Source organism: Cypionkella psychrotolerans, assembly GCF_001294535.1.
Classification (GTDB): Bacteria; Pseudomonadota; Alphaproteobacteria; order Rhodobacterales; family Rhodobacteraceae; genus Cypionkella; species Cypionkella psychrotolerans.
Window position 1 is genome coordinate 1 of the sequence record NZ_LGIC01000077.1, and the last position, 82,007, is coordinate 82,007.

At 59.1% G+C, this 82,007-nt stretch carries 70 protein-coding genes and 14 pseudogenes; 30 read left to right on the forward strand and 54 right to left on the reverse strand.

Annotated features, from left to right (window positions below; translation table 11 throughout):
• A pseudogene (locus tag AKV04_RS17735) lies at positions 1–491 on the forward strand (copper oxidase); the annotation flags it as partial.
• On the opposite strand, the pseudogene AKV04_RS17740 reads toward AKV04_RS17735, so the two are convergent.
• Positions 490–753, reverse strand: a pseudogene (locus AKV04_RS17740) (MFS transporter); the annotation flags it as partial. The pseudogenes AKV04_RS17735 and AKV04_RS17740 overlap by 2 nt on opposite strands.
• Position 754: 1 nt before the next feature.
• Positions 755–1,012: a metal-sensing transcriptional repressor gene (locus AKV04_RS17745; RefSeq protein WP_054007759.1), complete on the reverse strand. Its 258-nt coding sequence runs from the start codon at positions 1,010–1,012 to the stop codon at positions 755–757.
• A 26-nt stretch (positions 1,013–1,038) separates the two neighbouring features.
• Between AKV04_RS17745 and AKV04_RS27915 the strand changes: the two genes are divergently transcribed.
• Entirely contained in the window at positions 1,039–2,076 is a 1,038-nt protein-coding gene (locus tag AKV04_RS27915; protein ID WP_407638466.1) for a sterol desaturase family protein, read from the forward strand.
• 349 nt (positions 2,077–2,425) lie between these two features.
• On the opposite strand, the pseudogene AKV04_RS27920 reads toward AKV04_RS27915, so the two are convergent.
• The 3 genes and pseudogenes from AKV04_RS27920 to AKV04_RS17765 all read right to left on the reverse strand — a co-directional run.
• A pseudogene (locus tag AKV04_RS27920) lies at positions 2,426–2,764 on the reverse strand (TniQ family protein); the annotation flags it as partial.
• A complete protein-coding gene (locus AKV04_RS17760) occupies positions 2,761–3,639 on the reverse strand; it encodes a TniB family NTP-binding protein (RefSeq protein WP_054007761.1) in 879 nt (292 codons plus the stop codon). The pseudogene AKV04_RS27920 and the gene AKV04_RS17760, both read right to left, overlap by 4 nt.
• A 4-nt stretch (positions 3,640–3,643) precedes the next feature.
• On the reverse strand, positions 3,644–5,035 hold the full coding sequence (locus AKV04_RS17765) for a Mu transposase C-terminal domain-containing protein (protein WP_235815695.1): 1,392 nt from the start codon (positions 5,033–5,035) through the stop codon (positions 3,644–3,646).
• A 553-nt stretch (positions 5,036–5,588) separates the two neighbouring features.
• Here AKV04_RS17765 and AKV04_RS26280 point away from each other — a divergent pair.
• Positions 5,589–5,828 (forward strand): annotated as a pseudogene (locus AKV04_RS26280) (Tn3 family transposase); the annotation flags it as partial.
• Positions 5,829–5,931: 103 nt separating this feature from the next.
• Here AKV04_RS26280 and AKV04_RS17770 read toward each other — a convergent pair.
• The 9 genes from AKV04_RS17770 to AKV04_RS17810 form a co-directional block, all read right to left on the reverse strand.
• A complete protein-coding gene (locus AKV04_RS17770) occupies positions 5,932–6,291 on the reverse strand; it encodes a RidA family protein (RefSeq protein WP_054007762.1) in 360 nt (119 codons plus the stop codon).
• 16 nt (positions 6,292–6,307) lie between these two features.
• Positions 6,308–7,018 carry a DUF3726 domain-containing protein gene (locus AKV04_RS17775; protein WP_162232901.1) on the reverse strand — a complete coding sequence of 237 codons (711 nt, stop codon included), beginning with the start codon at positions 7,016–7,018 and terminating at the stop codon, positions 6,308–6,310.
• Positions 7,015–8,697 (reverse strand): hypothetical protein, encoded by a 1,683-nt coding sequence (locus AKV04_RS17780; protein ID WP_054007764.1) that lies wholly within the window; start codon positions 8,695–8,697, stop codon positions 7,015–7,017. The genes AKV04_RS17775 and AKV04_RS17780 overlap by 4 nt, the downstream gene beginning before the upstream one ends.
• Positions 8,694–9,704 carry a membrane dipeptidase gene (locus AKV04_RS17785; RefSeq protein WP_054007765.1) on the reverse strand — a complete coding sequence of 337 codons (1,011 nt, stop codon included), beginning with the start codon at positions 9,702–9,704 and terminating at the stop codon, positions 8,694–8,696. The genes AKV04_RS17780 and AKV04_RS17785 overlap by 4 nt, the downstream gene beginning before the upstream one ends.
• On the reverse strand, positions 9,701–11,149 hold the full coding sequence (locus AKV04_RS17790; protein ID WP_054007766.1) for an aldehyde dehydrogenase family protein: 1,449 nt from the start codon (positions 11,147–11,149) through the stop codon (positions 9,701–9,703). The genes AKV04_RS17785 and AKV04_RS17790 overlap by 4 nt, the downstream gene beginning before the upstream one ends.
• 22 nt (positions 11,150–11,171) lie before the next feature.
• Entirely contained in the window at positions 11,172–12,185 is a 1,014-nt protein-coding gene (locus AKV04_RS17795; RefSeq protein ID WP_082351728.1) for a quaternary amine ABC transporter ATP-binding protein, read from the reverse strand.
• Between the two features lie 2 nt (positions 12,186–12,187).
• Positions 12,188–13,060, reverse strand: a complete 873-nt coding sequence (locus AKV04_RS17800) for an ABC transporter permease (protein ID WP_054007768.1) — start codon at positions 13,058–13,060, stop codon at positions 12,188–12,190.
• Positions 13,061–13,126: 66 nt separating this feature from the next.
• A complete protein-coding gene (locus AKV04_RS17805) occupies positions 13,127–14,134 on the reverse strand; it encodes a glycine betaine ABC transporter substrate-binding protein (protein WP_162232902.1) in 1,008 nt (335 codons plus the stop codon).
• Positions 14,135–14,248: 114 nt separating this feature from the next.
• Positions 14,249–15,241, reverse strand: coding sequence for an Ldh family oxidoreductase (locus AKV04_RS17810; protein ID WP_054007770.1), 993 nt, complete (start codon positions 15,239–15,241; stop codon positions 14,249–14,251).
• A 104-nt stretch (positions 15,242–15,345) separates the two neighbouring features.
• Here AKV04_RS17810 and AKV04_RS17815 point away from each other — a divergent pair, with 104 nt between their 5' ends.
• On the forward strand, positions 15,346–16,245 hold the full coding sequence (locus AKV04_RS17815; protein WP_054007771.1) for a LysR family transcriptional regulator: 900 nt from the start codon (positions 15,346–15,348) through the stop codon (positions 16,243–16,245).
• Positions 16,246–16,250: 5 nt separating this feature from the next.
• On the opposite strand, the gene AKV04_RS17820 is transcribed toward AKV04_RS17815, so the two are convergent.
• Positions 16,251–17,144, reverse strand: a complete 894-nt coding sequence (locus AKV04_RS17820; RefSeq protein WP_082351722.1) for a DMT family transporter — start codon at positions 17,142–17,144, stop codon at positions 16,251–16,253.
• A gap of 179 nt (positions 17,145–17,323) precedes the next feature.
• Positions 17,324–17,681: pseudogene (locus AKV04_RS17825) on the reverse strand (GSU2403 family nucleotidyltransferase fold protein); the annotation flags it as partial.
• Between the two features lie 201 nt (positions 17,682–17,882).
• Here AKV04_RS17825 and AKV04_RS27600 point away from each other — a divergent pair.
• From AKV04_RS27600 to AKV04_RS17840, 4 genes are all read left to right on the forward strand, one after another.
• Positions 17,883–18,014: a hypothetical protein gene (locus AKV04_RS27600; protein WP_268871806.1), complete on the forward strand. Its 132-nt coding sequence runs from the start codon at positions 17,883–17,885 to the stop codon at positions 18,012–18,014.
• Between the two features lie 766 nt (positions 18,015–18,780).
• Positions 18,781–19,989: an MFS transporter gene (locus AKV04_RS17830; RefSeq protein WP_054007824.1), complete on the forward strand. Its 1,209-nt coding sequence runs from the start codon at positions 18,781–18,783 to the stop codon at positions 19,987–19,989.
• Complete coding sequence (locus AKV04_RS17835) at positions 19,986–21,014, forward strand: NAD(P)H-dependent flavin oxidoreductase (protein WP_054007773.1); 1,029 nt, start codon at positions 19,986–19,988, stop codon at positions 21,012–21,014. The genes AKV04_RS17830 and AKV04_RS17835 overlap by 4 nt, the downstream gene beginning before the upstream one ends.
• On the forward strand, positions 21,011–21,718 hold the full coding sequence (locus AKV04_RS17840; RefSeq protein WP_054007774.1) for a 5-formyltetrahydrofolate cyclo-ligase: 708 nt from the start codon (positions 21,011–21,013) through the stop codon (positions 21,716–21,718). Before AKV04_RS17835 ends, AKV04_RS17840 begins: the two co-directional genes overlap by 4 nt.
• On the opposite strand, the gene AKV04_RS17845 is transcribed toward AKV04_RS17840, so the two are convergent.
• Both AKV04_RS17845 and AKV04_RS17850 read right to left on the reverse strand, forming a co-directional pair.
• The gene (locus AKV04_RS17845) at positions 21,705–22,457 is read right to left on the reverse strand and encodes a sulfite exporter TauE/SafE family protein (RefSeq protein ID WP_054007775.1); all 753 of its coding nucleotides are present in this window, start codon (positions 22,455–22,457) and stop codon (positions 21,705–21,707) included. The genes AKV04_RS17840 and AKV04_RS17845 overlap by 14 nt on opposite strands.
• Before the next feature lie 52 nt (positions 22,458–22,509).
• The gene (locus tag AKV04_RS17850) at positions 22,510–22,962 is read right to left on the reverse strand and encodes a hypothetical protein (protein WP_156317638.1); all 453 of its coding nucleotides are present in this window, start codon (positions 22,960–22,962) and stop codon (positions 22,510–22,512) included.
• A gap of 560 nt (positions 22,963–23,522) precedes the next feature.
• On the opposite strand from AKV04_RS17850, the gene AKV04_RS17855 reads away from it, so the two are divergent.
• Positions 23,523–23,822, forward strand: coding sequence for a DUF1127 domain-containing protein (locus tag AKV04_RS17855; RefSeq protein ID WP_054007777.1), 300 nt, complete (start codon positions 23,523–23,525; stop codon positions 23,820–23,822).
• Positions 23,823–23,915: 93 nt separating this feature from the next.
• Positions 23,916–24,185, forward strand: a complete 270-nt coding sequence (locus tag AKV04_RS17860; RefSeq protein WP_054007778.1) for a hypothetical protein — start codon at positions 23,916–23,918, stop codon at positions 24,183–24,185.
• A 394-nt stretch (positions 24,186–24,579) separates the two neighbouring features.
• On the opposite strand, the pseudogene AKV04_RS25705 reads toward AKV04_RS17860, so the two are convergent.
• The 6 genes and pseudogenes from AKV04_RS25705 to AKV04_RS17890 form a co-directional block, all read right to left on the reverse strand.
• Positions 24,580–25,178, reverse strand: a pseudogene (locus AKV04_RS25705) (adenylyltransferase); the annotation flags it as partial.
• Positions 25,179–25,191: 13 nt separating this feature from the next.
• Entirely contained in the window at positions 25,192–26,748 is a 1,557-nt protein-coding gene (locus AKV04_RS17870; RefSeq protein ID WP_054007780.1) for a D-aminopeptidase, read from the reverse strand.
• A 62-nt stretch (positions 26,749–26,810) separates the two neighbouring features.
• Positions 26,811–28,325, reverse strand: a complete 1,515-nt coding sequence (locus AKV04_RS17875; protein ID WP_054007781.1) for an ABC transporter substrate-binding protein — start codon at positions 28,323–28,325, stop codon at positions 26,811–26,813.
• On the reverse strand, positions 28,322–29,977 hold the full coding sequence (locus tag AKV04_RS17880) for a dipeptide ABC transporter ATP-binding protein (protein ID WP_054007782.1): 1,656 nt from the start codon (positions 29,975–29,977) through the stop codon (positions 28,322–28,324). The genes AKV04_RS17875 and AKV04_RS17880 overlap by 4 nt, the downstream gene beginning before the upstream one ends.
• Entirely contained in the window at positions 29,974–30,819 is an 846-nt protein-coding gene (locus AKV04_RS17885) for an ABC transporter permease (RefSeq protein WP_235815701.1), read from the reverse strand. Before AKV04_RS17885 ends, AKV04_RS17880 begins: the two co-directional genes overlap by 4 nt.
• Before the next feature lie 2 nt (positions 30,820–30,821).
• Positions 30,822–31,760 carry an ABC transporter permease gene (locus tag AKV04_RS17890; protein WP_054007784.1) on the reverse strand — a complete coding sequence of 313 codons (939 nt, stop codon included), beginning with the start codon at positions 31,758–31,760 and terminating at the stop codon, positions 30,822–30,824.
• A 288-nt stretch (positions 31,761–32,048) separates the two neighbouring features.
• On the opposite strand from AKV04_RS17890, the pseudogene AKV04_RS25710 reads away from it, so the two are divergent.
• Positions 32,049–33,040, forward strand: a pseudogene (locus AKV04_RS25710) (IS481 family transposase).
• On the opposite strand, the pseudogene AKV04_RS27260 reads toward AKV04_RS25710, so the two are convergent.
• Positions 33,013–33,627 (reverse strand): annotated as a pseudogene (locus AKV04_RS27260) (DUF1611 domain-containing protein). The pseudogenes AKV04_RS25710 and AKV04_RS27260 overlap by 28 nt on opposite strands.
• 12 nt (positions 33,628–33,639) lie before the next feature.
• The gene (locus tag AKV04_RS17910) at positions 33,640–33,879 is read right to left on the reverse strand and encodes a DUF1611 domain-containing protein (RefSeq protein ID WP_268871807.1); all 240 of its coding nucleotides are present in this window, start codon (positions 33,877–33,879) and stop codon (positions 33,640–33,642) included.
• 96 nt (positions 33,880–33,975) lie between these two features.
• Here AKV04_RS17910 and AKV04_RS17915 point away from each other — a divergent pair.
• A pseudogene (locus AKV04_RS17915) lies at positions 33,976–34,154 on the forward strand (IS5/IS1182 family transposase); the annotation flags it as partial.
• A 321-nt stretch (positions 34,155–34,475) separates the two neighbouring features.
• On the opposite strand, the pseudogene AKV04_RS17920 reads toward AKV04_RS17915, so the two are convergent.
• Positions 34,476–35,246 (reverse strand): annotated as a pseudogene (locus AKV04_RS17920) (IS110 family RNA-guided transposase); the annotation flags it as partial.
• 273 nt (positions 35,247–35,519) lie between these two features.
• On the reverse strand, positions 35,520–36,548 hold the full coding sequence (locus AKV04_RS17925) for an IS110 family RNA-guided transposase (RefSeq protein ID WP_054007789.1): 1,029 nt from the start codon (positions 36,546–36,548) through the stop codon (positions 35,520–35,522).
• Positions 36,549–36,881: 333 nt separating this feature from the next.
• On the opposite strand from AKV04_RS17925, the gene AKV04_RS17930 reads away from it, so the two are divergent.
• Positions 36,882–37,961: a saccharopine dehydrogenase C-terminal domain-containing protein gene (locus AKV04_RS17930; RefSeq protein ID WP_054007790.1), complete on the forward strand. Its 1,080-nt coding sequence runs from the start codon at positions 36,882–36,884 to the stop codon at positions 37,959–37,961.
• A 618-nt stretch (positions 37,962–38,579) separates the two neighbouring features.
• On the opposite strand, the pseudogene AKV04_RS27995 reads toward AKV04_RS17930, so the two are convergent.
• The 4 genes and pseudogenes from AKV04_RS27995 to AKV04_RS26720 all read right to left on the reverse strand — a co-directional run.
• Positions 38,580–38,906, reverse strand: a pseudogene (locus AKV04_RS27995) (transposase); the annotation flags it as partial.
• Positions 38,907–39,201: 295 nt separating this feature from the next.
• Complete coding sequence (locus tag AKV04_RS26710) at positions 39,202–39,720, reverse strand: amidohydrolase family protein (protein WP_202905650.1); 519 nt, start codon at positions 39,718–39,720, stop codon at positions 39,202–39,204.
• On the reverse strand, positions 39,717–39,929 hold the full coding sequence (locus AKV04_RS26715; RefSeq protein ID WP_202905651.1) for a hypothetical protein: 213 nt from the start codon (positions 39,927–39,929) through the stop codon (positions 39,717–39,719). Before AKV04_RS26715 ends, AKV04_RS26710 begins: the two co-directional genes overlap by 4 nt.
• A gap of 130 nt (positions 39,930–40,059) precedes the next feature.
• Positions 40,060–40,266 carry a hypothetical protein gene (locus AKV04_RS26720; RefSeq protein ID WP_202905652.1) on the reverse strand — a complete coding sequence of 69 codons (207 nt, stop codon included), beginning with the start codon at positions 40,264–40,266 and terminating at the stop codon, positions 40,060–40,062.
• Between the two features lie 126 nt (positions 40,267–40,392).
• Here AKV04_RS26720 and AKV04_RS17940 point away from each other — a divergent pair, with 126 nt between their 5' ends.
• The 3 genes from AKV04_RS17940 to AKV04_RS17950 are packed head-to-tail and all read left to right on the forward strand — an operon-like array spanning position 40,393 to position 43,543.
• On the forward strand, positions 40,393–41,136 hold the full coding sequence (locus AKV04_RS17940) for a gamma-glutamyl-gamma-aminobutyrate hydrolase family protein (protein WP_054007791.1): 744 nt from the start codon (positions 40,393–40,395) through the stop codon (positions 41,134–41,136).
• Positions 41,133–42,086: a prolyl aminopeptidase gene (pip, locus tag AKV04_RS17945; RefSeq protein WP_054007792.1), complete on the forward strand. Its 954-nt coding sequence runs from the start codon at positions 41,133–41,135 to the stop codon at positions 42,084–42,086. The genes AKV04_RS17940 and pip overlap by 4 nt, the downstream gene beginning before the upstream one ends.
• A complete protein-coding gene (locus AKV04_RS17950; RefSeq protein ID WP_054007793.1) occupies positions 42,083–43,543 on the forward strand; it encodes an N-acyl-D-amino-acid deacylase family protein in 1,461 nt (486 codons plus the stop codon). Before pip ends, AKV04_RS17950 begins: the two co-directional genes overlap by 4 nt.
• Here the strand turns inward: AKV04_RS17950 and AKV04_RS17955 are convergent.
• Positions 43,536–44,168, reverse strand: a complete 633-nt coding sequence (locus AKV04_RS17955) for a DUF6963 family protein (protein ID WP_054007794.1) — start codon at positions 44,166–44,168, stop codon at positions 43,536–43,538. The two genes, AKV04_RS17950 and AKV04_RS17955, sit on opposite strands and share 8 nt — an antisense overlap.
• Positions 44,169–44,315: 147 nt before the next feature.
• Here AKV04_RS17955 and AKV04_RS17960 point away from each other — a divergent pair, with 147 nt between their 5' ends.
• The 6 genes from AKV04_RS17960 (at position 44,316) to AKV04_RS17985 (ending at position 51,279) form a co-directional block, all read left to right on the forward strand.
• The gene (locus tag AKV04_RS17960) at positions 44,316–45,935 is read left to right on the forward strand and encodes an amidohydrolase (RefSeq protein ID WP_054007795.1); all 1,620 of its coding nucleotides are present in this window, start codon (positions 44,316–44,318) and stop codon (positions 45,933–45,935) included.
• Positions 45,936–45,979: 44 nt separating this feature from the next.
• The gene (locus AKV04_RS17965) at positions 45,980–47,578 is read left to right on the forward strand and encodes an ABC transporter substrate-binding protein (protein ID WP_054007796.1); all 1,599 of its coding nucleotides are present in this window, start codon (positions 45,980–45,982) and stop codon (positions 47,576–47,578) included.
• Positions 47,579–47,643: 65 nt separating this feature from the next.
• Positions 47,644–48,579, forward strand: coding sequence for an ABC transporter permease (locus tag AKV04_RS17970; RefSeq protein ID WP_054007797.1), 936 nt, complete (start codon positions 47,644–47,646; stop codon positions 48,577–48,579).
• 95 nt (positions 48,580–48,674) lie between these two features.
• Positions 48,675–49,397 carry an ABC transporter permease gene (locus AKV04_RS17975; RefSeq protein WP_202905653.1) on the forward strand — a complete coding sequence of 241 codons (723 nt, stop codon included), beginning with the start codon at positions 48,675–48,677 and terminating at the stop codon, positions 49,395–49,397.
• Positions 49,394–50,329 (forward strand): ABC transporter ATP-binding protein, encoded by a 936-nt coding sequence (locus tag AKV04_RS17980; protein WP_082351726.1) that lies wholly within the window; start codon positions 49,394–49,396, stop codon positions 50,327–50,329. The genes AKV04_RS17975 and AKV04_RS17980 overlap by 4 nt, the downstream gene beginning before the upstream one ends.
• Positions 50,326–51,279 (forward strand): ATP-binding cassette domain-containing protein, encoded by a 954-nt coding sequence (locus tag AKV04_RS17985; protein ID WP_054007799.1) that lies wholly within the window; start codon positions 50,326–50,328, stop codon positions 51,277–51,279. The genes AKV04_RS17980 and AKV04_RS17985 overlap by 4 nt, the downstream gene beginning before the upstream one ends.
• Before the next feature lie 53 nt (positions 51,280–51,332).
• On the opposite strand, the gene AKV04_RS17990 is transcribed toward AKV04_RS17985, so the two are convergent.
• The 3 genes from AKV04_RS17990 to AKV04_RS18000 all read right to left on the reverse strand — a co-directional run bounded on the left by AKV04_RS17990 (position 51,333) and on the right by AKV04_RS18000 (position 56,321).
• Positions 51,333–52,157, reverse strand: coding sequence for a M55 family metallopeptidase (locus tag AKV04_RS17990; protein WP_054007800.1), 825 nt, complete (start codon positions 52,155–52,157; stop codon positions 51,333–51,335).
• A complete protein-coding gene (locus tag AKV04_RS17995; RefSeq protein ID WP_215905434.1) occupies positions 52,129–53,184 on the reverse strand; it encodes a DmpA family aminopeptidase in 1,056 nt (351 codons plus the stop codon). Before AKV04_RS17995 ends, AKV04_RS17990 begins: the two co-directional genes overlap by 29 nt.
• A gap of 98 nt (positions 53,185–53,282) precedes the next feature.
• Positions 53,283–56,321 (reverse strand): aminotransferase class III-fold pyridoxal phosphate-dependent enzyme, encoded by a 3,039-nt coding sequence (locus tag AKV04_RS18000; protein WP_054007802.1) that lies wholly within the window; start codon positions 56,319–56,321, stop codon positions 53,283–53,285.
• A gap of 513 nt (positions 56,322–56,834) precedes the next feature.
• Here AKV04_RS18000 and AKV04_RS25720 point away from each other — a divergent pair.
• Together AKV04_RS25720 and AKV04_RS18015 are read left to right on the forward strand one after the other, a co-directional pair.
• Positions 56,835–57,441, forward strand: a pseudogene (locus AKV04_RS25720) (IS5/IS1182 family transposase); the annotation flags it as partial.
• Positions 57,442–57,562: 121 nt separating this feature from the next.
• On the forward strand, positions 57,563–58,408 hold the full coding sequence (locus tag AKV04_RS18015) for a PhzF family phenazine biosynthesis protein (protein ID WP_054007804.1): 846 nt from the start codon (positions 57,563–57,565) through the stop codon (positions 58,406–58,408).
• 12 nt (positions 58,409–58,420) lie between these two features.
• Here AKV04_RS18015 and AKV04_RS18020 read toward each other — a convergent pair whose 3' ends face one another.
• The 12 genes from AKV04_RS18020 to AKV04_RS18075 all read right to left on the reverse strand — a co-directional run bounded on the left by AKV04_RS18020 (position 58,421) and on the right by AKV04_RS18075 (position 70,362).
• Positions 58,421–59,191, reverse strand: coding sequence for an SDR family oxidoreductase (locus tag AKV04_RS18020; protein WP_054007805.1), 771 nt, complete (start codon positions 59,189–59,191; stop codon positions 58,421–58,423).
• Positions 59,191–60,114 (reverse strand): dihydrodipicolinate synthase family protein, encoded by a 924-nt coding sequence (locus AKV04_RS18025; RefSeq protein WP_054007806.1) that lies wholly within the window; start codon positions 60,112–60,114, stop codon positions 59,191–59,193. Before AKV04_RS18025 ends, AKV04_RS18020 begins: the two co-directional genes overlap by 1 nt.
• Before the next feature lie 5 nt (positions 60,115–60,119).
• Positions 60,120–60,794, reverse strand: coding sequence for an aspartate/glutamate racemase family protein (locus AKV04_RS18030; RefSeq protein ID WP_054007807.1), 675 nt, complete (start codon positions 60,792–60,794; stop codon positions 60,120–60,122).
• 16 nt (positions 60,795–60,810) lie between these two features.
• Positions 60,811–62,250, reverse strand: a complete 1,440-nt coding sequence (locus tag AKV04_RS18035) for an amidohydrolase family protein (RefSeq protein WP_054007808.1) — start codon at positions 62,248–62,250, stop codon at positions 60,811–60,813.
• Positions 62,243–63,667 (reverse strand): ABC transporter substrate-binding protein, encoded by a 1,425-nt coding sequence (locus tag AKV04_RS18040; protein ID WP_054007809.1) that lies wholly within the window; start codon positions 63,665–63,667, stop codon positions 62,243–62,245. Before AKV04_RS18040 ends, AKV04_RS18035 begins: the two co-directional genes overlap by 8 nt.
• Complete coding sequence (locus tag AKV04_RS18045; protein WP_054007810.1) at positions 63,664–64,680, reverse strand: ABC transporter ATP-binding protein; 1,017 nt, start codon at positions 64,678–64,680, stop codon at positions 63,664–63,666. The genes AKV04_RS18040 and AKV04_RS18045 overlap by 4 nt, the downstream gene beginning before the upstream one ends.
• The gene (locus tag AKV04_RS18050; protein ID WP_054007811.1) at positions 64,677–65,669 is read right to left on the reverse strand and encodes an ABC transporter ATP-binding protein; all 993 of its coding nucleotides are present in this window, start codon (positions 65,667–65,669) and stop codon (positions 64,677–64,679) included. The genes AKV04_RS18045 and AKV04_RS18050 overlap by 4 nt, the downstream gene beginning before the upstream one ends.
• A 7-nt stretch (positions 65,670–65,676) precedes the next feature.
• Complete coding sequence (locus AKV04_RS18055; RefSeq protein ID WP_235815697.1) at positions 65,677–66,552, reverse strand: ABC transporter permease; 876 nt, start codon at positions 66,550–66,552, stop codon at positions 65,677–65,679.
• 1 nt (position 66,553) lies between these two features.
• A complete protein-coding gene (locus tag AKV04_RS18060) occupies positions 66,554–67,519 on the reverse strand; it encodes an ABC transporter permease (protein ID WP_054007812.1) in 966 nt (321 codons plus the stop codon).
• A gap of 60 nt (positions 67,520–67,579) precedes the next feature.
• Complete coding sequence (locus AKV04_RS18065) at positions 67,580–69,139, reverse strand: ABC transporter substrate-binding protein (RefSeq protein WP_156317640.1); 1,560 nt, start codon at positions 69,137–69,139, stop codon at positions 67,580–67,582.
• Positions 69,140–69,213: 74 nt separating this feature from the next.
• Positions 69,214–69,606 carry a VOC family protein gene (locus AKV04_RS18070; protein ID WP_054007813.1) on the reverse strand — a complete coding sequence of 131 codons (393 nt, stop codon included), beginning with the start codon at positions 69,604–69,606 and terminating at the stop codon, positions 69,214–69,216.
• Between the two features lie 99 nt (positions 69,607–69,705).
• Complete coding sequence (locus AKV04_RS18075) at positions 69,706–70,362, reverse strand: GntR family transcriptional regulator (protein WP_054007814.1); 657 nt, start codon at positions 70,360–70,362, stop codon at positions 69,706–69,708.
• A 143-nt stretch (positions 70,363–70,505) separates the two neighbouring features.
• On the opposite strand from AKV04_RS18075, the gene hydA reads away from it, so the two are divergent.
• Entirely contained in the window at positions 70,506–71,942 is a 1,437-nt protein-coding gene (gene hydA, locus AKV04_RS18080; RefSeq protein ID WP_054007815.1) for a dihydropyrimidinase, read from the forward strand.
• Positions 71,943–72,356: 414 nt separating this feature from the next.
• Here the strand turns inward: hydA and AKV04_RS18085 are convergent, their stop codons facing one another.
• Positions 72,357–73,493, reverse strand: a complete 1,137-nt coding sequence (locus AKV04_RS18085) for a pyridoxal phosphate-dependent aminotransferase (protein ID WP_235815698.1) — start codon at positions 73,491–73,493, stop codon at positions 72,357–72,359.
• Positions 73,494–73,551: 58 nt separating this feature from the next.
• Here AKV04_RS18085 and AKV04_RS18090 point away from each other — a divergent pair, with 58 nt between their 5' ends.
• Positions 73,552–74,310 (forward strand): MBL fold metallo-hydrolase, encoded by a 759-nt coding sequence (locus tag AKV04_RS18090; protein WP_054007816.1) that lies wholly within the window; start codon positions 73,552–73,554, stop codon positions 74,308–74,310.
• Here the strand turns inward: AKV04_RS18090 and AKV04_RS18095 are convergent.
• On the reverse strand, positions 74,303–75,025 hold the full coding sequence (locus AKV04_RS18095; protein ID WP_054007817.1) for an SDR family NAD(P)-dependent oxidoreductase: 723 nt from the start codon (positions 75,023–75,025) through the stop codon (positions 74,303–74,305). The genes AKV04_RS18090 and AKV04_RS18095 overlap by 8 nt on opposite strands.
• A gap of 251 nt (positions 75,026–75,276) precedes the next feature.
• Positions 75,277–75,816: an efflux RND transporter permease subunit gene (locus AKV04_RS25725; protein ID WP_235815700.1), complete on the reverse strand. Its 540-nt coding sequence runs from the start codon at positions 75,814–75,816 to the stop codon at positions 75,277–75,279.
• Between AKV04_RS25725 and AKV04_RS18105 the strand changes: the two are divergent.
• Together AKV04_RS18105 and AKV04_RS18110 are read left to right on the forward strand one after the other, a co-directional pair.
• Positions 75,722–76,954 (forward strand): annotated as a pseudogene (locus tag AKV04_RS18105) (ISNCY family transposase); the annotation flags it as partial. The gene AKV04_RS25725 and the pseudogene AKV04_RS18105 overlap by 95 nt on opposite strands.
• Before the next feature lie 451 nt (positions 76,955–77,405).
• Positions 77,406–78,377, forward strand: a complete 972-nt coding sequence (locus tag AKV04_RS18110; protein ID WP_054007819.1) for an IS481 family transposase — start codon at positions 77,406–77,408, stop codon at positions 78,375–78,377.
• Here the strand turns inward: AKV04_RS18110 and AKV04_RS25730 are convergent.
• Positions 78,345–78,776, reverse strand: a complete 432-nt coding sequence (locus AKV04_RS25730) for a transposase (RefSeq protein WP_156317642.1) — start codon at positions 78,774–78,776, stop codon at positions 78,345–78,347. The two genes, AKV04_RS18110 and AKV04_RS25730, sit on opposite strands and share 33 nt — an antisense overlap.
• Before the next feature lie 395 nt (positions 78,777–79,171).
• Positions 79,172–79,636: an Lrp/AsnC family transcriptional regulator gene (locus tag AKV04_RS18125; protein WP_407638467.1), complete on the reverse strand. Its 465-nt coding sequence runs from the start codon at positions 79,634–79,636 to the stop codon at positions 79,172–79,174.
• 110 nt (positions 79,637–79,746) lie between these two features.
• On the opposite strand from AKV04_RS18125, the gene AKV04_RS18130 reads away from it, so the two are divergent.
• A complete protein-coding gene (locus AKV04_RS18130) occupies positions 79,747–81,291 on the forward strand; it encodes an aminotransferase class V-fold PLP-dependent enzyme (protein ID WP_054007822.1) in 1,545 nt (514 codons plus the stop codon).
• A gap of 155 nt (positions 81,292–81,446) precedes the next feature.
• On the opposite strand, the pseudogene scpB reads toward AKV04_RS18130, so the two are convergent.
• A pseudogene (gene scpB, locus AKV04_RS18135) lies at positions 81,447–81,776 on the reverse strand (SMC-Scp complex subunit ScpB); the annotation flags it as partial.
• A 53-nt stretch (positions 81,777–81,829) separates the two neighbouring features.
• On the opposite strand from scpB, the gene AKV04_RS26285 reads away from it, so the two are divergent.
• A partial coding sequence (locus AKV04_RS26285) for a transposase (protein ID WP_156317645.1) occupies positions 81,830–82,007 on the forward strand: 178 nt, incomplete at its 3' end.

Consider the following 82,007-nt stretch of genomic DNA (forward strand, 5'->3'; position numbering starts at 1 on the left):
GTATGGCCATGGATCTGAACGACTTCAATTTCGATGCCTATCTTGCGAATGACCGCACCCTGTCGGACCCCGAGGTGATTCCTGTCGAGGCGGGCGGGCGCATCCGGCTGCGGGTGGTCAATGCAGCGGCGGCAACGGCGTTCTGGATCGACACTGGCGCAGCCCCGGCGCGGCTGGTCGCGGTGGATGGTCACGCGATCGTGCCGCTGCCCGGTACCAGGTTTGGCATGGCCATGGCGCAGCGGCTGGATATCGAGATTGATCTGCCGGGGGCGGGCGCTTTCCCGGTGTTGGCCCTGCGCGAAGGCGCTCGCGAACAGACCGGCATCATTCTTGCCAGCAGTGGTGCCGAAGTGAAGCGGATCGCGGGCATGGCCGAGGCAGAGGCGCCCGCCTTTGATACCGACATGGCGCAAGAGCTGCGGCTGCAAGCGGCCAACCCGTTGGCCGCGCGTAAAGTGGATCGGACGCAGATGATCAAAAGGCGATGACTCCCGCCCGGATCAGGTCGAGGGTCACCAGAAACGCGCGCCGCGGCAAGCGTTCCGCGAAGGCCGCCGCCACGGGGGCCAGCGTCACATAGGCCACCATCTTGATCGCAAGTGCCGTTCCCAAGACTGCGCCCGCGTTGTCACCTGCGAGTTGCCAAGCGAGAAGGCCAAGCGCCACTGTGGCAAGCCCAGTCCCGATCAGCGCCACGAGTTGGGCTGCGAACAGGTGGCGAAAGGTCGGGTTGCGCAGGGTGTTCAGCATCCTATAGCAGCTTCGTCAGCGATTTGATCTCGGCCAGGTCATGTGCTCCACTGGCCGTGACGCAGTGGTCAATATGGTCATGTATCAGCGCCCGCTTTGCCTCCGCCACCGCGCGTTCGACGGCGTGGAGTTGCGTGGCCAGATCGACGCAGAGACGCCCTTCCTCGATCATGCAGATGACGCGGCGCAGGTGCCCCTCGGCACGCTTCAGCCGGGTGACGATGGCGGGGTGGCTTGCATGAAGATGTGAGTCTGACATATTGCGAAGATATCCCCCCAGGGGGGATGAGGCAAGTCAGGAGCAGAAACGCCGTGTTACAAAGCATCCTTAGTGCCGAGCCGACGATCCGTCTTGTAGTCTTTCTAGGTGTGCTTGCGGCTATGGCACTATGGGAAGTGGCGGCGCCTAGGCGGCGACGGGAGATTCCGCGTGTGATCCGGTGGGCCAACAATCTTGCGCTTGTTATTGTCGATACCGTCATCCTGCGACTAACATTTCCGATCCTTGCGGTAGGACTTGCCATCATGGCCGAAGCGCGTGGCTGGGGACTACTCAACAATATCGACGCTCCGCTTTGGTTCGCTGTGGTCGTGTCAATGCTTCTCCTCGATTTTGCGATCTATCTACAGCACATCATGTTCCATGCGGTCCCCGGGCTTTGGCGCCTGCACCGGATGCATCATGCGGACCTCGATTTTGACGCGACCACGGGCCTTCGGTTTCACCCAGCTGAAATTCTGATCTCGATGGGCATCAAGCTTGTCGTTGTCGCCGGCCTTGGCCCGCCTGCCATTGCTGTGTTGTTGTTCGAAGTGATCTTGAACGCGACTGCACTTTTCAATCATGCGAACATCGACTTACCACGTCGCGTCGACCGAGTGTTGCGTTGGATATTGGTCACGCCCGACATGCACCGCGTCCACCATTCCGTCGACCCGCGCGAAACGAATTCGAACTACGGCTTCAATCTGCCTTGGTGGGACCGGTTGCTTGGTACCTATATCGCGCAACCCGCCAAAGGCCATGAGGGGATGGAAATCGGGATAGAGCAGTTCCGCACGACCCGAGACCTTTGGCTGGACCGATTGCTTATTCAGCCAGTCATTGGTCCAGCGTCAGGACACGCATGTCGCGTTGTCATTAATTACGGGAGTCCTCGCGTTGAAAGGCTTTTTGCCGTTATTGTTGACTTAAATTGTGGGAGTCAGCCTCGTCCTGCCCTATCCGACCTGCCCTGTTCTTGGTTAGAATCCGTTGCGCCTTGCGATCGGCGATGCGGCGCACAGCTGCCAACAAGTGCGGTTCTTTGCTATAGGCCTTGAGCAGGGAGGCCTTGGCGTAGCCGTCTGCTTCGGCCATGATCCGGGCTGCTTTGAGGAGCGGCTTCTTCTGGACCGCGCAGATTGCCACGAGGCACGCGATCCGGATTTCCGGGTTGAAGTCCTGAACGGCCGCAAGGGGCTGGCCGCGAAATCTTGTGACCGCCACGGCAAAAGCGACACCGCGCATGGCGCGATGAATTTTGCGCGCAATATTGTCCTTTATTGCCCCTTCGAGCAGTCGGGCGCCGATGCGAGCGCGGCGAAGAATCTTCGTTGACGGTTTGACCATGTCCGGCCTTGGTATGGTCGGTACGAGCTGGGCGCCGCACATCAAACAATCGAAGACCCAAGCGCGCCGCCAATGTTTGAGAGCAAGACCGTGTACGGAACAGACGGGACACGTCTGGAAGGGGAATTGCGCGGTCAATGCGGCCTCTAGCGGCGTTGCCGGGGTTATTGTCAGCGACTGCACAAGTTCGAAATCGGTCCGCGCTACGGTGGCAATTCTGAGGGCCGCAGAATCCTCGATCCCGAAGTCAAGCACGTCAATATAGCGGCCGTCGATACCGACATGTGCCAAAAGGTCAACCAAATCACAGTGGTTGAAGTTTGCAAGCCTCGACAGCCAGCCTGACAGGAGTTCATCCGCGACAGGGATAACAACTTTTGGCAAAGGCCGTCGCGTCAAACCCCGGCCTGTTCAAGTCGCCGTTGCACAGGTGCGTAGCGCGACCAGAGGGGTGACCAATTCGCAACTGCATCATCGGTAATGCATTCCTCGCCGGAGCGGATCGCATCGATGGCAAGGTCCTTGACCAAGGAGAAAACCCGCGACGTGATCCCGCCCGTCAAAGCGAGAATTTGCCGGAGGGATTTGACCTTTAGATTGGACTTCTTCTCAAGCGGCATGGCGGCGATAAGGGTCTGAATCATATTCGAAAACTCGGAATCGTCGCGCCAATTTGGCAAGTGGTGTTCGTCGAGCCGTCGCGCGAGTTGCACATCACCGCGAATGGCATCTACCGCCTCACTGACCCCGAAGCAGACCAACGAAACCTCCAGTTCATTGCTGAGATATCGCAAGACATTGAGGAAGCGCCGCTGTTCGCGATGTGTGCCAGCAAGAAGGTTGTGGACTTCATCAATCATGATCATGCGCAGGCCAAGGTCGCGCAGCAGGGCAATGACACGAACTTCTAGGGAAGCGACATTCTGAGACCTGACAGCAATCGCTGTGGCCGGTGCACCAACCGCTGCAAGGATATGAAGATAAAACCGGCGCTCGTCCGGGGCCGGTGGCGCCTGCAAAAGCAAAAGCGGCGTATGGGTTACACCTGCCATGGGGTCATATTCTGGCGCATACCTGCGCGAAAGATTGCGTGCGATCATCGTCTTGCCGATGCCTGAAGCGCCATGGACCAAAAGGCCGGGCATCCTGGTTTGTCGCGGCGCCTCAATCAGGCTCTGCAGCCTGTCCAGAACTTGCTCAGCACGTGGAAATCCAATCCAGATGTCCGATTGGATCAGAGATATGCGATCATCTTGGCCAACCCCGTCCGCCATCACTTCACCACCTCTCGACCTTGTATAGTGGGCGCGATGTATCACCGGTGTCGACAGCGCGCAGCCCCTCTGACCGGCTTTCGGCCTGATCAACTGTCTTCAATACTTCACGGCGTTCGCGCGATCGCCTTTCGGTCTTGGTCAGCGCCTGACTCTCATCGGCGATCTTTCTTTGCAGGTGGATAAGCTCGGCAAGGATAGCCTCGTCGAAATCTTCCTTTCCTTGTGCCAGCCGATATTGACGCGCTTCGCGGTATTCCCACAGCGACATTGGCGGCATCTCAAGGTTGCGGTAGCGCGCCTCAACGCTGCGTCCGGCTTCAAGTTCTACCCAGACCGAGGAGAGGTCGCGGGGATCGTAGCGTACGACAACTGTGCTATCCTTACGGCCAATGTGCCCGACCAAGGTATCCGACCAGTAGCGGATCTTGAAAAGATGGATCCCATCGCGCCGGATTTGACGGCGTTCGCTAGGCAAAAAGCTGACGCGAAACGCGTCCATGTCGAACGGGATGTCACTGGCCATCTCGCCCGAGAGGGCTTCCCATTTTGACACTGGTGTACACCCGAGGCTCGAATGGATGCTGTTGTTGTATCGGCAGATTTCCAGCGCGAACCAAACGTCGAACTCCGCCAGAGTCATGGCGGCTTTGCCTTCTGAGTCATAGTTGCCCTTGGCTGCCACGGTCGATTGGGTCGTTCCGGGCAGCAGATGAACTGCCCCCATCATCGTGCCGATCAAGCGCTCAATATGGCCGCCAGAATGAGGGCTGCCCGGCGGACGGAAAGTAAGCTCAATCCCCCATTCAGCGCAGGCCGCTTGAAAGACGCCGGATCGAAAGTCGCTTCCATTGTCCACATGGATACGGTGGGGTTTGCCCTGCGCAGGCCACGGCGCCTTCGTCCCAAGTTCTGCCAATAGACCTGCCTTAGGCGCCACCGCCCTTGTGAGGCAGAGCGCAATTGAAAGGCGCGATGGCGCATCGAGGCTGACGTGATATCCTGTGATCATCCGCGTCGCGATGTCGATCGCCAGCGTTACCCAAGGCCTGCCGATTGCTTTGCGCTCGAAACTATCCACGAGGATGACATCGGCAGGTGTGTGGTCGATCTGCACGACCTGGAGCGGAAGTTCCGCACTATTGGCCCCCGTTACAGCAGCGAACTTTTGCCTCGCGGCTTTGGCCCCGGATCGCGCCCGCAGGACTTCGCGCGCATCCATCGCATCAAGCCGTCGCTGGATAGTTCGACGGGCGGGTGGCGACAGTCCTCCGACCTTACAAGCAATTCGAATTTCCGCGACCACGCGTGCCAAGCTTGCCCGTTCGCACTTCAAATAATACAGCCGAAGATGTTCTTCGATAAGTGTTTCGACCGTTGCATTTACCTGCGACATTCCTTTCGGTCGACCGCGCTGTCCGGGCGCAAGGGAACTCGCACGACCCTCGCCATCCAAAAATTTCCGAAGCAATCGCCAGACAGTGGTCGAACTAACACCCAACTCCCAAGCAGCATCTTTAACAGCAGCCGACTTCGAGCATTTTCCTTGCGTGACCGAGGCCTGCAAACTGCGCAAGACTGCGGCGCGGCGAGACCGTTCCGCGCTTTCGACCTGACCGAGGTCCGGCTCTGGGTCTGCGAGGGCCTTCACCAAGAAAACACACATCCACCTTATGCCAGAATTAACGACAAAACTCTCATGTTAAGGGTCAAGCTGGCACAATAAGGGTCAAAGGCCAAGGATTGATTTTGCTGGATTGTTGACTCTCACCGTTAATGTCAACGCGACACTGGCGCACATCTAGGAGCAGTGGCGCCTCAGTCTTGGCCGCTATCGCGGCCCCGGAATGGCCGAAGAGTTAAAAGAAGTTGGCGTCGACGTTTGCCACCGGAGAGTCGTGCAATTGAGGCACGACTTTGGGATCGTCGTTGAACGAACACGCAAATTGCTCGCGCATACCTTGCGTGAAATCGGCCGCATCGAGCGCACACTCTTCATCATCGAATGGCTACTTGATGCCGACATGCAGCGCCGGGCCCAGATTGGCCTAATCAAGGGCGAGGCCCATCACGCCGTGAAAAACGCTCTATGCATCGGACGTCAGAGTGAAATCCGTGGCCAGACCGTCAAAGGCCACCACTACCGAATGGCCGGGTTGAACCTGCTCGCCGCCATCATCATTTACTGGGTTTCATTTTTCAGCTCTCTGCTTCGTTTGGCAGGAGCCCGTTTGCCCCGGCCAGACCATACTGAAGCGAGAAGCACTGGCTGCCAGCGTGTGCCCAATCCTGTCAATTCGTTCGGGCTGACCGTGCTACCACGATCATCTCGACCCGCATCCCTTTGCGGGCAAGGGCAACACCGCCGGTCGCACGGGCGGGCGGGTTGTCGCGGTCAACCCAGGCATCCCACACTGCGTTCATGCCGACAAAATCGGCCATGTCGGCCAGCCAGACCTGAACCGAGGCAATGTCGGCCTTCGTGCCACCAAGTTGCGCAAGCACCGCGTCGATATTGGCGAGGACTTGCTGGGTCTGTACCGTGATATCGGCGGTCAGATCATCGGGGACTTGGCCCGCCAGAAAGACAATATCCCCGAGGGTGACCGCCTCACTCATGCGTGGGCCGGGGCTGAGGCGGGTCATGGTCATAACAGGTCCTTGGCTATCAGTCGTTGTCACTGGTTGCGGCCCCTGCGCCGCGCCGCGAAGCGTCGGAAGCGGGAACCGTCGTGCGCAGGGCGAGGGTGTTCAGTTTCTCAAGCGTCGCGGCTGAGAGTGGCGCAGTTGTTCGGCCCGTAGCTTCACACTGTGGTCCATCGGAAGCAGGCGAAAGGGTCAGCGTTGTCACCTCGACGCGCGACAGCGCTGTCATGCCGGTGGCGTCCATATCACCGCCGGTCGGGATCACCAACGAACCGCCGGGCCATGTCAGCGCCAGAGGCTTGGCGCAGACCTTCGCGGCACGGGCCAGAAAGGGCACCAGCAGAATGGGCTGGTGGGCAGCCACGATAGTGATGGGCGCAGACCACGGGCCGGCCGCCAGCGCCGCGTGATCATCGAGTGTCGCACCCAGCAGGATAGGCGACAGCGTCGCGTCTGCGGTCGCCGTCCAATGTCGGTCACGCACCAGAATGGCACCTGACGCCCAATGTTGCAGATGGTCCAGCAAGGCCCCGGCTCCATCTATGCCCGATGCGGCCAGCCAGCCAGCGGCGAAACCAGCTTCTTCGGCTAGTCCCCAAGACATCCCTGCCCCGCGTGCGGCCTTCAGACATAGCGTCTCGATTTCATTGCGCGACAGCAATGTGGGGGTTGCGGCATGCGGCAGATAGGAGGTGGCTGAAGATGTTGGATCATGGGCTTCGGCCATTGTCATGGCGCGGCCCTGGGATTGAAGTCTTCGGGGTAGGGCATGTCCTGAAACAAGCTGATGCGCACCCATTTGTCCGAACGCGGGTCAAAGCGGCTGGCACCAAAGAACGCCAGTTTGCAGCGCATCAGGTCAATCGGCAGCATATCGGCCGCGATCAGATTGTCGCGCACCTCGGCAAAGGGTCTGCGCGCCATGATCTGCACCCGGCGCAGCGCAAAGCGGTGTTCGGGGTGCTGCATCAGGAATGCGGCGACAGATCCGGCACCGTCCAGCCCGTCAATCCTGGTGTTCAAGGCTTGCACCAACCGTGCGATGCACAGCGGCTGTTCCAGATCGGCGCCGGGTTCCTCGTGGCGTTCCCCTAGCCGGGGCTCCAGCTTTTCTTCCGACACATACCAGAACCGCGCCGTATTTGCCGGATCAGTAAAGTCGATGGCCAAGGCCCAGCCGTAATCTTGCTGTAAGCTGCGGCGCAGGGCGGCAATGGTCATGGCGCCGTCAATCCGCTGGCTTTGAACCTCATCGGCGGACATGCATTCGCCAAGACCGTCGATCAGATCGCCATGCGGTTCCAGCAGCAGCGCCAGCAGCGCCTCTTGTCCTTCAAGGCTCAGCGTAGCCTCGCCCCACAGCCACAGGGTGTTCCAAGGGTGGGTACCAGCCTCGGGCCAGCCCTTCAGACGTGCCGCGATGCGGTCCAGATCGGCGTGCAGATCGGCTAGTTTGGCAATCTGGATCGGGTGGGAGGAATGCCAAAGTTCTGCATTCGCGGTGAAACTCTGGAGCGCCATATGCAGCGCCGTCACATCCCGCGCGGGGGCAAAAGGCTGCGCGCGCACACGCGCAAGGGCCTCTTCACGGGCCATCATCCAGTTGTTCAACAAAACCGGGTGGCGCACCAGAAACGGTGCCATGCCAAGCCCGGTTGAATTCCCCACGCCAAGCGCGCGTCGCGTTGCAGGGTCCAGCCGCGCCGCCCGCGCGCCACCTTTGACGGCAGCCAGATGTTCGACCAGATCGGCGCAAAAGGCGCGGATGTGCCAGACGGTCAGCATTTCAACCTGGAACGGCGCGCTGACCTCGTCGCGGTCGGCAATCACATCGCGGTCGGCGGCACCGAACTTGCCCGCACCGTAAACGGCCGTGGTGCGCATCAGGTAGCCGACCGAGGCAATCTCTGCCGGATCGGGCTGTTTGCCTTGTGACAACTGGTCGACCACATGTCCAAACAAGCGCACCGACCGATTGGCGCGCGAAAGCGCCAACTCGTGCGGCGTGATCCGTCCGGCCTCTTGCAGCGGCACATTGGCAGCCAGGCGGTCCAGATCGGCCTCGGACGGGTCGCCGTCAAACATCGCAAAGGTGGCGTCCCAGGCGGTGGCGATCACGCGGTCAGATCGCATGTCGTCGGGCAAATCATGAGCAAAGGCCACGAGGCTGTAAGTGCGCACCGGGCCAATCGCGCGGTAGACAGCACGCCCCACGCCCTTGGCGTCGATCTGCCAGACCGGGCGGTCAAAGCGCCAGTTTTCCGCCTGCATCCGCCGCAGCATCTGACGCAAGAATGACAGGCGGGTCGGATGCGCCGATCCCATCCGCGCCAAACGCATCACCTGATCGGGCGTCCGGCGAAAGGCGGCGACATCGGACGCTGCCCCACATTCTACAGCTGAACCCGTCATTGCGCTGCCCTTTGCGATTGCAGAACTTCGGTTTGGCCCGTGAAACTGGCATCAAAGAACCGCAGCCAGTTGCCGCCCATAACAGCAGTCACATCCTCGGCGCTGAAGCCCACGCGCCGCAACCCCTCTGATATATTGCCAAAATCGCGATTGTCACGAAACCAGTCTGGCATCGCGGGGAAACCTGCGGCATCAGCACTGCCTTCACCGAAATCGACAGATTTCGTCCAACGCCCGCTGCGCATCCATTCGACGACGGAATCTGGCTGATCCTGACACAGATCGCTGCCAATGCCGATGTGTGTGACGCCCATCACATCAGCAGTCCGCGCGACGGCGCTGCAGAAATCATCCAGCGCACAGGCGCTGCCACCGTGCAGGTGGTGCGGATACAGCGAAAACCCCAGCATCCCGCCACTTTCCGCCAAAGCCTGCAACACGCGCGGCGATTTGTTGCGCCGCGCCGGGTGCCAGGTTGCGGGATTGGCGTGGGTGATCGCAATCGGTCGGGTGGAGTGGGCAATGGCGTCAAGGGTCGATCGTTCGGCAGAATGGCTCATGTCCACCACCAGGCCGACGCGGTTCATCTCGGCCACAACTTCGCGTCCCATGCGGGTCAGGCCGGTATCGGTCGCCTCATAGCACCCGGTCGCCAGCAAGGATTGGTTGTTGTAGGTCAGTTGCATGAACCGCAGGCCAAGACGGTGCAGCACCTCAACCAGCCCGATGTCATCCTCGATGCAACTGGGGTTTTGCGCGCCCAAGAATATCGCGGTGCGCCCAGTGTCGCGGGCGGTTTGCACATCAGCGGCAGTGAACCCTTGGAAGATCAGATCGGGGAATTGTTCAAACCAGCGGTTCCAGCGGCTGATGTTCAACACGGTTTCGCGAAACGTCTCGTGATAAGTGATGGTCACATGCACCGCATCGACACCGCCTGCGCGCAACTGGCGAAAGATGCGTTCAGACCAGTTGGCGTATTGCAGCCCGTCGATCAGAAATGTCACTCTGGCACCCCCACGGCGGTGTAAGCAGTTTTCACGGTTGTATAGAATTCTGCCGCATAGCGCCCCTGCTCGCGCGGTCCATGAGAAGAGGCGCCGCGTCCGCCGAACGGCACGTGATAATCGGTGCCCGCGGTTGGCAGGTTCACCATCACGCAGCCAGCCTTGGCATTGGCGCGGAAATGGTTGGCGCGTGCGAGGGAGCGGGTCATGATGCCAGCAGTCAAACCAAAGGGCGTGTCATTGGCCAGCGCCAGCGCTTCGGCATAGCTGCCAGCGATCTGGATGCAGGTGATCGGGCCGAACATCTCTTCGCGGTTGATCGCCATGTCATTGCGGGTGTTGGCGAAAATCGCCGGGGCCATGAAGTATCCGTCGGTCGCCCGGTCCAGCCGCGTCCCGCCGCACAGCAGCTCGGCACCCTCGGCGCGTCCGGTTTCGATATAGCGCAGGTTAGAGGTTAACTGGCTTTCGCTGACAACCGGGCCAATCTGGGTCCCATCCTCCAAGGCGTGCCCGACCTTCAGCGCCTTTGTTGCTGCCGTCAGTTTTGCGGTAAAGGCGTCCATGATTTTTTCATGCACGATCAGCCTGGACGCCGCCGTGCATTTCTGCCCGGTGCCGCCAAAGGCCGCGTTGCAGGCATGGGTCGCCGCCAGATCCAGATCGGCGTCATCCATGATCAGCATCGGGTTCTTTGACCCCATCTCCATCTGCAATTTCGGCATATGGCCGATAGACGCGGTGGCAATCTGGCGACCCACCGGAACCGAGCCGGTAAAGCTGATCGCATCGACGGCATCCGCCGCGACCAAGCGGTTGCCGACTGCGGCCCCCGGTCCCATCACCAGATTGAACGTCCCGGGCGGCATGTCGGCACGCGCGATGATCTCGGCCAAAGCCACGGCCGAGGCGGGCGTCAGGTTGGCAGGCTTCCAGACCACGGCATTGCCATAGGCGAGCGCGGGGGCGATCTTCCACGCCGGAGTCGCGATGGGAAAGTTCCACGGCGAGATGACAGCCACAACCCCAACGGGTTCGCGGCGCACTTCGATATCAATGCCAGGCCTTGTCGATTGCGCCTGATCACCTTGCAGGCGCAGGGCCTCGGCAGCAAACCATGTGAAGAACTGCCCGGCGCGGTACACCTCGCCCTTGCCCTCGGCGGCGGGCTTGCCCTCTTCGCGCGCCAAAAGTGAGCCTATTTCGTCCGCGCGCGCCATCAATTCCGTGCCGATCGACATCAGCACGTCGTGGCGCTTCTGGATGCCTGCAGCCCACCAAAGAGGCTGTGCCGTCCTGGCAGCCTCCAGTGCCAGATCCAACTGCCCCGCATCGGCCTGGGCATAGCGCCCGATCAGATCAGAGGTATCCGACGGATTGCGGCTTTCCACGGTGGCCTCGCCCGCCAGCCAGTCGCCTGCAATGTAGTTTCTAGTTTCTGACATAGTCCATGTTCCGCTTCTTGATTTACCGCTGCGCCAGCGCAGAGAATACCGATTTCATCGTCAACCCACCCGCGATGCTGCCATCGGCGCGCGTCACGTTGATCGCACCTTCCGCTAAGGCCAGCGCACTATAGGCAGCTTCCAGCGGCGCGTCGGCGCTGACGCTGCCCACACCCGCCACCGCCGGATCGGCCAGTGACCCACAGTTAACAATCCGCGCGCGGTTCACGTCGCGTACGAACCGTTCCACATAGTCATCGGCGGGGTTCAGCAGAATCTCTGGCCCAGTACCGATCTGGCGCAATTCGCCGTCTTTCAGGATGGCGATATGATCGCCCAGCAACAGGGCCTCGTCCAGATCATGGGTGATAAAGACGATGGTCTTGTGCAGGCGGGCCTGAATTTCCTTAAGCTGCATCTGCATGTCGTGCCGGATCAGCGGATCCAGCGCCGAAAACGCCTCGTCCATCAGCAGAATATCTGCATCGGTGGCAAGTGCGCGGGCAAGGCCGACCCGCTGCTGCATGCCGCCCGACAACTGACCGGGATAGCGGGACTCGAACCCCGCCAGCCCAACCAGCGTAATCTGTTCTTCCGCGCGGCGGCTGGCCTCGGGTTTTGCCACACCATCTACAAGCAAGCCGTACATCACGTTTTCCAGCACAGTCTTGTGCGGCAAAAGTGCAAAGCGCTGAAACACCATCGAGATTTTGCGGCGGCGGAATTGGCGCAGATCGGCGGCGTTCAGCGCCAGGATATCTTGCCCATCCACCAGAATGCGGCCATCCGTCGGCTCGATCAGGCGGTTGAAATGCCGGATCAGGGTAGATTTGCCTGATCCAGACAGACCCATGATCACAAACGTCTCGCCGCGCCGGATGGACAGGCTGATGTTGTTCAGCCCCAGAATATGCCCGGTTTGGGCCAGAAGGTCGGCCTTGCCCATCCCTGCGCGCACCTTGGCGAGCGCGGCCTTGGGGTCTTTGCCAAAGATTTTGCAGACGCCGTCAACCTTGATCTTGATATCGTCGCTCATAATCATTCCCCCAGTTTCAGGGATTTCTGCATGCGTTTTCCGAAGGACTGCATAATCCGGTCAAAAATGATCGCGAGGAACACGATGCCAAGTCCCGCCAGCAGACCCCGGCTGACCTCCAGCCGCTGGATGCCTTGCAGCACCTGATAGCCCAATCCCCCCGCGCCAATCATCGAGGCGATCACCACCATCGATAGCGCCATCATCGTGGTCTGGTTGATGCCCGCCATGATGGTCGGCAAGGCGAGCGGGATTTGCACTGAGAACAGCACCTGCATCGGTGCGGCGCCAAAAGATTCCACCGCTTCGACGGTTTCGGCATCAACCTGACGGATGCCAAGGTTGGTCAGGCGGATCACCGGCGGCACTGCGAAAACGATTGTGGCCAGCAGGGCCGGAATTTTGCCAGGACCGAACAGCATCACGAAAGGGATCAGATAAACGAAGATCGGCAGCGTCTGCATAATGTCCAGAACCGGCAAGGTCACCGATTGCATTGTTTTGGACCGCGACATCGCAATGCCGATCGGCAGGCCAATCAGAATGGCCAAGAGCGTGGAGATCAGCATTAACGCGATGGTCGCCATAGCCGCCTCCCACACGCCGAGAACGCCAAGACCAAAGGTAAGCACCGCCACCAGCACCACGGTTTTCCAGCTGCGTGAGGACATCCAAGCCAGCCCCGCCAACGCCACCAGGATCACCCACCACGGCAGAGCCAGCAGCCCTTTTTCCAGACCGTTCAGCAGCTTGAGCACCGGAAGGAAAATCGCTTCCAGGGTACGGCCATAGGTGCCGACAATCTGGTTGAACGCATCGTCAATGACCCGGCTGATGGATTTCAGGTCAAACAGGTCGGGAAAGTTTTGGTCCATGGCTGGCCTTTGAAGTGAAGGGTCAAGGGGCGGGCGGCGTCGAGGCCGCCCGCATTCAGCAGAGGATCAAAGTGAGGCGCGGACTTTGGCGGCCACCTCGGCGGGGACCCAAGTGGTCCAGATCGGCTCGTAGTTCTTGAGGAAATAGACCGCGACATCTTCGGGGGTGGCTTTGTTGTCGTCGCCCCAGGCCAGAACTTCGCTGATCTTGTCGTTGGGAACCTGCATCTTGGACAGGAACGTCGCCACATCGGGGGCCGTCGTCTTGATATCGGGGGTCACTGCCACCGCGATCTGGCCTTTGGCCCAGCCGGTCACCTGTGGATCGGCGCAATTGGAATCAACAAGACAGGCGTATTTCACAGGGTCAGATTCGGGCATCCCCAGACGCACCATGTGATATTTGCCGATCACATCCGACGGCCCCCAGTAATAGCCGACGAAAGCCTCATGCTGGCTGACCGCACGGGCGATCGCGGCTTTGAGGTTTTCGCCCGAGCCTGACGAGAACAGATCGAACGTCTCAGCGAGACCCAATGCCTTGAACAGATTGGCCCCGGTGATCTCGCTGCTCCAACCCGGAGGGCTGGCATAAAGACGGCCCTTGTCTGGGGTGTCTGCGGTGGCAAAAATCTTCCAGTTGGCCTTCAGGTCTTCGATGGTTTTCAGCTCTGGATGTTCGGTCAGAACATAATCGGGAACCCACCAGCCTTCTTCGCCGCCGCTGGCAAAAATATCCCCCGCTTTGTAAAATGCGCCTTTGGTCTGCGCTTCGTCCCAGATCGTCTGGACGGATGACACCCACAGTTCGGGCGCGATGTTCGGCTGACCACGGTTCAGCATCGACGTCGCGGTCGGCACGGTATCACCCGGCACCAGTTGTGCATCGCAGCCATATCCGGCCTGCAAGACATGTTGGGCGATATGAGCCAGCGAGGCGGCCGACAGCCAGGTCATTTCGGCAATCGTCACGGTTTCAGCAGTGCCGCAATCGGCCGCCTGTGCTGTCGTGGTACCCCCAAAGGCAAAGGTAGCCAATGCGGCCACCCCAAAGATCTTGTGCAGTCCGTTCATCGAAAACCTCCGGTTGGAAAACTGGCCCATGTCGGGCCTTATCCCAGCAAAATGTGCGCCTAAATGAATTCAGTCAAACGAGTTATTTTTGATTTGAGTTCAGAAGTATTGAAGTTACGCGATAAGCTTCGCCATCAACGCGTCATCAACCGAAACGCCCTGATCAGCGGTCATTGCCCGAGCGGCCCTACGGCGCGATCCGGGCAGTCGAGTGCCGTCTTGTGCCAGGACGGCAGCGATCAGTTCCGCGATCCTTTCGCTGAAACCGTCGGCATAGGCAACGGGATCAAAGGCTATAAAACACTGGCCGGTGCCGGGTGGTCCCCCCGCAGGCCCGGAGAAGGGGCTGGCCGTGCGGCTGGAATTGGCCCCGGCCATGGCCGAGGCAAGCACCTCGACCATCAGCCCGATTCCAAAGCCCTTGTAACCGCCGGATGGCATCATCGATCCTTTCAGCGCATCCTCGGCAGATGTCGTAGGCTGCCCCTGCGCATCCAACGCCCAGCCTTCGGGCAACGCCTCGCCCCGCCGGGCGCGCATCATGACCTCGGACTTCGCAACCACACTGGCCGATTGGTCAATCGACAGCGCAACACCGCCCTGCCCATCTGGCACCGCCAAGGAAAAGGGGTTGGTGCCTATCACCGGAACAGACCCACCGATTGGCGCAATCGACGCGGGCGCATGTGTCATGCACAGCCCGATCAACCCCGCCTCGGCCAGCCGTTCGGCATGATGGCCCAGCACCCCGCAGTTATAGGATCGAGAGATGGTCATGGTCGCCACCCCCTCGCTTTGCGCCGCCAATGTCAGTGCCTGCCAACCTGCATCAATGGCGGGATGGGCAAACCCGTTGGCCGCATCAACCACAACAGCAGCCCGGCGCGGCTGCGTCACCAGCGGAACCGCAGCCCCCAGAACCTTGCCGCAGCGCAGGTGTTCCATGTAGATCGGTAGATACATCAGCCCGTGGCTGCGAATGCCGTCCCGCTCCGCCGCCCGAATCGACCGCGCCACCGACTGGGCTGCAAGGTCCGATGCCCCTGCCGCGACCAGACGGCGAAAAGACAGGTCCTCGACTTCGGCAAGGCTGAGCTGTTGCGGCATGGGTGCTGTCTCCTTATGTCACCCCGCAGACTGAACCCTGTTGCCACCTGTCAGGCAAATGACTAATTCTGATATCTGGTTCAATTTTTCTGAAATGGATATCGATGATCCGCCTTGATGCATTGCGCGCGCTGGTGGCCGTGGCCGAACACGGCAATATCAAAGATGCAGCCGAGCAATTACACCGCACGACATCCGCCCTGTCGATGACCCTGAAACAGATCGAGGATCGTCTGGGCGGCCCCTTGTTTGAGGCCGACCGCAAACAGACGCTTACCGAGCTTGGCCTGTTGGTGCGCGACACGGGGGGTATCCTGCTGCGGGACTATGACCGCGCGATGGAGGCAATTGCCGCCCATGCCGGGGCATTTTCCGGGCGGCTTCGGCTGGCCTCTGTGCCATCGGTTGCGGTGACGTTGCTGCCGCAAGCTCTGAGAGAGTTTCTGCAAACGCGGCCCGATGTCGATGTGGAATTGGTGGATACCGACAGCACGGATGTCTGGCACATGGTAGAAAGTGGGCAGGTCGATATGGGTTTTGCCAGCGCCCCCAGCGAAAGCCTGCACCTGCGCTTTGATGCGCTGTTCCGCGAGCCATTCCGGCTGATCTGCCATTCGGCCTCTGTCATGGCGACCAAACCGGAACCGATTGAATGGCGTGATCTGGAAGATACCAACCTGATCATGAACGAGGCGCTGCGTGCCGTGCCCCAGCAAAACTTCAAGCACTTGACCGAGCGGTCACATCTGTCCGTGCGCAACGTCAGTTCGCTTGTAGCGATGGTCGTGGCGGATATGGGCGTCACTTTGCTCCCCAATCTTGCGACGCTCAACCTGCCAGCAGACGTCGCCTGCCGCGCGCTCGCCGATGCAAGCTGCTGCAGAACCGTTGGCATCATCCAGCGGCCGGACAAAGTAGTCAGCCCTTTGGCAAAAGCCTTTCAAGCCACCTTCGCTCTTTCTGTCCGCAAACAGGGCAAAGTGGCGATGCTTGATGTGACCTGACCGCTTTACCCTGCAGGCGTCCCGACCCTTGGCGTTGGCGCTCCAACGCGCCGGGCGTCACGCGCCATGATCGTGATCACCAGCCCTGAAAGAACAAGTGCTGCACCGAACAGGAACGATGGCGTCAAAGTCTCATCGAAGAACACTACACCGTTGAACATCCCGACCAAGGGCATGAGCAAGGCAAAAGGGGCGACCTGATCCATTCGGTTTCGTTCGAGCAGGCCATACCATATCAGATAGGCCACCACAAAAGAGCCGACACCAAGGAATACTACTCCAAACCACTCATAGGCTGACCCGGTCATCAACCGGCCAAGATGATCATCCTCGACCAGCAGCGACGCGGCTAAAAGCTGTGGCACAGCCAGCAACGACATTGCGCCGATCAACTGACGGATGGAGTCGCGAGATCGGAGGCGGATCAGCGCTTGCCCCAGTCCCCAGCTTGCTGTCCCCGCTAAAATGCAGATTAGCCCCAGATAGGCTTCACCCGGTTTAGGCATGCCCACAACCACAGCAATGCCCAGGATCGCCAGCGCCACCCCAGCCATGCGCAGCGGGTTCAGCCGCTCCAGTCCCAAAAGCCACGCAGCCAGAATGGCGGATGGCACCTGCGCCTGCACCACAAGATTGGCCAGCGAGGTATCGACCAAAGATACCCCGTAAAAGATCAGCGCACTTTGCAGGCCAAAGCCAAAGACCGAAATGATGATCAGCCACCGCAGCGGTGTCTTGATGCCGCTGCTGGGTCGAAACAGGATCACACCGGCTATCGCATACATCATTGCAGTGGTGAAAAGCGGCTGAAAATGCTGCAATCCGCCCTTTCGAAGGGAGTAGCCCGTGGCCCAAAGGATCGGTGGCAGCAAGGCAAGAAACAGGTCACGTCTTCGCATTTTCGAATGTCATTCCCGTTGGGGTTCGACCCTCGATATCGCAGATTTACTAGTCAGCCTGATCGAATAGCGACAGGCAGAAGATCGCAGGTCGTATATTTCGCGATGCTATTCATCTCCGATAATCTTTAGAGATCATGAAGGATGCTCGCGGTTTCCGGCAGCCGTGTCAGGCTTGCCTAAATCCGGTCTCGCCAGCGTGGCCCCCGCGCAAGTGCGGCCCGATAGGCGTCACGCAGGTCATCGGGCCTGTCTTGGGAGAAGACGTTGATCAAGAACGCTGCTTGACCACGATCCTTGCGCGGCTTGCCTTTTTCAGACCCACCGCGGCGGCGATCCGCAACGATCAACCTGTGTATCGCGAACTTCTCGGGGCGCGGTATTTGGACCTGTACCCCTGACCGATACAAGGGCTAGCGCCGGGATCGGCTCGGCAATAAGGAAATTCAGGTAGTTGAGCCCACGCGCGCTGACGCCGAGCGCGGGCAGAGGTTTGACCGTTTTTTCACCAAAGGCTGGCGTCAGAAATTCGACCACTTACCGCCACAAACAGAAATCGCCCCGCGTGACCATCATGTTCTGTCCGCTCCCGAGCAGTGCTAGCATGGAGAATTTTGCGGTGAATTGCAAATGCCCAGCGGAACGATGACGGGTAAACAATCGCTGTGGCCTTTCAGAGGCAACAGGCTATGCTGGGTGCGCTGTCGATTTGAGGCAGTGCTGAAAAGGATGAAGATCATGGCCAAAGGCATGACCAAACGACGACGTGACGACAAAAAACCCAAGAAGGAAGTAGTGAAAGTGATCGCAGCTGCGCCAAGCCTGAAGAACGCAGTGGCGGTAAGCACCCCTAAAACCAAGACCAAGTAAGACCACAGGTCGGCGGCCCCTCCGGGCCGACCTGATATGGTTCAACGTCGACCGGAGATGCTGCCGACCATGCCCGATCAGGTTGGTGCAAAGGCTAACAACGAGCAACGTTGGTTGCTCGAACTTATGATTTCCGCAGAAAATCTGTGAACTTTTTTGTGTACTTAGTTGGGGTTTTGCCAACTTCATTGGCACATAGAATTTGGGATCCATCCAACTATGTGGTTTTCGGCGCAGATACGGAATTATGCTTAAACGTTTTAAGGGCAGGCAACTCAACTGCGTTCGCGGTTCGACTCTAGTCCGCTTTCGGCGCGAAGGCATCGAGACATCCGGCGCAGAGTTGAACCAACATTCGTGATTTTGTCGACGTTTCAGCTCTAGTGAGCAAAGCACGGGGTTTCAATCATTCAACAAACGATAATTCAAGGTAGAGCACTCTTTATGACTTATGCACCCGCGAGGGAAATGGAAACCATCCCCATTTTTGCCTAATCCAATGAATGTGAAGGGCTGTCCTTCGAACGTATCAGGTCGGATCATGTGACGCTCGACTGAGATATTGTCAGATTTCAAGCTCTGCTAAACCAACAGACTCTGTATCAGCATGGACAGGTCTGCAGCAGCGAGTCGCTCGCAGGCTGCGCTTGAAACCACTAAAGCAAACTGATTTAACCTAAACTTGGCGAGTAAACAGCTTTCCCTAGCAAGCCAGGTTGGTCGGCGCAAATCAAACAATCAGAGATCAGACGCGAAGATGACTGGCATGACAACCGCGAAGGCGCCCCGTCCCAGAACCTATGTTTCCTTGCTCGTGGTCCTAGGCCTGACCCATCTTCTGAACGACATGATGCAATCCCTGATCCCCGCTTCTTACCCCGTGCTGAAACAGTCATACGCGCTGGACTTCGTGCAGATCGGTCTTATCACAATGACCTTCCAGATCGCCGGAGCCTTGCTGCAACCGGTGATTGGTATGGTGACGGACCGGCACCCTGCGCCGTATTCCCCTGTCGTAGGCATGATGTTCACGCTTTCCGGGTTAGTTAGCCTCGGCTTTGCGACCAACTATCCAATGATCCTTGTCTCGGTTGCCCTAATCGGCATCGGCTCGTCGATCTTCCACCCTGAAGCGACGCGGATGGCGCGCTATGCGGCGGGTCGCAGGCAAGGATTTGCACAAGGAATATTTCAGGTCGGCGGACAAGCCGGAGGATCGCTTGGACCCGTTTTCGCTGCACTGATCATTGTCCCTTGGGGGCAGCCAAGCCTGGCTTGGTTCGCCGTCGCAGCCTTACTGGCCATGGCGCTGCTGATCTGGATCGGCAGCAAGCAGCGTCTAATCAGCGCTGAATTCGTAGCGGCGCGCGAGGGGCACCGCAAGGCTACCGCCGGGGTTCCAGGTCATGCCCCTCGAACCATCGGCATTGGCCTTGTCGTCCTGACGTTGCTTATGTTCACCAAGAATGCCTATGGCGAAAGTTTCCGGTCCTTCTACACCTTCTATCTGATCGAGCGGTTCGGTCTTTCCATTTCCGCGTCGCAGCTGATGTTGTTCATCTTTCTCTTGGCCGCAGCAATCGGTGTGCTGATCGGCGGTATTGTCGGCGACAGGATCGGGCGCTACCGGATCATCTGGATTTCTGTCCTGGGCCCGCTGCCATTGACGCTTATTCTTCCTTATGCGGACCTCTTCTGGACAGGCGTGCTGACGGTCATGATCAACCTGGTGATGGCAAGCGCCTTCGCTTCGATCCTGATCTATGCGATGGAATTGCTACCCAACAGGATCGGCCTGATTGGAGGCCTGTTCTACGGCCTCAACTTCGGGCTTGGTGGCATTGCGGCAGCACTTCTTGGCCTGCTGGCTGACAGCTTCGGCGTGGAAACGGTGTATCGGATTTGCTCTTTCCTGCCTCTTGCGGGGTTGCTTGCCTGGTTCCTGCCGCGACTCGACGAGGAACGACAGCAATGAATGGCCGCGGCCTACACACTCCTGTCTGCGATCTTCTGGGCTGCAACCTGCCAATCCTGCTTGCGGGCATGGGCGGCGTGGCTCGGTCCGAACTAGTGGCGGCGGTTGCGCAGGCGGGGGGCTACGGCATCCTTGGCATGGTGCGGGAAACACCTGCGTTCATCGCACAGGAAATTGACACAGTGCGGGCCCGCACTGACCGACCCTTCGCGGTGAACCTGATCCCTGCCGCCACCGATCCTGGCCTGCTGGACGCCGAACTTGGCACCTGCCTTGACCGCGCCGTGCCCGCGATGTGCTTTTTCTGGGACGTGGTGCCGTCGGCCGTGAAGCGGGCCAAGGCTGCGGGCTGTCTGGTGCTGCATCAGGTTGGATCGCTGACCGCAGCGCTGGCCGCCGAGGCGGCAGGCGCGGATGTGCTGATCGTGCAGGGGGTCGAAGCGGGGGGCCATGTACATGGTAAGGCATCAGCCCTGGTCCTTGTTGAACAGGTGGTGCGCCATACCGGACTGCCGGTGATCGCATCGGGCGGATTTGCCACCGGGGCCAGCCTGATTGCGGCGCTGGCGCTCGGGGCCCAAGGTATCCACTGCGGCACCGCCTTTCTGGCTACGGTCGAATCCTTTGCCCATGACGATCACAAGGCCCGCGTCTTAGCAGCCATGGCCGAAGATACCGTTCATACCGACATCTATGCGCTGAACTGGCCACCCAACACGCCGGTCCGGGTGATCCGCAATTCGGTGATTGACGGCCTTGGTCCCAACCTGATGGGAAATCGACCCGATCTCTTGCCGCGCGAGGTGATTGCCGATGAAGAGGGTCGTCCGCTACTCAAATACAGCACCGACTCCCCGTTGCGCACGACAACTGGAGATCTTGAGGCAATGGCGATCTATGCCGGGCAAAGCGCCGCGCTGATCAACACGCTGCCAACGGCGGCCGGGCGGATTGACGCGATCATGGGCGAGGCGCAGATAGCGCTTGCCCGCCTTGCGACCCTGACAGCCGGAGGGCGCGCATGACCGCAGATGAAGACGAACCGAAGGGCTACGCCTCGCCCCCGTGCCTCGCGCCTGAGATTGACCCGACATATTTCGACCCTCTCGCCGTTAACTCCACGCAGGCCCTCGATGTCGCGCGCTGGCGAAAGGCCGCGCGCGCGCGGCTGCTGGCCGATCGTGCCGCACTTTCGGTCTCTGTGCGTCAGGACGCCGTCGAACGGATTGCCCCGCATCTGGAGGCAGTGATTGCTGCCCGGTTTGGGCAAATGCGAGGGCTGACGGTATCGGCTTGGTGGCCGATCAAGGCCGAGCTGAACCTGCGGCACTGGCTGACCGATCTTGTCGCACGGGGTGTGACCGTAGCGCTGCCGGTCGTGCTGATCCCCGGCACGCCGCTGGTGTTCCGGCCCTGGACGCCAGATTGCAAGATGGTGCAGGGGTTCTGGAAGATCCCGGTTCCGGCCGATGGTCCAGAGGTGGTGCCCGACGTAGCCCTTGCTCCGGTCGTAGGCTGGGATGCGGCGGGCTTCCGGCTGGGCTACGGTGGCGGCTATTTCGACCGCACGCTTGCCGCCCTTGACCCCCCCGCCTTTGCCATAGGTGTGGGACTGTATGCAGCGCAGGTTCCCACGATTTTTCCCCAGCCGCATGACATCGTCATGGACATGATCGTGACCGAAACCGGCCCGCAGGTCGGCCCGAAAGGGGCCATCAGCCCCCGCTGACCAGCCGCCAGAAGAACACCGCGCTCATGGTGAACCCGACGGTTGCGATTACGCCCTGGACCACGATTTTCGGCAAAGCCCGTGCCAGTGGGGCCCCGGCATAGCCCCCCACCGTGGCCGCGATCATCATCACCACGGCCTGCGGCCAGGCAACCAGACCCGCCGCAGCAAAGACCGCCACCGAAATCGCCGACAACAGAAAGCTGAGGCCCGATTTCAGGGCGTTCATGCCGTTAAGATCGGTCATCCCCCACAGCGCGAACAGCGCCAGCAGCACGATCCCCAACCCGCCGTTGAAATAGCCGCCGTAAACCGCAACCAAGAACAGACCCAACGCCCCCTCAGGAGCCATTGTGCGGGACTTTCCAGCTGCCCATCGGCGGAGCCTGTCGCCGAATAGAAAGGCGAAGGTGGCGCCCAACAGCAAGAACGGGACCACTACCGCAAAAGCCTCATTCGACGATACCAGCAGCAGACCAGATCCAACCAGTCCACCGGTCAAGGTGATCGCTGCGAGGCGGTAAAGCCGCTTGCGATCAAAAGCCTGCAATTCCGCGCGAAAACCCATCACGCCACCAAAGTAGCCCGGAAAGACCGCGACAGTGCTGGTCGCATTTGCCATCACCGGAGGAAGGCCGATGAACACCAGTGCGGGGAACGTCAGAAAGGTGCCCCCGCCCGCAACTGTATTCAGAATACCAGCCCCAAAGGCAGCAGCAGTCAATATCAACGTTTCCATTGTGTTCTTCTTTCTCCAATTTCGCCGCTCAGTTTGCAACCTGTCCGCCTTGTCAGGCCGCAGGCTCGACATCAACGACCACAATGGACAGGATTGCGCCGCCTTCGCACAAAAGCGGCGCGCGTTGTCCGATCCGCATGCCAATTAGCGTCGCACCCAAAAGCGAAGGCACCGCAATAACGCGTTGGAGCTGATCACCATGCTTTTCTTTATGAACAAGCAATCCGCTCTGGACCGAACCCCCGTTAACCGAATAGGAAACGCGACACCCACTCGTGACAATGTCTTGCTCAACTGGCGTTGTAATCGTTTCGATGTTCGCAATCTTGTTGTGCAGAACATAAGCCAGCAACGTCCAAAATGGTGCCTTTTCTCGCTCGCAGGCCTCCAGATGGCGTTGAAGCTGCTCATGGTCGGTATCCGGTAGCACAGACCGAGATCGGCGCCGAAGCACACTCTTGAGCGCAGGGAAGACTTCGGTTCGAGTATGAAGCTTGATAGCCATTATGTCTCTCCTGACGGCGCGCCGTCTCATGCGTTTTAAAAAATGCAATGAGGCCCCGAGAGGTTCAACAGGCGCACAAGCGCCTAGACCGCTCGGGGAACAGGGCGGTGCAGCAATAGAAACCGGAAATGGTTTTCGTAGCTTACCATGCAGGGAAGCTAGGAACACAGGGCGGACAAGTCAATTGGCGCCCGGCACGCGAAGGTGCGACGCGTCAGACTTGTGACACAAAGCTGATGCTCTCGGCGCTTTCGTGCCGATTGCGGCCAGCCGCGTGTCATGGCCGGGTTGCAAGCGAGTACATGCTGGGCCATCTTAAGCGCATGACGATGTTCAGCTTCCATATGAGAGCCCTGCGTTTCGTAGGTATCCTTCTGAACCGCCGGTAGCCCCGGGCGGGTCAGGCTATAATGCCTGACTGCGCCACGGGGTTTTTCAGACCAAACATTTCTCAATGCGCCCAAACAGATAGCAGCATTCGTACTGCGCCGAATCGCAGAAATGCGACGTGCAGCGTCTTGAGATGTCTGGATTCATCGGTTTCAAGATAGGAAAAAAACATGTCTATCAGTATCAAACACCAGATGCCTAGCGCGACCGTAGTGCGCAGTGCCGGGATGAAAAAAGGCGCCGGCTTTCGGCTGTGGTGGCAGAGCGTTATCAGAAGTTGGCAACGGCGAAAGATGATCGCCGTACTTTCCGCGCTGGATGATCGTATCCTTCAGGATATCGGGATGCACCGGGGTGAGATTGAGCGCGTCGTTGACGGGTTCGATGACCGTGAACTGCGGATGACCCCTGTCGCACCGGAGTCGAAGCCCATTGATCTTGTCTATGCAGAGTTCAGACGGGCGGCGTGACCGACCTGTCTTGCTGCTGGCTTGGCGCCATTCGGAAAGATTGGCGCGAAGCAACCGGGCAATTACATTTTTGCGATTAGATGGAGACGTCACATGCTGCGCAGCACCGATTTGGAAAATCTGTTCCCACATTTTTTCGGCCCGGCCCAGACCGAGATCGCGCGATGGGAGGATGACGGAGGCAGTCGCATTGGCGGCGGCTCTTTCCGGTCTACTTCGCATTTCAACCTGATCGATATCGGACGGGCCTCTTGCACTTGCGCAGATGCAGACGGGATCTATATGGCTCTGACTGTCGCAGTGGTCTGTACTGCGGCCTCGGACTCGGAGATGCTTGCGCCATTCGGGGACGGCTCAAAATAGCTTCAGCCCGAAACGCATATTGGCGCTTGATTTGCGTTGATCGCTTCTAAGATGCGATCAACTCGCTTTGTTTTGCTCAACCGCTTTGAGTGGCCTTCGGCAGAGCAGCTACCACAGACATGGTCATTGGCTCTGATGGCTTCTGTATACAGGCTTTAGGAATTTTCATCGTGTCGATCATGTTTCGGATTTTTCTGCAAAAATTGCCGCTTTCCCGGGGTGGTATAGGCTTACGAATGCCGCGCTACCGCTCCGGGTCCTCCATCTCAATCCAACCCTTTAGAACAGATGACAATTTCGTCTGAGGAGGAATTATGAACATTTCCGAACCCCGAACGCCCATCTTTGAAACATCGGATCAGAGAAAGCACGGATATGCCGCCCTATGCCACTTCAGGGTTTGCGCATCATAGGGGCCGTTGAAATCCTGCCCTCTGGAGCTCTTGCCGGGGCCGGCATGGTCACGACCGACGATGAAATGGGTGACGCCATGGTTTGCTCGGATCAGACCGTGCCAGACTGCCTCTCGCGGACCGGCCATGCGCATCGCAACGTTCAGAAGGCTCATCGTGGTGGTCGACTCAGGGTATTTGTCCAGCACCGCCTCATAGCATCGCACGCGGGTAAAGTGGTCGACGTCACGGGGTTTGGTCATGCCCACAACTGGGTAAATCAACAGGTTTGCTTGCGTCTCCTTGGCCGCCCGGAAGGTCAGTTCCTAATGCGCGCGGTGCAGGGGATTGCGGGTCTGGAAGGGCACGACCTTTTCCCAGCCGAGTTTCTTGAAATAGGCGCGCAATTCGTTTGGCGCGTCGCGTCGCGACCTGAAGTCGTAGTGGACGGGCGCCTGAATGCCCTGAACCTGCCACCCAGATAGACCGCGCCTGCCACGCTGTGCAGGTAGTTGACTGAGGGATGGGCGAGGTCGTCGGCGCCGAAGGCCTTGGCCGCCTCGCGGACCTTTTCGGGTATCCATTTGTCCGACACAGTCAACCGCCACAGATCGCTAAATAAGCTGATACTTCACGCTTCGCGCCAGCCAACAGCCCAGTATCACTCCACTTATGTCCTTATTGCCATCCCGCTGGATTGTCAGAGTCCAATCACCAGGCGCAGGCGCATCCATCGAACGGCGCGTAGCAACGGTCCACACATCGGGGCCAGCGGGTGCCATGCGCTCCATCCGTCCTCTGCCCAACATGCCGCTAAACTGCGCGTAAACGCCGCCACCACGCGCCACAATCTCCATTGAGGCATCCAATTCGGCCGAGTGGTATTTACCGGCAATCTCTGCGGCGTTGGCGCAGTCCAACAAAGCCAGAGGCACAAGCATGGCGTAGCTGTTGTCCTTTACTCGCGTGAGGGTCACACCGTCTTTTCCGCGTGACAGCACCACACCGGGTGCTCTCAAGGTGTCGTCCGCTGCCAAAGTTAGCCGTTCAGCGCCCCCGGCATGATAAAGATCGGCATAATCGCGGCCGCTTTGCAGACGGGTCAAAAGCCCGTTTGGGCCGATCCACTGTCCATCCCAACCATCCGGCAACGCGGTGGCCTCTGGAATCTTATGTCCCATGGCGGCCCGCACTAAAGATTCCGCCGCACCATGCGCGTCTGCTTCGTGATTGAACATCACCACCACCGACAATCGCGCCGCCCGCGCATTCGTGCGGTGAGCACGAAAGCCCCGCAGCGCCCCGCCATGTCCGACGCAGTCCAATCCGGCGATCCTATCATGCGCGAGTCCATAACCATAAGAAGCTGGTTTGCCATCAGAAAACTGGGGTGGTTCTGACGCGCGCCGGTAAAGGCTGGCGGCGTCATCGCGTGTCGCATCAATCCATGCTTCATAGGCCAGCATATCCGACAGCGAGGATGAAATGCCCGCATCGCCGACCCAATAAATCGCATTCTCGGCCGGAAAAAACCCGGTCGCATCGCTGCCCTCATAGCCGACCACACCGTCTTCTGGGATACTGGTATCGGCCGTCAGCACGGTGGTCTTCATGTGCGCCGGACCCCAAACATGCAACTTGTAAAGCTGCTCAAGCTCTTGGCCTGTTTGCGCTTCAATGATCTCTGACACGATACGAAAGTTACAATTACAGTAGGAATACTGCGTGCCTGGCGGAAAATGCCCCGTCTTCATCCGCGCGATCAATGGCAAGGCATCTTCGCGGCGAAACGGCTGTTCGGCAAAGGCGCCTTGCAAGACCGTGAGCGCCCAGTAATCGCGCAGACCTGATTGATTGTCGCAAAGTTGTTGCACCGTCGGCAGTTGCCCCATGAATTGCGGCAAAAACGCCGCTACCTGACTGTCGAAATCTGACGGCTTTTCCAGCGCGGCCAACAGCACCTGACAGGTGAACTGCTTTGTGATTGAGCAAATCGGCAACCTTGTGTCCGCGGTCATAGGTTGCGCAGTATCGACATTGGCATAGCCCCAGGCACGGGTGGCAATCACCTTGCCATCCAGCATAACGCCAGCCACGCCCCCAGGTCCAGGATACCGCTTAGGCAACGCATCAAGGGTCGCAGTTACCGCATCGAGGTCGATCTTTGTCATGTCGGATTACCTATTTGGAAATTGAAAATGCGGCGACCCCAACACAGGTCGCCGCCACAGGCTCAGTAGTTTTTTGTGGTTTGTTCCAGCCAGAACCGGCCCAACGGATTCTGGCCGAAATTTTCAACCCCCTTACGGGTGACGCTGATGAACGGGCTGTAATAAAGGTCAATCCAATGCACATCGGATTTGGCCTGTTTCTGGATCTCGGCATATAGTACTGCACGTTTGGTTGGGTCCATTTCCAACCGTGCGGCCGCCACCATGTCCTTAACTACATCGTTTTTGTAGTTGGTCATGTAGTTGTTGTTGACGTCGTGACCCAAAACGAAGGTGGTCTTTTGGTCAGGGTCCAAAATGTCATTGGTCCAGTAATTGACGCCCATATCATAATCACCGCTGATCAACATGTCCCAAGTCTGGCTCGGATCGACCTTTTGCAGCGTCACAGTGATGCCCACAGCCGCGAGTTGCTGCTGCACCAAAATCGCAATCTGCTCGGCGGTTTGGTCACCAGCATCGACCAGATATGTAAGCGACAAAGGCCCGACATTCGCCTCTGCCAGCAGCGCCTTGGCCTTCTCGGGATCGAACCCACGCGCGCCATTGTCGTCACTGTGATACAGCGCGCCTTTAGGGATATAGGAATTTGCAATCTCACCGAGATTAAAGGTCACGGCCTCAACGATGGCCTTCTTGTCAATCGCATAATCAATCGCCTCGCGAACCTTTGCGTTATCGAGGCCGGGGTGACTGTGATTCAAAAGCAAATGGTCCTCGCGGGTGGAGGGATCCGCCACGACACTGAGGTTTGCATCCATCTTCAACTCGTCAACCCGCGAGAACGGAACATAGATAGCGGCGTCCAACTCGCCCGCCTGCACGGCCAGCATTCGGGTGTTATCATCGGGGATTGAGCGCCATTCCACCCCATCAAGACTAACCTTGTCAGCATCCCAATAGTTTGGATTTTTCTTTAGGATCACTCGGTCACCGCGCCGCCATTCGTCAACCATAAAGGCGCCCGAACCAACCGGCATTTCTGCAAATGCCTCTTCGCCCATTGCCTCCATTGCGGCCTTCGACACAATCGACGCCCCTGGCATCGCCAGTGTTGACAAGAATGGCGCCGAAGGCCCGCTGAGTGTGATCACCAGCGTGTTGGCGTCAGGCGTCTGCATGTCCTTGATGATTTTGTAGCTGTCCGACCACAGCGAAAGTTCGTTGTCGCGGATGCGGGTCAGGGAATAGGCAACATCGGCTGCCGTCAAATCTGTCCCGTCCGAGAATTTGGCAGGCCGCAGGAGAAACGTGTAGGTCAAGCCATCAGGCGAAATATCCCAGCTTTTGGCAATGCCAGGCACAAGTGCCTCGCCCTTATTATCAACCCGCACCAAAACATCAAAGACATTGGAAAGCACCCAGAAATCAATGTTCTGCGCTGTGGCGATGGGATCAAAGGTGGTGCCATCCTCGCGGCGGCCAATCGTCAGCACGCCCTGCGCTTCGGCGTAAGCAACCGCCGTTGTTGATAACGCAAGGCCCAAAAGCGCGGCCTTTGTCCAGTTTCTAATCATAGTGTAAGCTCCGGTTGGTTAAGGGCAGGGGTGCCGCCGTTGATGGGGCGATCTGGGTCTATATCGGGGATCGCCGCAATCAAGGCGGCGGTATAGGCAGTTTTCGGATGATCAAAGACCTGTTGCGACGTGCCATCTTCGACAACCTCACCGTAGTGCATCACCACCACCCGTTCGCAAAGATTGCGCACAATCGCCAAATCATGCGCGATAAAGATCAGCGTTAGCCCACTGTGGGCCGTCAGTTGGCGAAACAGATCTACGATTTGGGCCTGAATCGTCACGTCCAGTGCCGCCACACATTCATCTGCGATGATGACGCGCGGATTGACTGCCAGCGCGCGCGCAATCCCTGCACGTTGACATTGCCCACCTGACAGGCTGCGCGGCCGACGGGTGGCGAAGCTTCGATCCAGCCCAACCATCTCCAACAGTTCGGCAACGCGCGGTTGAATTTTGGCTTCCGGAGTCTCGCCTTGGCTGCGCAGCACCTCTGCCAGCGTCTCACCCACGGTCATGCGCGGGTTGAGCGAGTTGAAAGGATCTTGAAACACCATCGCGGCGTCAGAGCGTAAACGCCGCAAAGTTGCAGTCCGATCTTGCGTCAAATCCAGGCCATCAAAGACAACTTTCCCTGATGAAATCGGCGTTAACCCCAACATTGCGCGGGCCAGTGTGCTTTTGCCAGAGCCGGATTCGCCCACTATCCCCACTGTTTCTCCCGGCCAGATGCGCAAGGAAACCGCCTTAACCGCCCTCAATTCTTTTCCCTTGCGCAACAAACCGCCGCCTTGGGCAAAGCGCACCTCCAGATCGCGCAGCTCAAACACAGGTTGATGCGCGCGGTCCGGCGGCAGGTGTTCACCCGCAGTTGTCACCGACGGGTGCGCGGCAATCAGCGCTTGGGTATAGGGATGCTGAGGTGCGGCCAGCAATGCGCGTTTTTCGCCCTGCTCTACCACGTGGCCATCGCGCATCACCGCGATACGGTCACAGGTCTGGGCCACCACGCCCAGGTCATGGGTGATCAATACGATCGACAAGCCGCGGCTGTCACGCAGATCCATGAGCAGTCGCAGAATTTGGGCCTGAATGGTCACGTCTAACGCCGTGGTCGGCTCATCCGCGATCAGAATTTCTGGGTCACAAGCTAGCGCCACCGCGATCATCGCCCGTTGTCTCATCCCGCCCGAGAACTGATGCGCATGACTGTCATAGGCTCGTTCTGGATCGGGAAACCCCACCTGCGTCAGCAGACCAATTGCCTCGGCCTTGGCTGCCGCAACGCCTAGACCCTTGTGGTGGATCAGCCCCTCACTGATTTGCCCACCAATCCGCATGACTGGATCCAGATGACTGGTCGGGTTCTGAAAAATCATCCCAATCCGCCGACCGCGCACCGTTTGCATCTGCGCCAGATCTAAAACCTGTCCCTCGATCATCACTGAGCCATGCGTGACTTGCAATTGGCGTGACGGCAGCAACCCCATCACCGCGCGGCAGAGCAAACTCTTGCCCGAACCACTTTCGCCCACCAGCCCCAAAATCTCGCCCTTGTTCAGCGAAACTGAAATATCATCCAGCAAAATCCGCGCCTCATCGTCCCCCCGGAAGACCACCGACAGGCCATCAATCTGCAGATGCGGGATCATTCACGCACCCCCATGAGGTCGGCAAGTGCATCCCCCGTCAATGAAAAGCCAAAGGCCAAAACTACAATGGCAAGGCCCGGAAACAACGTGATCCACCACGCTTGCGTCATAAATCCCTGCGCCTCCGCGACCATCACCCCCCACTCGGCCAGCGGCGGTTGCACGCCCAAGCCAAGATAGCTGATGGACGCACCGCTCAGCAGAACCAGCACGGCATCCGACATGACAAAGACCAGCGACCCAGCCAGCGCATTCGGCAAAAGATGGCGAAACATGATCCTTGTGCGCGAAAACCCAAGGCTTGCTGCCGCCACGGCAAAATCCTGTGTCTTTAGAACCAAAATTTGCGCGCGTATCAGCCGTGCATAGCTGACCCATCCCACCAGTGCCATCGCGATGTAGAAACTGCTGAGGCCCGGTCCCAGAATAGAGATGATCGACAACATCAACACCAGAAATGGAAAGGCCAAAACCACATCAATGATCCGCATAAACATCACATCGACCCAGCCACCAAAAAAACCCGCCAAGGTGCCGACGACCGTGCCGATCAGGAACGGAAATACGACACCGATCACCGCCATCTGCAAGTCGATCCGCGCGCCCCAGACCACCCGCGACAGCACATCACGGCCAAAGTTGTCAGTGCCAAACGGATGCGCCGGCGACGGCGCCATCAAGCGGGCAGTGCCATCTTGAAAGATCGGATCATAGGGTGCGGCATAGGGTGCCATAAACGCAAGGATCACAAAAGCCGCAAGGATGCCCACGCCCGCCACGAGCATTCTGCGCCGCCCAAACCGCGCGCCCCACCGCCGCACGAAGACAGTATTTGCTGGCACACTCAAAGCTCAATCCTTGGGTCCAGCGCCACTGTGATGATATCAGCGACAAAATTGATCAACACTGTGGCGACGGCGAATGTAAGCGCCACGCCTTGCACCACCATATAATCGCGACTGAAAATCCCACGCACCATAAGCTGGCCCAAACCTGGAAGCGCGAAGACGCTTTCCACCACCACGGTGCCGCCAATCAACCAGCCGATGTTAATCGCCAAAAGGTTAATCGTGGGCACCAACGCATTGGGCACCACATGCCGCCAAAACACAATGTTTTCGGACATGCCTCGCGCCCGCGCGGCTGTGGCGATATCAGATTGCAGCCCTGCTACCATTCCCGCACGTAACGAGCGCGTCAGAACTGCCGACAGCGACAGCGCAATAGTCAACCCCGGCAACACCAGATGCGTCAGCTTATCGAACAACGTCTCGCCGTAACCCGACACTGGCAACCAATCCAGCTTGACGGAAAACAGGATGATCAGCATCGCCCCCAACCAAAACGACGGAAACCCTATGCCTGCCGTGGACAGCACACGCACAGTATGATCGGCGACTGTGCCCTGCCGCCGCGCCGAAATCGCTGCAAAAGGCACCGCGATCAGCAGCGCCAGCACAACACCCGCCAGCACCAATGCGAGGGTCGGCTCCACCCGCGTTGCGATCAACCGCAGCACGTCAATCTTATAGAGCGTTGATTTGCCCATCTCGCCCGCGCCAAGATTCTTTAAAAAGTACAAATATTGCGTCCACATCGGTTCGTCCAAGCCATACTGGGCACGGATATTGGCGATCGCAGTGGGCGTCGCCCGTGTGCCCAGCAATATTCGCGCAGGATCGCCTGGGATTAGTCGAACCAGCACAAAAGTCACCACTGAGATTCCAAACAAAACCGGCAGAAACTGCAGCGGCCGGAACAAGACAAAGCGATAGCGGTGCATGGTCCTCGACCCTTCTGGCCATAAATGTTTGCAAAAAAGCAAACTCTCTCTGCGCTACACTATTCAAGCCAGTGAGTTTCCAGCAAGTGTGACGTGCAGCATTTTAGCAACGTATCGGCATTCCCCCTTGCAGGACCGGCTCAGTTGACAAAAAGCCGATCAACGATCTACCTGTTCCATCCCGGCACATTGCATCGACCCTCGCCGTCTGCCACTGTTCATCGCAAGGTCTGCGCTTCGTGATCTGATCGCCGGGTTGCATTCTGATGCCAACGGGGTGCAGGCGGCATGATGATCTCACTGCACAAGAACGCGACCACGACGCCGGGCATCCGTCAGCGGCTGTCTGGGAGCGATGAACCTGCATCGGTCCTGGCGCTGCGCTATGGGGTTAGCGAGGAGACTGCGCGCAAGTGGAAGCGGCGCGACAGCGTTCAGGACCTGTCCGCCACTCCGCACACTCTCCAAACGACCCTGACGCCCGCCCAGGAGGCCGTGGTTGTCGAATTGCGCCGCCTGCTGCTGCTGCCGCTCGACGATCTTCTGGCGGTAACACGGGAGTTTCTGAACCCTGATGTGTCGCGGTCTGGCCTGGATCGCTGCTTGCGGCGGCACGGCGTGAGCAATCTCAAGGAGTTGTTGCCCAAGACCAGCCCCGAGCCGCGCAAAAGCTTCAAGACCTATGAGCCCGGCTTTCTGCATGTCGATGTGAAATATCTGCCGCAGATGGCGGACGAAACCACCCGGCGCTATCTGTTCGTGGCCATCGACAGGGCGACACGCTGGGTGTTCGTGCGCATCCTGCCCGCCAAGACCGCAGCCAATGCCCGCCGGTTCCTACGCGATTTGCACCGGTCCTGCCCGAATAAGATCGCCAAGATATTGACGATAACGGAAAAGAGTTCACCGATCGGCTCTTTGCTTCCCGGGCACGCGCCGCCTCGGGGGAGCATGAGTTCGACCAGCTCTGCGCCGAGCTTGGTATCGAACCTCGGCTGACCCCGCCGAAATCGCCCCAGACCAACGGCATGGTCGAACGCTTCAACGGACGCATCGCCGATGCGCTAAAAACCAACCGCTTCGACAGTGCCCTCGACCTGAGCAGACCTCATGCGATACGTCGCACTCTACAACACCCAGTTGCCGCAGTCAGTCCTTGGGATCCGAACGCCGATGCAGGCCATGAAGGACTGGCACAAGTCCTACCCCCACGACTTCGTAAATCACCGGGTAACCTTCCGGGACGCGACAGCTACCCGCCGTCGAAACGCACTGGATAGCAAGCAGGCAGATCCTGGGCACCTGCGGCTTCGGCCAATATAGTACGCGCCTGATCTTCGGATTGGCGGGCCGTATTGATGCAGATCCCCATGCAACGAATCGTAGGCGAGACCTTGCGGCCAAGGAGCGTCGCCGGCTCGATAATTTCGGCGATGCTGCTGGCTTGGGGGCCCGGAAAACCCAACAGATCCGTTCTGCCCGCTTCATGCCAGACCACAAAGGTACCAGGCTGAACACCGTGCAACAATCCCCGTGAGACACCGGCATAGGCTGGATGGACCAGCGATCATTGGTCTCCAACGATGTCCCAATGGTCGTCGCTGGCGGATGGGGTCAGCGCTTTAACTGCGCCGGCAAGGAAGTGTGATACAATGACATCAACGACGATCCCGTGGCCGTCAATCAGCACACCGGTTTGACCTGTGGCGCGGAAGGTCGCAGGAATGCCGCGCCTGACCAGCTCGCGATGAATAGGGAGGGCTGAATACTTCTTGCCCACTGCACAATCCGTGCCCACCAACAACACCCGATGACCAGATCTTGGAAGACCTGTTGCCACGGGGAACGAGCCATCGAAAAATCGCACGTCATGCAGATTTTATCCGGTGCCGTTGGCCACATCGGCCAATTCGGAAAGGCTGCGCAGCGGCACATGCAATCCCGACGCGACGTCCAGCCCTTCCTCCATCGCCTCTGCAGTTCGCGCCACCCAATGTGCGGGAATTTGCCCGCCCTGAGGCGATGTGCCGATCCCCAACGTCTTTGCCCCTGATGCTGCAGCCTTTTTGAGGTCCATATCCGGCAGGCCCAGATCTGCGGTAAAGCCCGGCTTTCGCAACTGTGCAAGGCAGCGTTCAGGCCCCAGAAAGCTAGGCCTGCTAGGGTTTGGTCATTTCTGCCATGGCTGTGTCGCCCAAATAGAGCAGATAGGCGGCGCGAATGGGGCTACCACCGCGGAGTCGCGTCGAAACCAAAATGCACTGCGTGAAACTGCTGGGCCAGCACCTCATGGCGCGGGACTTCGACCGTCAGGTGGCGGAGTTCCAGGTTCGTGTTGCCGTGCTGAACGGCTACACCACGCTCGGCATCCCAGTCACAAAGGTCGTGGGATAAGTCTGTCTGGAGATAGGGGAAGTCCGGCCGTCAACCGATTTGTGCATGTATGGATGCCCCCGTTCGTGCAAGTGGTTTTTTGAACGGCGTGAGCGCGTGATCGGGTGCGGTCATGTATCAGGCCTCATGTTGCGGCGATTGACACAGCCGCGGGCCGGTATGACGATGCGCGGATCAGAAGCAGATCAACAGACCGAGCTCGTTAGCTCCAGCACAAATACTGCTTTCTCTGACCCGGACCTTGTCGATCCTTTGCCCTTACTGTTCAGTGACCTACTCACACTCCCGACGTGCCGGGGCGGAATGGAAAGCGCAGTGCGCCTATACCATTGTCGCCGCCGGGTTCCGGTAATCTTCTTGTTTCGTCATCATAGCCCAAAGGCCACAGGCCATTTTGTTGGCAAGTGCAATCGCTACGACCATGCGAGGCTTTCGAGCCCGCATGCGCGTCAGCCAGCCATTGTTCGGGGTGCCAAACCGCTCGACTGCCTGCAGAACGGCCATGGCGCCCGAGACCAAGAGCGTGCGGATGTCACGCTGCCCCATCTTCGACGTCTTGCCCATCCGGGCTTTACCGCCCGTCGAGTGCTGTTTTGGCACAAGCCCAAGCCAGGCCGCAAAGTCGCGCCGGCGCCGGAAGGTCGCCAGATCAGGTGCGAATGTCTCGATCGCAAGCGCCGTGATCGGTCTCACGCCCGGCATGGTTTGGAACCGCCTCGCCACATCGGCCTCTTTGGCAGCAGCCCTCATCTTCTGGTCAAGCTCCGCAGCCCTGGCATTCAGCCCTTCAATCTGTGCCAGATACATCTGACCCAGGTCCCGGACACCCCCAGGAAAAGCGGTGTTGCTGTCTTCAATCGCATCAGCCAAGCGCTTGAGCTGAGCTGTCCCCGTCGCCGCTACCAATCCGTGCTCAGCCAAGTGCCCGCGCAGAGCATTGATCAACTGTGTGCGCTGGCCGACGAACATCTGCCGCGTGCGAAATAGCATGGCGCGCGCCTGTTGGTCTTCCGTCTTCACCGCGACAAACCGCATGGTCGGGCGCAACGCCGCTTCGACAATGGCCTCAGCGTCCGCGGCGTCATTCTTCTCTGGTTGCCGCCCTTGGTGCAAGTCGCTTTTGACCTGTCGTGGTTGGTGATCGAATGCGTTCTTCTCTCAGGCCTTTTGGATTGCGGCCGTTCAAGAAGCCGCTGGCCAGGATGGTGATCTGCGGATCAGGTCCATATCTTCTGCAAGAGCTTTTCGGCTCAAGAATGACGTCTGGTTTTCCCGATCCAGATCTTTTCGATCATTGCGCCCATTCAGGTCATCGACTTCTCACACCTCCTTCACCGACACTAGCTCACATGGGGTTTGTAACCCTCATGCAGAAACCGCTCGCGCCGGATCTCGATAGTCTTCGTGCTTTGTCATCATTGCCCAGATTGCCCGTGCCATCTTGTTGGCCAGCGCGATGGCGACCAGCATGAGGGGCGTTCGATGGAGTAGGCGTGCCAGCCATGAGTCCTGATGGATCGACTTTCGGGCCAACACTGTCAGACGCGACATGGCACCGATGATCAGCAGATATCTGATGTCAGTCTGGCCGGCTTTCGAGATGCGTCCCAAGCGTTCCTTCCCGCCAGAGGAGTATTGGCGCGGCACGAGGCCGAGCCAGGCCGCAAAGTCTCGCCCGCGCTTGAAGCTGTCCATAGGTGGAGCAAAGCTGCTGATGGCCAACGCGGTCTGTGGCCCCACGCCAGGCATCGTCTGCAGTCGACGCGCTGTATCATTTGCCCCGGCAAAAGACCGGGCTTTTGTCGTTTTCGCTTCGATCCGCGCTGTCTGCTCAGATATCTGTTCAAGCAAATCATGGCACTCCTCGCGCATCAGCGCCGGCAGATCGCTGGCAGGATCTGCGAGGACAGCTTCGATCCGCCTGAGGTGCGCGATACCTTTCGGAAAGACATGACCAAATTCATATAGCACCGAACGCAGAGCGTTCACGAGTTCGGTGCGCTGATGAAGAAGCCGTTCGCGTGCGCGGAAAAGCACCGCACAGGCTTGCTGATCTTCCGACTTCGGCTCGACAAAACGCATCTCGGGACGCTGTGCAGCCACGACGATCGCCTCGGCGTCAGCAGCATCGTTTTTCTGCCGCTTCACGAAAGGTCGGACATATTGCGGCGCGATCAACCGGACCTCGTGGCCAAGCTTGACCATCTCGCGCGCCCAGTAGCTCGCGCTGCCACAGGCCTCCAGCACCACGACGGCAGGTTCGTGCTTCGCCATGAAATCCCGAAATTGGACCCGCGTCACCTTCTTGCGAAACTTCAAGTGCCCGGCCATGCTGGCCACATGAAGCTGGAAGACGCTCTTTGCCAGATCCACACCGATCATTGTATCCTTCATTTGCCGTCCTCTCCTTTGCGTGGCGTTGAACACCACAACCTTGGCACATTGCGATGCCGTCTGGGGAGGGCGGCAACCATCCCATCTTCTGACGCTTGACGAATGGCTTCACGTAGACCGGCGGGATCAAGCGCACGGAATGGCCAAGCTTCTCGAGTTCGCGCCATCAACAGAGCCCTTCGCATCTCTACTCAGACTTGACACACATTATGCCCAAAATGTCGTCACTATTCACCAATAATTATGCATTTTCACAAAAATGCCAAACACTTTCGTCTGCGCCGTCCGTCAGACTACTGACAACACTCCCTTGAAAAGAAGAAGGAAACTTTCATGTCTTTCAGCAAAGTCGCGGTCCTAGGTCTTGGCAAGGTCGGTCATCTAGCTGCCGAACTTTTGGCGAATGCCGGCTTTCAGGTGACGGGTATCGACGCCCGCCCGATCACAGCCCCCTTTACCACCAAAACGGTTGATTTGGCCAATAAAGCCGACCTTGCCGCTATTTTGAAAGGGCAAGACGCCGTGCTATCCTGCCTGCCGTTTCATTTGAACATCGGGGTTTCAAGTATCGCACATGGGCTTGGGCTGCATTACTTCGATTTGACCGAAGACGTGCCTACCACACGGCATATCCAAGAATTAAGCAAAACCTCCAAGGGTTTGATGGCGCCACAATGCGGCCTTGCGCCGGGGTTTGTCGGCATTGTTGCGGCAGATCTTGCCAACCAGTTTGAAAAACTCCGCTCGATCCGACTGCGCGTTGGCGCTCTGCCGCAAAACCCCACAGGGCATTTGGGCTATGCGTTCAACTGGTCGCCTGAAGGTGTGGTCAACGAGTATCTCAACGATTGCGAGGTCATTGAAGAAGGTGTTCTAAAATCTGTTTCCGCAATGGAATGGCTGGAGACAATCTACGTCGATGGCATGGGGCTTGAGGCTTTTACCACATCGGGCGGCCTTGGCACGATGTGCGAAACCTACGCCGACCGGATTGAAAACCTTGATTATAAAACCATGCGGTATCCGGGCCATATGAAGTTGATGAATTTCTTCTTTCACGAACTTCTGATGCGCGAAAACCGCGCTGAGGCTGGGCGGATTCTGACCAATGCTAAGCCGCCGGTTGACGATGATGTAGTCTATGTCCACGTTGCCGCCGAAGGCTGGACTGATGGGTCGCTTCGCCGCAAGGAATTTGTGCGTGCCTATTATCCGTTGGAAATTGCGGGAAAAAGCCGCACCGCGATTGCTTGGACAACATCGGCGTCGGTGGTGGCGGTGATCGAGATGGTCAGGGCTGGCGCCTTGCCGCAGCAGGGCTTTCTTAAACAGGAAGAAATCCCGTTTGCGCCGTATCTGGCCACCGAAACCGGCAATTACTACAACATAGGGCACAAAAGACGCCACGCATAGGCGGTTCAAGGGTTTTGCGGTCGATCGGAAAGTTAAGCAGGACGGCAAGCGTGAAGGAGCCGATGATCCGCTGCTACGAGTAAATCCGCCTGTAGCCAGAACCCGATCACAGCATTGAAACCCGCGGCTTTAGGGCAGCGAGGAGATGAGCCGCTTCTTCTTCATCCGCAACGCCATCGATCTAGGGTTTGCGCTGGAACCCATCCGCGACATGACGCTTTTGTCGCGTTCGCCCGCTCAATCGTGAGCAGCAGCAGACTAGATCGCCAAGGTACCAGAACTAGGGTCAGGTTTCGGTAGCGGGGACGTCTCAGGCAAGCGATTTTTGACATAGACATCCGACTGCCTGATTGCGGATTTGATCACAGTTTCTTTCTGAGCCGTACTACTTATTGCTGCTGTCTTCGCCTAAGATCACCCTGGGTGCATGCTTCGGTCCGTGGTCAGCGCGATGGCTGCGAACATGATGCTGGTTCAAATGCTGTTCCGATGTGCCCATCTCATAGGCGTGCTCAATGTTGGTCCGAAACAGTCCGGGGCACGACATCATTGGAACCACGTCCCTAGAGGACCTCGAAGGCCTGGAGTCAGGCTGGCGACGGCAGGGAACGCAATTGTTTAGACCGCATGAGCCACGGCAGTGGCTGATCGGAAGTCTGTGTAATCAACCAACATCCGGTGCAGGATCACCCCGATACGCCGGGCTAGCGCGATCATGGCGCGCTTACCACCACGACGATGGGCTACCTACGCTGCCCATGTTCTCAGCCACGTCGAACGCCCGCGCTGCAACATCACGGCCGCAGCCCGACACAGCGCGCGACGGAGGTTGACATCACCTACTTTGGTAGTGCCGCCGGAGACATCGCGTTCGCCCGACTGGTTGCGCGAGGACATCATGCCGACCCACGGGCCAACATTCTTGGAAGATGTAACGAGACGAGGCTGAAACCGACTTGATGTGCATTTCTCAAGCCCTGACGCCTTTTGAAATTAACCGTTTCAGGTTGGACTAAAAGCTTGATAGGCTGTTAGGAAGATCTGGTTCTCGGCAGGGTTGCCCAATGTCATATGTGGGTATTTTGCACGCAATCCCTCAAATTGCCGTTGCGCCTGTTGCAGAGCCGCAGTCATGTCCATCCCAGCGACTTGGCCTAAATACATTGACAATCTGCCATCGACAAAAGCCACGCGCGTGACCCGACCGCTGGCGTCCAGAACAAGCATTCGGATCGGTACATCAGGGCATCGGCAATATCAAAAACGGCGATATCGGCCATTGCTCCAACCGCGATCCGCCCCAGATCGGGCCTGCGCAGCGCCGCTGCAGATGCTCGGGTGCAGTTTCGGTCTGGGTATCGTCTGCAATTCGGGCCATCGTTACGCCATGATCGACGTAACGCTGCAGGTCAGTATCGGTCGCGACTGTGGCATGAGGGGCGATCAGTTGATCGGACAATGCGCCAAATCCGGCCAGCCATTTTGGCGCAGTGGTGTCGTGAAGGGCGGCCACCGTATCGCGCTCCATTTCGCCTTGCGCAATACGCAGGCGGACCGGAACATCCAGACCACGCGCGGTATCCATGATGACGACAAGCAGAGCCATGGCGCAGGTTTTCACGAGGTCAGGGGCCAGCATGCCTTGGATCAGCCCGTCATGTCGGCCTGCTTGATCCTGCACAAATTTGGTGGCCTCCTCCAACCCGGTAAAACCGCGCGCCTCGTCAAAGCGGGGCTCTATCTTGCCCGGTGCGGTCAAACCATGCCCCCTGACCGATAGGTCGGACCAAGCCAGGCGCGCAAGCCAAGCTGCCCCGCCGCATCCGCCGCCGCCACGAACTCGGCCGGTGTTTCTCCCCAAGCGCGGTAAAACAACGAAGCGACAAGCATAGCCGAGGTGGCGCCGTTGCAGAGGAGCTGGGCAAAGCTATAGCGTTTTTGAAAGGCCAGTTCTTCGGGTAAATACATCTCATAGGGGCCGCTCGCTATCGACGTAGGATTGCGGCCAAACCCTGCCCTTTGCCCAACCCGGACCGCAGAAAACACCCAATGTCGTGGTATCAAGGTCTGACAACGCATCCAGATCAATGAAGCTCGGTTATATCAACACATCCCTCAGATCGAGCCGCCGTGCCACTTCGCCTTCAAACCGCGGGCCAACATAGAGGATACGGTCATGCTCGATCACCACTTCGCCGTTTTCCAAAAACCGGTGAACGCCACTTTGATTGGTCACAATCCAACAAGCGGATAGCGCGGTGCGGCCGGATGGGCGCAGGCCAAGCGTCAAATTGGCAAGCGTCATTATGTCCCTCTTAATCTGCGTTCCCGAAAATTTGACAGCCCCGCCTTGTGGCGTCAATCCAGCAGCCATGTTGACCCAGAAAATCGCCTCAGCTAGCACTTAGGAACATGGCTTTGGAGGGGAGAAATGGTTCCGTTGATTGGCGTCACAAGTTATGGTCGGTTGGAAAAAACAGTCATAAACCCGCCGGATACTGCGCATTATCTAGTTGCCGCAACCTATGTAGATGCCGTGCGTTACGCAGGCGGTGCGCCAATTGTTCTACCGGGGGAAGAGCCACATTTGGCACGTTGGCTAGATGTGTTGGACGGGATTGTGTTTTCGGGTGGCTGCGATTTGGACCCCACGCTTTTTGGCGGCAACGCGCAGCACCCCGCCCTGGACGGTGCCCACGCCGATCGTGATCGTGCCGACCTTGCACTTGCCCATGCCGTGATCGCGCGGGGCCTGCCTGCCCTGTTCATTTGTCGCGGGATTCAGGTCTTGAACGTAGCCTTGGGCGGCACTTTGCATGAACACATCGACGATCCGAACGCCCTGCACCAAACTCCAAAGGGCGCTGCTGCTTTTTGGGCGCGCGAACGGGTAGAAATTGCCAAAGGCACCGCCCTGTCAACGCTGCTGGGGCGAAAGGACATGACGGTTTCCTCTTCGCATCACCAAGCTATCGCGACATTGGCGCCCGCCTTGCGCATTGCCGCCACGGCGAGCGATGGGGTGATTGAGGCTGTCGAGTTGGACGGCCATCCTTTCCTTTTGGGCGTCCAGTGGCACCCCGAGGTAGACATGGCGAAGGATCCGATCCAACGATCCCTGTTTGACGGGTTTATCGCCGCTGCATCCGCCCACGCTGACAGGAAAAGCCAATGACCCTCCACCCTCTTTACCCGCCGATTGAAACCTATGCGACGGGGATAATCGATGTCGGCGATGGCGACATGGTTCGGTATGAGGCTTGCGGTACCAAAAGCGCGACCCCAGCCGTGGTGCTGCATGGCGGGCCGAGCGGCAGTATGACCGCAACCCAACGACGGTTCTTTGACCCTGCCCGCTACGGCGTTTTTTTGTTTGATCAACGCGGTTGCGGCGGCTCCACTCGCCACGCGGGCCTCACGGCGAATATAACTTGGCATCTGGTGGCCGATATTGAACGCCTGCGCAACTTGTGCGGGGGCGAAAAATGGGTGGTGTTTGGCGGCTCGTGGGGGTCCACGCTTGCGCTGGCCTATGTGCAGAGCTATCCCGACCGGATGTCAGCGCTCATCTTGCGCGGCATCTACACCTTGACCAAAGCCGAACTTGCGTGGATTTACCAGCACGGAGTGTTGCAGATGTTTCCCGACAAATGGGCCGCGTATCAGGCCACCATTCCTGCCGAGGAACACGACGACATGATCGCGGCCTATCACCACCGTTTGACGCGCGGCGACTTGGCAGCACAGCAAACGGCAGCGCTGGCATGGACCCGGTGGGAGGCTGGCACCGTCACCCTGCTGTCTGACCCCGCGCTGAGCAGTGAACTTGCTGGCCCTGCCCTTGCATTGGCTTTTGCGCGGCTGGAAAATCACTATTTCACCTATGATTGCTGGCTTAAAGAAGGGCAGATGATCGCCAATGCCCATTTGATGCAGGGCATTCCCGGCGTCATTGTGCATGGGCGATATGACATGCCCTGCCTGGCGCACTATGCCTATGATTTGCACCGCGCATGCCTCGAGGCGAATTTGCCCCTGATCGAAGGGGCGAGCCATTCGGCAACCGAACCCTTCATTCTTGACGCGTTGATAGCGGCAAGTGACCAATTTGTGGGAATAAAATGACCCAAAGCTATGACCTGATTTTGCACGATGTCACCTTATATGACGGCACTGGCGGGCCCGCGCGCGTGGCAAGCGTAGCGGTTGCAAAAGGGCGGATCGCACTTATCGCCGACAGCCTCTCAGCCCCCGCGCTTTCTGAGGTGGACGGCACCGGACTTTCCCTGTCGCCGGGGTTTATCGACGTTCACACCCACGACGATCGCGCGGTATTGGCGACCGATATGGCGGCGAAACTAACCCAAGGTGTGACGACCGTGGTAGTCGGCAATTGCGGTATCTCGCTTGGCCCTTTGCCGGGGCAACGCGCCGTTGTGCCACCGTTGGACCTGATCGCCCGCGGGCCGGGCGATTTGTTCGCCCGCTTTGGCGATTATCTGCAAGCTGTCACCGATGCCGGCCCTGCAGTTAATATGGTGGCCCTGGTCGGCCATTCCACCCTTCGCTTAGCCTGCATGGACAGACTTGACCGCGCCGCCACTACAAATGAAGCGCATGCCATGCGTGGACTGCTAGACCAAGCGCTGAACGACGGCGCCATTGGTCTGTCAACCGGGCTATATTATCAACCCGCCCACGCCGCATCACTGGCGGAACTGCTGACCGTGGCCGAGCCCCTTGCTCGATATAACGGCCTGTACACCACTCACCTGCGGGATGAGGCGGACGGTGTTCTGGACGCGATGGAAGAAGCGTTTGAAATTGGGAGGGGGGTGGATGTGCCCGTGGTGTTGTCACATCACAAAGTTACCGACGAACGCAATCGGGGCCGAACAGCGATCACACTGCCAGTCATTGCGGCGCGCGCGGCAGAGCAACCTGTGACGCTGGACGTCTATCCCTATAACGCGTCCTCCACCGTGCTGGAGGCGAAACGCGCCACCGAAGTTGAGCGGATCATCATCACCTGGTCCAAGGCGCGGCCCGATTTGGCCGGACGCGAATTGGCCGACATCGCCGCGGAAATGGGCTGTAGCCGCCCCGAGGCGGTGGCCCGTTTGCAACCCGCTGGTGCCGTCTATTTTTCGATGGCCGAAGAAGACGTGCGCCGCGTGTTGCAGTTCCCGTTGACGATGGTCGGGTCAGACGGTCTGCCACATGATGTGCGCCCGCACCCCCGCCTTTGGGGCACCTTCCCACGCGTCTTGGGCCACTATGTCCGTGAGGTCGGCTTGTTCGGTTTGGCAGAGGCATTGCGCCGCATGACCACCCTGCCCGCTGCCCGGTTTGGTCTGAACGGTCGTGGCGTGCTGCGAGAAGGGGCCTGTGCCGATCTGGTGTTGTTTGATCCAAAAACCATCGCGGACGTCGCTGATTTCGCGGCGCCGACCCAACCTTCGGCGGGCATTCGTTCCGTCTGGGTCAATGGTCAAGAGGCCTGCCGCGACGGCGTCGTCACGGGCGCGCGCGCGGGCCGTGTGTTGCGGAATAGTGATCTTGCGCCAAAGGATTTTAGCTAAACACCGCCATGCCTGCGCGTGCCACCTTTTCGGCAAGCCCCTGCTGCGGTTGGATGGAATTGTGCAGCACCGCTAGCCCCCAGCTCGGCCCCTGCAACATTGCTTGCCCGCGGTCCATGCGTCGCATAACCCGCACGGTTTCACGTAGTGCAAGCGCATCATGTGACACCGCAATCAATCCCGCGTCCACCTCTGGGCTGGGGTCGATCACCTGTGCCAATGCCAGATCCGGGGCTTTCCCCGCCTCCAGCAAACGTAGCGCCGCGATGTTAAGTGGCACACCGTCCTCGCCTGCATGATCTGGCCGACGATGCCCCGTGACCAGCCCGCTCTGACCAACCGCCAAGTACTGCGATAGGGGCACCGCACGGTCTGGCCCGGAGGTGATGACGCCCGCAACCTGCGCCTGTGCCATAAGGCCCAACACCCCGTTTTCAACCCATTCGGAGCGAATGCATTGCAAACCGCCGCGCTGGCATTCAAGCGTAAGCGGCCCCCCTGACAGAATTGCAGCAAAAACCGCAAAGCCCCCCACTTCACCGGCAGACTGTCGTTCTACCTCTGCCCAAGCTGCCAAAACGGCGGCCCCTGCACTGGGGCCGTAGGCGCCAATCCCAATCGTCATTGCGGCACCCTACTGCGGTAAAAGTGCACATTCGGCTGAAAACGGAACCGCGATGAGAAACAACACTCCATCAGAATTTTCTCTTTGATTTTTAGGAATTAGCAACGCAGTATCATAAAAATTCTCCCCGTCCAAGGAAGCTTAGGAATGTCCAACCCGCCAGTTTGTGCTGATACAATTTTGTATAATGGATCTATATGGCGCGGCTTTGATGATGGGGTTTGCACCGCTTTGGCCATCTGGCAAGGCCGTATTCTCGCGAACGGAACCGATGCCGAAATGTTGGCGCTGCGCGGGCCTCTGACCAAGGTAATCGACCTTCAGGGTCGCTTTGCCACGCCTGGGCTGAATGACAACCACCTGCATCTGATGCCGCTTGGCATCTCCATGGGCTGGGTAGATGCCAGCCCTGGTGCCGCCCCAACCTTGGCCGCATTGCAAGTCGCGTTGCGCGAGCGGGCGGCGACCCAACCAAAAGGCAGCTGGGTGATTGCGCGCGGCTATGACCAAGTGAAGCTGGACATCGGACGCCACCCTGACCGCAATGAATTAGACGCCGCATGCCCCGACCATCCGGTTGTGCTGATCCGGGCGTGTGGCCATGTGACGCTGGGCAATTCGCTTGCACTGGATATGGCCGGGGTCACATTTGACACGCCAGTACCGTCGGGCGGGGTGATTGAAAAGATCAATGGCCGCCTCACAGGGCTTTTTGCTGAAAACGCCCAAGGTTTGCTACGCAGTGCAGCGCCGCCGCCGTCTGTCGAAGATTTGATCGCTGCGGCAGAGCGCGCGGGGAACTACCTGCTAAGCCAAGGCATCACATCTTGCATGGATGCGGCCGTGGGCATGATCACCGGGTTTTCAGAAATTCATGCATATCATCTGGCCTTGCGTGATGGCCGCTTGCCCGTTCGCGTCTGGCAGGTGCTGCTGGGTGACCCCGGAAAATCCATCGTGCAAGAGTGTTTTGACGCAGGGCTTGTGTCGGGCGTTGGCTGCGACATGCTGCGGGTTGGCGCGGTCAAAATCTTCCTCGATGGCTCGGCTGGTGGGCGGACTGCCTGGATGAAAGTGCCCTATCCGGGTGAGGATGCAACGATTGGCGTTCAGATCCTTGAAACCGAGGTGCTTGAAAAACTGGTGACCGATTATCACGCCATGGGCTACCGTTTGGCCTGCCATGCCATTGGAGATGCCGCGATTGAACAACTGATCACCGCCTATGAAACGGTTCAGTTGCCGCAGCGCAACCACAGGATTGAACACTGCGGCTTTTCCGATGCCACCCAGCACAAGCGCATGAAGGCGGCGGGTATTTTGCCCGTGCCGCAGCAAGTGTTTGTCCATGATTTCGGCAACAGCTATATCGTAGTGCTGGGTGAGGAGCGCGCGCGGTCTAGCTATCCGATGCGCACATGGACGGATATGGGGTTTAAGCCATCTACAGGCAGTGATGCGCCGGTGTGCAAGCCTGATCCATGGCCAAACCTGCACAATATGGTGACGCGCGAAACCTGGAACGGCACGGTGATGGACGCAGGCCAACGCCTGACCATGTCCGAGGCCTTGCGCGCCTATACCGAATACAGCGCCCATTCGCAGGAGGCGGACGGGGTGAAGGGGCGGCTCGTGCCAGGCCAATTGGCGGATATCGCAGTATTTTCGCGCGACCTGCTGACAGCCTCCCCAAACGAGGTTTTGCAGGACACGCATTGTACAATGACCCTGCTTGGCGGCAAGATTGTCTATCAAGCCGCAAGCTGACCAAGCGACCGAAAAATCGGATATAACTGGGAGGTATACAACCGATGCTGAAAACCCTGAGACTTAGCGCATTGCTGCTGGCGGCGACGTCCGTCATGGCGCTGGCGCAAGACGTGACCCCGCAATCCGGTGGCACGCTGAACTTTGTGGCGCCCTACGGTTCGAGCTTTGGGACGATGGACATCCACTCTTCACCATCCACCCAAGACGAATTCCCGGCAAAGGCCATTCATCGCAGCCTTTATCAGTGGAATTCCACCGATGGTAAGCCAGAGCTGGAGCTGGCAACCGAGGTGAAGGCATCCGAAGATCGCATGACATACACCTTCTCCTTGCGCCAAGGCGTCACATTCCACGATGGCAGACCCTTCACCGCCGATGACTTGATCTATTCCTATGAACGCATCGCCAAACCGTCAAACGCCTTTCCGGGTGCGCGGTATTTCCAAGATGTCGCAGGCATTGAAGAGTATAAAAGCGGCGCCGCTGAGCATATTTCTGGCCTGAAAAAGATTGACGATAACACGCTGGAAATAACATATACGGTGCCAACCAACCCGGGCTACTCCCTGATGAACACCAACGCCGCAATTTACCCGGCAGGCGCAGGTGAAGACCCAACCTTCATCCAGCACCCAATCGGCCTTGGTCCGTTCAAGTTTGTTGAGAACATCCCCGGTTCCAAGGTCGTTGTCGAGAAATTCGACAAGTTCTACAAAGAAGGCCAGCCTTACCTTGACAAGATCAACGTGGTTTTGCTGGGGGATGCCTCTGCCCGTGATGTAGCGTTCCGCAACAAGGAAATTGACACATCAATCCTTGGGCCAACCCAATATGTTGCCTACCAAGCCGATCCTGAACTGTCGAAAGGCATCTTGGAAGTGGCTGAGGTTTACACACGCCACGTTGGCTTTGACACCAAGAAACCACCCTTCGACAAAAAGGAAGTCCGCGAAGCTTTTGCTCATGCCATCAACACCGATCTCATCATCGATAAGTTGGTCAAGAACAAGGCTTACCGCGCGACGGGCTGGCTGCCGATCTCTTCTCCGTCATATGATCCTGCTGCTGTTCCCGTGACTTACGATGTAGAACTGGCCAAAAAGTTGCTGGCAGATGCGGGCTATCCTGATGGGATCGACGTAGCGATTACAGCCACGCAAAACGAAAGCTGGGGCCTGACCATCGTCGAGGCGATTATCCCCATGTTGAAAGACGCGGGCATTCGGGCGACGGCCGTTCCTGTTGAGGCCTCGGTGCTGGCGGAAGTGGTCCCAAAGGGAGACTTCCAAGCGTTCATGTGGTCCAACCTGTCAGGGCCGGATGATTACGAAGTGCTGAAATGCTTCTATTCCAAAACCCCGCAAAGCGTCTGCAACTATGAAAATTTCAGCAACTCCGAATTCGACAAACTGTTTGAAGCGGCTGGCAAAGAAGCAGACCAAACCAAAAAGAACGACCTGATGCGTCAGGCCAATAACATCCTTCAAGCTGAAGCACCAAGCTGGTTCTTCAACTATAACAAGGCGGTCATGGCCTATCAGCCTTGGGTCCACGGTCTGCAAGCCAATGCGACCGAACTCGCTATCCAGAACTATGAAGATATCTGGATCGACGACACCGCACCTGACTCGCGCAAGTGAGCCTTGCAGTAACCAAAACTCTGCGGCCCTCTCTCAGGGCCGCAGAGCCCAAGAAGGGTTAAGCGATGCTCCGTTTCACCATGCGGCGTTTGTTGCAAATGATCCCGACGATCATCGCAGTGGCGCTGCTCATCTTTGTGATCTTCAGTGTCGTTCCAGGCAGCTTTGCGTCCAGCCTGATGGCCGACGGCAAAACCGCATCCGACCCAGAGCTGTTGGCGCGTCTGAACGAACAGTTCGGGCTGGATAAGCCGGTCTACATCCGGGCTTGGGAATACCTGTCAGGACTTGCACATTTCGACCTTGGGACTTCATTCCGCACCCGCGAACCTGTCCTGGACGTGATTAACGACCGGATCTGGGCCTCGTTGAAACTGTCGATTGCGGCAATGGTCTTCGCCATCGTGATCGGTGTTCCGCTTGGCTTCATCGCGGCACTTCGCCCCGGAAGCGTGCTGGATTCCATCACCATGATTGGCGCGGTGTCTGGCCTGTCGATGCCACAATTCTGGCTAGGCCTTTTGCTGATGTATTTCTTTGCTTTGGTCTTAGGGTGGCTTCCAAGCTTTGGCTACGGGGGCGGCGATCTGAAATATCTGATCCTGCCAGCGATTACCCTTGGTGTCACGCCGCTGGCCCTATTAGCCCGCACAACCCGCGCGGGTGTTCTGGAAATCACGAATGAGGATTTTATCCGCACCGCCCATTCTAAGGGAATGAGCAATTCGCGCGTGATCCGTTGGCATCTGATGCGCAATGTAATGGTTTTAGTTGTCACTACCATCGGCCTTCAATTCGGCTCGATGATGGGACAAGCGGTGGTGATTGAGAAACTCTTTTCATGGCCCGGCATTGGGTCACTGCTGATAGATTCCGTCTCCATCCGCGATATTCCTGTAGTGCAAGGGACCATTTTGGTGATCGTGCTGTGGTTCCTGCTTATCAACACCTTTGTCGATATCATCTATGCCGCAATTGACCCACGGATCAAACAAACATGAGACGATTTAACCTGAACCTTTGGCTGGGTGGTGTCTTGACCCTTTTGGTCATCACAGGTGCGGTGTTTGCTGGATATTTGACCTCGCTAGATCCGGTGTTTGATGCCAATCTTATGCATGCCGAAGAGGCGCCAAATGGACAGTTTTGGTTTGGCACCGATGAACAGGGCCGCGATGTTTACACCCGCGTGTTATACGGCGCCCAGATCTCTCTAACAGTAGGGATCGTCAGCCAGATTATCAATTCCATCATCGGCCTATCGCTGGGCATTTCCGCCGCCTATTGGGGGGGGTGGTGGGATGATTTTGTCAATGGTCTGACCAACGTTATGCTGGCAATCCCCTCGCTCATCTTCGCGCTTGCCATCATGGCGGTCCTTGGGCCGGGCCTTCCCAGCTTGCTGATTGCTCTGGGACTCACAAACTGGTCTTGGACCTGCCGCATAGCACGATCCTCGACCCTATCGCTTAAGGGGCAAGGCTATGTGCAGGCCGCCCAGACGCTAGGATACAGCGACATCCGCATCATGGCCACACAGCTTTTGCCCAATATGGTGGGTCCAATCCTTGTCATTTCCACACTTGGGATCGGGTCAGCAGTGCTGGCTGAGGCGGCGCTGTCCTTCCTTGGCCTTGGCATCCGCCCGCCCTTCCCCAGCTGGGGCAGCATGTTGACCGGCGCACGAGAATTGATCGTAGTAGCTCCCTGGGCCGCAGTTTTTCCGGGCCTTGCGATCTTTATAACCGTGTTGGGCTTTAACCTCTTGGGTGATGGATTGCGTGACTATCTCGACCCCCACATGCGGACCCGCCAATGACCGACACCCCCCTGCTAGAGCTGAAGAACCTGCACGTCGGCATCCCGAAACGCGACGGGTATCTGGACATCGTCAAAGACGTCAGCTTTTCCATCATGCCCGGTGAGGCGTTCGGGTTGGTCGGAGAAAGTGGTTCGGGCAAAAGCCTGACCGCGCTCTCACTGATCCGGCTGTTAAAAAAGCCGCTTAAGGTGTCCAAAGGGCAGATCCTATTCAAAGGCCGCGACCTGCAAACCCTGTCTGACCGCGAGATGCGGGGCCTGCGCGGTGAGCGGATTGCGATGATTTTCCAAGAACCGATGACCGCGCTGAACCCGTTGAAAACCGTGGGCCGTCAGATTGCCGAAATGTTCGTTCTGCACCGGGGCATGGGCTGGGCAGAGGCGGGGCGCAAGGCCGTCGATGCGCTGGCCTCGGTCAAGGTGCCAGCCCCCGAAGAGCGCGTGCTTGCTTACCCGCATCAGATGTCGGGCGGGATGCGTCAGCGGGTGATGATTGCGATTGCGCTGGCCTGTGACCCTGACCTTTTGATCGCGGATGAACCGACAACTGCACTGGATGTGACCGTGCAAGATGAGGTGTTAAAGCTGATCGGCGAACTTTGCGCCGCGCGCGGGACCGCCGTTTTAATGATTTCACATGATTTAGGGGTGATAGCCAATATGTGCCAACGCGTCGGCGTGATGTATTCGGGGCGGCTGGTTGAAGAACGCGATACCTATGATCTGTTTGCCGCACCGCGACACCCCTACACCAAGGGTTTGCTCGGCGCCCTGCCCAGGCTTGGCACTCGCCATGGCGCGGCAGGACGGCAGCGTTTGGTTGATATTGACGGGCTGATAAAAGACCGCGAAGCCTTGCTGCAAGAGTTTTGCTTTCAACCCCGCAATACCATACGCGACCCGCGCTTGCGGGCGGACGGTGCCGCATGACCGTGCCCTTGTTGGAAATCCGCGACTTGCATGTCCAGTTTCCGGTGGGAGGCTCTCTGCTGGGCCACAACAAACGCCTATTGCGGGCAGTGAACGGGGTAAACCTGTCACTGGCGCAGGGTGAATGCTTGTCGATCGTGGGCGAATCCGGTTGCGGCAAGTCGACGACGGCATTGGCGGTGATGGGTCTGCAAGCGCCAACCTCGGGCGATATTCTGGTCGATGGAAAAACCATCATCGGCGATGCGACCCTTAGCCGGATGGACCGCGCCCGCATTGCACAGATGGTATTCCAAGACCCCTATGCCTCTCTCAATCCACGTCAAACCGTCCATCAATCCCTGTCAGCGCCCTTGCGCCTGCACGGTGCGTCAAAATCCGAAGCAAATGACCGGATCGCAGATATCTTGAAGAAGGTTGGGCTTTTGCCCGAACACGCAGCCCGTTATGCGCATGAATTTTCTGGCGGTCAACGCCAACGCATCGGTATCGCCCGTGCATTGATCCTTGATCCGCGTATTTTGATGTTGGACGAACCCGTGTCGGCGCTAGATGTGTCGGTTCGGGCACAAATCATCAACTTACTTTTGGATTTACAAGAGGATCTGTCGCTGTCCTTTGTGATGATCAGCCATGATCTGGGTGTGGTTGAACATATGAGCGACCGAGTCGCCGTGATGTATTTCGGCCAAATTGTAGAGGTAGGGCGTTGGGATGCGATCTTTGCCAATCCAACCCATCCTTATACCCGCAAGCTGATTGCCACGATCCCGGATCCTGACACCATTTTGCATCCGCACCGAAATCGCGCGACGGCGGCGGCCCCGCCGCCCCCTGCAGGGTTTTACTTCCATCCCGAAACCACAGATCGCCCTGATGTTTATGCCGCCGCGACCCCCTCCGACTTGATAGAGGTGGCGCCGGACCATTTTGTCCGCTGTGCGACATAAGACGTTTCGCGCTTGACCTGAGCCATCAGATCAAGCGCGCTGTTTTCGATCCTTCATTGTGTCAAGAACCGCAAAGCCCGCTGGATTTCAAAGATCGTGTCTCCCTTGAACCCAACTGCCCTTGGGCTGTTAAGGTAGGCACCCGGGTAAAACGAAGAGCGCCAAGCATCGCTGGGGGTCACAAATTCCAAGGAGATCTCGAATGGCCCGCCTGCCGCAGGGGTTCGGTGCGAGGAAGCCGTCTTCAAGGCTTTCTCAACGCCGTCGCGGATCGCCTGACGCGCCCGCGCTGGTGAAATCGAAAGCGAAGCGCGCCCGAAGCCTTCCAGTGTCGCCACAGTGTGAATACCGGGCACGAGTGCCACGGCATGCCTGCACATTTCTGCGTCGCCGGATAGGAAGACAGAAGACACGGTATGACGCGCGGCAGTCAGTGAGTTCATAGTGAATTCTGACGCAACCTCGCCGTTCAGGATCAGGCGCGAAATCCTCAGGTTTGTGCTATGGGCCAAAGGATTAGCCTGGAACACCGCCTTAGAATGATAGTCCGTGTAGATCGCAGCGGCAAAACTGGGATCAATGCCAAACATCATGGCATCCGGGTGGCCCGACCATCCGCGCATGATCTTAACATTTTCGGGCAGCCGATTAAGGGCGAGGTTTTGACCGCTATCATGCGCATCTTTGATCACCACTTCGGTGGCACCTGCGGCAAGCGCTCCCTCGCAGGCGGCCAGAACCTCGCCCGTCATCAGATCGCGAAATTCTTCGTAATCGGCATGGCTGCGTTCGGCTTCATCCCAATGGGCGATGCCGGCGGTGCCTTCGATGTCAGTTGATATAAAGATTTCAACGCGTCGTTGCCATTGCCCAGTCAATCAGTGATGGAAATTTTAGATCCGCGCGCCCCTGGCCTGCACGGCCTTGGGTCGTTCGGGCCGCGCAAAGCGCGTTCAGAACCGCCTCTTGGGTTGCCTCGGCCGCCGCCCGAAAAGGCAGATCGATCAGATCATCATTGAGGCGCTGGACGCTGTCAAATGCGCCGCTTGGCGAATGCGCAATCGGGTCTGCCGTGGTAAAGGCCAATGCGATATCACCTGAACCATGCCCCCAAAAAGCCCCAAGCCGCGCAAGTCCCGCCCCACCTCGCCGCGCAACACGTTGCAACTGGAGATCAGCAAGCGGCAGATTGGTGGCCAGAATGACGATGACCGATCCCCTTTCTTGCAGATTTGTGCTCTTTGGGTTCGGTCTGCGCCCGTCGGGCAGTATCAGGTCGCCAGATCGGCCAAAGTTCGCCAAAACCAATGCGCCAAGCGTAAACTCTTGCCCTGCAATCTCAAGACGCCGAGAGGCGCTGCCAATGCCCGCCTTGAACCCGAAAGCGGTCATTCCAGTGCCGGCACCGACCGAGCCTTGCGGCATAGGCCCCTCGTTTGCCCCATTCAATGCCACCCAAGCATCAGATGGCTGCACCGCCAAGGCCTGTATGTCGTTGATAGCGCCGTCATTACACTCAAACACTAACGGATTGACGGTTGATGCCTGCCGCCCGATATCCGGGTTAGCCATGATCGCGCGACGGATCAGCGCGTCGCTGCAAGCCGCGACGCCAAAGGTATTGGTCAGCAAAATCGGCGTTTCTATCGTGCCGAGTTCTTCGACCTGCATAAGCCCAACAGATTTTCCAAAACCGTTGATAACACTGACGCCCGCGCGCACCTTCTGCCGGAACATATCACCACGATGCGGAATGATTGCGGTCACCCCCGTGGCAATCCCGCCGCCTGTCAGCGTCTGATGTCCGACCCTCAGGCCTGCCACGTCGGTGATGGAATTCAGCGGACCGGGCGAAAGAGCGTTCATGCCGTCTGCCCAAAGGCCCAAGGATCTCGCATCTGTCAAATTGGCATCCTGTTATCTATCTTCCTACCCAAGTTCGGGCAGACACGCTCAAACTTGGAGTTCTTGGCTGGGAGGTGCAACTTGAATGTTAGTGGTGCTTAAGCAAATAGAGCCTGTTTAACGCCAGCGTCTCTGAAACCGTCCACTTCGCGCAGTATCTGCTCAAGCACTGTCAGGATCATCTCGACACCCGCGCCATCAATCGTCAGTGGTGGACGGATTTTGAGGATGTTGTCAAATGGCCCTTCGCATCCAATCAAAATACGATGCTCGCGCATGCGGTTTTTGACGTAGTCGGCAATCTGGGATCCGGGAGCGCGGGTCTTCGGATCCTCGACCAAATCAACACCGATGAAAAGGCCATACCCTCGGACATCGCCAATCACCTCATGCCGGCGTTGCAGGTCTCTTAGGCCGTTCAGCAGGTTGGCACCCATAAGGCGGGCATTTTCCATTAGCCCTTCATCATCCACGATATCCAGCACCTCTTTGCCCATCCGGCAAGACAGGGTGGAGCCGCCAAACGTAGAAAAGTATTCCGGCCCGTGTGCAAAGGCATCGGCAATAGCATGGGTGGTGACAACAACGCCCAGTGGATGCCCGTTGCCGATGGGTTTGCCCAATACTACGATGTCGGGCAGCACCTCTTGTTGTTCGAAACCAAAGTAGTAGTCACCCAACCGGCCCAAACCAGTTTGCACCTCGTCCGCAATGCAAACGCCGCCGGCGGCACGAATGCGCCGGTAAACACCTGCAAGGTAGCCCTTTGGCGGAATGATCTGCCCACCAACACTGGGAAATGTCTCGGCGATGAACCCGGCAAGCTTTCCGCCCCGCTTGACAATCGCGTCCAGTGCCGGATCAACCATTGTCGCAAACTTTTCCGCTCGATCAGGGTCATCCCGCCGAAAGCTACCGCGATAGTCGTCGGCCACTTCGACCAGTTGCACCCAGTCGGGTTGACCAACGCCGCCTTTGGCATTGAATTTGTAGGCCGATATGTCAATCGCGCCGGTCGTATTTCCGTGATAGCCGTGATCGGGCGTGATAATGTCTTTACCGCCCGATTTGGCGCGCGCGAGCCGAAGGGCAAGCTCGTTCGCCTCGGAACCAGAATTGACAAAGAAACAAACCGAAAGCCCGTCCGGCATTTTCGAGATGATTTTCTCGGCAAAGGCCGATTGTGCCGGATGCAGGTATCGGGTGTTAGAGTTCATTCGCCTCAGCTGATCTGCCGCCACCGCCTGAATGCGCGGGTGGGCATGGCCGACATGGGGGACGTTGTTATAGGCGTCCAGATACGGGCGGCCCCATTCATCGAACAAATGGTGCTGCCAGCCGCGCAAAAGCATGACGGGGTCAGCATAGCTGAGCTTGAGGTTGCGCCCGAAAAGCTCTTGCCGCTTGGCCAGAATTTGCTTTTTGTCGATCGGTTGATAGGCCACCTTGTCGTCGGACAGGTTCATCAAAGCCGCAGGATTGGGGCAGATCGCCCCCCACAGACCCATCTCGTCTGGGTCCGCGACCCCCGGCCAGTCCTGACCCATGCCATCCGTGGTAAGGGCAAGCTGGAAATGGACATGCGGCGCCCAACCGCCCGACTGGGTCACATCGCCAAGACGGGCAAATGCCTCGCCCTTGGCAAGCGGTTGGCCGATCCGCAGCTTTTGACAGACCTCGGGGTTCAGATGGCCATAGAGCGAGAAGAACGCGTCACCGCTCGGCGTTTCGTGCCGCAAGATGACAACGCCGCCGTAATCAAGATGGTCCGGCCGGTTTTCCACAACATGCACGGTGGCATCCATTGGGGCGTAAAGCACGGTTTGTGCGGGACCAAAGGCGTCGATGGCCAGATGCACGGTCCGCCGGTTTGATGCTTTCCACGGCCCGCGCCGGAAGGCGGACGCGGTATAGATCAGGCGCGGCTCGTTATAGTAGCCTAGCCAGATACGGCCGTTGTCTTCAAACTCTTGCCCGATCAAGGCGGCCTCGGCCAATGGCAAATCAAACGGGTTCCGCGGGCTAGTCGAGTTTTCAACCGAAAGCGACCCCATCGGAGCAGCGGTCAAATCCGCACCCATGATGGGCGCAAAACGGCCGCGGTTTTTGTCGAGCCAGTCCAGGATCCTCGGAGCAGCGTCGGTGACAGGAAGCCCGCAGACTGCGCGTAGGCGCTTGGCAACCAAACCCGGATTGACCAGACCAGATTCAAGAAACGCCCATGCCGGTGCTTGTGAGATGGTTACATAGGGATCATCCGGCTTGGCCAAAGCCATTTCGGTCGAATTCACCACGCTGACAGCAAGGCGCATGCGCAACAGAGGCCAGATCATATCGACCTCTGCAGCCGTCAGGGGATAGGCGGCATGATAGCCCGCAACAACATTCTCCAACGCTTGTTCCGGCGAAGAATGCCCAAGCACAATATAGGCACACGTGATTGCAAGATCGCAGATCCGCGGGCTGGCGCACATATCCCCCAGATCTAAGATGCCCGAGACATGCGGGGCCGTCGTCAAAGAGCCGTCAACAAGGAGATTGTAATCATTTACGTCATTGTGGATCGCGATTTGAGGCAGGCTTTGCAGATCCGACAAGATGGCACGAAAATCCGCAAGAATACCCCTCAGCAGATCATGACGTTTTGCATCAGCGACAAGGTGAAGTTTGTGCGCGATCCAATCGGCTTGGGTGAGGTTCCACTTGAAATCTCGTGACAGGGCCGGATGCTTGAAATTCGTCAATGCCAGTCCCATCGCGCCGACAGAATGGCCAATATTTGCCAACAATGCTGGGCTATGGGGCAGAAACTTCGCGTATGTGCGCCCTTTGACTCTCTCTAAAAGCCAGACATGACGGGCAATGCCACTTTCATCAGGCACGGCCGTAAAAAGTGCGCCAGCGCGGGTTCTTACGACACGCGGAACGGTGACATTGGGCGCATTCATCGCGATGTGATCAAACGCTCGGCATTGTAGGTCGATGAAGTCGGCTTCGCAGCCTTGGCGCATGACTTTAAGCACAAAATCGTGCGTGCCGGTTGCAAGGAAGTTGAGATCAAACTCACCATCAAGTGGGCTGAGTTGGGCCGTTATTCCCCAAACTTCTTGCAAAACGCTCTGCCAATTTGCCGTCATTTCAACCCTCAATTATTGTCCCCACCTGTCTATAAATTTCCATTATCCAAGAAAATTTGTTAATTTGCAGGCAAAACTGACCCGTGGATTTCCATCGAGAACTGACCCACCTGAGGGTTATGGTCCGGGCTTCAGGCCTCGGTCAAGACTTGTATATTTCGATTGCGGGCGTGTTGCCCTTTATCAGCCCGCTTTGGCTCTGTCGCAAACTTTTGAGTATCCCGACGGTCAGCTGATGTTACTGAATACGTCGAGAGAAAAAAGCGCGCGGTTTGAGCACAATGGTAATTGATTTCAGAGGCGTACACCATCCGAAACCGGTGATCTTGTTTGCTGTGTTTTGCAGAGTACCCCAAAACGTGGGGCAGTCACGCTGCCACCTTGATTTCTCTGTCTGATTTCATGCCGGGGTACCATTGCTGGAATTTTGTGCGCAGCGTACCGTCGAGTGTGCGCGTACGGGTTTGCAGCATGAGGTGGGCACCCACCTTTGACCATAGCATTAAGGTTACACTGCTTCACCAACAGCCCAAAGGCAGCGACAAGATCTACGCCCTTCATGAGCTGCAGGCTGACTGCATATCAAAGGGCGAAGCGCGGGTGCGGTATGAATTCTGCTGCAAGGTCAGCATTGCCGCCACGCCGGACGAGGGCTTCGTGGTCGGCATGCGCAGCTTTTCTGGCAATCCCTATGACGGCATACGTTGGCCCCGGCGCTGGGACAGGTGGAAATCCTGACTAACCACAGGCCCGACCTTGCCTTGGTTGACCGTGGTTATCGTGGTCATGGCGTGGACAAAACTCGCGTGCTCATCAGCGGAACCAGACGCGGACTGACGCCCAAGCTTGTCGCTGATCTCCGCCGCCGCAGCGCCATCAAGCCTGAGAAAGGGCACATGAAATCCGATGGCCGCCTTGCACGTTGCCCCCTGAAAGGCACCATCGGCCCCTCTCGGGCATGCCAAGCATGCCCTGCCGGGAAAAGGACGCCCTCTTTGCGGTGCTGTGCGGTTGCGGCCAGAACATCCGAAAGATCCTCGCCCACTTCACGGCACTTTTGTCCCTCATCATTGCGGGCATATTGCCCGCCTACAGACCACACCAGACCAATCGCTATTAGACGTTGGCAGCATGACGCGTCGTTCAGGATCGACCATGGTAGTGTAGAAGCCGCTTGAAGATCGGTGGCGCCTGGTGGTAGATTCCAGCGGCGAAGCAAGGCTCTTAAGGAAACGAAAATCATGCGGGAACGGCGCTTGGTCCAATGCGATGTGTTTAGCGAAATTCCATTGAAGGGCAACGGCTTGGCGGTGGTTGTTGAGGGCACTGGCCTTGATGATCAGGTCATGCAAGATTTTGCCGCCTGGACCAATCTTTCGGAAACCACGTATCTGTTGCCGCCCACCCACCCTGACGCCGATTACAAGTTACGCATCTTCACCCCAATGCGGGAGCTGGCCTTTGCCGGGCATCCAACGCTGGGCAGTTGTGCGGCCTGGCTTCATGCGGGCGGTGTGCCAAAACGTGGCGGGCTGGTGGTTCAGGAATGTAACATCGGCAATGTCACCATCGACAACCGTGGTCCCTTGCCCGGATTTGTCGCCCCGCCCACACGGATCAACCCAATGCCCGCCGACCTGCAGGCACAGGTGCTAGCCGCGCTTGGGATCGCGCCGGAAATGCTGAAAAGCGCCGTCATTCTGGACAATGGCTCGCTCTGGCATCTGTTGGAACTGGACGAGGCGGCAGCAGTTCTGGCGGTTTCTGCGGCAAAGGTGGCGACGCTGCCGGGGCTTGGCATCGGTCTGCTGGCCGCCAGCCCAGCCAATGCCGCCAGTCAGTTTGACATCCGCATGTTATCCGAACGCACCCCGGGCTTTGAAGACCCGATCACCGGATCGCTGAATGCGGCCGTGGGAATGTGGCTGCTGTCGCATGGGCGGCTCGCTCAACCCACCATCATCGCGCAGGGCGTCAAGGTGGCCCGGATCGGGCAGGTACATCTGCTGCCCGGCGCGCAAGGCTCCGGGCAGGTTCTGGTGGCGGGCCGCACCCATATCCTGATTGACGGCAAGGTGCGGCTGTAACGCCCCCCGCGATCAGATGGACCGGATCGCACCGCCATCCACCCGCAAACGGCTGCCGGTGACATAGGACGCCTGATCGGACGTCAGAAATACCACCATCGCGGCGAATTCCTCGGGACTGCCATAGCGCCCGGCGGGGATCACTGCAGCGGAGGCCTTTTGCACTGCCTCAACCGTGCTGTCTGTGCGCTTGGCCGCGGCGGCGTCCAGTTCCGCCACGCGGGTTGTCTGGATGCGCCCGGGCATCACGATGTTCACGGTGACCCCTTCGGCGGCGACCTCGGCGGCCAGCGTCTTGGACCAGCCGACCACCGCCGCCCGAATGCCGTTGGACAGGGCAAGATTAGGGATCGGCTGTTCCACACCCGACGAGGCGATGGTGATGACGCGCCCCCATTTGCGGCTGCGCATTCCGGGCAACACTTGCGCCGTCAGATGGAACAGATTGGCGGCCATCGCCTCGAACTGCGCCAACCATTCGCCGCGCCGCGCCGTGGCGGCCGCCCCCGGCGCTGGCCCGCCGGAGTTGTTGACAAGGATATCCACCCCGCCCCGGTCAAGAACCGCAGCGATCAGCGCCTCAACCGAGGCGAGGTCAGACAAATCGGCGGAGAGCGCCGTCAGCCCCGGTGCCTCCCCGGCCCACTCCTGAATGGTCTTGGCATTGCGGGAAACGGCGATCACTTCGACGCCTTCGGCCAGCAACCCTTCAGCCACCGCGCGGCCAAGGCCACGGCTTGCCCCCATCACTAACGCGCGCTTGCCGGCAATCTTCAAATCCATCAGTTCAGTTCCTTCAGACGATGTTCCTGCCGCCGGATCAAACGTTCGATCTCGGCGATGGTGGCGGCGTTCAGCGCGCCTCCGGGGCGACGCAGCGCGCCGCTTGCGATGACGCCGCGCCGTGCCATGGTGTATTTACGCACTGCAAGCCCGATGCCCGGCTGCTGTTCATAGCGGGCAAGCGGCAGATAGGCGTCAAACAGATCCTGCGCGCGGTCTGCCTCCCCGGCCTGCATGTGGCGCACCACATCGACCATCATTTCGGGATAAGCAAAGCCGGTCATCGCCCCATCGGCCCCCCGGCTCATTTCTTCGGGCAGGAACATGCCGCCGTTGCCGCACAAGATTGAGATGCGGCGGTTCAGGGATCCCTCGGCCCGCAGCGCTGTTATCTTGTCCAGCCCCGGCCAGTCCTCATGCTTTAGACAAACGCAGCTTGGCAATTCGTTCACAATGCGCCGGATCACCGGAACCGACATCTGCACATTCGTCACCAAAGGGAAATCCTGCAACACGAACGGCGCATCGCCGATGAAGCCTGCCGCCTGCATGTAATAGGTGACGATCTGGTCATCGGTGCGCAAGGCCGAGGGTGGTGCGATCATCACCCCCGCCGCGCCATCGGCCATGACCGTGTCTGTCAAGGCGGCCATCTGCGCAAAGCCGGGGGCCGACACGCCGACCACCACCGGAACCCGGCCCGCCACCCGCGCCAGAATGCGGCGGACGATGGTTTGCGACTCCTCGATGGTCAGCTTTTGCGCCTCACCCATCATGCCCAGCACAGTCAACCCCGTTGCCCCTGCTGACAGGTAGAAATCCACCATCCGGTCGGTGCTTTCAAGATCAATCGCGCCATCGGCATGGAATGGGGTCACAGCAATGACATAGACGCCCTGCGCGGTTTCGTTAATTAAGGTCACAGGGATTATCCTTTTGTCGTGTGATAGGCGCGGGCAAGGGCGACGCGCCCAATGGCCATGGCGGCGGCAGCCTCGCAGGGTTCGACCACGGGGCGACTAAGGGCTTCGGATAGATCGGCGCGGTAGCTGGTCATGCCCGCACAACCAAGGATCAGAACCTCGGCCCCATGGGCATCGCGCAACTGCGTGCCAATGCTGCGCAACCGGTCAAACGTGCGGTTGCGGTCTGTCAAGTCGGCGACACCGAGTTCTAGCGGCAAATCGGCGGCGAGGCGGTCCATCACTCCCATCGCGCCCAGCATCCGCATGTGACGCGGCACGGACCGCGACAGGATCGACAGGATGCCGAACCGTTGGCCGATCGTCATCGCTGTCAGAATGGCGCTTTCAGCAATGCCCAGCACCGGATGGCTGCTTTGTTCGCGCAAGGCGGCAAGGCCGGGGTCGGAAAAGCACGCGGTGACAAAGGCCGAAGCCCCCGACTCCAATGCCGCCGCACGCGCCAGAAGCGGCGTCACCACGCCATCGACATGGGCCTGCGTCTCGATCCCCCTTGGGCCTTCGTCAAGCTGGATCGCCGCAATCGGCACCGGGCTTGCGGCGCGCAACGGCTCCATCGCGCGGTCGATGCCGTCGGTGACAACTCGGCTGGAGTTCGGGTTGATGATGTAGATGGTCATGTGCGCCCTTTCCTTTTCACGTCGCGCCTGCCGGATAGCGGGTCCGGCCCCAGAATCCCGCTGGTATCCCCAGCATGTCTTGCGCGCCGATCCGGTCAATCATCCGTTCGGCCTCCCGTTGGGCATCGGCCAGCACGGCCGCCTCATCCGTGTGAACTGCTCTGCCCTTCTGGAGCAACACTTTGCCGCCAATCAGCACGGTGTCCACATCATTGCCATTGGCAAAGTAGATCACCCGGAAGGGCTCCATGTTGACCGGGTGCAGATGCGGGCGCTGCATGTCGATCAGGATAAGATCCGCCGCCTTGCCCGGCTCAAGCGAGCCGATGCGGTCCTCCATCCCCAAGGCCTTGGCTGCATCAATCGTCACCATTTCCAGCGCCTTGCCAGGCGGCAGCACGAGCGGATCGCGGAAGTGGCGGCGGTGATAGTGCATGGCCTGCTGCATATGGCGGAACATATCGCCCGAACGATCCGGCGCCGTGGCGTCAGAGCCGATCGCCACAACGGCCCCCGCCTCCATCAATTCGATTGCCGGACAACGCCCCAGAATGGAGGCGATGGCCGAAGGGTTGTGCGCAATGCGCGTTTGGGTTTCAGCACAGAGCAGGATTTCGTCGTCATGCAGCCCAATGCAATGCGACAACAGCGCATCCGGGCCAAGCAGCCCAAGGCCCTGCGCCCGCCGCACCGATCCGCGGGCGTGGCCGTCTTGCGTAAACACCACACCCCGCTCACGCGAGAGGGCGCGTACCGCCTGCGCCTGACGGCAGGCATCCTCATAGTCGGTGGCGGGCATGGAGGCTTCATGCTCATCCCGCAGAACCGGATAGAGCATGGCGATTTCAAGCGTCTGCACGCCATGCCAGCGATCCAGAAGCACCATGCAGGTTTGCATCTGACGCTCAAAGCTGACGGGATAGGGCGCGGTGCCGTCGGCGGCGGCATACAGGCGCGGATGCGGTGCGCGGGTCGGGCCGATGGCCACCACCGACCGCGTGCCGACCTGGGCCACCCCTTCGCAATGGGCAGAGCCATACGCGGGGTCGTCGGTGCGCATGATCGTGTCACCGCCGCCCAACAGTGACACCCCGCAGGTCACACCAAAGCGCAAACGTTCCAGCGCAGCCAGCCGTGCCTCGGCATACCAGAATTCGGGCGGTGAGGCGGTGGTGTAAACCGCGCCGCACATCTCTTCCCAATGGTTCGCTTGCTCCATCCCCATGGTTTTGATCAACCCATGCCCTGCATGGGCATGCACGTCAATCAGACCCGGCAACATCACTTTGCCAGACGCATTGATCACTTCCGCGGCTGAGTGGTCGCGCTCCACCTCATGCTTCGGACCGATGGCAATGATTTTTCCCCCCGCTATGGCCACAGAGCCGTCGCGGATCACCCGGCGGGCCGGGTCCATCGTGATTAGGGTTGCCCCCGAGATCAGAAGATCAGCCATGTGTCACCTGCGGCAGTTGGGTTACGTCCAACACGGCATCCGTGCCCAGCACAAAATTGGGATGTTGCCCGGCAAGCCCAGTCACACGCACCGGATTGTAAAGGGTCAGCCATGCCGGATCGACCTGCATGACGGCATAGGCCTGCGCATAGATCGCCGCCCGCACCGCAGGGTCAACGCAAGCGCGGCCCTGATCTATCAACGCCTCCAGTTGCGGGTTGTGATAGCCCTCCCACCACGACCCTTTCACCCGCGCATCCAGCTTTTCAACCAGAACCCGGTAGGTGGAAAGTGGGCTGGAATCGAACACCGCCAGATCCCGGATTTCCTTGCGGCGGACCATATGCGCGTAGGCTTCGCGGTCCTCATGATAGGTTACGTCCAACGTGACCCCGATCAACGCCAACTGCGCGGCCAGCGCCGCCGTCAGCCGCACCGCCTCATCCGGCAGACGGGTCGGGCAAGACACACCCAACATCAGCCCCTCCGCAAACCCGGCCTCGGCCATCAGGGCTTTGGCCAAATCCAGATTGGGCAGCGGGGCAGGATCGCGGCCAGCGCCGAAATGCACCGGGCTGATAAAGCCATAAAGCGGGGTCGCTCCCCCCCCCATCACATCTTGGACAAGCGCGTCACGGTCCAGCGCCAGATCCAACGCGCGGCGCAGGCGGCTGTCGGTCAACGGGCCTCTCGCCGCATTCATCAGGAAGATGATAGCCACCGGGTTCAGCGTTTCAACGCGCGTCACACGAGGCCCGAGATCCACCCCATAGGGCAGATTGGTGGCCACCTGCGCCACGCCCACCCGCACCGCATCGGCCCGTGCCCCGGCATCGGGCATAGCTTGAAATATCAGATCCGGTGCCGCTGATCCGCTCGCCGCTGCAGTCAGGTGAACCCGGCCGGGACTAGCCCCTGCCACTCGATAAACCCCGGTTCCCGCCATCGCAGCCAGATCGCCCGCATCCATGCGCGCCAGAGTGTCCGGCGACAGGATGAAGCCTTGCACCAGCACATCCAGCAAATCCGCCATCGGTTCGGCAAGCCGGATGCAAAGCTGCCGCCCCTGCATCTGAATATCCGCAGCGCCCAGATACTGACGCCATACCGCAGGTGCCCCCAGGGTATAGCCTTTGTCCTCCCGCGCCATGCGCTGCAACGATTGCGCCACCGCTGCCGCATCGCAGGGCGTGCCATCCTGAAACACCGCGCCTTCGCGCAAGGTGAATTCCCAGACGCAGGCATCCGCACTCAGCGTCCAGCTTTCGGCAAGCTGCGGGGCAAAGTACTGACCGACACGCCGCACCAGCGTTTCGGCCACCGCCGATAGGATCGCCAGATCATCCGCAGCATCAGTGCAATCATGCGGGTCGACCAAATCGGCCCGGCGCTGCAGAATCGTGATAGGGGCGGTCATGGCATGTCCCTTTGCGGCTCGTCAGTCAGATGGCAGGCGACGGATTGGCCGTCGCCCATGTCGCGCAGCGCCGGGCGCTCCTGCGCGCACCGGTCCCAGGCATAGGGGCAGCGTGTGCGGAAACAGCAGCCGCTGGGCAGGGCCAATGCGCTCGGAACCTCGCCCTGCAATTCGATCTCGGGCCGGGAGCGGGTGGGGTTGATGCTGGGCGCCGCCGACAAAAGCGCACGGGTATAGGGATGGCGCGGCATGGCAAACAGCCGGTCACGCGGTGCGGTTTCCACCAGAAAGCCCAGATACATCACCCCGATCCGGTCGGCGATGTGATGCACCACCGAAAGGTCATGGCTGATGAACAGATAGGCCAGCCCGAATTCGTCGCGCAGATCCATCATCAGATTCAGGATTTGCGCCTGCACCGAAACATCCAGCGCCGACACCGGCTCATCCGCGATGATCAGGCCGGGATTGACCGAAAGCGCCCGCGCGATGCCGATGCGTTGCCGCTGCCCGCCGGAAAACTGGTGCGGATAGCGCCCCGCGTGTTCGGTGTTCAGTCCGACCTTTGCCAGCAGCGCCGCCACCCGCTCCGCGACCTCGCCCGATGCTAACCCGGATTGGGCACGCAGGGGTTCCGCCACGATGTCGCGCACCTTCTGGCGGGGATCAAGCGAGGCGAACGGGTCTTGAAAGATCATCTGCATCTTAGATCGATAAGGGAGCAATTCTGCCTGCGACAGGCTGGCAATGTCCTGTCCATCCAGCCGGATATTGCCAGCGGTCGGGCGGTAGATCCGGGCAATCGCCTTGGCTACGGTCGATTTCCCACAACCGGATTCCCCCACCAGCGCCAAAACTTCCCTCTTGGCGATAGAGAAACTGACACCGCTCACCGCGCTGACGATCCGGTCCTGCAGATGCAGCCGCCCGCCCTTCATGCTGATCCGGTCCAGCAGGCCGGGGTTCAGGCGGAACTCTTGCCGCAGATCTTGCACCTCAAGCATCGCGGTCATGCGGTTTCTCCTGAGACAAGCGGAAAGTGACAGGCGGCACTCTGACCCTCTGCCCGGGCCACAAGCGAAGGCTCCACCTCGGAACAGATCGCCGCCGCACCCGAACAGCGGGCGCGGAAGGCACATCCTTTTGGCAGGGCGCGGATATCCGGCACCGTGCCGGGGATCTGGCGCAGCCGGGGCAAGCGATGCGCCGGGTCGGGGATGGAATCAATCAACCCGCGTGTGTAGGGATGCGCGGGCGCTTCCAGCACCTGCCGCACGGGCCCGGTTTCCACCACGCGCCCGCAATACAGAACGGTGATCTTGTCCACCATCTCGGCCACCACGGCCAGATCATGCGTCACAAGGATCAGCGACGCGCCCTGCTGACGGATTTCCCGCCGCATCAGCCGCAGGATCTGCGCCTGAATGGTGACATCCAGCGCGGTTGTTGGCTCATCCGCGATGATCAGCCGGGGCTTTGCCAACAGGGCAATGGCGATGACCACACGCTGCCGCATCCCGCCGGAAAACTGGTGCGGGTAGCTTTCCAGTCGCTCCTCCGCGCGGGCAATCCCCACGCTTTCCAGCATTTCGACACAGCGCTGCCGCCGCGCCTTCTTGTCCAGTTCGGTGTGCAGGCGCAGCATCTCGTCCATCTGGCGGCCGACGGTGTGCACCGGGTTCAGCGAAGTCATCGGGTCTTGAAAGATCATCGCGATCTCGCGACCCCGGATCTCGCGCAGTCGCCGCTCCGGCGCGTTGGCCAGTTCTTCCCCATCAAACAGGATGGACCCGCTCTCAATCTTGCCCGGCGGATCAATCAGGCCCAGCAGGGAATATCCCACCACCGACTTGCCGCCGCCGGATTCCCCCACCAGCCCCATCACCTCGCCCGCAGCAAGATCAAAGCTGACGCCGTTCACCGCCTTCACGATGCCCGAAAAGGTGTGGAACCATGTGCGCAGTTCGCGCACGCGCAACAAGGGCTGCATCTCAGTTGTCATGGCGCACCTATTTCAGCCGCGGATTAAGTTCGTCGCGCAGGAAATCGCCCAACAGATTGATGCCGAACACCATGGCCATGATCATCAATCCGGGAAAAAGCGAGGTCCACCACAGGCCAGAGAACAGCACATCAAAGCCGTTCTTGATCAGCAAGCCCAGCGAAGGCTGCGTCACCGGCACGCCGACGCCTAGAAAGCTGAGCGAGGCTTCGATCAAAATGAACGTGCCGACCTGCACGGTTGCAACCACGATCAGCGGCGTCATCACATTTGGCAGAATATGCCGCCAGATGATCGCCGCGTCGCGCAGACCCGCCACTCGCGCCGCCTGCACATATTCGCGTTGCCGCTCGCCCAGTGTCGAGCCGCGCACCGTCCGCGCATAGACAACCCAGCCCACCGCCGTCAGCGAAATCAGGATCTTGTCGATCCCGGTGCCAAAGGCCGACATCAGGAATAGCGCGATCAGCATGGACGGAAACGAAAGCTGGATATCGGCAACCCGCATGATCAGCGCATCAATCCAGCCGCCAAAATACCCGGCCATCAGGCCCAGAAACGTGCCGATTACGCAGGAAAGTAACGTGGCCGACAGCCCGATCAGCGCCGAAATCCGCGTGCCATAGATCACCGCCGCCAGAACATCGCGGCCCTGACCATCGGTGCCCAGCAGATAGTTGGGGTTTCCCCCTTCCAGCCAGACGGGCGGTAGATAGCTGTCCAGCAGGTTCAACTGCATCACGTCATAGGGGTTTTGCGCCACCAGCGACGGCCCCACCGCGACCATGAACAGGCAGGCCAGCAGGATCACTGTACCACTGATCGCCGACAGATTGCGCCGCCAGTTAAACGCGATTTGAGTGGCCAAAATACGGGTCATCATGTCATTTCACCGTGATCCGGGGATCAATGAAGGTATAAAGAACGTCGATCATGAAATTGATCACCACAAAGATCAGCGCCACCAGCATCAGGTAGACGACAATCACCGGACGGTCGGCGCGGTAGATGCTGTCAATCAGCAGCTTGCCCATGCCGGGCCATGCAAAGATCGTCTCGGTGATCGTGGCAAAGGCGATCAGATCGCCCAGTTGCAGGCCGAAGATCGTGACAACCGGGATCAGCGCATTGCGCAGGCCATGTCCATACAGCACCCCCCGACGCGAAACTCCCTTGGCGCGGGCAAATTTCATGTAATCCTGTCGAGTCACCTCCATCATTCCGGCGCGGGTCATGCGCAGCAGAATGGCGAGCGTGCCGACCGACAGCGTGAAGGCGGGCAGGATGATATGGTGCCACCCCGACGCGGTGGCGAGCGAGGTTTCCACACCCAACACCGTGCCGATGTCGCCGCGGCCCGAGGAGGGAAAGATGCGGAATTCCACTGCCAGAACCCAAATCAACATCATGCCGACCCAGAACCCCGGAAGCGACACGCCCAGCAATGACCCCGACATGATCAGGCGGGACAGCGGCTTTCCGGGGTTTGCCCCTGCATAAACGCCCAAGGGAATTGCCAGAACCGTGGCAATCACCATGGCAACCACCACCATTTCCATGGTCGCGGGCAGCCGCTCCAGGATCAGATCAAAAGCGGGTTGCCGAAACACATAGGACAGCCCGAAATCGCCCTGCAGCAGACCAGACAGGAAGATGCCGTATTGCACGATCATCGGGCGATCCAGCCCAAGGATCCGCCGCGCCTGATCAATCTCGCCTTGGGTCGCGTCGATGGGAACGACCATGAACACCGGATCGCCGGTAAAGGTCATCATCAGAAAGACGATGACCGACACCGCCCAAAGAACGACGACCATCTGGATCAGTCGCCGGATCGTGAAAGCAAACATCGGTGGTCCTTTGCCAAAAAATGCGCGGCGCCCAGTCTGGACGCCGCGCAGGCGGGGAAGTTACTCGGACACGTCCATTTCATAAGCCCAGATAAACTTGTCGATCCGGGGGGTGAAGGTCACACCATCATGCGAGGCGTAGATGTCCTGCTCGTAATGGACCGGCACCATCGGGATATCTGCCAGCAAAAGCTTGGTCGCTTCCTGCAGGTGGGCGTCCCGTTCTTCCATGTTCGCGGTCGAATCCGCCTTGTCCAACAGCGCATCCAGATCGGGGTTGGAATAGCTGGTGCGGTTCACCTCGCCGTAACCCGGCTTCTTTTCGCGGCTGTAGTACAGCGCGTTGTACATCGACCCGGCATCACCAGACGGCACATCCCAACCCGACATGATGAAGCTCGAATTTTCGGACGGGGTGCGGATGTAGCCCCAGAAATTCGACTTCGGCATCATGTTCAGCTTCAGCTCAATGCCGATTTGCGCCAGCATCGAGGTCAGCGCCTGCGCGATCTGCGCATCGTTGACATATCGGTTGTTGGTGGCGTCCAGCGTCATCGTGAACCCGTCGGCATAGCCCGCTTCGGCCATCAGCTCCTTGGCGCGTGCCACGTCAAAGGGATACATGGCGTGGAAGTCTGCCCCCTCAACATAGCCCACATGCGATTCCGGCACGAACTGCGATGAAGCGGTCGCGAGCCCGTTCATCACCACCTTGTCGATGGTGGCCACATCAATCGCGCGGGCAATTGCCTCGCGCACGCGGCGGTCGGTCATCGGGTTCTTGTCCAGCGCGATCGTCGGAGATTTTTCCCGCACATCCATCGCCAGTAGAATGTTCAATAGGCTTGGGCGGGTCAGGACGGTGATGCCCGGTTCGGCCTTTGCCCGCTCCACATCGCGTACCGCAAGATCCTGCACCACGTCCAGCTCCCCTGTCAGAAGCGCAGCCGTCCGGGTTGCCGGGTTGGTGATCGGGCGGAAAACGACCGTATCGATCTTGGCCTTGCCGCCGAAGTAATCGCCGAAGGCCTCCAGCGTCAGGTGATCTTCCTTGACCCATTCCTTCAGCATGTACGGCCCGGTTCCCATCGGCTTCAGGCCGAGTTCGGTATCGCCCACCGATTTCACATAAGCCTCATTCAGGATCAGGATGGCCGCCAGATCATTGGGCAGCGCCGCATAGGGGCCGGGGGTGGCAATCTCGACGGTCAGATCGTCAATCGCCGTGGCGCTGGCGATATTCGCAGACAGGTTCGACATCACCGAGGCTTTCAGCCGGTCGATGGTGAACACCACATCCGACGCTTTCAGCGTCTCGCCATTGTGGAACTTGACCCCGGCGCGCAGCTTAAAAACCCAGGTCTTTTCGTCCTTCAGCGACCAGCTTTCCGCAAGGCCGGGGCCGAATTTCAAATCGCCGTCACGACGCACCAGGGGATCGTAAATGTGATAGAACATGATATTCGACGACAACTCCTCCCCCGCCTGCGGGTCAAGGATCGTCGGGTCAGATGTCAGGCCGATAGTGATGTCCTTGGCGTCCGCGAGGGTGGCAAAGGGCAGCGCAATCGCAAAAGTTGCTGTAGTCAGCAACCGGCGCATCGTGGTGTGTAGGGTCATGGGAAGCAACTCCTTGCTGGGATGGGGTCTCGGCGTTCGCCGTCTTCTTGGGAAAATTTCAGCGGGATCGCGGCTCAGTCCAGCGCCGACTGAACCTCGATCTGGTAGCCTTCGGGGTCGTTGAACACGAAGGCGCGGATGCGCAACGCGCTGCTGCTTTTCGTCTCAGTCAGGCCCTCGACGTTCTTGGATTTCACCCAAGCGTGCCAGGCATCAACATTCGGCACGCGAATGCAGATTTGCACCGGCTTCGGGTCACAGGCGCGGTGCATCCCGCGCGTCTCATCCACCAGCCCGACATGTGCTGCCCCGGTCACGCAGTAGATTTTCGACCAGCCCTGATCAATCGCCAGCCGGAACCCCAGCACGCCCTCGTAAAAGGCAATAGCGCGGTCAAGGTCGCGGTAATACAGAAAGGTGATGCCCAGCATCGGGCCATCGGGTCGTGTGACGGGAAGCGAAACCATTCTTTGCCCTGACGGTATATTGATTCCATCCACACGGTATACACAAAGAATTGTAAGTCAACTTCCTATGCGGAATTGCGGCGCAAAACCCTGATTGGGTCAGAACAGGCGGTAAAGGTGGCTCAGAATCGCGCCGCGTGCATTCTCGATATGGCTGCGCATCGCGGCTTCAGCGCGGTCGGCATCCCGTGCAAGAATGGCGTCGATGATCTCCATATGCTCGCGGCATCCCGGTTCGAACCGCTCTGGGATGGACCCTTTGTCGAAAATCCGGGTCTTGAGCTTTAGCCCCTTCACCAGATCGGTCAGAACGCTGGAACCGGCGGTTTTCGCGATCAGGATATGCAGATCTTCGTCAAACTGGGCATAGTCCGCGACACTGGGACGGTCGCCCTCAAGATACTTGACCAACTGCGCCCGAAGGGCCAGAAACGGTTCTGGAGAGGTGTTGACGCTGGCCGCTTGACGGGCTGTCTCTCCCTCTAACAGTCTGCGAACATGCAGTATTTCCATGATTTCTGTCATGGAAATCCGGCTGACCGTTGGCACACCGCCCCCGGCCCGTGTCACCAACCCTTCACTTGTCAGTTTCGCGACGGCCTCGCGAACCGGGGTTCGTGATACGCCCAGACGTTCCGCGAATAGCTTTTCCTGCAAGGGCGTTCCAGAGGGCAATTCCCCCGCCAGGATCATGCCGCGCAGCCGGTCATGGACCGATTGGCCCAAAGTCTGCACAGTGGTCGGTTCCTGGCGCATGTTCGCTCCCTAACTTCTGATGTATCGTGACGCTATCGGTCAATCCTGCGCGGATAAACCCAGAAATGTTTTCGCTTGCAGATTAATGTATACGCTAGGTATCCAATAGCAAGAGTTTCAGCCGGAACAGGAAGGGCAAACCGATGTATGATGCGCTGATTACGGGCGGGCTGGTTGTTACGGCCACCGAAAGCCGCCGGGTGGATGTTGCGGTGTCCGGTGGACGGATCGCGGCGATCGGCACGGGCCTTGGCGCGGCAAAGACCGTCATTGATGCAAAGGGCCGGCTAGTTATGCCCGGCGGCGTCGATACCCATTGCCATGTAGAACAGATTTCCGGCGCGGGGCTGATGAACGCCGACACCTTTGAAAGCGCTACCCGCTCCGCCCTGCATGGCGGCACAACAAGCATTGTTTCCTTTGCGGCCCAACACCCCGGCAAGCGGCTGCGGCAGGTGGTTGACGATTATCAGGCCCTCGCCGCAAAGGGCGCGCTGATCGACCATGCGTTTCACATGATCGTTGCCGATGTCTCTGGTGAAAACCTGACCCGCGATCTGCCGGACCTGATCGCGGAGGGTCATCGCTCCATCAAGATCTTCACGACTTATGACAAGGTGCGCCTTGCCGATGACGCCATACTGGATGTTCTGTGGACGGCGCGCTCTGGCGGGGCGCTGGTGTGCTTTCACGCCGAGAATGACGCGCTGATCCGCTGGATGACTCGCCGCCTTCTGGACAGCGGGCGGACAGAGGCACGCTTTCATCCGCTGTCGCACCCCCGCGCCGCCGAAGTCGAGGCGCTGTCGCGCATGTGCGTATTTGCAGAATTCACCGGCCAGCCAATCATGCTGTTCCACATCTCCACGCGCGAGGGCGTCGAGATTGTCCGCGCAGCTCGTGCGCGTGGCGTCCCTGTCGTGGCCGAAACCTGCCCACATTACCTGTTCATGACGGGTGACACCCTGAATCTGCCGGGGCAGGCGGCGGCGGGCCTGATGTGTAGCCCACCGCAGCGCTGCTCGGATGACCAGGTGGCGCTGTGGGAAGGGTTGGCTGCGGGCAGCCTTCAGGTGGTGTCGTCCGACCATGCGCCCTACCGTCTGGATGCGTCGGGCAAGTTCGCGAACGGGCCAGATGCGCCGTTCAACCGCATCGCAAATGGTATGCCGGGGCTGGAACTGCGCTTACCACTGATGTTTGACGCGATGGTCAGCCAAGGTCGGCTGGGCGCGGAAAAGTTTGTGGAACTGACTGCAACCGCTCCCGCCGCGATTTTCGGGCTGACCGGCAAGGGCCGGATCGAAGTGGGCGCTGACGCAGATATCGCAATCTGGAACCCGGAGCTCAAAGTGACATTCGGCTTGGACGATCTGCACGACGCCACGGGATACAATCCCTTCGCGGGGCGAAGCGTGACTGGCTGGCCGGAAACCGTGCTGTCCCGCGGCGAGGTGGTGCTGGCCGATGGTCAGACTTACGGCGCCGCCGGTCGCGGCAAGCGCATCCCGATGGAGCGATCCGACGAGATGCGCCCAACTGAATTTCCAGAAGCAGAACGAATGGATCATCAGGTCTAGGTCGGATCGACATTCAGGATTCCCAAGTCGGGATTTGAGTTGCTCATCTGGTTCCCTGTTTAGACATGGAGCCTTAAATTGCCGCGAAGCGCTATGAGTTGAGCGATGCTCAAAATACGGTGCGTTCGCGGGGCTGCCAAAGTTACTGACAACCAGTAGCTTATGATCGACCCGACCATCCAGGGCGCCAACCAGCAGGCCGCGAACGGAAAAGGGGGGCTAAGGATCAGGCTATAGCGCGTTCCCAAGGGCGGGTTGACGATCAAGATCCACATGCTTGCCGATGTGATCGGGCGGGCTCTGAGCCTCCTGATGAAGGGCGGCCAAGTCGGCGAAATTACCGCAGCACGCACCCTGCCTGAGATGCAGGAAGGCCGCTCGATTGTGGCGGATAAAGCGTATGAGAGCAATGCCTTACGGGCCATCAATGCGGATAGCCGATCGCGTTCTTTGCCAATCTTTTAGTCCAAGAGCAACTTGATCTAACCCGTCATCAAGCCGCACGCCTGCCCCACCGCCAACGCCCAGCCGGATATGACCGGGCAGATCATAGGCGCTGCCGGGCAACAGGAAGGTGCGGTAGGGCGGGGCCAGAAGCATGCGCGCGAAGGCATCGCTGCCTAAGCCTTCGGGCAGACGAGCAAGGCCGATCAGCCCGGCTTTTGGTGGCAGCCAAGACAGCAAATCTTGCGTGGCGATCCAAGCGTTCATCTGCGCCAGATTGGCCGCACCTTCGAGCCGCGCGCGGCTGAGGGCGGTTGCATAGCGCGCGGGCCGCAGGGCGATTTCGGCGATCAGCTCGCCCATGATATTCATGATCTCGCTGGAGTTTTCGCGCAAAATCAACGCATCGCGCATGTGTTCAGCATCGGGGCAGATCATCCATCCGGTGCGCAAACCTTGCAGGCCCAATGCTTTGCTGACCGATCCGGTGGTGATGCCGCGCGCATAAAGCCCGGCGACGGATGGTGCCCGAGGGCCTGCCCATTCTAATCCGGCATAGACCTCATCCACCAACAACCACGCACCGACGCGGTCGGCGATGGCGACCACTTCGGCCAAATCGGCGGCCGTCATCAGATCGCCGGTGGGGTTGTTCGGGTTGGTCAGAAAGATTATCCGGGTGCCGGGGGTGATGTCTGCCGCAAGCCGGTCCAGCGGCAAGCGCCAGCCATCGGATTCACTGCGCGCGACTTTGACGATCTCGGCACCTTTGGCTTTGGCCAGCACCTCGGCTTGTGGCCAACCCGGGGTTTCCATCACGATGCGCTCGCCTGGTTGCAAAAGCTGCATGATCGACAGGAAATTGGCTTCGGCCGCACCAGCGGTGATCAGCACATCGGCGGGGGTGCAGATGCCGGTCAGCCCCGCTTGGGCCAGCACATGCTCACGCAATTCGGGCAGACCGCGAAAGTCGCGGCTGTTCCAGTCGAGCGATTGCTCAGGGTTCAGATCGGGCAGATAATCGCCCAGTTTCGGCGAGGCAGACAGCGAGAACCCGACGATGGCGTCTGGGGCTGCGTCGGTTGTCTCAAGCAAATATTCAAACAAGGTGTGTATCTTGACTTTCAACCATCTACTCCGCTTCATCCCGGCTGGGGGTGGCGGGATGATGGATCAGATTTTGCTTAAGGGGAAACCCATTCGGCTGGCGGTGCTGGATTATGGGCTGTTCAGGGTGCATTCCGGCCCGCGCGACGTGGGCATTTGCGGCTTTGCCGTTCAGACCGATGCCGACGAATTGGTGCTGATCGATACCGGGTTTCCGGCGAAATATGTGGCAGATGCCGAGGCTGCGACGGCCGAGGATAGCCTCGGCAGCTTTGGCCGGGTGCTGCGCATCACGCCAGAAAACACGTCCGAGGCGCAACTGGCCAAGCTGGGGCTGACCACGGCCGATGTCACGCTGATGATCCAAAGTCACACCCATATTGATCATGTCGGCGATATGGATGGCTTTCCCGGCGTGCCTATCCTGATCGCCAAGGCCGAGCGGGATTTGCCGCGTCCGCTGTATTGGTCGGGCAAGCAGGCGATGGAATGGCCTGCGCGCGACTATCCTCTGGTCACTGAGGATTTCAGTTTGGCGACAGGGTTTGAGGTGTTGCTGTGCCCCGGTCATGCGCCGGGGCAGTTGGCATTTATGGTCAACTTGCCCGACACAGGATGGGTGCTGCTAACTTCGGATGCGATCAGCCGCGCAGCAGAGATCGACGAAGGCTTTGCGGGGTCTTGGGATGTGCCTCTGGCCGTGCATCACGGCGCGCGGATCATGCAGCTTGCCCGAGAACGCGATGCGTTTGTGATCTATGGCCACAGCCCGCAGCAATGGCCCAGCCTGCGCAAATCTCCCAATTGGTTCACCTGACGTCGCGGCCCTGATTGAGAATGATCACATTGCCGCTGCAAATATCCCCGGCGGTCGAGATAAGAAAGCCTGCCCAAGCTGCTACCTCGGACGGTTGCATCGCGTGGCCGTGCGGCATCGCCGCGATAGCACGGGCCAGCACATCCTCGGTCAGCACGTTGAACAGCGGCGTTTCGGTCATCGCAGGCGCAAGCGAATTCACCGCGATTTTATCGCGGGCATAACGCCGCGCCAGATCTTTGGTCAGTGTATCAAGCGCTGCCTTCGAGGCACGGTAATGCGGCGGGTCAAACACGTCAAAATTATACGCACCATTCGAGCTGATATTGACGATTTTGCGCACCCCGGGCCGCCCGTGCATCAGCTTGATTGCAGCCTGACAGCAGTGAAACGCGCCCGAAAAGTTGATCGACATTTGCCGGTCCAACTCTTGCGCGGGTATCTCGGGGAAATCGGACATAAAGCAGGTCCCCGCGTTGTTCACCAGCGCATCAATGCCACCATGATCCTGTGCAATCCGCGCGAAAGTCGCGGTGATGGCCGCAGCATCGGTCAGATCGGTGACATGGCCGCTGAACCCAGCCTGCGCCATGCCGTCGAGGCCTGCTGCATCGATATCCAAGCCCACCACCTGCATGCCATCCTCAAGCAACTTGGCGGTGATCGCTCGGCCAAGACCGCCCGCTGCACCCGTCACTACGGAAATTTTTGTCATGTTTTACCTTACTGCTTCAGAGTCCTTACCGTTAGAATGGATTTCAGCACGATCACACCAGTTTCCGCAAGATGCTCCTGACTATAGGAAAACCCGACGGTGTTAGCCCGCATTTGATTATTGTGCTGTCTTTGTATCGTGTCGCACCAATCCCCGCGATTTAACCAAGGCATAGACCGCCGGAATCACGACCAACGTCAGGATAGTGGATGACACCATGCCCCCGATCATTGGCACAGCGATGCGGCTAATCACTTCGCAACTTCGGACCCGGTGCCAGTGGCCCAAAGGATAGGCATCTGGCCCAGCATGACAGCCGCGACGGTCATTATCTTGGGTCGAACACGCTCGACTGCCCCCACCGTGATGGCCGCGTTCAGGTCGGCGCGGGTGAAGGCCCGACCAGCTTGGGCGACGCCGGCAAGGGCAATGGACCCGACCGCCACAGCCACCGACAGGTTGAACCCCATTCCCCACATCAGCCAGACCCTGCCGACCAATGCATACGGCAAGGACAGCATGACGATCAGCGTTTCCGTCAGGCGGTGGAAGTTGAGGAACAATAAGAGAAAGATCCCCGCTAGCGTCAGCGGCACCACGATGGCGAGCCGGGCCTTTGCCCGTTCGAACTGCCCGCTCCAGCCGAGCGAATAGCCGAGGGATAGCGCCACCGCCGCCTGTGCATCGACCACATAGATCCCACTTTTGATTCCTGCAATGGAAAGAAATGGCCATCTCGCGCTGGAAGAGACGGTGAGAACCCGGCTGCTGGGGATCAGTGCTGCCAGCATCGATCGCGTTCTGGCTCCGGTGCGCATGGCCAGTTTGGGCGGCCGACCCCGTCGCAATGGCCATTCGTCAGCGGTACGGCGGAGCGTGCCAATACGCACTTACGCCGATTGTAACGATCCGGCGCCCGGTTTCATGGAGGCGGACCTCGTGGCTCATAGTGGTCCCTCGGCAAGCGGCAGCTTCGTTCAGACGCTGACACTGACCGATGTGGCCACTGGATGGACGGAATGCGCGCCGCTGCTCTTTCGGGAACAGCGATTGCTGGGCGAAGTGATGACTGCGATGCGTTCGTTGCTGCCTTTCCCGTTGCAGGGCTTCGACACCGACAATGACAGCATCTTCATGAACGAAACGATCAAGGCTTGGTGCGGGGCGGCACAGGTCACCTTCACCCGCTCACGACCCTATCGCAAGAACGATCAGGCCCATGTCGAGCAGAAGAACGGCGCCGTGGTGCGCCGGATGGTTGGCTATCGAAGGTACGCAGGCATTGCCGCAGCCACCGAATTGGCGCGGCTCTATCGTAGTGTGCGGCTCTTCGTGAACTTCTTCCAACCCTCATTCAAGTTGATGGAAAGGACGCGGGACGGGGCCCGGGTGTCCAAGCGCTATCACGCCCCTTTGACGCCGTTCCAGCGTTTGCAGGCCCACCCCGACGTTTCCGATGCAATAAAGCAAGAACTCACGGCGCAGTTCGAGGTGCTCGACCCAGTCGCCCTGCTCCACGACATCCGGCAGGCGCAGGCGCGGCTGGTGGTGCTGGCCGATGCAAAGCCGACCGACGATACCGACGTCGCTGACGGGGCGGACGTGGAGCAGTTTCTCGAGGGGTTGCGGCATGCGTGGAAAGAGGGCGAGGTCAGGCCGACATCCCGACGAAAACCGTCCGCGCCGAGAGGCCGCAGGCGCCCTGACCCGCTGGCAAAGGTGCCGGACGACTTGCGTGCATTATTCGATGCGGACATGGCGCAGACGGGGCGCGAGCTGCTCTCGAAGCTTCAATTTGCTCACCCGGAAACCTATCCCGACGGATTGCTTCGCACGGTCCAACACCGTCTGAAGATCTGGCGGGCAGCGATTGCAAGGGAACTGGTGTTTGGTGTCCGCCAGGTCGCGTCCGACCTAATGACCCCCGGCGCGATGCGCGATGTGGAAGCTTCGCGCGTCGGGGGTCATCAGAATCCGACCGCGGACCTGACATCGCCTAGCGATATCCTCCGGGAACATTTGGCTGAGGCAACTGCATGATCGCTCGGGAACATCGGTACGTGCGGCAATACGAGTTCTCATCCAGTTTGTCGCGCTACAGGCCCGGTGCGGCCAGGGTCACAATCCCGGCCAAGGCCATGCGGGGCGATGATCGACCATTGTGTGTCGGTCAGTGTAGTGCGGATCAAGGTTGCCTCCCATTTGGCAACCTTGAATCAGTCCGCGGCCGATTTGTGAATCCTTAAACGTCAACAGACCCTAGGTGTTCCATCCCGGAACATTGCATTGATTCGCGTCGCCTGCCATTGTTCATTGCAAGGTCCGTGCTTCGCGATTTGATCGCCGGGTTGCGCGCTGATGCCGAGGGGGTGCAGACGGCATGATGATCTCACTGCACAAGAACGCGACCACGACGCCGGGCATCCGTCAGCGGCTGTCTGGGAGCGATGAACCAGCATCGGTCCTGGCGCTGCGCTATGGGGTGAGCGAGGAGACTGCGCGCAAGTGGAAGCGGCGTGACAGCGTTCAGGACCTGTCCGCCACCCCGCACACTCTTCAAACAACGCTGTCGGTCGCCCAAGAGGCCGTGGTTGTCGAACTGCGCCGTCTTCTTCTGTTGCCGCTCGACGATCTTCTGGCGGTGACGCGGGAGTTCCTGAACCCGGAGGTCTCGCGGTCAGGCTTGGATCGGTGCTTGCGGCGGCACAGCGTGAGCAATCTCAAGGCCTTGCTGCCCAAAAGCCCTGCCGAGCCGCGCAAGACCTTCAAGGCTTATGAACCCGGCTTCCTGCATGTCGATGTGAAATACCTGCCGCAGATGGCGGACGAGACCACGCGGCGCTATCTGTTCGTAGCCATCGACAGGGCGACACGATGGGTGTTCGTGCGCATAATGCCCGCCAAGACCGCAGCGAATGCCCGGAGGTTTCTGCGCGATCTGAACCGGGCCTGCCCGATCAGGATTACCAAGCTACTGACCGACAATGGAAAAGAGTTCACCGATCGGCTCTTCGCTTCAAGAGCGCGCGCCGCCTCGGGGGACCATGAGTTCGACCAGCTCTGCGTCGAGCTTGGCATCGAACATCGCCTGACCCCGCCGAAATCGCCTCAGACCAACGGCATGGTCGAACGCTTCAACGGGCGCATCGCGGACGTGCTCAAAACCAACCGCTTCGACAGCGCGCTCGACCTGGAGCAGACCCTCATGCGATACGTGACACTCTACAACACCCAATTGCCGCAGTCAGTCCTTGGGAGCCGAACGCCGATGCAGGCCATGAAGGACTGGCACAAGTCCCACCCCCATCTCTTCGTCAAATCACCCCGTAACCTGCCGGGACGCGACACCTAGGCAAAGATCGAAAGAATGAAGGCCCACATCCACCAAAAGGACGGCTCCGAGATCGACGCCGAGGACATTTGCGCCGACAAGGTGATCTCGACACGGTCGTTGATGCTGGCGGCTGGGCTCTCTGGAGGTTGCCGAGTTCGCCGCATCAGACGCGACTTGCACGGCCATGAACTGCGGCCGACCCTCGGAGACAAGGTAACCAGACCGGACCTCCCGACGCCACCTGGTCAGCAATGCTCGCGAAATCTCGTAGCGCCGAGCCGTCGCAGCGCACTGCCGGTAGCCCCGGAGGCTCTCCTCGACGATCCGGACCTTCTCGGCATCCGTCCATTCCCGCCGCCGACCTTTGTCGACAAAGGAGAGAACCTCAATCTGTGATCTGAACTTGGGGTCATCCATAAGGTCAGCGTCTTAGCCAACCTCAGCCCAAACCGTCAGACGGCCCTCACCGGATGAATACCGCGTAACGATCGGAAAGATCGCAGAAACCCATCTGCGGCCTGACAATCTGCCTCCGTCCAATGCTGGACCAATATCTACACCGGCGTCAGATCAGGTGCAATTTTTCGAGGTGCTCTGGCCATAATAGGGATGCCAACAATAGTGAACTTCCCGCTCTTCGCCGACATGAGCAGCCTCTCAAAGTGCAAAATCGATGCTGTAACGGGCGCAACCACTCCACGCAGCGCCGCAAGAAGTGCCTCGAAGACGATCACATCGCTTCGGAAAACCGGGCTACAAGCCCAATTCGGACCTGCCGATTTCTCGTTTTTCGTCTCGGTTAAAATTCGGGCCTAAATGGGCAAGTCGCGGTTGTTCACGATCGCCTCCATCGTGATGTGGGAGGTGATCGCCTCCAACTCGACTTTCTCGATCAGCTTTTGATAGACGCGATCGAAGTCGTTCATATCCTCCGCCACAACTTTGAGCATGTAATCGTATTCCCCTGCAATCCGGTAGAAGTCTATGACATTGGCAATGGCCGACACCTCCCTGCGGAAGGTCTGCAGCCAGTCGCGCGAATGGTGCTTGGTGCGTATCATCACAAACACCGTCAGGCCAAGCCCGACTGCCTGCGCATTAAGTCGGATCGTATGCCCCTTGATCAGGCCTGACTCACGCAGCACCCGCAGCCGTCGCCAGCAGGCATTCTGCGACATGCCTACCTGTTCGGCCAGCTCCCGTTGCGATAAAGATCCGTCGCGTTGCAGGGCCCGCAGGATAAGCCGGTCAATTTGATCTGGATTATGGTTAATCATCGTTTAATTGACCCGAAATCTGTTTTCAGAAGGAGTAAAAAGGTACGATTTCTTCCGTATAAAGAGATATATGATCTTCTTACCCGATAAATTGCAAGAAAGATCCTTCGATGCAGGCCTCCCCTGACAGTTCTCTTGCACAATTCACAGCCGTGCTTGCAGGGGATGATCGGATTGAAAGGCTGCGTGCGGGTGTGATCGGCGAGGGGATCGAGATTCCGGGGCCTTTCGGCCCCCGCAAGCTGGTCTATGCCGACTACGTGGCGTCCGGCCGCGCGCTGCGCCAGATCGAGAGTTTCGTGATGGAAAACGTGCTGCCCTATTACGCCAACAGCCATACCGAGGCATCGTTCTGTGGCGCACGGATGACGCAGATGCGTCGGGAAGCGCGAGCTGTCATCGCGCGGATTTGCGGCGCGGACGCGGGCTTCGCCACGGTCTTTGCCGGGGCGGGTGCCACCGCAGGGCTGAACCGTATCGTGGCACTTCTGGGGGTTCACGAGGCTGTGCAGGCTGGCCAGCCGGTGACCGTGCTGATCGGTCCCTATGAGCATCATTCGAATATCCTGCCGTGGCGGGAAAGCGGCGCCAAGGTAGTCGAGATTGGCGAGGCCGCAACGGGCGGGCCAAATCTTGTCGAGTTGGAGGCGGCGCTGTTGGCGGCGGGTCCGGACGCCCTGACGATCGGCGCGTTTTCAGCCGCCTCGAACGTCACCGGGATCGTCACAGATGCCGATGCTGTGACGCGGCTTCTCAAACGTCATGGCGCTCTGGCGGTCTGGGACTATGCCGGCGGCGGCCCGTACCTGCCTATCGACATGCGGGCGGAGACGGACGCAGAAAAGGACGCCGTGGTGGTCTCGGCGCACAAGTTCATCGGTGGGCCAGGGGCGTCCGGCGTGATGATCATACGCAAAGCTGCCGTGCGCCGAACCCGGCCCGTTATTTCTGGCGGCGGCACGGTCCGCTTCGTTTCGCCTTGGGCGCACGACTATTCGACCGATGTCACAGTGCGCGAAGAAGCGGGTACGCCGAACGTGGTAGGCGACATTCGCGCCGCGCTATGCTTTCTGGTGAAAGATGCCATCGGTCAGGCGTGGATGAATACACGGCACGAGTTGCTGCGCCAGCGCGCCCTGCGCGTTTGGTCGGCTAACCCGAATATCGAGATACTCGGCAACCCTAATGCAACCCACCGTCTGCCGATCTTTTCGTTCCGTGTCCGCGATCCGCGCAGGGGCGGAATGATCCACCAGCAACTGTTCACACGACTTTTGTCGGACTGCCACGGGATTCAGGCCCGCGGTGGCTGCGCCTGCGCAGGGCCGTACGCCCACCGGTTGCTCGGCATCGACGAAACCCGATCCAACGCACTCCGCTCCGCGATTCTGTCAGGTGACGAAATGCAGAAACCGGGCTGGACGCGGCTAAACTTCAGCGCCCTTGCCGACGACGCAAAGGCCGATTTCATCATCGGGGCCGTCGATGCGCTGGCCGAAAACCCTTATCCCATGCTCACCACATACACCTGCGACGAAGCCACGGCACGGTTCAGGCCCGCGACAACGCCGCCTGAAGTATCAAGGATGGTCGGCTTGTCGGGAACGGAGCGGGAGAGTAGCGTCATGTATGGAGGGCTGCGGTTTTTCAAGTGAACTGATGCCGTGGATGCCTTCCTCATCTTGGTTCCAACGAAACCGCTTTGACATATTCGATGCCGACGGGTGGCGGTACCCATCACATCAGCTCAGCGCACTGTAGGGGGCTTAGGACTTCCGTCCGAAGACCTAAGGCAGATCCTGAAAGCAACCTAAGGACTGGACAGCCCTGCATCGGTCAACTGCTCGGGGTCGGGCAGGTCGCGCAGGGTCGCCATCCCGAAGGCGGCAAGGAAGGTCTCGGTGGTGACAAACGTATAGGGCGCACCGCGACGGGGTTCCCGAGGGCCGGTTCCGATCAGGTCCCGTGCGGCCAGCCGCCCGATCAGATCACGGCTGATCTCACGGCCAAAGATGTCTTTTAAGCCGTCGCGGCTGATCGGCTGATGAAACGCGATTGCCGCCAACACGGCCAGATCGAATTCGTCCAGCTCCAGTCCCTGCCCGGCCACCCCGGTTGCGACCCTGATTGCGGGGGCATAGTGAACCGCCCCTTGTTTACCGGAGACCTTCAACCTGACTAAGGATGAGGGCTATGGAAAAGAGTAAGACATCAAACCGTTATTCACCGGAGATGCGGGCGCGTGCCGTTCGCATGGTGTTGGAGCATCAAGGCTCCTATGAAACGCAATCTGCGGCAGTTGCTGCGATTGCCCCTAAGATTGGCTGCATCCCGGAGACATTGAGGGTCTGGGTTCGGCAGGCGGAAAAGG

What these genes read in the sequence shown, in the direction of transcription:
- AKV04_RS17745 (WP_054007759.1), bottom strand. Translation starts at nt 1,012, where the DNA reads ATGTCAGACTCACATCTTCATGCAAGCCACCCCGCCATCGTCACCCGG.
- AKV04_RS27915 (WP_407638466.1), top strand. Translation starts at nt 1,039, where the DNA reads ATGAGGCAAGTCAGGAGCAGAAACGCCGTGTTACAAAGCATCCTTAGT.
- AKV04_RS17760 (WP_054007761.1), bottom strand. Translation starts at nt 3,639, where the DNA reads ATGGCGGACGGGGTTGGCCAAGATGATCGCATATCTCTGATCCAATCG.
- AKV04_RS17765 (WP_235815695.1), bottom strand. Translation starts at nt 5,035, where the DNA reads ATGTCGCAGGTAAATGCAACGGTCGAAACACTTATCGAAGAACATCTT.
- AKV04_RS17770 (WP_054007762.1), bottom strand. Translation starts at nt 6,291, where the DNA reads ATGACCATGACCCGCCTCAGCCCCGGCCCACGCATGAGTGAGGCGGTC.
- AKV04_RS17775 (WP_162232901.1), bottom strand. Translation starts at nt 7,018, where the DNA reads ATGACAATGGCCGAAGCCCATGATCCAACATCTTCAGCCACCTCCTAT.
- AKV04_RS17780 (WP_054007764.1), bottom strand. Translation starts at nt 8,697, where the DNA reads ATGACGGGTTCAGCTGTAGAATGTGGGGCAGCGTCCGATGTCGCCGCC.
- AKV04_RS17790 (WP_054007766.1), bottom strand. Translation starts at nt 11,149, where the DNA reads ATGTCAGAAACTAGAAACTACATTGCAGGCGACTGGCTGGCGGGCGAG.
- AKV04_RS17795 (WP_082351728.1), bottom strand. Translation starts at nt 12,185, where the DNA reads ATGAGCGACGATATCAAGATCAAGGTTGACGGCGTCTGCAAAATCTTT.
- AKV04_RS17800 (WP_054007768.1), bottom strand. Translation starts at nt 13,060, where the DNA reads ATGGACCAAAACTTTCCCGACCTGTTTGACCTGAAATCCATCAGCCGG.
- AKV04_RS17805 (WP_162232902.1), bottom strand. Translation starts at nt 14,134, where the DNA reads ATGAACGGACTGCACAAGATCTTTGGGGTGGCCGCATTGGCTACCTTT.
- AKV04_RS17810 (WP_054007770.1), bottom strand. Translation starts at nt 15,241, where the DNA reads ATGCCGCAACAGCTCAGCCTTGCCGAAGTCGAGGACCTGTCTTTTCGC.
- AKV04_RS17815 (WP_054007771.1), top strand. Translation starts at nt 15,346, where the DNA reads ATGATCCGCCTTGATGCATTGCGCGCGCTGGTGGCCGTGGCCGAACAC.
- AKV04_RS17820 (WP_082351722.1), bottom strand. Translation starts at nt 17,144, where the DNA reads ATGCGAAGACGTGACCTGTTTCTTGCCTTGCTGCCACCGATCCTTTGG.
- AKV04_RS27600 (WP_268871806.1), top strand. Translation starts at nt 17,883, where the DNA reads ATGGCCAAAGGCATGACCAAACGACGACGTGACGACAAAAAACCCAAG.
- AKV04_RS17830 (WP_054007824.1), top strand. Translation starts at nt 18,781, where the DNA reads ATGACAACCGCGAAGGCGCCCCGTCCCAGAACCTATGTTTCCTTGCTC.
- AKV04_RS17835 (WP_054007773.1), top strand. Translation starts at nt 19,986, where the DNA reads ATGAATGGCCGCGGCCTACACACTCCTGTCTGCGATCTTCTGGGCTGC.
- AKV04_RS17840 (WP_054007774.1), top strand. Translation starts at nt 21,011, where the DNA reads ATGACCGCAGATGAAGACGAACCGAAGGGCTACGCCTCGCCCCCGTGC.
- AKV04_RS17845 (WP_054007775.1), bottom strand. Translation starts at nt 22,457, where the DNA reads ATGGAAACGTTGATATTGACTGCTGCTGCCTTTGGGGCTGGTATTCTG.
- AKV04_RS17850 (WP_156317638.1), bottom strand. Translation starts at nt 22,962, where the DNA reads ATGGCTATCAAGCTTCATACTCGAACCGAAGTCTTCCCTGCGCTCAAG.
- AKV04_RS17855 (WP_054007777.1), top strand. Translation starts at nt 23,523, where the DNA reads ATGTCTATCAGTATCAAACACCAGATGCCTAGCGCGACCGTAGTGCGC.
- AKV04_RS17860 (WP_054007778.1), top strand. Translation starts at nt 23,916, where the DNA reads ATGCTGCGCAGCACCGATTTGGAAAATCTGTTCCCACATTTTTTCGGC.
- AKV04_RS17870 (WP_054007780.1), bottom strand. Translation starts at nt 26,748, where the DNA reads ATGACAAAGATCGACCTCGATGCGGTAACTGCGACCCTTGATGCGTTG.
- AKV04_RS17875 (WP_054007781.1), bottom strand. Translation starts at nt 28,325, where the DNA reads ATGATTAGAAACTGGACAAAGGCCGCGCTTTTGGGCCTTGCGTTATCA.
- AKV04_RS17880 (WP_054007782.1), bottom strand. Translation starts at nt 29,977, where the DNA reads ATGATCCCGCATCTGCAGATTGATGGCCTGTCGGTGGTCTTCCGGGGG.
- AKV04_RS17890 (WP_054007784.1), bottom strand. Translation starts at nt 31,760, where the DNA reads ATGCACCGCTATCGCTTTGTCTTGTTCCGGCCGCTGCAGTTTCTGCCG.
- AKV04_RS17925 (WP_054007789.1), bottom strand. Translation starts at nt 36,548, where the DNA reads ATGAAGGATACAATGATCGGTGTGGATCTGGCAAAGAGCGTCTTCCAG.
- AKV04_RS17930 (WP_054007790.1), top strand. Translation starts at nt 36,882, where the DNA reads ATGTCTTTCAGCAAAGTCGCGGTCCTAGGTCTTGGCAAGGTCGGTCAT.
- AKV04_RS26715 (WP_202905651.1), bottom strand. Translation starts at nt 39,929, where the DNA reads ATGTATTTACCCGAAGAACTGGCCTTTCAAAAACGCTATAGCTTTGCC.
- AKV04_RS26720 (WP_202905652.1), bottom strand. Translation starts at nt 40,266, where the DNA reads ATGACGCTTGCCAATTTGACGCTTGGCCTGCGCCCATCCGGCCGCACC.
- AKV04_RS17940 (WP_054007791.1), top strand. Translation starts at nt 40,393, where the DNA reads ATGGTTCCGTTGATTGGCGTCACAAGTTATGGTCGGTTGGAAAAAACA.
- pip (WP_054007792.1), top strand. Translation starts at nt 41,133, where the DNA reads ATGACCCTCCACCCTCTTTACCCGCCGATTGAAACCTATGCGACGGGG.
- AKV04_RS17950 (WP_054007793.1), top strand. Translation starts at nt 42,083, where the DNA reads ATGACCCAAAGCTATGACCTGATTTTGCACGATGTCACCTTATATGAC.
- AKV04_RS17955 (WP_054007794.1), bottom strand. Translation starts at nt 44,168, where the DNA reads ATGACGATTGGGATTGGCGCCTACGGCCCCAGTGCAGGGGCCGCCGTT.
- AKV04_RS17960 (WP_054007795.1), top strand. Translation starts at nt 44,316, where the DNA reads ATGTCCAACCCGCCAGTTTGTGCTGATACAATTTTGTATAATGGATCT.
- AKV04_RS17965 (WP_054007796.1), top strand. Translation starts at nt 45,980, where the DNA reads ATGCTGAAAACCCTGAGACTTAGCGCATTGCTGCTGGCGGCGACGTCC.
- AKV04_RS17970 (WP_054007797.1), top strand. Translation starts at nt 47,644, where the DNA reads ATGCTCCGTTTCACCATGCGGCGTTTGTTGCAAATGATCCCGACGATC.
- AKV04_RS17980 (WP_082351726.1), top strand. Translation starts at nt 49,394, where the DNA reads ATGACCGACACCCCCCTGCTAGAGCTGAAGAACCTGCACGTCGGCATC.
- AKV04_RS17985 (WP_054007799.1), top strand. Translation starts at nt 50,326, where the DNA reads ATGACCGTGCCCTTGTTGGAAATCCGCGACTTGCATGTCCAGTTTCCG.
- AKV04_RS18000 (WP_054007802.1), bottom strand. Translation starts at nt 56,321, where the DNA reads ATGACGGCAAATTGGCAGAGCGTTTTGCAAGAAGTTTGGGGAATAACG.
- AKV04_RS18015 (WP_054007804.1), top strand. Translation starts at nt 57,563, where the DNA reads ATGCGGGAACGGCGCTTGGTCCAATGCGATGTGTTTAGCGAAATTCCA.
- AKV04_RS18020 (WP_054007805.1), bottom strand. Translation starts at nt 59,191, where the DNA reads ATGGATTTGAAGATTGCCGGCAAGCGCGCGTTAGTGATGGGGGCAAGC.
- AKV04_RS18030 (WP_054007807.1), bottom strand. Translation starts at nt 60,794, where the DNA reads ATGACCATCTACATCATCAACCCGAACTCCAGCCGAGTTGTCACCGAC.
- AKV04_RS18035 (WP_054007808.1), bottom strand. Translation starts at nt 62,250, where the DNA reads ATGGCTGATCTTCTGATCTCGGGGGCAACCCTAATCACGATGGACCCG.
- AKV04_RS18040 (WP_054007809.1), bottom strand. Translation starts at nt 63,667, where the DNA reads ATGACCGCCCCTATCACGATTCTGCAGCGCCGGGCCGATTTGGTCGAC.
- AKV04_RS18045 (WP_054007810.1), bottom strand. Translation starts at nt 64,680, where the DNA reads ATGACCGCGATGCTTGAGGTGCAAGATCTGCGGCAAGAGTTCCGCCTG.
- AKV04_RS18050 (WP_054007811.1), bottom strand. Translation starts at nt 65,669, where the DNA reads ATGACAACTGAGATGCAGCCCTTGTTGCGCGTGCGCGAACTGCGCACA.
- AKV04_RS18055 (WP_235815697.1), bottom strand. Translation starts at nt 66,552, where the DNA reads ATGATGACCCGTATTTTGGCCACTCAAATCGCGTTTAACTGGCGGCGC.
- AKV04_RS18060 (WP_054007812.1), bottom strand. Translation starts at nt 67,519, where the DNA reads ATGTTTGCTTTCACGATCCGGCGACTGATCCAGATGGTCGTCGTTCTT.
- AKV04_RS18065 (WP_156317640.1), bottom strand. Translation starts at nt 69,139, where the DNA reads ATGACCCTACACACCACGATGCGCCGGTTGCTGACTACAGCAACTTTT.
- AKV04_RS18070 (WP_054007813.1), bottom strand. Translation starts at nt 69,606, where the DNA reads ATGGTTTCGCTTCCCGTCACACGACCCGATGGCCCGATGCTGGGCATC.
- AKV04_RS18075 (WP_054007814.1), bottom strand. Translation starts at nt 70,362, where the DNA reads ATGCGCCAGGAACCGACCACTGTGCAGACTTTGGGCCAATCGGTCCAT.
- hydA (WP_054007815.1), top strand. Translation starts at nt 70,506, where the DNA reads ATGTATGATGCGCTGATTACGGGCGGGCTGGTTGTTACGGCCACCGAA.
- AKV04_RS18090 (WP_054007816.1), top strand. Translation starts at nt 73,552, where the DNA reads ATGATGGATCAGATTTTGCTTAAGGGGAAACCCATTCGGCTGGCGGTG.
- AKV04_RS18095 (WP_054007817.1), bottom strand. Translation starts at nt 75,025, where the DNA reads ATGACAAAAATTTCCGTAGTGACGGGTGCAGCGGGCGGTCTTGGCCGA.
- AKV04_RS25725 (WP_235815700.1), bottom strand. Translation starts at nt 75,816, where the DNA reads ATGCTGGCAGCACTGATCCCCAGCAGCCGGGTTCTCACCGTCTCTTCC.
- AKV04_RS18110 (WP_054007819.1), top strand. Translation starts at nt 77,406, where the DNA reads ATGATGATCTCACTGCACAAGAACGCGACCACGACGCCGGGCATCCGT.
- AKV04_RS25730 (WP_156317642.1), bottom strand. Translation starts at nt 78,776, where the DNA reads ATGGATGACCCCAAGTTCAGATCACAGATTGAGGTTCTCTCCTTTGTC.
- AKV04_RS18125 (WP_407638467.1), bottom strand. Translation starts at nt 79,636, where the DNA reads ATGATTAACCATAATCCAGATCAAATTGACCGGCTTATCCTGCGGGCC.
- AKV04_RS18130 (WP_054007822.1), top strand. Translation starts at nt 79,747, where the DNA reads ATGCAGGCCTCCCCTGACAGTTCTCTTGCACAATTCACAGCCGTGCTT.